This window comes from Streptomyces sp. NPDC014882, assembly GCF_043081325.1.
GTDB lineage: Bacteria > Actinomycetota > Actinomycetes > Streptomycetales > Streptomycetaceae > Streptomyces.
On sequence record NZ_JBIBWL010000001.1, the window covers coordinates 841,816 to 957,158 of the forward strand.

Consider the following 115,343-nt stretch of genomic DNA (forward strand, 5'->3'; position numbering starts at 1 on the left):
GCGGTCGCCGACGCCTTCGACGCGATGACCTCGAACCGCTCCTACGGCCGGGCCCGCCCCGTGCGGGCGGCGCTGGAGGAACTCCGGCGGTGCGCGGGGACCCACTTCGACCCCCGCATGGTCACCGCGCTGACCCGCGTGATCGTCCGCGACGGCTGGCACCCGGCCGTCACCGCCGACGAGCCCCGCCCGACGGGGCCGGCCCCGTCTCCCGCCCCGGCCCCGACCCCGGCCCCGACCCCGGCCCCGTCCACTTCCCGGGCCCCGTCGCAGGCCACGTCCCCGTCCCGGGTCCCGCCCGCGTCCCCGTCACCGGCCGCCGAGCGGCCGGAGGCCCGCAGGTGAGGGGTGCGGGGGGCCCGCGGGCGGCCGGGGCGGCGCCGCGGGTGGCCCGGCGTCCGGCGGCCGGGCCTGAGGCGGCGCTTCTCCCGCGTCCGGCGGCCGGGTCCGATGCGGCGCCTCTCCCGCCTCCGCCGGTCGGGTCCGCGGCGGTACTCCCCCCGCCTTCGCCGGCCGGGTCCGCGGCGGTACTCCCCCCGCCTCCGCCGGCGGGCCGCCCCGCGGCTCCTCCCGAAACCGCCCCGGTACGAAGCGGAGCCCGGGAATGAGCGGCCGTCCCCGGGCGGCGCGGGCCTGCGAGCCCCTGCGCGTGCTGCACGCCTGCGCCGGGCTCGTCGTCGGGGCGTCCCTCCTGACCGTCCTGCGGTCGGGTCTGGCGGAGCGGTCGGTCGCGCTCGCGTTCGGGGTGCTCGTGGCCGTCGGCGAGACGACCCGGTGGAGCGGGCCCGGGTCGCGCGGGGCCGCGCCCCTCGGCACCGCGGCCGCCCTGTCGTACGCGCTGCTCGGGGAGCACGCCGGGCACGCCACGCTGCACGGGGCCGCCCAGGTCGTCTCCGTCGTGGCGGTCGCCTCGCTGCTCGGCAGCGTGCCGCACCTCGCCCGGGGACGGGGGCCCGTCCTGGACCACCTCGTCCGGCGGGTGCTGGCCGTCGGCTTCGCCGCCGTCTGCTTCCAGCCCCTGTACAACCGCGGCGTGTTCGACCGCTGGAGCGGTCCCGCCTACGCGCTGCTGCTGCTCGCCCTGCTCGTCCTCACCACCCTGTGCGAAGCCGTCGTCGCCGCCGCGCTCGCGCACTCCCGCACCGGCTGGCCGTTCCCGCCCCTGCTGCGCGACGAGCTGCGGTCCGTGCCGGGGATCGGGTCGGCGGTGTGCGCGACCGGCGCGGTGATGGCGCTGGCGGTGGCCGTCGTCGGCCTGTGGGCACTGCCGGTGTTCTCGGTGCCGCTGCTGCTCACCCAGCTGTCCCTGCGCCGGTACGCCGCGGTCCGCGCCACCTACCGGCAGACCATCGCCTCCCTGGCCCGCGCCACCGAGATCGCCGGCTACACCCCGGCCGGGCACGCCCGCCGGGTCGCCAGGCTCAGCCAGGCGGTCGGCCGGGACCTGGGCCTGACGGAACCGGAGCTGACCGTGCTGGAGTACGCCGCCCTGATGCACGACATCGGCCAGCTCAGCCTCGTCGACCCGGTCCCGGCCGGGGCCACCGCCGCCCTGCCGCCGGCCGAGCAGCGGCGCATCGCCCTGCTGGGCGGGGCCGTCGTCCGCCGGACCGGGGTGAGCGCGCAGGTCGCGACGGTGGTGGAACGGCAGGCGGACCCCTACCCTGAGCAGCCGACGGCCGCACGGATCGTACGGGTGGTCAACGCCTACGAGGAGAAGGTGCGCGACGCCGGCCCCGGCGGGCCGCTCACCGCGCTGGAGGAACTGCGGCTGGGCGCCGGCGGGGAGTACGCCCCCGACGTGGTGGAAGCCCTGGCCAGGGTCCTGTCGCGGGACTGTCTGACCCTGCCCGCGGGTGGGTAACCGATGGGTAATGAGCGGCCTTCCAGCCACACGTGGTTGGATGCGAGGGAGAGAGTGTCCGGGGGCACTGGCCAGCCCACAGAACGGAACTGGCAGGCGGGAATCGTGAGGATCTTCGGCAAGGGACGGCACCGGCCCTCCGCCTCCTGGCGGCAGGCCACCGATCGCGCGTTCACGCTGATCGGGGACGGCCGGTACGAGGACGCGGGCGCGCTGCTGACGCGTGCCGCCGACCTCGAACCCTGGCTGTCGGAGTCCTGGTTCAACCTCGCCCTGCTGCACAAGTTCCGGCACGACTGGGAGCAGGCCCGCACCGCGGGGCTCCGTGCCGTCGCCCTGCTCGACCGGGGGGCCGGCGCTCCCGACTGGTGGAACGTCGGCATCGCCGCCACCGCCCTCCAGGACTGGCCGCTGGCCCGGCGTTCCTGGCAGGCCTACGGGCTGCACGTCCCGGGCGGTGCCACCGCCGCCGGCGAGCCGCTCGGCATGGACCTGGGCAGCGCCGCCGTACGGCTGTCGCCCGAGGGGGAGGCCGAAGTGGTGTGGGGGCGGCGGCTGGACCCCGCCCGGACCGAGGTGCTGTCGATCCCGCTGCCGTCCTCGGGGCGGCGCTGGGGCGAGGTCGTCCTGCACGACGGGGTGCCGCACGGCGAGCGCACCACCTCCGTCGGGCACTCCTACCCCGTCTTCGACGAGATCGAGCTGTGGGCGCCCTCGCCCGTCCCCACCTGGGTGGTCCTGCTGGAGGCGGCCACGGAGACGGACCGCGACGCGCTCGAGCAGCTCGCCGCCGACGCGGGCTTCGCCGCCGAGGACTGGTCGTCCTCCGTCCGGCTGCTGTGCCGGATGTGCTCCGAGTCGCGGATGCCGTCCGACGAGGGCGACGGCGAGCACCTCGACCCGCACGACCACAGTGAACCGGGACACCCCGGACCGCTCGGCCACCGCACCGACGGGCAGCTGTGGGTGCCCGAGCGGGAGTGCGGGGTGGCCGCGCCGGCCTCGCTGGTGAGGGGCCTGCTGGACGGCTGGGTCGCGGACAGCCCCGACTCCCGTGACTGGCGGGACCTCGAAGAGGTCTGCTGAGACCCGGAGCCGGATCCCTTTAGGCTGTACTCACAGGTTTCTCCAGGTTGCAGGAAGGCATACGTCGGTCATGGCGCAGCAGGACACCGATCAGCAGCACGCGGGAGTGCTCCCCGTGGACGACGAGGGCTTCGTCATCGACACCGAGGAGACGGAGGAGCGCGAGCGGACCTGGCGGGACGCCGGGACCTCGCGGCCCATCACCGTCGTCGGCAATCCGGTGCTGCACAAGGAGTGCGAGGACGTCACCGAGTTCGGCGAGGAACTCCAGCAGCTCGTCGCCGACATGTTCGCCTCGCAGCACACCGCCGAGGGCGTGGGCCTGGCCGCCAACCAGATCGGCGTCGGCCTCAAGGTGTTCGTCTACGACTGCCCCGACGACGAGGGCGTCCGGCACACCGGTGTGGTCTGCAACCCCGAGCTGGTCGAGCTGCCCGCGGACCGGCGCCGGCTGGACGACAGCAACGAGGGCTGCCTGTCGGTGCCCACCGCGTACGCGCCGCTGGCCCGGCCCGACTACGCCGAGGTGACCGGCCAGGACGAGAAGGGCAACCCGATCAAGGTGCGCGGCACGGGCTACTTCGCCCGGTGTCTGCAGCACGAGACGGACCACCTGTACGGGTACCTCTACATCGACCGCCTCTCCAAGCGCGAACGCAAGGACGCGCTGCGGCAGATGGCCGAGAACGAGCCGCGCTACCCCGTGGTCGCCAACGACTGAGCCACCCCGCTCTCCGCTCCCTCTCCGCCTGCCCTCCGCTCCTTCTCCGCCCGACCGCCCGCCCCTCTCCCCGCGCGACGCCCGGCCGTGACCCCCACCGGCCGGGCGTCGTTCGTGCGTCCGACGTGCGTCCGACCGGCTTCGCGGTCCCCTCATCCACGATCGGTCACGCAAGAGGGATTCTCGGCATGTCGGGGTGGCGAATGAAGCAAATCCGTTCCCAGAACAGTCAGTTGTAGTGCTGAATGGGGGTGCGGGATACACGACGGCGCACGCCCGGCACGGGGGGAGGGGTGTGCGTCAACCGGCGGCTGAGAGGGGTTGTTCGTGCCAGCTTTCCCATACAGCACCACATACCGCACCACATACCGGACCCTGGGGGCCGTGACCGCGGTCCCCCCGTCGCTCTCCCTTCCGGTCATCGAGGCGCTGTTTCCCCGGCAACTGCATCCGTATTGGCCCCGGTTGCAGGAGAACACGCGGTCGTGGCTGCTGGAAAGGCGGCTCATGTCCCCGGACAAGGTCGCGGAACACGCCGACGGCCTGTGCTACACCGACCTGATGGCGGGCTACTACCTCGGCGCACCCGACGAGGTCATGCAGGCCATCGCCGACTACAGCGCGTGGTTCTTCGTCTGGGACGACCGGCACGACCGTGACGTCGTGCACGGCCGGGCCGCCGCCTGGCGGGAGTTGCGGCTCCGCCTGCACGCGGCCCTCGACTCCCCCGGGGAACACCTGCGGCACGAGGATCCGCTGGTCGCCGGACTCGCGGACAGCGCGGGCCGGCTGTACTCCTTCCTTCCCGGCACCTGGAACGCGCGGTTCGCCCGGCACTTCCACGCGGTGATCGAGGCGTACGACCGCGAATTCCACAACCGGGTGGCGGGGCGGGTCCCGGAGGTGGAGGAGTACCTGGCCCTGCGCCGGCTCACCTTCGCGCACTGGATCTGGACGGACCTGCTGGAACCGAGTGCGGGACGCGAACTCCCGGACCCGGTGCGGAAACACCCGGCCTACCGGCGTGCGGCTCTGCTGAGTCAGGAATTCGCCGCCTGGTACAACGACCTCTGTTCGCTCCCGAAGGAAATAGCGGGAGACGAGGTGCACAATCTCGGGATCAGTCTCGTCACCCATGAGGGAATGACGTTCGAAGAAGCGGTCGAGGATGTCAGGCGGCGCGTCGAGGAATGCATATCCGAATTCCTCGTCGTGGAGAAGGACGTACTGGAGCTGGCCGACCGGCTGTCCGACGGAACGGTCCCGGGAAAAGAACTCGGCGTCGCCGTGCGCGCCTGCCTCGCGAACATGCGGAACTGGTTCAGTTCCGTCTACTGGTTCCACCACGAGTCCGGCCGCTACACGGTCGACGACTGGGACGACCGGTCCACGCCCCCGTACGTCGACAACGAAGCGGCAGGTGAGAAATGACCGTCGAGTCCGTGAAACCCGTGGCGTCCGGCGCACCGGAACTGCGCGAGCCGCCCCTGGCCGGCGGCGGGGTCCCGTTCCTCGGCCACGGCTGGAAACTCGCCCGCGACCCGCTGGCCTTCATGGCACAGTTGCGCGACCACGGCGACGTCGTCCGCATCAGACTCGGCCCGAAGACGGTGTACGCCGTCACGGCGCCGGCCCTCACCGGGGCGCTGGCCCTGAGCCCCGACTACATCATCGCCGGCCCCCTGTGGGAGTCCCTGGAGGGCCTGCTCGGCAAGGAGGGCGTGGCCACCGCCAACGGCCCGCTCCACCGCCGCCAGCGGCGCATCATCCAGCCGGCGTTCCGGCTCGACGCCATCCCCGCCTACGGGCCGATCATGGAGGAGGAGACGCGCGCGCTCGTCGAGCGCTGGAAGGGCGGCGGGACGATCGACTGCACCTCGGAGTCGTTCCGGATCGCGGTGCGGGTCGCGGCCCGCTGCCTGTTGCGCGGGCAGTTCATGGACGAACGCGCCGAGCGGCTGTGCGTCGCGCTCGCCAGCGTCTTCCAGGGCATGTACCACCGGATGGTGGTGCCCCTCGGACCGCTCTACCGGCTGCCGCTTCCGGCCAACCGCGAATTCAACCGCGCACTGGCCGATTTGCATCTCCTGGTCGACGAGATCATCGCCGAACGCCGGGCATCCGGTCAAAGGCCGGACGATTTGCTGACGGCATTGCTGGAGGCGAAGGACGACAATGGCGACCCGATCGGGGAACAGGAGATCCACGACCAGGTCGTCGCGATACTCACCCCCGGCAGCGAAACCATCGCTTCCACGATCATGTCCCTGCTGCTGGTGCTCGCGGACCACCCGGAACAGTCGGACAAAGTGTGTGCCGAGGTGCGAGAGATGACCGGGGGGCGGCCCGTCGCATTCGGCGACGTGCGCGGGCTCACGCACACCAACAACGTCGTCGTCGAGGCCATGCGTTTGCGTCCGGCCGTATGGATACTGACGCGTCGGGCGGTCGCCGACACCGAACTCGGCGGCTATCGCATTCCGGCCGGGGCCGACATCGTGTACAGCCCGTACGCGATCCAGCGCGACCCGCGGTCCTACGAGCGGCACCTGGAGTTCGACCCCGACCGCTGGCGCCCCGAGCGGTCGAAGGACATCCCGAAGTACGCGATGCGTCCGTTCGGCGTGGGCAACCGCAAGTGTCCGAGCGACCACTTCTCGATGGCGCTGCTCACGCTGGTCACGGCGGTCCTCGCGGACGGGTTCCGCTTCGAGCAGGTCGCCGGCTCGGTCGGCGCGACCCGGGTGGGGATCACGCTGCGTCCCCAACGGCTGCTGCTGAAGCCCGTCCCGCGCTGAGACCGCGCGCGCCGCCGGCGTGCGTTCGGGCGGCCTCGGGGCCGCGGAACGCGCGCCGGCAGGCGTGACGGGTCCGGCGCTCGTGGGACCGGCCCACGAGCGCCGGACGGACCGCCGGTCGCGCGGACGGCGGGCTCAGAAGTCCTCGTCCAGGTCCACGGTGCCCTCCACCGCGACCTGGTACGCCGACGGACGGCGCTCGAAGAAGTTGGTCAGCTCCTGAACACCCTGCAGCTCCATGAAGGAGAACGGGTTCTCCGAGCCGTACACCGGGGCGAAGCCGAGGCGGCTGAGCCGCTGGTCGGCGACGCACTCGAGGTACTGGCGCATCGAGTCGGTGTTCATGCCCGGCAGGCCGTCCCCGCACAGGTCGCGGGCGAACTGCAGCTCGGCCTCGACGGCCTCCCGCAGCATGTCGGTGACCTGCTCCTGGAGCCGGTCGTCGAACAGCTCCGGCTCCTCCTTGCGGACGGTGTCGACGACCTCGAACGCGAAGGACATGTGCATGGTCTCGTCACGGAAGACCCAGTTGGTGCCGGTGGCGAGGCCGTGCAGCAGGCCCCGGCTGCGGAACCAGTAGACGTAGGCGAAGGCACCGTAGAAGAACAGGCCCTCGATGCAGGCGGCGAAGCAGATCAGGTTGAGCAGGAAGCGGCGGCGGTCGGACGCCGACTCCAGCCGGTCCAGCTTCTCCACCGAGTCCATCCAGCGGAAGCAGAACTCGGCCTTCTCCCGGATGGAGGGGATGTTCTCGACCGCGTCGAAGGCGGCGGCGCGGTCCTGCGGATCGGGCAGGTAGGTGTCCAGCAGGGTCAGGTAGAACTGGACGTGCACGGCCTCCTCGAACAGCTGCCGGCTCAGGTAGAGCCGCGCCTCCGGGGAGTTGATGTGCTTGTACAGCGTCAGCACCAGGTTGTTCGACACGATCGAGTCGCCCGTCGCGAAGAACGCGACCAGCCGCCCGATCAGGTGCTGCTCGGCGGGCGTCAGCTTCGCCAGGTCGGTGACGTCCGAGTGGAGGTCGACCTCCTCGACGGTCCAGGTGTTCTTGATGGCGTCCCGGTAGCGCTCGTAGAAGTCGGGGTAGCGCATCGGGCGCAGGGTCAGCTCGAAGCCCGGGTCGAGCAGGTTCTTGTTCTCAGGCATTACTGGCAGGCCTCGCAGGACTCGGGGTTTTCGAGGGAGCAGGCGACGGCCTCTTCGAGGGCCGGCTGCCGCTCGGGGACCGGGACCTGCGCCCGTGCCGCGCGGGCGATGCGGGTCGCCGGGCGGGAGCGCAGGTAGTACGTCGTCTTCAGGCCCGACTTCCAGGCGTACGCGTACATCGAGGAGAGCTTGCCGATGGTCGGCGTCTCCAGGAACAGGTTCAGGGACTGCGCCTGGTCCAGGTACGGGGTGCGGGCGGCGGCCATGTCGATCAGGCCGCGCTGCGGGATCTCCCACGCCGTGCGGTACAGCGCCCGTACGTCCTCGGGGATCCAGGTGAAGGACTGCACCGAGCCGTTCGCCTCGCGCAGGGCCTCGCGGGTGCGGGCGTCCCACACGCCCAGCTCCTTGAGCTCGCGCACCAGGTAGGAGTTGACCTGGAGGAACTCGCCGGACAGCGTCTCGCGCTTGAACAGGTTGGAGACCTGCGGCTCGATGCACTCGTACACACCGGCGATGGACGCGATGGTGGCGGTCGGCGCGATGGCCAGGAGCAGCGAGTTGCGCATGCCGGTCGCCGCGACGCGCTCGCGCAGCGCCGCCCAGCGTTCCGGCCAGGCGAACTCGACGCCGTAGTGGTCGGGGTGCAGCACGCCCCGGGCGGTGCGGGTCTTCTCCCAGGCGGGCAGCGGGCCGTTGCGCTCGGCGAGGTCGGCGGAGGCCTCGTACGCGGCGAGCATGATCCGCTCGGCGATCCGGGTGGAGAGTTCCCTGGCCTCGGGCGAGTCGAAGGGCAGCCGGAGCTTGAAGAAGACGTCCTGGAGGCCCATCGCGCCCAGCCCGACCGGCCGCCAGCGGGCGTTGGAGCGGCCCGCCTGCTCGGTGGGGTAGAAGTTGATGTCGACGACCCGGTCGAGGAAGGTGACGGCGGTGCGGACGGTCTCGTCCAGCCGCTCCCAGTCGATGACCTCGGCGGCCCCGGGGCGCGTGTCGACGAACGCGCCGAGGTTCACCGAACCCAGGTTGCAGACCGCCGTCTCGCCGTCGTCGGTGACCTCCAGGATCTCCGTGCACAGGTTCGAGGAGTGGACGACGTGGCCCGGTTCGGCGGTCTGGTTGGCGGTGCGGTTGGCCGCGTCCTTGAAGGTCATCCAGCCGTTGCCGGTCTGCGCGAGGGTGCGCATCATGCGGCCGTACAGGTCGCGGGCGGCGATGGTCCTCCTCGCCAGGCCCGCCGCCTCGGCCGCGCGGTAGGCCGCGTCGAACTCGTCGCCCCACAGGTCGACCAGCTCGGGCACGTCGGCCGGGGAGAACAGCGACCACTGCCCGTCGGCGTCGACCCGCCGCATGAACTCGTCCGGCACCCAGTGCGCCAGGTTGAGGTTGTGCGTACGGCGCGCGTCCTCACCGGTGTTGTCGCGCAGCTCCAGGAACTCCTCGATGTCGGAGTGCCAGGTCTCCAGGTAGACCGCGGCCGCGCCCTTGCGCCGGCCGCCCTGGTTCACGGCGGCGACCGAGGCGTCCAGGGTCTTCAGGAACGGCACGATGCCGTTGGAGTGCCCGTTGGTGCCGCGGATCAGCGAGCCGCGCGAGCGGATGCGGCTGTACGACAGCCCGATGCCGCCGGCGTGCTTGGAGAGGCGGGCGACCTGGTGGTAGCGGTCGTAGATCGAGTCCAGCTCGTCCAGGGGGGAGTCGAGGAGGTAGCAGGACGACATCTGCGGGTGCCGGGTGCCGGAGTTGAACAGGGTGGGGGAGGAGGGGAGGTAGTCCAGGCGGCTCATCAGCCCGTGGAGCGCGGCGACCTCGTCGACGCTCCTCGCCGTGTCGTCCTCGGCCAGGCCGCTCGCCACCCGCAGCAGGAAGTGCTGGGGGGTCTCGACGACCTTGCGGGTCAGCGGGTGGCGCAGCAGGTAGCGGCTGTGCAGGGTGCGCAGGCCGAAGTAGCCGAAGCGGTCGTCGGCGTCCGGGTCGACCAGCGCGTCGAGCCGGGCGGCGTGCAGCCGCACGAACGCGGCGGTGCGGTCGGCGATCAGGCCCTCGCGGTGGCCGACGGCGACGGACGTGGTGAAGGAGGTGACGCCCTGGGAGGCGGCCTCGGCGCGGATGCCGATCGTCAGCAGCCGGGCGGCCAGCCGGGAGTAGGCGGGGTCCTCGGAGATCAGACCGGCGGCCGCCTCCGTGGCCAGCTCGCGCAGCTCCGCCTCGTCAGCCCGCGAGGACCGGCCCCGCAGGGCGGCGGCGGCGACCCGGCCGGGGTCGGCGTCCGGGAGGTCGGCGGTCAGCTCGGTCAGGGTCCGCAGCAGTGCGGCTCCGGGACCGTCGGTCTCCGGGGCCGCTGAAGCCGGTTCGGCTGGCGCGATGGTCACGTGGGGCTCTCCCTCGCTCGGCGGGGGCCTTGCGCGGGGCAGGGGGCAGCACACGAGCGCGGGGGCGCGTCGCGTCCACCGGCCCATTCCGCGAGGCCCGGACGTCAGGGCACCCGAACCGGACGGACCGGGTGCGCTGCCGGCAGGTGCTCGGACTGACCAGGCGTGCGCACGGGAACATGCGCGCACGTGAGTACACCGTTGCGGGACAGTTCCGGATTCGCACCGGATTCCCCTGCGGCGACAGCGAGCACGAGCATACATCTTGTGCCGGGCTGCCGAGTGACCCCCAGATGTTGTGTCGGACCGGCTTCGCAGCGTCAACTCCGGGAGGACGCGGGCCCGTCCCGGCGGCACGGGCGCGCACGACGGCGGGCCGCCGGGGACATGCCCCCGACGGCCCGCTGCGGGACGCGGACGACGGTCCTAGTGCCCCGCTGCCGTCCCCGCGGTCGCCGGCGGCAGTTCCACCTGGACGCCCGGGTCGCCGGCGTCCGCCGTGTAGTCCGACGGGGACGTCTCGTCGACGCCCTCCGGAGCCTTCAGCGCCTTCAGGACGAAGGTCAGCACCACCGTCACCACGACGTTCAGGACGAACGCCGTCAGGCCGATGTAGCCGATCTCCCCGATGCCGGGGATCTCCTTCGACGAGCCGCCGAAGTGCGCCTGGGTCGGGGAGGCGACGCCGTACGCCGCGACCGTGCCGTAGAGCATGCCGACGGCCCAGCCGGCCAGCAGGGCCCAGCGGTGGAACCAGCGGGTGAACAGGCCGCCCACCAGGGCGGGGAAGGTCTGCAGGATCCAGATGCCGCCCAGGAGCTGGAAGTTGATGGCGACGGTCTTGTCCATGGTGAGGACGAAGACCAGCGCGCCGACCTTCACCAGCAGCGAGACCAGCTTGGAGACGCGGGTCTCCTCCTTGGGCGTGGCGTCCGGCTTGATGAAGTCCTTGTAGATGTTGCGGGTGAACAGGTTCGCGGCCGCGATGGACATGATGGCGGCCGGCACCAGCGCGCCGATGCCGATCGCCGCGAAGGCCACGCCCGCGAACCACGCCGGGAACATGTCCTCGAAGAGCTGCGGGATCGCCAACTGGCCGTTGGTGACCTTCACCCCGGCCGCGATCGCCATGAAGCCCAGCAGGGCGAGCAGGCCGAGCATGAGGGAGTACAGCGGCAGGATCGTGGTGTTGCGGCGGATCACGTCACGGCTGCGCGAGGACAGCGTCGCGGTGATCGAGTGCGGGTACATGAACAGCGCCAGCGCGGAGCCCAGCGCCAGCGTGGCGTACGTCCACTGGCCCGCCTCGGCCGGGGCCAGCGCGCCGCGCGGCTTGCCGGTCGCCGGGTTGGTCTGCGCGAAGGCGTCGCCCGCCTTGGCGAAGACGTCGTCGAACCCGCCGAGCTTGATGGGGATGTAGATGATCGCCACCGCGATGACGATGTAGATCAGCGTGTCCTTCACGAACGCGATCAGCGCGGGCGCCCGCAGCCCCGACGAGTAGGTGTACGCCGCGAGCACGCCGAAGGCGATCAGCAGCGGCAGGTCCTTGACGAACCAGTTGGTGTTCTCGCCGCCGCCGACGCCCATCACGTCCAGCACGGCCTGGATGCCGACGAGCTGGAGCGCGATGTACGGCATGGTGGCCAGGATGCCGGTGACGGCCACGGCCAGGGAGAGCCCCTTGGAGCCGAACCGGCCGCGCACGAAGTCCGAGGTCGTCACGTACCCGTGCCGGTGCGACACCGACCACAGGCGCGGCAGGAACGTGAAGATCAGCGGGTAGACGAGGATCGTGTACGGCACCGCGAAGAAGCCCGCCGCGCCGGCCGCGTAGATCGCCGCCGGGACCGCCACGAACGTGTAGGCCGTGTACAGGTCGCCGCCCAGCAGGAACCAGGTGACCCAGGTGCCGAACGACCGGCCGCCCAGGCCCCATTCGTCGAGGCTGTGCTCGTCGGCGGCCCGGCGCCAGCGCGCGGCCAGGAAGCCCATGACCGTGACGGCCAGGAAGAAGAAGATGAAGACGGCGAGGGCGACGCCGTTCACGCCGTCCTTCACTTCGCCGCACCCCCGCCCCGGTTCCCGCGGCCGCGCTGGTCGAGCTGCCACAGCTTGTAGGCGGTGACCGTGAGTGCGGTGGAGAGCAGCACCCACAGCATCTGGTACCAGTAGAAGAAGGGGATGCCGATGAACGCGGGGTCGGTCTTCGCGTACGAACCGACCCACAGCATCGCCACGAAGGGCGCGAACAGGCACAGGCCGATGACGACGCGCAACGGCGTCACCACCGGTGCTGCGGTCACTTCTGGGGCTTCTGACACGGGGTGGCTCCGTCCCTAGCGGATCACGTGCAACGCGCACGAAATGTAGGTGACGGATAAAGGGGAGCGGAAGACCTCGTCCGGATATCGCTCCCGCCGCCCCGTGGAGCGGAGCGACGGGACCGCCCCGCGGCCCTAGGGCCGCTTGAGCCGCGCGACGAACTTGTACCGGTCCCCCCGGTACACCGACCGCACCCACTCCACCGGCCGGCCCTCCTTGTCCACGGAGTGGCGGGACAGCATCAGCATCGGCAGGCCGACGTCCGTGCCGAGCAGGCCCGCCTCGCGCGGGGTGGCCAGGGAGGTCTCGATGGTCTCCTCGGCCTCGGCCAGGTGGACGTCGTAGACCTCGGCGAGCGCGGTGTACAGGGACGTGTACTTCACCAGTGACCTGCGCAGGGCCGGGAAGCGCTTGGCCGACAGGTGGGTGGTCTCGATGGCCATCGGCTCGCCGTTGGCCATGCGCAGCCGCTCGATGCGCAGCACGCGGCCGCCCGCCGTGATGTCGAGCAGCCCGGCGAGGCGGTCGTCGGCCGTGATGTAGCCGATCTCCAGCAGCTGGGAGGTGGGTTCGAGGCCCTGGGCGCGCATGTCCTCGGTGTACGAGGTGAGCTGGAGGGCCTGGGAGACCTTCGGTTTGGCGACGAAGGTGCCCTTGCCCTGGATGCGCTCCAGCCGGCCCTCGACGACCAGTTCCTGCAAGGCCTGGCGCACGGTGGTGCGCGACGTGTCGAACTCGGCGGCCAGCGTGCGCTCGGGCGGCACCGGGGTGCCGGGCGACTGCGTCTCGGTCATGTCGAGGAGATGCTTCTTCAGGCGGTAGTACTTGGGCACGCGCGCGGTACGGACGGTCGCCCCACCCTCGTTCTCCGCACTGCTGACGTCGGTGCTCATGGCCTGCCTTCCCGGCTCCGGGTGCCGAACCGGCCGACGCTGACGTCGGCCGCGGCTCACATCGTGGCACGGGTTCGTGGGCGGGGTGTCCGGTGCGGTGACCTCGCGCGCTCCGTGATCCCCTCTGTATACCTCCGAGGCCCTCGTTGGTCTAGTCCAGCACGCCCTCGGGCGTGGCTGGTTCGTTCCGCCGCGGAGGGCCGATCGGCCGTCCCCGAATTGAAAAGTCCCTGCATATCGCGGTCCCGTAACGGACGACTCGGGCCCACTCGAACACCCTTGACAGCCCTATTGGTCTGAGCCAAGCTCCGGGTACTGGTCTACACCATTGGTCCAGGTCCTGGCCCCACGGACGGTACGCGTTGACGCTCGACCGCGGCGGGGAGGCAGGGGGGTTTGTGGCATCCCTGAGGAGGGTTGGCGTGAAGCGCAAGCTGATAGCCGCGATCGGTATCGCGGGCATGATGGTCTCCATCGCGGCGTGCGGGGACGACAAGGACAGCGGGGGCTCGGACAAGGGCGCCGACGCCAAGGAGCTGACGGTCTGGCTGACCGTCGACGCGCAGAACAACTGGCCCGACCTGGTGAAGGCCGCGGACGCGGCGGTGCAGAAGAAGCACCCCGGCGTCAAGATCACCCACGAGTACTACGGCTGGCCCGACAAGAACGCCAAGCTCGACGCGGTGCTCGCCACCGACCAGGCCCCCGACGTGGTCGAGATGGGCAACACCGAGATGCTCGGCTACATGGTCAAGGGTGCCTTCGCCCCCCTGGACGCCGCCGCGTTCGACAACTCCTCCGCCTGGCTGGACGGCCTCAAGGCCTCGGTGACGTACGAGGACAAAACCTACGGCGTGCCGTACTACGCGGGCGGCCGCGTCGGCAACTGGCGCAAGGACCTCTTCGCCGCCGCCGGCGTCAAGGCGGCCCCGAAGACCTACGCGGAGCTGACCGCCGCCCTGGACAAGATCCAGAAGAAGGAGGGCGACAAGTTCAGCGCCTGGTACCAGCCCACCCGCGACTGGTACGCGGCCATGTCCTTCGTCCACGACGCCGGCGGCTCCATCGCGAAGGAGGAGGGCGGCCGATGGAAGGGCAACCTCTCCTCGCCCGAGTCCGTCAAGGGCCTCACCGAGTTCAAGAACGTCGTCGAGAAGTACATGCACGGCGACAAGACCAAGGACGAGTCCGACCGTTACCTCGTCTACGGCCAGGGCAAGTCCGGCATGATCTTCGGCGCCGCCTGGGAGGGCGGGACCGCCGAGACCCCCGAGAACGACAAGAGCGGCAAGCTCAAGGGCAACCTCGAGAACTTCGTCATGCCCGGCCCGTCCGGCAAGAACCTCCCCGTCTTCCTGGGCGGTTCCGACCTCGCCGTCCCGGTCAAGTCGGACGCGCGGGAACTCGCCGCCGAGTGGATCAACGCGTTCACCGGTCCCGCCGGCCAGAAGGGCCTGATGGCCAAGGGCAACCTGCCCAACAACAAGACCGACCTCGCGACCCTGAAGAACGACCCCAAGACGGTCGTGCCGGCCACCGCGGCCGAGTCCAACTGGTTCGTCCCCATGGCGCCCGGCTGGGGCCAGGTCGAGAAGGCCCAGGTCCTGCAGACCATGCTGCAGAACATCGGCACCGGCAAGAAGACCGTCGAGGAGGCCGCCAAGGAGGCGGACGCCGCGATCGACAAGGTCATCAACACCAAGTGACGACGGGCGGGGCGTCCGCCGCGGCGGAGCCCCGCCGTCCGCACGACCCGCGGGGCGTTCGCCCCGCACGCCTTGCGGGCCCCGGCCGGCCCGGCCCCCCGCGGGGGCTCCGCCGCCGTCCGGCGCACGGTGCCCCGCCTCCCGCACGACCCGCGGGGCCCCGCCCCGCCTCCGGCCCGCGGGGGCCCGCCGCCGTGTGGCCGGGGCCCGCCCCCGGTACGACCCGCGGGAACTCCGCCGCCCGATCCGGGGCCCCGCCGTCCGGCCCGCGGGGCGTCGCCTGCCGTCCGACCCGCGGGCCCCGGCCGCCGCACACCCGCGGGGGTTCGCCGCCGTACACCCACGGGGCCCGGCCCCCGTACGACCTGAGGGACCGCTGAGGAGCGCGCGATGAGTGCCGCAGACACGACCACCCCCGCCAAGGTGCCGCCGCCGCGGCCCGCACCGCCGCCGCCGTCCGCGCCACGGCGGCCCCGCGCCGGGGGGACCTCCGCCGGCGCCGGCACCCCCTGGCTGCTGCTCGCCCCCTGCCTGCTGGTCCTCCTGCTGGTGATGGGCTATCCGCTCGTCCGCCTGGTCACCCTCTCCTTCCAGGAGTTCGGGCAGTCCCAGCTGTGGGGCTTCCAGCCGGCCGAGTCGGTCGGGTTCGACAACTTCACCGAGGTGCTGGGCGACGGCGAGTTCTGGGCGGTCGTCGTGCGCACGATCGTCTTCGCGGCCGGCTGCGTCGTCTTCACGATGGTCGTCGGCATGCTGATCGCACTCCTGCTCCAGCGGGTGTCCGGCTGGGTGAAGACGCTCGTCAACATCGCGCTGGTGGCCAGCTGGGGCATGCCGATCATCGTGGCCACCACGGTCTTCAAGTGGCTGTTCGACGCGGACTACGGCATCCTCAACGCGGTCCTGAGCAGGCTGCCCGGCGTCGACATGGTCGGCCACAACTGGTTCGCGAGCGGGCCGCAGGGCCTGGCCGTGATCATGCTGCTGGTGATCTGGGGAGCCGTCCCGTTCGTCGTGATCACCCTCAGCGCCGGCCTCACCCAGGTCCCCAGGGAACTGGAGGAGGCGGCCCGCCTCGACGGCGCCGGCGCCTGGGGCGTCTTCCGGTACGTCACCCTGCCCATCCTCAAGCCGATCATCGTGATGCTCACGACCCTGTCGGTCATCTGGGACATGGGCGTCTTCCCGCAGGTCTTCGTGATGCGCAACGGCCATCCCGAGGCCGAGTTCCAGCTGCTGACGACGTACTCCTACGACCGCGCCTTCGTCGTCAACGACTACGCCCAGGGCTCGGCGATCGCCCTGATCACCGTGCTCCTGCTGCTCGGTGTGGTCGCCGTGTACATGCGCCAGATGCTGAAGATCGGAGAGGTCGAATGAGCGCCGTCGCCACCGCGAGGAGCGGTTCCGCCGAAGGCTCCGGCGGCGGCCCGGGCCCCCGCAGGTCCAAGCTCGGCTGGAACCTCGTCGGCCTCCTGGTCTTCGTCGTCGCCGGCTTCCCCGTCTACTGGATGCTCAACACCGCCTTCAAGCCGGCGAAGGACGCCATCGACCCGGACCCGAGCCTGCTGCCCACCTCGCCGACCTTCTCCAACTTCCGCCGGGCGATGGACATCGCCGACTTCTGGGGCCCGGTCGCCCGCAGCCTCGTCGTCTCGCTCGCGGTCGTCGCGATCGGCGTCGTCGTCGGCATGCTGGCCGCCCTCGCCATCTCCCGGTTCGCCTTCCGCGGCCGCAAGATCGTGATCGTCGGCATCCTCGCGGTCCAGATGGTCCCCCTGGTCGCCATGATCATCCCGGTCTTCCTGCTCCTGAACGACCTGGGCCAGTACGACCGGCTGACCGGTCTGATCATCACCTACCTGACCTTCATCCTGCCCTTCACCGTGTGGACCCTGCGCGGCTTCATCGTCAACATCCCGAAGGAACTGGAGGAGGCCGCGATGGTCGACGGCTGCTCCCGCACCGGCGCCTTCGTCCGCGTCGTCTTCCCGCTGCTCGCCCCCGGCATGGTCGCCACCTCGGTCTACGGCTTCATCCAGGCGTGGAACGAGTACCTCTACGCCCTGATGCTGCTCAGCCAGAAGAACCAGACCGCCACCGTCTGGCTGAGCAACTTCTCCACCAAGCACGGCACCGAGTACGCCCCGATGATGGCCGGCGCCACCATGATGGCCGTGCCGATCGTCGTGCTGTTCCTCCTCGTCCAGCGCAAGATGGCCGCGGGTCTCACCGCGGGCGCCGTGAAGGGATGACGCCCCGATGACGACACTCGCCAGCGCCACCGACACCCTGACGCGTGACGCCCTGACGGTCCTCCAGCCCGGTTTCGCCGGCACCAGCGCCCCCGACTGGCTGCTGCGCCGGCTCGGCGAGGGCCTGGCCGCGGTCGGCCTGTTCGGCCGCAACATCGCCTCTCCCGAACAGCTCGCGGCGCTGACGTCGCAGTTGCGTGCCGAACGCGACGACGTGCTCGTCGCGATCGACGAGGAGGGCGGCGACGTCACCCGCCTCGAGGTGCGGACCGGCTCCAGCTTCCCCGGCAACCACGCGCTGGGCGCGGTGGACGACGCGGACCTGACCCGGCAGGTCGCCTTCGAGCTGGGCCGCCGCCTCGCGGCCTGCGGGGTCGACCTCAACTGGGCCCCCTCGGCCGACGTCAACTCCAACCCGGACAACCCGGTGATCGGCGTGCGGTCCTTCGGCGCCGACCCCGGCCTGGTCGCCCGGCACACCGCGGCCTACGTCACCGGCCTGCAGGCGGCCGGCGTCGCCGCCTGCACCAAGCACTTCCCCGGCCACGGGGACACGGCCGTCGACTCCCACCTCGCCCTGCCCCGCATCGACGTGGACCCGGCCGTGCTGGCCGAGCGCGAACTGGCCCCCTTCCGGGCCGCCATCGCGGCCGGCAGCCGGGCCGTGATGAGCGCGCACATCCTGGTCCCGGCCCTGGACCCGGACCACCCGGCGACCCTGTCCCGCCGCATCCTGACGGACCTGCTGCGCGGCGAACTCGGCTATGACGGCCTGATCGTCACCGACGGCATGGAGATGCGGGCGATCGCCGGCACCTACGGCATCGAGCGCGGCAGCGTCCTGGCCGTCGCGGCCGGCGCCGACGCCATCTGCGTGGGCGGCGGCCTCGCCGACGACGAGACGGTACGACGCCTGCGCGACGCCCTGGTCGCCGCGGTCCGCACGGGCGACCTCCCGGAGGAACGCCTCGCCGACGCGGCGCGGCGGGTCCGCGCCCTGGCCCGCTGGACCGCCTCCGCGGCGGCCTCCCCGTCCGCCGACCGGAGCGGCCCGCACACCGACATCGGTCTCGTCGCCGCCCGCCGCGCCCTGCGCCGCACCGCCGCCGGCCCCTTCACCCCGCTCACCGAGGCCCCGTACGTGGCCGCCCTGACCCCGGTCTCCAACATCGCCGTCGGTGACGAGACACCCTGGGGCGTGGCCGCGGAGCTGGCCCGGCTCCTGCCCGGCACCGGGACGGGCGGCTTCGCCGGCGAGGACGCGGGACACGCGGCACTGGCCGCGGCGGGGGAGCGGCGGATCGTGGCCGTGGTCCGCGACGAGCACCGCCACCCCTGGATGACGGCGGCCCTGGACGTCCTCCTCGCCGCCCGCCCCGACACGATCGTCGTCGAGATGGGCGTTCCCCGCTCCCCGGCCCGCGGCGCCCTCCACCTCGCCACCCACGGCGCGGCCCGGGTCTGCGGGCGGGCGGCGGCGGAGGTCATCGCGGGCGGGTGAGGGCTCCTGCGACAGGACAGGCGCCGGATCCCTTCGAAGGGATCCGGCGCCTGTGCCGTCCTGCCGGGCGCCGTCCGCCGCGCCCCTCAGATGCCCTGCCAGCGCGGTTTGTCGGCGTACGTGTGGCGGAAGTAGTCCGCGAGCTTCAGCTTGGACGCGGCGCCCTCGTCGACGACGACGGTCGCGTGCGGGTGCAGCTGGAGCGCCGAGGCGGGGCAGACGGCCGCCACCGGTCCCTCGACGGTCGCGGCGACGGCGTCCGCCTTGCCCTCCCCCGTGGCGAGCAGCACCAGGTGCCGTGCCTCCAGGATGGTCCCGATGCCCTGCGTGATGACGTGGTGCGGGACCTGCTCGACGTCCCCGTCGAAGAACCGCGCGTTGTCGATGCGGGTCTGCTCGGTGAGCGTCTTGATCCGCGTCCGGGAGGCCAGCGAGGAACAGGGCTCGTTGAACCCGATGTGCCCGTCGGTCCCGATCCCGAGCAGCTGGAGGTCGACCCCGCCGGCCGCGGCCAGCGCCCGGTCGTAGGCCTCGCACGCGGCCTGTACGTCCTCGGCGGCGCCGTCGGGCCCGAGGAAGGCGTCCATGCCGATGCCGAGCGGTTCCAGCACCTCCCGGCGCAGCACCGAGCGGTAGGACTCGGGGTGCTCGGCGGGCAGGCCGACGTATTCGTCGAGCTGGGCGACGCGCGCCCGCGAGACGTCGACGGCGCCGGACCGCACCCGGGCCGTCAGCGCCTGGTAGACGGGCAGGGGGGTGGAACCGGTGGCCACTCCGAGCAGGGCGTCGGGCTTGCGCCGCAGCAGCTGTGCGACGGCCTCGGCGACGAGTTCGCCGCCCGACCTGGCGTCCGCAACGATGACAACTTCCACGCTGGCCTGCCGTTCTGGAGAGGGGCTCGACGGGGGCCGGAGGGGCCCATGTGGTTTAGACCAATCTAACAGAATCGGGTATCCCCGCCCAGGCGGCGACGGAGCCGGAGGCGGCGAGGAGGCGGCGAGGAGGCGGCGGGAAGGGTGCCGGGGAGACCGCCGGGGGTGACCGGGAGGGTCGGCGGAGACGGTCGGGAGGCGACCGGCGGGACCGGCGGAGACGGTCGGGTCCGGCCGTGTCCCGGACGGTCCGGAAACCGCCCCGCCAACCGGGTCCGCAGAGGGCCCCGTACAGGCTAGGCTGCGTCATGGATGCCAGGGCTTCCGAATGTCCGCCCCGGCTGACGAAGGCGCAGGCTCCCGCACATGGACAGCCGAAGTGGTCTAGTCCACAATGGTGGGGCCGTACAGCAGACTTCCGCCTTCCCCGCACAGGAAGGCGGACCGAGGACCCGGAGCTCTCTGCCCTGACTGCCCCGGATCCTCACCCTCGGCCGACGGGACCGCACACCCCGCGGCCGGCATTGCTCCGGGCTGCGGTGCCGGGAGGGCTGAGGGTCCCTCTCAGGCGCCGCGGCCCGCGGGTGTCCCCGGGCGTGCGCCGCCGGCGTTTTTAGGCCCCGGACATACCCCCGGGTACGCTCACAGACGTGCCCTCCATGAACGAACTCGTACGCCAGCACACCGCACTCGGCGACTCCGACCTCGAGTGGCTGCACCTGCTGGTCTCGGAGTGGCAGCTGCTCTCCGACCTGTCCTTCGCCGACCTGGTCCTGTGGGTCCCCACGCGCGACGGCGCCCGTTACGTCTCCGTCGCCCAGATGCGCCCCAACACCGGGCCCACCTCCTACCAGGACGACATGGTCGGCCACCTCGTCCCGCGCGGCCGCCGCCCCCTGCTGGACGCCGCCCTCGACGAGGGCCGGATCGTGCGCGAGGGCGACCCGGAGTGGCGCGAGGAGGTCCCCGTCCGGGTCGAGTCGATCCCCGTGCGGCGCGAGGGCCGGGTGCTCGGCGTGATCGCCCGCAACACCAATCTCCTCACCGTGCGCACCCCGAGCCGCCTGGAGCTGACCTACCTCCAGAGCGCCTCGGACCTGGCGCAGATGATCGCGGCCGGCTCCTTCCCCTTCCCCGACCAGCAGATGGACATGGACGCGGCCCCGCGCGTCGGCGACGGCCTGATCCGCCTCGACGCCGACGGGGTCGTCCAGTACGCCTCCCCGAACGCCCTCTCCGCCTACCACCGGATGGGCCTCGCCTCCGACCTGGTCGGCCACAACCTGGGCCTGACCACCGCCGAACTCGCCCCCACCCGGGGGCCGGTGGACGAGGCGCTCGCCAAGGTCGCCAGCGGTTGGGCGCCGCGCGAGTTCGAGGTCGAGGCGCACGACGGCGTCATCCAGTTCCGGGCCATCCCGCTCAAGCCCAAGGGCGTCCGCATCGGCTCGCTCGTCCTGTGCCGGGACGTCACCGAACTGCGCCGCCGCGAGCGTGAGTTGATCACCAAGGACGCGACCATCCGGGAGATCCACCACCGGGTGAAGAACAACCTCCAGACCGTGGCCGCCCTGCTGCGGCTCCAGGCCCGCCGGATCGAGTCCGAGCGGGGCAGGGAGGCACTGGAGGAGGCCGTCCGGCGCGTCGGCTCGATCGCCATCGTCCACGAGACGCTGTCCCAGAACCTGGACGAGCGCGTGGAGTTCGACGAGATCGCCGACCGCGTCCTGGCGATGGTCGCGGAGATCTCGCCGGGCAAGGTGACCGGCCGGCGCACCGGACGCTTCGGCATCCTCGACGCGGAGGTCGCCACCCCGCTGTCCATGGTGCTCACCGAGATCCTCCAGAACGCGCTGGAGCACGGCTTCCGCGAGGGCGACACCGGCACGGTCGAGGTCTCGGCGGTCCGCGGCGGCACCACGAAGGAGGGCCGCCTGCTGGTCACGGTCCAGGACGACGGCGTCGGTCTGCCGGCGGGGTTCGACCCGCACACCTCGGGCAACCTCGGCCTCCAGATCGTACGGACGCTGGTGGAGGGGGAGTTGGGGGGATCCTTCGACATGGTCCCGGCTCCGGAGCGCGGTACGCAGGTGATCCTGGACATTCCGGTGCGGGCCCAGAAGTGACTCCCGGCCGGGCGCAGCACGAAGCCCCGGACCGTTCAGGGGTCCGGGGCTCGGATGCTCGTTGCCAGCGTGTGCTGCGCATCGGGGGTACTGCGCGCTGCGGCTCGGGGGCGGGAGATGCGTACACGCTGTACGCGCCGCCAAGCTCAGGCTTGGGGGGCGGGTGTCGTCAGGCGGAGGCCTGACGGGCCCGGTTGCGGGCGGCGCGGCGCTTCATCGCGCGGCGCTCGTCCTCGCTGAGGCCACCCCAGACGCCGGAGTCCTGGCCGGACTCGAGCGCCCACTGCAGACACTGATCCATAACGGGGCAGCGACGGCAGACGGCCTTGGCTTCCTCGATCTGCAGCAGCGCAGGACCGGTGTTGCCGATGGGGAAGAAGAGCTCGGGGTCTTCCTCGCGGCAAACGGCGTTGTGACGCCAGTCCATGGCTGCTACCTCTCCTTGGTATTACATGCACTTTGCTTGTGAATGTGAACGCTTTCACGAATCCCTCAACAAGTGAAGGGCCATCAGCCAGGTTCCCTGGCGCGGTCCTGTGGATTGAAGAGGGGTTCCGGTGATCAGTGGAGGCCGGTCCTGCGGGCCGTCCCGATCGCCACGTAGAGACTCGCAAACCTCAGCGGCGGATACAACCCCTTCCAGAAAGTTTTTTTTGATTCCTCGGTGTCGACTAGGTCACAGCCGTACTTCCATGGGGTGGACCCTGGTCTAAACGTTCGAGTGAAAGGACTTCAGCCCTTTCTGCTCACACAATCACACGCAGTGCACGGCGTACGCCTGTGAACGTCACGCTGGTACGCAGCCCCAGGTGGTCACCGTCCATCTGAAGGGGCAGCGGGACCTTCGAATGCAAGGTGAACTGGTCCAGATCGTGCAGGGAGACCGCGTGCTTGCCATGAGGTCCCCGCTCGGGGGACGAAGTGAGCAACTGGGTCCCATACCGGACAACCGAAGCCGTGGACAGACGGCTGAGACCGAGTACGTCGAGCCCGGTATCGAACGAGGCCTTAGGTGAGGCGTACACCGGACGATTGCCCAGATAGGTCCACGGAGCCGTGTTGCACACGATGGACAGCACCAAATCGGTCACCGGATCCGCGCCCGGCCGCTCCAGCGTGATCGAACCCTGCCGGCGCTGCGGCTCGCCGAGGAGCTGGCGCACGGCCTGGCGGATGTAGAGCGCGTGGGTGGACCTGCGGCCGCGCTCACGCTGCTGTTCGACCCGGCCGACGACCCCGGCGTCGAAACCGAGACCGGCGTTGAAGGTGAACCAGCGCGCCGGCACCGCTTCGTCCTCGGTGCCGGGCGTACCGGAGGTGAGCCCCAGTCCGACCGTGCGCTCCCTGCCCTCGCGCAGCGCGTCGAGCAGGGCGCCGGTCGCCTCGACGGGATCGTTGGGCAGGCCGAGGGCGCGGGCGAAGACATTGGTGGAGCCGCCGGGGACCACGGCGATGCCGGGCAGGTTCTCGGGGTCGGGTCCGGCGTGCAGCAGCCCGTTGACCACCTCGTTGATGGTGCCGTCGCCGCCGAGGGCGACGACCATGTCTATGTCGTCGCTCTGCGCGGCCTGTCGCCCCAGGTCCCGCGCGTGCCCGCGGTACTCGGTGGTGACCGCCTCCAGCTTCATCTCGCTGGCGAGCGCGTGGATGAGGACGTCACGCGTCCGTGCACTGGTAGTGGTTGCTGCCGGATTGACCACGAGAAGTGCACGCATGGAGGGCAGCGTACCTACTGGGTGGTACCGGGACACAAGGCCGAACGGGGATCGGCCCCCGCCCACGGAGTGAGCCGTGACACGAGGGGGCGCGGGGCCGGAGGGGACCGGGCCGGGCCGGAGGAGGGCGGCTACCCTTCTGGGGTGAGCAGCGAGCGGAACCCCGCCACCCCGGAGACCCCGAAGCCCCCGAGAACCACGGAGAACGCCGGGAAGACCGGGAACGCCGGGAACGCGGAGGAAACGGAACCCGCGGGCCCCCGTCCGCGCCGTCTGACGTACGCCGCCGCGCTCGTCGCCCTGGAAGGGCTGGCGCTGGTCGTCGGCGGGCTCTGGATCCTCGTCCTCGGCATCACCGGGGACCCCGACGACCGGCAGCAGGCCGTCACCGGCGGGGTGACGCTGCTGGCCCTCGCCCTGCTGCCCCTGCTCGCCGCCCGCGGGCTGCTGGGCTGCCGGAGCTGGAGCCGCGGGCCGGCCGTCATCACCCAGATCATGGCGCTGCCCGTCGCCTACAACCTGCTCCAGGCCGACAGCATGGCGATCCCGGCGGGCATCGCGCTGGCCGCGGCCGCCGTCGCCGCGCTGGTCCTGATCGTCAACGGCGAGACGACCCGGGCCCTCGGCATCCGGGGACCCGGCGACGCGGGCGGCGCGGAGAAGAAGTAGCGGCCTCGACGGGACCCCGCCGCGGCAGGGTCACTCCTCGACGAGCAGCTTCTCCCGCAGCTGGGCCAGCGTGCGCGCCAGCAGGCGGGAGACGTGCATCTGGGAGATGCCGACCTCCTGCGCGATCTGCGACTGCGTCATGTTGCCGAAGAAGCGCAGCAGCAGGATCCGCTTCTCGCGCGGCGGCAGATCCTCCAGGAGCGGCTTGAGCGACTCGCGGTACTCGACCCCCTCCAGCGCCTCGTCCTCGGCACCGAGGGTGTCGGCGACCGCCGGCGACTCGTCGTCGGTGTCGGGGACGTCGAGCGACAGGGTGGAGTAGGCGTTGGCCGACTCCAGGCCCTCCAGGACCTCCTCCTCCGAGATCGCCAGCCTCTCGGCCAGCTCGTGCACGGTCGGGGAGCGGCCGTGCAGCTGGGACAGCTCGGCCGTGGCCGTCGTCAGCGACAGCCGCAGCTCCTGGAGCCGGCGCGGCACCCGCACCGCCCAGCCCTTGTCACGGAAATGCCGCTTGATCTCACCGACGACCGTCGGCGTCGCGTACGTCGAGAACTCCACGCCGCGGTCCGGGTCGAAGCGGTCGACCGACTTGATCAGGCCGATGGTGGCGACCTGCGTGAGGTCGTCCAGCGGCTCCCCGCGGTTGCGGAAGCGGCGGGCGAGGTGCTCGACGAGCGGCAGGTGCATGCGGACCAGCTGGTTGCGCAGCTCCGCGTACTCCGGGCTGCCCTCCCTCAGTCCGCGCAGCTCGACGAACTTCGCGCGTGCCCCGCTGCGGTCCTGGGGCTCGCGCGCCTGGGGCACCGGCTGCTGGGGCGCGAGCCGGTGCGGTGCGGGCTGCTGAGGGTCGTGCCGGGTGCCCGGCACGCCGCCGTGTTCGTGGTCTCGCTCGTGCTCGCTCATCGTCCCGCCCGTCGCCCTGTGTCGAGCCTCTTTCTCGGCCCGGCCCGGGGTGCCCCCGATCCGCCTCTCCCGAGGCGGCTCCTGCTCGGCACTCCCGGGGAAGCCGGTCCCCGTGGAGGCCGGGTCGTCCTCCGGATGCGGCCGGGCCTGCTCGGGAATGCCGTCGATGCCGTCCGCCATGCGTCGGGAACCGTCCGCCGAGACCGCCGTCCCGGCGCTCTCGGCCGGCAGTTCCCATGTGCCGCGCTCTTCGTCCCGCACCGGCCCGTCCCCGTTCGTCACGCCGGCCCGGGTCCCGCGCCGCGCTGTTTGTAGAGGCTGATCGAAACGGTTCTGTCCTCGTCCACGGCGGAGGAGACCTTGCCCGCGAGGGCGGACAGCACGGTCCACGCGAACGTGTCGCGCGCGGGGGCGTGCCCGTCGGTGGTCGGCGCCGAGACGGTGACCTCCAGCGAGTCGTCGATCAGACGGAAGACACAACTGAGCACCGAACCGGGCACGGCCTGCTGGAGCAGGATCGCGCAGGCCTCGTCCACCGCGATGCGCAGGTCCTCGATCTCGTCCAGGGTGAAGTCCAAACGGGCCGCGAGGCCGGCCGTGGCCGTCCGCAGCACCGACAGGTAGGCACCCGCAGCCGGCAGCCGGACTTCCACGAAGTCCTGGGTCGCGGGCTCGCCTGCGATCTGGGACACCCTCACCTCCAAGGTGGTACAAGCTTTCCGGGGGCCGAGGGTCGCCCCCCGGGGTAACGCGTGTGTGGTGCAGCGGTGACGCTACCGCGCCCTCATCCGTCCTGTCCCGGGACCCCGACCCCTCACCGTCACTCACAGTAAAGCTGTGAATACGCTCCGTGTCTAGGGGTCTGTCGGCCCAAAAGGGAACAGGGCGCGCCGGGTTGACGTACCCAGGCGTCAGATGCCCGAACCGTACCCGGTCGACGGACGGACCGTCCCCGGCGCGGCACGGCTCAGACGAGGACGTGGTCGACGAAGCACCAGCGCCAGTTCTCACCGGGTTCGAAGGTCCGCATGATCGGATGACCCGAGTCCTTGTGGTGCTCCGTGGCGTGCCGACCCGGCGAGGAGTCGCAGCAGCCCACGTGGCCGCACGTCATGCAGAGCCGTAGTTGCACCGGGGCGGTGCCGTCGCGCAGGCACTCCGGACACGTCTCGCCGAGCGGGACGGGTTCGGGGTGCGGCAGCGCTTCGGCGTGCGTGCACTGTTTCATGATTGCCAGATTACGACGGTCGCGCGGACGGCCGCGCGGAAAAACGAGGGTGGGCGGGACATGGACGTGATGCCACTGCTGTTGCTGGTGGCGGGCAGTGCGGCGGTCGCCGGGGCGGCCCGGCGCACACCGGTGCCGGCGCCGCTGCTGCTCGTCGCCGTGGGACTGGCCGTGTCGTACGTCCCCGGGGTGCCGGACTACACCCTCGACCCCGACATCGTGCTGCCGCTCCTGCTGCCCCCGCTGCTGTACACCTCCGCCACCGACAGCTCCTACCTCGACCTCCGTGCCCAGTTGCGGCCCGTGGCGCTGCTGTCGGTGGGATACGTCCTCTTCGCGACCCTCGCCGTCGGGTGGGCCGCCCACCTGATGGTCCCCGGACTGCCGCTGACCGCGGCGCTGGTGCTGGGCGCGGTGGTGGCGCCGCCGGACGCGGTCGCGGCGACGGCGGTGGCGCGCCGGGTGGGCCTGCCGTCGAAAGTGACCACGATCCTCCAGGGCGAGTCCCTGCTGAACGACGCGACCGCGATCACCGCCTACAAGGTGGCCCTCGCGGTCGTCGTCGGCGAGGGCGCGTCCTGGTCCGGCGGGGTCAGGGAGTTCCTGGTCGCGGCGGTCGGCGGCACCGCCGTCGGCCTGATCCTGATGGCCCCGCTGCACTGGCTGCGCACCCACCTGAGGGAACCGCTCCTCCAGAACACCCTCTCCCTGCTCATCCCGTTCGTCGCGTACGCGGCCGCCGAGCAGTTCCACGCCTCCGGCGTCATCGCCGTCGTCGTCGTCGCCCTCTATCTCGGCCACCGCGCGTGGGAGGTGGACTTCGCCACCCGGCTCCAGGAGGAGGCGGTGTGGAAGATGGTCGCCTTCGTGCTGGAGTCGGCGGTCTTCGCCCTGATCGGCCTGCAGCTCCAGATCGTCCTCAGGGGCCTCGGCGACTACGAGGGCCTGGACGCCGGCCTGTACGCGGTCGCCCTCTTCCTCGTGGTCGTGGCGGTCCGCTTCCTGTGGGTGTACCCGGCGACCTTCCTGCCCCGGCTGCTGTCGGCACGCGTCCGCGCGCGCGAGGAGAACCCGACCTGGCGGGGACCGCTGGTCATCGGCTGGGCCGGCATGCGCGGCGTGGTGTCGCTGGCCATCGCCTTCTCCATCCCCGTCACCGTGGACCACGGCGGGGCGCCCTTCCCGCACCGCAACCTGATCCTCTTCCTGACCTTCACCACGGTCATCGGCACCCTGGTCGTGCAGGGGCTCACCCTGCCCCCGCTGATCCGCCTGCTGAAGTTCCCCGGCCCCGGCCCGCAGGCCGCCACGCTCGCCGAGGCCAACGCGCAGGCCCAGGCCTCCCGGGTCGCCGAGCGGCGGCTGGAGGAACTGCTGTCCGACGAACGCAACGCCCTGCCCCCGCCCCTCGCCGACCGCCTGCGCACCGTCCTCGAACGCCGCCGCAACGCCGTCTGGGAACGCCTCGGCCAGGTCAATCCGGTCACCGGCGAGACCGTCGACGACACCTACCGCCGGCTGTCCCGCGAGATGATCAGCGCCGAGCGGGAGGTCTTCGTGCGGCTGCGCGACGGCCGCCACATCGACGACGAGATGCTGCGGACGCTGCTGCGCAGGCTCGACCTGGAGGAGGCCGCCGCCTACCGGGAGGCGGGTTAGGAGCCTTCGTCAGGACCGGGCCGGCGGGCCGGTCGGGAGGGGAACGGTGCTCCCGTCACGACCGCCGCGAGCCGCGTCCCGCGGGGGAAGGCGCCCTCCTCGGCGAGGGCGACGAGTCCGTACAGCGACTTGGCGACATAGAGGCGCTCGACCGGCAGGCCGTGCCGCTCCTCGAAGTCCCGTGCGAAGTCCTCGAGGGCCGGCGTGGTGCGGGCGTACCCGCCGAAGTGGAAGCGCTCGTCCAGCCGCCAGTCGCCCACCGGGCCGCCGAAGGCCTCCCGCTGCAGGGCCCGTATCGCGTCGCCGAGGAAGCCGCCCTTGAGGACCGGTATGCCGAGGGCCCGCCGGCCGGGGCCCAGGCCGGCGGCGAGGCCTGCGAGGGTGCCGCCGGTGCCGCAGGCGAGGGCCACGACGTCGGCGTGGGCGCGCAGCTCCTCGCCGAGGGCCCGGCAGCCGCGGACGGCCGGCGCGTTGCTGCCGCCCTCGGGCACCACGTGGGCGTCCTCGGCGCCCGCCGCGCGCAGGACCGCCGCCAGCGTGGCGGGGTCGGCCTTGCGGCGGTAGGCCGCCCGGTCGACGAAGTGCAGCCGCATGCCGTCGGCCGCGCAGCGGGCCAGGGAGGGGTTCAGCGGGCGGCCGGCCAGCTCGTCGCCGCGCACCACCCCGACCGTGGGCAGGCCCAGCAGCCGGCCGGCGGCGGCCGTCGCCCGCAGATGGTTGGAGTACGCGCCCCCGAACGTGACGACCGGCCGCCCGGCCGCCGCCTCCAGGTTCGGCACGAGCTTGCGCCACTTGTTGCCGATCAGCTCCGGGTGGATCAGGTCGTCCCGCTTGAGGAGCAGCCGTACGCCGTGCCGGGCGAACCGGTCGTCGGCCACCTCCTCCAACGGTGAGGGTAGCCGGGGGCGCAGTGCGCCGGAGTCGAACGGAACGGGCCTGGTCACCCCGCCATTGTCGAACACCGCGCGGACGGAAACCCGCCGTGCCCACACCGCCGATGATCCATTCCCGCTCTTTCGGGTAATGGCACGAACACACTGGGTGATGGAAGGCTTGCCGGTGAGAACAGTGCGCCGGAGCAGTACGGCTCCTGCGTGTCACCGGGAGGGCAATTCTCTATGTCGGTAGGCGAAGAAGTCCGCGCCGAGCAGGGCAAGCCGCAGCAGAGCCTCGGCACCGCGGCCGCGCGGAACCTGGCCACCACCACCAAGTCCGTACCGCAGATGCAGGAGATCAGCTCCCGCTGGCTGCTGCGGAACCTGCCCTGGGTCGACGTGCAGGGCGGCACGTACCGGGTGAACCGGCGCCTGACGTACGCCGTCGGTGACGGCCGCGTCACCTTCGTCAAGACCGGAGACCGTGTCGAGGTCATCCCCGCGGAGCTGGGCGAGCTGCCCGCGCTGCGGTCCTACGAGGACGAGGACGTCCTCTCGGAGCTGGCCTCCCGCTGCCGGCAGCGGGAGTACGCGCCGGGCGAGGTCGTCGTCTCCTTCGGCAGCCGGACCGACAAGGTCTACCTCCTCGCGCACGGCAGGGTCGAGAAGGTCGGCACCGGCCCCTACGGCGACGACCAGGTCCTCGGGGTCCTCGCCGACGGCGCGTACTTCGGCGACCAGGCGCTGCTCGACCCGGACGCCATCTGGGAGTACACCGCCCGCGCGGACACCGCCTGCACCGTGCTGATCCTGTCGCGCCAGGACTTCGAGCAGGTCGCCGAGCGCGCCGACTCGCTGGCCGGGCACCTGCGCGGCCTGCGCTCGATCCCCGCGCAGCCGACCAACCGCTACGGCGAGAAGGCCGTCGACCTGGCCGCGGGGCACGCCGGTGAGCCGGACATCCCGCACACCTTCGTCGACTACGAGGCCCGGCCGCGCGAGTACGAGCTGAGCATCGCCCAGACCGTCCTGCGCATCCACTCCCGGGTGGCCGACCTGTACAACCAGCCGATGAACCAGACCGAGCAGCAGCTGCGGCTGACGGTCGAGGCGCTGAAAGAGCGCCAGGAGCACGAGCTGGTCAACAACCGTGAGTTCGGCCTGCTCCACAACTGCGAGTACGACCAGCGGATCCAGCCGCACGACGGCGTGCCGGGCCCGGACGACCTCGACGAACTGCTCAGCCGCCGGCGCGGCACCAAGATGCTCCTCGCCCACCCGCGCGCGATCGCCGCGATCGGCCGCGAGCTCAACAAGCGGGGGCTCGTCCCCGAGACGATCGACGTCGCCGGCAACCGGATCCCCACCTGGCGCGGGGTGCCGATCTACCCGTGCAACAAGATCCCGGTGACCGAGGCCCGCACCAGCTCGATCATCGCGATGCGTCTCGGCGAGCAGGACCAGGGCGTCATCGGCCTGCGCCAGTCCGGCATCCCGGACGAGATCGAGCCGAGCCTGTCCGTGCGGTTCATGGGCATCAACGAGCAGGCCGTCATCAAGTACCTGGTCACGGCCTACTACTCGGCGGCGGTACTGGTTCCGGACGCGCTGGGCGTGCTGGAGAACGTCGAGATCGGCCGCTGGCGGTGACCTCGCCCGTGCGGACGCCGTGTCCCCGCCCACCCGGGCGGGTACACCCAGGGGGTGCGTGCGGGGCCGCGCACCCGCCGCCGTGCGCGGACCCGGCGAGGGGGACCCGATGACCGAGTACGTGACGCGGACCAGACCGCACCCCGGCGGGGCACGGGGGAGGGGAAGGGCCGTTCCGAGCCGGACCGACAGCGGCCCCGACGCGCTCGACGGGCACGAGGCGGCCGCGATCCTGGAGGAGACCCGGGGTTTCGTCGACCCCGTGCTCCGTGCGGCGATCGACTCGCTGCCCGGCTCGATGCGGCGGATCTCGCTCTACCACTTCGGCTGGGAGCAGGCGGACGGCACACCGGCCGCGGGCAACGCGGGCAAGGCGATCCGGCCCGCGCTGGTGCTCGCCGCGGCCACCGCGCTCGGCGGCCCGGCGGCCGGGACGGCGGCTCTCCCGGCGGCCGCCGCCGTCGAACTGATCCACAACTTCACGTTGTTGCACGACGACGTGATGGACCGCGACACCACCCGTCGGCACCGGCCCACGGCCTGGACGGTGTTCGGTGACGCGGACGCCGTCCTCGCCGGGGACGCGCTCCACGCGCTCGCTCTCGGGATGCTCGCCGCGCACCCGCATCCGGCGTCCTCGGCCGCCGTCGCCCGGCTCGCGGACTGCGTGATCGAGCTCTGCGCCGGCCAGCACTCGGACACCGCCCTGGAGAAACGGGGCCCGGCCGAGGTCACCCTCGACGAGGTGCTCGCCATGGCCGAGGCCAAGACGGGGGCCCTGCTCGGCTGCGCCTGCGCCCTCGGCGCGCTGTACGCAGGGGCGGCCGGGGAGGACGTCGAGGCGCTGGACGCGTTCGGCCGTCAGGCCGGGCTCGCCTTCCAGCTCATCGACGACGTGATCGGCATATGGGGGGACCCGCGGCACACCGGCAAGCCGGCCGGCGCCGACCTGGCCGCCCGCAAGAAGTCCCTGCCGGTGATCGCCGCACTCGGCTCCGCCACCCCGGCCGCCGTGGAACTGGCGGAGCTGTACGCGGCCCCCCGCGAGCAGGGGGACGACGTGGAGCGCATGGCCCTGGCCGTCGAGCGGGCCGGCGGCCGGGAATGGGCCCAGGAGCAGGCGGCGGACCGCATGGCCCGGGCGGTGTCCGAGCTGGCCCGCGCCGTCCCGGACCCGGAAGCGGCGGGCGGTCTGCTGTCCCTGGCGGAGTTCGTGACGCGCCGCAGCCTGTGAGGGGAGGCCCCACCGAGGCGGTCCTCGCCTCTCGCGGTCCCCGGACCTCCGGGACCGTACGGCTCCTGACCCCGTACGGTTCCGGTGGTCCGGTCCGGCGGGCCCCGCGCCTCCCCACGGCGCGCGGGGCCCGCCTCTTCGCGTGCAGGGGCCCGCGCTCCGCACCCCCGCCATGCGGAACCTCCTCTCCCACTTGTCGCGGTGGCCGGTCCGGTCCGGGGAAACACTTGTCATCACTACAGATGAAGTACTACAACTGGAGTTGTTCTGTTCGACCACGGAAAGAGACCGGCTTGCGCAAGCTCACCTACTACATCGCCTGCTCCATCGACGGCTTCATCGGAGACCCGCAGGGCGACGCGTCGTCGATGTTCGCCTTCCTGGACGAGGAGTTCCTCGGCTACCTCGCCTCGGAGTATCCGGACACCATCCCCGTCCAGGGCCGTGAGCAGATGGGCCTCGAGGGCGCCGGGAACCCGAACTTCGACACCGTGGTCCAGGGCCGGGCCAGCTACCAGCTCGCCCTCGACGCGGGCATCACCAGCCCCTACGGCCACCTGCGCGAGTTCGTCGCCTCCCGCACCCTCGGTCCCTCGCCCGACCCGAACGTCGAGATCATCGACACGGACCTGGTCGCCCGGGTGCGCCGGCTCAAGGCCGAGGACGGCGAGCTGGGCATCTGGCTCTGCGGCGGCTCACGCGTCGCGGGCGAACTGCTCGACGAGATCGACGAACTCGTCATCAAGACCTACCCGCAGGTCTACGGCTCCGGCCTGCCGATGTTCGGCGCCGGCTTCTCCGTGACCGACTTCAGCCTGGAGTCGGTGCGCTCCTTCTCCAATGGCGTCCTCGTCCGCAGATACGCGCGGAAGCGCTGACCGGCCTACCCTGAGGACATGGACAGGGAAAAGCACGTCTGTCCCGACTGCGGGCAGACCGTGGACACGGTGGTCCGGCGCCACAAGACGCTGGGCGCATGGGTACCGCGCTGGGCGGCGGGCCCGTGCCACAACCCCGACTGCGCGTCGTTCCTCGAACCCGGCACCGCGCAGCACGGCCACTTCGAACCCGCCGACCGGCACGGCCACCCCAAGGCTCCGGAACGCGCCGACGAGCCCGGCACCCCCGCCGCCCCCGCCTCCTGACGCCAGTCCGGCCGCGCGGTCCCCGGCGCCCTAACCGCGCGGCAGCCCGCCCGTCTCCGCGTCGCGGCCGGTCAGGCAGTACAGGCCGCCCGCCGGATCGCGCAGCACCGTCCAACGGGGGTGGGCGGCGACGAACCACGCGCCCAGCCGCTCGTGCCGGGCCCGCACCGCCTCGATGTCCGGGCCGCACGCGAGGTCGAGGTGGGCGGAGACCGGCCGCTCCTCGCCGAGGCGCTGGAGCAGGATCCGCACGGGCAGTCCCGGCGGCGGCGCCACCACGTGGAACTCCGGCAGGGAGCCGGACCGGGACGCCCAGTCGGGCAGGAGCCGGCCCCAGAAGGCGACCTCGGCGTCGTACGCGGACGGCGGTATGTCGATGCTGACCTGGTCCAGGCGGCTGCCGGCCACCACGGGCGGGCGGACGGACCCGCCGTCCCAGGGGACCGCGCAGAACGGCTGGCCGGCGGGGGAGCGCAGCACGGCCCAGCCGTCGTGGGCGGCGACCGTGCGCGCGCCCGCGTCCAGCGCCGCCGCGACGAAGGCCGCCACGTCCTCGACGCAGAGGTCGAGGTGCGCCCCGCCCGCCCCGTGCGCGACCGCCTGCGCCTTCACGCAGGCGTCGGCCCCCTCGGGCAGGAGGGTGACGAACTCGCCCCCGTCCCCGCGGGGCTCGGACAGGACCGTGCCGGTGACGGCGGTCCAGAACGCGCAGGCCCGCTCGAAGCGCTCGGCGGGCCGGTCGAGGAAGGCGTACGTCCAGCGGACGCGGGTGGGGGAGCTCATGCGGCGATCGTAGGCCGGTGCGCGCCCGGAACCGCCCCGGTTCTCCCGGGCGTCCGCAGGGGCCGCGGTCACCGTCCCGGGCACGGCGAAGGGGCCCGGTCGTGTGCCGACCGGGCCCCTCGACGAAGTCCCTCGTCCTGCGGTGGTGCACCGACCGCCGGTGTCGGGAACGGCCCGGGTGTCAGGCCTTCTTGGTCTCCCAGAAGATCTTGTCGATCTCGGCGATGAGTTCCAGCGCCTTCTCGCCCGTCTTCGGGTCGGTCGACGCCTTCGCGGCCGACAGGGCCTTGAGGGTGTCGTTGACCAGCTGGTGCAGCTGGGGGTACTTCTCGAAGTGCGGGGGCTTGAAGTAGTCGCTCCACAGCACGGAGACGTGGTGCTTCGCGAGCTCGGCGCGCTGCTCCTTGATGACGGTGGCGCGCGTCTGGAAGTGCGGGTCGTCGTTGGCGGCCATCTTCTCCTGCACGGCCTTCACCGACTCCGCCTCGATGCGGGCCTGGGCCGGGTCGTACACGCCGCAGGGCAGGTCGCAGTGCGCGCTGACCGTGACCTTGGGGGCAAACAGGCGGGAAAGCATGGAGCGTTCCTTCCTCGTGATCGTCTTCTCAGGTGGGACATTACTCCCTGAGGGAGGGGTTTTCGCGAGTGCCCCCATGGGCTTAGGGCAAAAGTCCGGGTCAGACTGGGACTGGTGGAGGAACGGACCAGGGGAGGTGCCGGCGATGCCGGAGCCGTCGCAGGACGCCGAGCGCGGGAGGGCCACCGCGCCGTTCGGACTGGCCGAGGTGACCGGCCCGTCCATGGTTCCCACGCTGCACCACGGCGATCAGCTGGTGGTGCGGTACGGGGCCCGGGTGCGGCCGGGGGACGTGATCGTGCTGCGGCACCCCTTCCAGCAGGACCTGCTCGTCGTCAAGCGGGCCGTGGAGCGCCGCGACGGCGGCTGGTGGGTGCTCGGCGACAACGCGTTCGCCGGCGGCGACAGCACCGACTACGGCACCGTGCCCGACGAGCTGATCCTCGGGAAGGTGCGGTTCCGCTACCGGCCCCGGAAGGCGGGTCAGCGTTCGCCGCTGGCGGCGCTTCGCTGGGCGCTCTCCGCGGCCAGGCCCGTGCTCGCCGACCGGTCGGCCTCCAGGCGTTTGCGGGCGCGGTAGGCGGCCACGTTGGCGCGGGTCGCGCAGCGGTCGGAGCAGTAGCGCCGGGAGCGGTTCGTGGAGGTGTCCAGGTAGGCGTTGCGGCACGGGCTCGCCTCGCACAGGCCCAGCCGGTCGACGCCGTACTCCGTCAGGTGGAAGGCCAGGCCCATCGCGGCGATGGCCGCGAAGCCGGCGGTCGCGTTCGACGGGTGGTCGGCGAGGTGCATGTGCCACAGCGGGCGGTCGTCGCCGTCGCGGTGGTCGTGCCCGGAGATCTGCGGGCTGACCGGGAACTCCAGCAGGAGGGAGTTCAGCAGGTCGACGGCGAGGGTCTCGTCACCGCTGTCGGCCGCCTCGAAGACCGCGCGCAGCCGGGCCCGGACCGAGCGGAACCGGGTGACGTCCGCGTCGGTGGCGCGGCGGGCCGCCGACGTGTTGCCGCCGAACAGGCCGCGGACGGCCTCGACCGAGGTCAGCGAGTCCTTGCCCCGGGCCGGTTCCTCGCTGTTGACGAGGCGGACGGCGTAGTCCGAGTAATAGGCCAGTTCCACGTGAAGTCCTTACGGATGGGCTCTGTGCTCGTCGGTGCGGCCGGGTAACGGCTGATTGCGCCCCCAGGGTATTACGCCGACGGCGCGGAAGCGGGCTCCCCGCTCCACGGCGACCCGTTCTCGGCCACCGCCACCACCACCGTTTCGCCACTGTCACCGCCACCGCCACCGCCACCGCCACCGTCACCGGAACGACGCGAGGGGCGGTACCGGGATCTGCTCCCGTACCGCCCCTCGGCCGTGCGTCGCGGCCGCTCGGAGAACCGGTCAGAGGACCTTGGACAGGAACGCCTGGGTCCGCTCGTGCTGCGGGTTGGTCAGGACCTCGCGCGGGTCGCCGGACTCGACCACCACACCGCCGTCCATGAAGACCAGGCTGTCGCCGACCTCGCGGGCGAAGCCCATCTCGTGCGTGACGACGACCATCGTCATGCCGGACTCCGCCAGGTCGCGCATGACGTCGAGGACGTCACCGACCAGCTCCGGGTCCAGCGCCGAGGTCGGCTCGTCGAACAGCATCAGCTTCGGGTCCATGGCCAGGGCACGGGCGATGGCCACGCGCTGCTGCTGACCGCCGGAGAGCTGCGAGGGATAGTTGCCGGCCTTGTCGCCGAGGCCGACCCGCTCCAGGAGCTGCATGGCGCGCTCCCTGGCCTGGCCCTTGTTCTGGCGCTTGACCTGGACCGGGGCCTCCATGACGTTCTCGACGGCGGTCATGTGCGGGAAGAGGTTGAACCGCTGGAACACCATGCCGATGTCCCGGCGCTTCAGCGCGACCTCGCTGTCCTTGAGCTCGTACAGCTTGTCGCCCTTCTGGCGGTAGCCGACCAGCTCGCCGTCGACGTACAGGCGCCCGGCGTTGACCTTCTCCAGGTGGTTGATGCACCGCAGGAAGGTCGACTTGCCGGAGCCGGACGGGCCGATCAGGCAGAACACCTCACCGGAGTCCACCTGGAGGTCGATGCCCTTGAGGACCTCGACGGGGCCGAAGGACTTGTGGACTCCCTCGGCCTTCACCATGGGGTGGGAAGGCTGCGTCATGCCGGGACTCCCTTCGAGCGGCGCGTCGGCAGGACGGCGGCCCTGACGCGCTGGAGCGGCGTGGGCGGCAGGCTGCGGCTCGAACCGCGCGCGTAGTACCGCTCGACGTAGTACTGCCCCACGCTCAGGATCGAGGTCATGATCAGGTACCAGGCGGCGGCGAGGAAGTACATCTCCACCGTGGAGCCGGCGTTCTGACCGATGTCCTGGGCCTCCTTGAAGAGGTCGGCGAACTGCACCGCCGAGACGAGTGAGGTCGTCTTCAGCATGTTGATGACCTCGTTGCCCGTCGGCGGCACGATCACCCGCATCGCCTGCGGGATGACGATCCGGCGGAGCGTCTTGGTGTGGCTCATGCCGAGCGCCTGCGACGCCTCCGTCTGCCCCTCGTCGACCGAGAGCAGGCCGGCGCGGCAGATCTCGGCCATGTAGGCGGCCTCGTTCAGGCCCAGGCCGAGGAGCGCCGTCAGCAGCGGCGTCATGAACGACGACCAGTAGTCCTTGTAGATCGGACCCAGGTTGATGTACTCGAAGACCAGGCCCAGGTTGAACCAGACGAACAGCTGGACCAGGACCGGGGTGCCGCGGAAGAACCAGATGTAGAACCAGGCGACCGACGAGGTCACGGGGTTCTTCGACAGCCGCATCACGGCGAGCAGGATGCCGCCGGCGATGCCGATCACCATGGACAGCACGGTGAGCAGCAGGGTGTTCCAGACGCCGTGCAGGATGCGGTCGTCGAAGAAGTAGTCGGGGATCGCGCCCCAGTTGATGTTGCCCTGCGCGAAGGCGTAGACGACCGCGCCGAGCAGGGCCAGTGCGACGACCGCCGAAACGTATCGCCCCGGGTGCCGGACCGGGATGGCCTTGATGGCCTCCGGCCCGGCGGGGGGCGTCGCGTCGGGACCGTCCGTCTTGTTGACGTCAACAGTCACGGGTGGAGCCTTTCAGAGCCGAGTCGAACCGTGGCGGTTCAGGAACCGCCGTTGATCTTGGACTCGGTGACCGCGCCGTCCGCGACACCCCACTTCTCGACGATCTTCTTGTACTCGCCGTTGTCGATGATCGCCTGGACGGCCGCCTGGAGCGCGTCCCGCAGCTCGGTGTTGTCCTTGGCGACGGCGATGCCGTACGGGCCGGCCTCGACCTGGTCGCCGACGATCTCGAAGTACTTGCCGCCCCCGGCGTTCTTCACGGAGTAGGCGGCGATGGGGAAGTCCGCGGAGACGACGTCGGCACCCTTGGAACGCATCCGGGTCTCGGCCTCGGGGTTGGTGGCGAAGTCCTCGATCTTGAGGGCCGCCTTGCCGTCCTTCTTGCACTTCTCCGCCTGGTCCTTGGCGAGGTCGTGGGAGAAGGTGTTGCGCTGCACGGCCATCGTCTTCCCGCACAGGTCGTCCCAGGTCTTGATGCCCTGGTCGGCGCCCTTGTTGGTGTAGAGGGAGACGCCCGCGGTGAAGTAGTCGACGAAGTCGACGCCCGCGCCGACCTTCTTGCCGGTGTCGGAGTCGACGCCTTCCTGGCGGTCCTTGGTGTCGGTCATGGCCGACATGGCGATGTCGTAGCGCTTGGACGCCAGACCACCGATGAGGGTGTCGAACGTGGCGTTCTGGAACTCGAACTTCACGCCGAGCTGCTCGCCCATGGCGGCCGCGACGTCGGGGTCGATGCCGGCCACCTTGCCGGAGCTGTCCTTGAACTCGACCGGCGCGTACGCGATGTCGGAACCGACCTTGATGACGCCCTTGTCACGGATGGCCTGGGGCAGCTTGCCGGCCAGCGGGGCCGAGCCGGCCGAGGCGGCGTCGCTGCTCCCGGAGCCGTTGTCCTTGGTCTGGTCACCGCACGCGGTGAGCAGCAGGGCGCCCGTGACCGCGAGGGTTCCGACCGCGGCGAGCCGGGTGCGCGCGGCGGTGGTACGGCGGATGGAGCGTGCGGTCATGGTGAGTGCCTCCGGCGGATGGATGGAGATGCCGATGGGTCGACGAGAACACACACCTTCGGGTGTCGCGACCTCGTGTGATGACGGCATCCTGCCATTCGGACTACGCCATTCGAGGGGCCAGCTATGTCAAAATCGGATAACGGGCGACACCCGAATCCGATCAGTCCGGGACATCGCGACCGGACCAGGCCGGATCATCTGCGGGCATCCAGGCTCACGGCCGGAAGATCTTCGGTCCATCTCGCCATGTGGACGAACGTGCTCCGTCGGACGCCGATAAGCAACTCCTTGTCAAGGGTTTGGCCGAGACTTGTCCGCGCTTCACGCATGAGTCATGTCACTGGGATATGACGGTGCAGGTGAGGAGGCGGAGTCCTGCCGGCAGCGGCATGTGACCTTGCACCGAATGGACTCGTCGTCGGTGGTGTCCGTCCGGTAAGAAGGTTCTTTACACCCCTCATCCGGGGCTCAGGGCGCGTGTGCGGCGCGCCCGACGCGCAGTGCCCGTACGTATCACCGCTGGGTCCTGCGCGGTGCCCGCCCACTTCTCAACCAGAAGTGGCCACCCTCATCCATGAACACCTAAGGGGTAAGACACAGTGGCAGCGGAGATCGTCAATCCTCGCAGCGAGAGCGAGACGGACCATACGGGCCGGGAGGGCGGTGCGGAGCCTCTCGACTCGTTCGACCCGGTGTTCGCGCTGCACCGGGGCGGAAAGATGGCCGTGCAGGCCACCGTTCCGATCCGCGACAAGGACGACCTGTCCCTCGCCTACACGCCCGGCGTCGCGCGGGTGTGCACCGCGATCGCGGAGCAGCCGGAACTGGTGGACGACTACACGTGGAAGTCGTCCGTCGTCGCCGTCGTGACCGACGGCACGGCCGTGCTCGGCCTCGGGGACATCGGGCCGGAGGCCTCCCTCCCGGTGATGGAGGGCAAGGCCATCCTCTTCAAGCAGTTCGGCGGGGTCGACGCGGTGCCGATCGCGCTCGCCTGCACGGACGTGGACGAGATCGTCGAGACCGTGGTGCGCCTCGCGCCCTCGTTCGGCGGAGTGAACCTGGAGGACATCTCGGCGCCGCGGTGCTTCGAGATCGAGCGCCGGCTCCAGGAGCGGCTCGACATCCCGGTCTTCCACGACGACCAGCACGGCACGGCGGTCGTGACGCTGGCGGCGCTGCGCAACGCGGCCCGGCTGAGCGGACGCTCCATCGCGGACCTGCGGGCCGTCATCTCGGGCGCCGGTGCGGCCGGGGTCGCCATCGCCCGGATGCTGATCGAGGCCGGCATCGGGGACGTCGCGGTCACCGACCGCAAGGGCGTCGTCTCGGCGGACCGCGAGGACCTGACCGACGTCAAGCGCGAGCTGGCCGGGTTCACCAACAAGGCCGGCCTCACCGGCTCCCTCGGGGACGCGCTGTCCGGCGCGGACGTCTTCATCGGCGTCTCCGGCGGTACGGTCCCGGAGGACGCGGTCGCCTCGATGGCGAAGGGCGCCTTCGTGTTCGCGATGGCCAACCCCACGCCGGAGGTCCACCCCGAGATCGCCCACAAGTACGCGGCGGTCGTCGCGACCGGGCGGTCGGACTTCCCGAACCAGATCAACAACGTGCTGGCGTTCCCGGGGATCTTCGCCGGCGCGCTCCAGGTGCGGGCGTCCCGGATCACCGAGGGCATGAAGATCGCGGCGGCCGAGGCGCTGGCGGGTGTCGTCGGCGACGATCTCGCCGCGGACTACGTCATCCCCTCGCCGTTCGACGAGCGGGTCGCTCCGGCGGTCACCGCGGCGGTCGCCGCCGCCGCCCGTGCCGAAGGCGTCGCCCGCCGCTGACGTACGGCCGAGACGGCCCCGCCCGTTCCTCGGGCGGGGCCGTTCTTCACCCACCGGGGCGTCCGTTCGGGTGGGTCGAGGAGGGGCCCCGCCCCCGGCGGTGGGGGCGGTGGTGATGGCTGCCGCTGCGGCGACGGCGACGGTGGCTGTGGCTGTGGGGGTGGCTGTGGGGGTGGGTGGGGCGGCGGTCGCGGCCGTGCGGTGGCCGTGGGGCACGAGGGCCGGTCACGTCTCTCCCCGCCCCTGCGGAAACGGGCGCTCACGTCCCTGAGCCGGCCGCGCAAGAGGGCATGTCTCACAGTGCCCTCCGGTTTCGCCGGGCGCCGCGGGACCCTATCGTCGGGGGCATGTTCGCCGTCTACGCCGCCCGAATCGACCGCGACCAGCCGCTTTCCGGACTGGAGTTGGGGGAGCGACCGGCTCCCGACGCCCGCCCCGGCTGGAGCACCGTCACCGTCCGGGCCGCCTCCCTCAACCATCACGACCTCTGGTCCCTGCGGGGCGTCGGCCTCTCGGAGGACAAGCTGCCGATGATCCTCGGCTGCGACGCCGCCGGCGTCGACGAGGACGGCAACGAGGTCGTACTGCACTCCGTCATCGGCCAGACCGGCCACGGGGTCGGTCCCCGGGAGCCCCGGTCCATCCTCACCGAGCACTACCAGGGCACCTTCGCCGAGCAGGTCGCCGTGCCGACCTGGAACATCCTGCCCAAGCCGAAGGAACTGTCCTTCGAGGAGGCGGCCTGCCTGCCCACCGCCTGGCTGACGGCCTACCGCATGCTGTTCACCAACGCCGGGGTGCGACCCGGTGACTCGGTGCTCGTGCAGGGTGCCGGGGGCGGAGTGGCCACGGCCGCGATCGTGCTCGGCAAGGCGGCCGGCCTGCGGGTCTTCGCGACCAGCCGGGACGAGGCCAAGCGGAAGCGGGCCCTGGAACTGGGCGCCGTCGAGGCCGTCGAACCGGGGGCGCGGCTGCCTCAGCGCGTGGACGCCGTCATCGAGACCGTCGGCGCCGCCACCTGGTCCCACTCGGTCAAGTCGCTGCGGCCCGGCGGCACGCTCGTCATCTCCGGAGCGACCAGTGGAGACAGCCCCTCCCGCGCGGAGCTGACCCGGATCTTCTTCCTGGAGCTGAAGGTGGTCGGCTCCACGATGGGTACGAAGGACGAACTGGAGGACCTGCTCGCCTTCTGCGCCGCGACCGGGGTCCGGCCCGTCATCGACGAGGTGCTCCCGCTGGACCGGGCCCGGGAGGGCTTCGAACGGCTGGCGTCCGGCGACCAGTTCGGCAAGATCGTCCTCACCCGTTCCTGAACCGGCTCCTGAAGCCTCTTCGCGTCCCTGACGGCGGGCCCGGATGCCGGGCCCGCCTTTCGCGCGCCTCGCATGTCAACTCGAGTTGACGTGAGGACGTATGTCAACGTAAGTTGACGTCATGACCGAAGCAACGGACCTCGCCGAGCGCGCGGGCGACCGTGATCCACGGGTCGGACTGCGCGCCGTCGCCGCGCTGCGCCGGCTGCTGGAGCGGCTGGAGGCGGTGCAGGTGCGCAGTGCGCGCCATCAGGGATGGTCGTGGCAGGAGATCGCCGCGGAACTCGGCGTCAGCAGACAGGCCGTGCACAAGAAGTACGGGAGGCAGTGATGTTCGAGCGGTTCACGAAGGACGCCCGGGAGGTGGTGCGCGGCGCGGTCGCGCACTGCCGGAACACCGGCGAGGGGACCGTGGGCCCCGAGCATCTGCTGCACGCCCTGCTGGACCGCGGAGCGAGCCGCGGCTCCTTCGCGCTGGCCGCCCTCGGCCTCCCGGTGGAGGGCAGGGAACCGGTCCGTGAGGCACTGGACGAGGCGCGCCGGCGCGCGGGCCTCTCCCGGGCGGACGCCGACGCCCTCGCCGACCTCGGCATCGACGTGTCCGAGATCGTCTCCCGGGTCGAGGAGGTGCACGGGGTCGGTGCGATGGCCGGGGGCCGGCGCGACACGGGGCGGCGGGGCCCGGGAGGGCGGGTCGGCCGTCCGGGCGTCGGCCGGCCCGGCTTCGGGCGGGAGGCCAAGGGCGTCCTGGAGAAGTCCCTGCGCATCGCCCTGGCCCACCGCGACCGGCACATCGGTGACGAGCACCTCCTGCTCGCCCTGACCGCCGGCCCCGGCCCGTCCGCCGAGATCCTCGCCGACCACGGCGTCACCCACACCTCCCTGACCCGGGTCCTGTACGCGCAGGGAGAGGCCCGGGCGGGCTGACGCACCGGCTGTCCGTGCTCAGTCCTCGCCCGTCCGCAGCACCGCCCCGATGCGGGCCGCCGCCGTCGACAGGTGGCGGCGGGCCTCGCGGAGCTGGTCGTCGGTGACGCCGTGGTCGCGGGCCGCGTCGCGGATGTCGTCGCGGAAGCGGTCCAGGAGCCGGTCCAGGTCACGGGCCGGGTCGTCGCCGGGTGCCTCGTGGACCCAGGACGGCTCGAAGCCGGCCGGGAAGTCCGCGGGGGTCTCGGAGTAGACCGGGCCCTCGGCCGTGGCGCCCGCGCCTCCCGCCGGCTCCGCCGGTCCCGCGGCGGCCCGCGGCCCCCCGGCCTCCCCGGCTCGCTCCGGTCCCCCGGTGCCGCCCCGGCCGAAGCCGAAGTCCTTGCCGAACCCCTTCCCGAAGTCCTTTCCGAACTCGCCGAACTCCTCGGCCAGTTCGGTCAGCCCCTCCCGGACGCCCGTCGGCCAGTCGCCCCGCGCGAAGTGGTCCTGGACCTGGTCCTGTACCCGTCGCGCTATGCGCTGGACCTCCTCCTGGGCCTGGGCCACGGCCCGCTCCTGGGCCTCCTTGGCCTGGCGGCGGGCCCGCTGGGCCTCCTCGCGGGCCCGCCGGCTCTCGTCCTTGGCCCGGCGGGCCTGTTCCTTCCACTCCTGCTTGGCGCGCCGCATCTCCTCCTTGGCCGCCCGCCAGGACTCCCCGTCGCCGTACTCCCCGTACTCGCCGGGGCCCTGGCCGGCGCCGGATCCGCTGTCCGCCCCGGTGTCCTGCCGGGCCTGGGAGGCGGCCGCCCGCATCTCACGCCGCAGCTCGCCCGCCGCTCCGCGCACGTCGGCCCTGATCTCCGCGGCCAGTTCGGCGACCGACTCGCGGATCTCCAGTTCCAGGTCGGCGAGTTCACCGCTGCGGTCGGCCAGCTCGGCCCGGCCCGCGTCGGTGATGGCGTACACCTTGCGGCCGCCCTCGCTGGTGTGGGTGACCAGGCCCTCGGCCTCCAGCTTCGCCAGCCGGGGGTACACGGTGCCCGCCGACGGCGCGTACAGCCCCTGGAAGCGTTCCTCCAGGAGACGGATCACCTCGTAGCCGTGGCGCGGAGCCTCGTCCAGGAGCTTGAGCAGGTAGAGGCGGAGGCGGCCGTGGGCGAAGACGGGGGGCATGTCAGAGCACCTTCTTGTCGGTCGTGCTGTCGTCCGGGCCGGACGCCGGACCGGCCCCGGACAGGGGACGGTCTCCCGGAGCGGCGGAGTCGCCGTCGTCCGGAGCCGGTCCCGTCTCCCACGGTCCGTCCTCCGCCGGAGGCCGCCGCAGCAGGGCGATCGAGCCGGAGACCGTCGTGGCCTTGAGGCGGGCGCTGCCCGTGCCGAGACGGCCGGTGATCCGCTTGGCGCCCCACCGGCCGCTGACCCGGAGGTCCTCGAAGGCGTTCGAGACCGAACCGCTCGCGGTGTTCGCCTCCACCCGCGCGTCCGCCGGCTGGGGCAGCCGGATGGCGATCCCGCCCGAGACGCTGGTCAGGCTGATGTCGGTGGCCCGGCCCGCCGGGTCGAGGTCGACGATCATCGATCCGCTCACCGAGTCGGCCGTCACGGAGGAGCCCGCCTCGACGACGGTCAGGTCCCCGGAGACGGAGTGGAAGCGCAGGTCGCCGGTGAGGGCCTGCGCCTCCACGTTCCCCGAGACGGTGTCCGCGCGGACCGGCCCCGCCAGGCCGACCAGGGTCGTGTCGCCGGAGACGCCCCTCACCTCGGCACGCCCGTCGATGCCGGAGACCACCGCGCCGGCGCTCACCACGCCGACCTCCACACGGGTGCCGGCCGGGACGGCGAGCGAGACGACGGCACTGCGCCGCCAGCCCTTGCGGTCGAGCCACGTGAGGAAGCCCTTCCAGGTCAGGTCCTCGTACGCCACCGTCAGCGCCCCGTCCCGGTGGGTCACGACGAGAGGGGGCCCCTCGAGGTGGGAGACCTCCAGGCGGGCGGAACCCTCGTCGGTGCCCACCACGTTGACCGTTCCGCCGACGATGCGGACGTGCAGCTCACTCACCGGCTCGTCGAAGGAGAACTTCCTCGGCTCGGTGACGGACCACTCGGACATGGTGATGACCTCCTCGAGGACACGGCACGACGTGACACGCCATATCGCGTCCCACATGAAACACGATATATCGCGGCCCGGGGAAGTCAAGACACTCCTTCCGGTGACCGGCCTCCCGCAGCCTCCGAACCCACCGGGCACGCCGAGCGCGCCGAGTACATCGCGCACGCCGGCCGCATCGCGCACGCCGGCCGCATCGCGCACGCCGGCCGCACCGGGCACGCAAAAGGGGCGCCCCTCAGGGCGCCCCCGCACACGACCGCGTGCCGTCGGTGGACCTATTCGTCGTCCTCGTCGTCGAGCCGGGCCAGCCACGTCGCCAGCCGCTCCACCGGGACCTCGAAGTCCGGGTTCAGGTCGACGAACGTCCGCAGCTGCTCGGCGAGCCACTCGAAGGTGACCTCCTCCGCGCCGCGCCTCTTCTCCAGCTCTTCGATGCCACGGTCCGTGAAGTACATGAGCCAAGGATAAACGGGCACGAACGACGGGTCCGCACCCGCGGAACGGCCGGCCCGCACCCGTGAGACGGCGGGGCCGCACCCCGTGAAGAGGTGCGGCCCCGCCGCTGTCCACCGCCGTCCGCCGCTGTCCCGACGGCCGAGGACGCCTACGCCTCGAACACCTCACGCACCAGCTGTTCCTGCTCGGCCTGGTGGCGCTTGGCCGAGCCGACCGCCGGGGACGAGCCGTGCGGCCGCGAGATGCGGCGCAGGCGCTCGCCGTGCGGCACGTCCGCGCCGACGGCCAGGTCCAGGTGGTCGATCAGGTTCAGGGCGATGAACGGCCAGGCGCCCTGGTTGGCCGGCTCCTCCTGGGCCCACAGGTACTTCTCGGCGTTCGGGTACTTGGCGATCTCCGCCTGGAGCTCGGCACCCGGCAGCGGGTACAGGCGCTCGATGCGGATGATCGCGGTGTCCGTGATGCCGCGCTTGCGACGCTCGGCGTCCAGGTCGTAGTAGACCTTGCCGGCGCAGAAGACGACCTTCCTGACGGCGGCCGGGTCCACCGAGGCGTCGCCGATGACCGGGCGGAACTGGCCCGCCGTGAACTCCTCGGCCTTCGACGCGGCGGCCTTGAGGCGCAGCATCGACTTCGGGGTGAAGACGACCAGCGGCTTGTGGTGCGGGTTGTGCACCTGCCACCGCAGGAGGTGGAAGTAGTTCGACGGCAGGGTGGGCATGGCCACCGTCATGTTGTTCTGGGCGCACATCTGGAGGAAGCGCTCCGGGCGGGCGGACGAGTGGTCCGGGCCCTGGCCCTCGTAGCCGTGCGGGAGGAGCAGGGTGACGCCGGACGTCTGGCCCCACTTCTGCTCCGCCGACGAGATGAACTCGTCCACGACCGTCTGGGCGCCGTTGACGAAGTCGCCGAACTGGGCCTCCCACAGCACGAGCGCGTCGGGGCGGGCCAGCGAGTAGCCGTACTCGAAGCCCATCGCCGCGTACTCGGACAGCAGGGAGTTGTAGACGTTCAGGCGCGCCTGCTCGTCCGAGAGGTACATCAGCGGCGTGAACTCCTCGCCGGTCTCCCGGTCGATGATCACGGCGTGCCGCTGGCCGAACGTGCCGCGCTGGGAGTCCTGGCCGGCCAGGCGGACCGGGACGCCCTCCAGGAGGAGGGATCCGACGGCCAGCGTCTCGCCCATGCCCCAGTCGATGGTGCCGTCCTCGACCATCGCGGCCCGGCGCTGGAGCTGCGGCAGCAGACGCGGGTGCGCGGTGATGTGGTCGGGGATGTTGACCTGGGACTCGGCGATGCGCTTGACGACCTCCGCCGAGATCGCGGTGTCCACCGTGACCGGGAAGCCGTCCTGCGGCTCGTGGGCGTCACCGGGGGAGGGCTGCGCGGTGGCCTCGCGGACCTCCGTGAAGACCTTCTCCAGCTGGCCCTGGTAGTCCTGCAGCGCCTGCTCGGCCTCTTCCAGGGTGATGTCGCCGCGACCGATGAGGGACTCGGTGTACAGCTTGCGCACCGAGCGCTTCTTGTCGATCAGGTCGTACATCAGCGGCTGGGTGAAGGCCGGGTTGTCCGACTCGTTGTGACCGCGGCGGCGGTAGCAGATGAGGTCGATCACCACGTCCTTGTTGAAGGCCTGGCGGAACTCGAAGGCGAGCCGCGCGACGCGGACCACGGCCTCCGGGTCGTCGCCGTTCACGTGGAAGATCGGGGCCTCGATCATGCGGGCCACGTCCGTCGCGTACATGGAGGAACGCGAGGACTCGGGGGCCGCGGTGAAGCCGACCTGGTTGTTGATGACGATGTGGACCGTGCCGCCGGTGCGGTAGCCGCGCAGCTGCGACATGTTCAGGGTCTCGGCCACCACGCCCTGGCCGGCGAAGGCCGCGTCGCCGTGCAGGGCCACCGGCAGGACGGTGAAGTCCGTGCCGCCCTTGTTGACGATGTCCTGCTTGGCGCGCGCGACGCCCTCCAGGACCGGGTCCACCGCCTCCAGGTGCGAGGGGTTGGCGACCAGCGAGACCTTGATCTGCTCGCCGTCCAGGCCCGTGAAGGTGCCCTCGGCGCCCAGGTGGTACTTCACGTCGCCGGAGCCGTGCATCGACTTCGGGTCGAGGTTGCCCTCGAACTCGCGGAAGATCTGCGCGTACGACTTGCCGACGATGTTCGCCAGCACGTTCAGCCGGCCGCGGTGGGCCATGCCGATGACGACCTCGTCGAGGCGCGACTCGGCGGCCGAGTCGAGCACCGCGTCGAGCAGCGGGATGACGGACTCGCCGCCCTCCAGGGAGAAGCGCTTCTGGCCGACGTACTTCGTCTGCAGGAAGGTCTCGAAGGCCTCCGCCGCGTTCAGGCGGCGCAGGATGCGCAGCTGCTCCTCGCGCTCCGGCTTGGTGTGCGAGCGCTCGATGCGGTCCTGGATCCACCTGCGCTGCTTGGGGTCCTGGATGTGCATGAACTCGACGCCGGTGGTGCGGCAGTACGAGTCGCGCAGCACGCCGAGGATGTCGCGCAGCTTCATGAGGGACTTGCCCGCGAAGCCGCCGACGGCGAACTCGCGCTCCAGGTCCCACAGGGTGAGCCCGTGCTCGGTGATGTCGAGGTCGGGGTGCTTGCGCTGGCGGTACTCCAGCGGGTCGGTGTCGGCCATGACGTGGCCGCGGACCCGGTAGGAGTGGATCAGCTCGAAGACGCGGGCGGCCTTGGTGACGTCGTCGTCGTGGCTGGCGTCGATGTCCTTGAGCCAGCGGACCGGCTCGTAGGGGATGCGCAGCGCCTCGAAGATGTCGTCGTAGAAGCCCTGCTCGCCGAGGAGGAGGTTCGCGACGATCCGCAGGAACTCGCCGGACGCGGCGCCCTGGATGACCCGGTGGTCGTAGGTCGACGTGAGCGTCATGACCTTCGAGATGCCGAGCTTGTTCAGGGTGTCCTGGCTGGTGCCCTGGAACTCCGCCGGGTAGTCCATGGAGCCGACGCCCATGATGACCGACTGGCCGGGCATCAGGCGCGGGACGGAGTGGACGGTGCCGAGGCCGCCGGGGTTGGTCAGGGAGACCGTGACGCCGGTGAAGTCGTCCATCGTCAGCTTGCCGTCGCGGGCGCGGCGGACGATGTCCTCGTAGGCCTGCCAGAACTCGAAGAAGTTCAGCGTCTCGGCCTTCTTGATGCCGGCGACGACGAGCTGGCGGTCGCCGTTGGGCTTCACCAGGTCGATGGCGAGGCCGAAGTTGACGTGCGCGGGCTTGACGAGGGTGGGCTTCCCGTCCTTCTCCGCGTAGTGCCAGTTCATCGACGGCATGGCCTTGATGGCCTGCACCATCGCGAAGCCGATCAGGTGCGTGAAGGAGATCTTCCCGCCCCGGGCGCGCTTGAGGTGGTTGTTGATGACGATGCGGTTGTCGAACAGCAGCTTCACCGGGACCGCGCGCACGGACGTGGCCGTGGGCAGCTCCAGCGAGGCGTTCATGTTCTTGGCGACCGCGGCGGACGGACCGCGCAGCGTCACGAACTCGGGGCCGTCGGGGGAGGCGGCGGGCGCGGCCTCGGCGGCCGGCTTCGCGGCCGGGGCCTTCGCGGGCGCCGGAGCCGCGGCGGCGGGCTTCGGGGCGGCCGGCGCCGGTGCCTTCGCGGGCGCCGGGGCGGCGGGCGCGGCCTGGGCCGGTGCGGCGGGAGCCGCCGGTGCGGCGGGCGCCGCGGGCGTGGTGGGGGCCGCTGCGGCCCCCGCGGCCGCAGCGCCCGCCGGAGCCGACGGCGCGGCCGCGCCCGGCTTGTAGTCGGCGAAGAAGTCCCACCAGGCACGGTCTACCGAGTTCGGGTCCTGGAGGTACTGCTGATAGATCTCGTCGACGAGCCACTCGTTCGCTCCGAACGCGGCAGCGGGATTCTTGCCCGCTTGGTCTGCGTCGGTCGAGATGCTCGATGCGTTACTGGGGGACTGTGGCGACACGGCGGCAACCGCCCTCTTCCGCTTCACAAGGTGATGGACAGCGGGAATAAAGGCTACGCCTCCCAACCGGTGAAGGTCAGGCCGGGCCACCGCATCGTCGCGTAAGTCACATCGCGAGGGCTGTTTCGGGGCCGGAAATGGCGGGAAACAAACGCGGTTGCCCGCTGAAACAGGTGTGTCGACGCAGGTCGGTGCGGGTCGCGCACGCTCGGCGTGCGGACCTGGGCCGACCTGGACCGGAGGGGTACCCGATCGCACGCGTCCGACCGTGCGAACGCCGGTGGATCTTGTGACTCCGCCGCAGACTTTACGTCAACTTTGAACGGACGAGTCTCCCGGAAGAGTGATAAGAATCCGGCAACCCCGCTCGGATTCGGCCACTCCGATCCGGCCTCCGTGCAGATCGACCGCCCAGCGGGCGATCGCCAGTCCCAGTCCCGTGCCGCCGTCGCTGCCCGGACCGTGCGGACGGCTGACGGCACCCCGGTTGAACCGCTCGAACACGCGGTGCCACTCCGAACGCGGGATGCCGGGACCCTCGTCCAGGACCTCCAGCTCCAGCGACCCCGGCAGCGGCCCGCGCCGCGCCCGGACCGTCACCCGTCCGTGCGGCGGGCTGTGCTTGACCGCGTTGTCGATGAGGTTCGCGACGACCTGGTGGATGCGCTCCGGGTCCGCGTGCGCGGTCAGCTCCGGAGGGGTCACGTCCAGGTGCAGATGGACGTCCGTGCGCGTGTGGCTGCCGCCCGAGCCCATCGTGGCGCGCGCCGAGGCGACCATGTTGGCCTCCTTCAGCACCCCCGACAGGTACGGCCACACCTCGAAGCGCCGCTTGCGCAGCGGTACGACGCCGTTGTCGAGGCGGGACAGGTCCAGCAGGGTCTCCACCAGCCGCCCGAGCCGCTCGGTCTGTTTCAGCGCCGTGCGCATGGTCTCGGGGTCGGCCTCGGCGATCCCGTCGACCACGTTCTCCAGCACGGCGCGCAGACCCGCGATGGGGGTGCGCAGCTCGTGCGAGACGTTGGCCACCAGCTCCTTGCGCTGGCGGTCCTGCGCCTCCAGCTCGTCCGCCATGACGTTGATCGTCTGGGCCAGGTCGCCCAGCTCGTCACGGCGGTTCTCGCTCACCCGGCGGGTGTAGTCGCCGTGCGAGATGGACCGGGCCACGGTGTTCATCCCGTCCAGCGGCGAGGTGAGCGAGTGCGCCACGAACTGCGTGATCAGCAGGGTGGCGATCATCGAGAAGACCGTGATGAAGCGCAGCTCGGTCTCGGTGCGCATGGCGATCATCATCAGCCCGGTGGTGATCAGGACCGAGATGACGACCAGTGCCCCCAGCTTGGTCTTGATCGAGAACGGGCGCACACCGCCCCAGGGTTCCCCGGGGCTTCTCGGTCCGTCCGGCCCGCGGTTCATGGCGCCGGGGTCTCCAGCGCGTAGCCCACGCCGTGCACCGTGCGGATCCGCTCGGCCCCGATCTTGCGCCGCAGCGCCTTGATGTGGCTGTCGACGGTGCGGGTGCCGGAGGCGTCCGCCCAGTCCCACACCTCCGCCAGCAGCTGCTCGCGGGAGAGCACCGCGCGCGGGGTGTTCGCCAGGCACACCAGCAGGTCGAACTCGGTGGGCGTGAGGTGCACGTCCTCCGAGCGCACCCGGACCCGGCGCTGCGCGTGGTCGATCTCCAGCTCGCCGAGCCGCAGTATCCCGCTGCGCGGCGTCGAGGCCGCGATCGCGGCGCGCTCCACGCGGCGCAGCAGGACGTGCACGCGCGCGGCCAGCTCCCGCATGGAGAACGGCTTGGTCATGTAGTCGTCGGCGCCGACGCCCAGCCCGACCAGCATGTCGGTCTCGTCGTCGCGCGCGGTGAGCATCAGCACCGGCACCGGGCGGGCGGCCTGCACGCGGCGGCAGACCTCCAGACCGTCGAAGCCGGGCAGCATGATGTCGAGGATCAGCAGATCGGGCTGCCAGGCCTCCGCGGTGTCGACGGCCGCCGGGCCGTCACCCGCCGTTTGCACGAGGAATCCCTCGGCGCGCAGGCGGGCCGCGATGGCGTCGACGATCGTGGGGTCGTCCTCGACCACCAGAACCCGGCGCTGCGCACCGGGCGTCGCCGTCGCCGTGCCGTTGTGTGCGGTGTGTGTCTGCTCCATCGCCCGCCCCTGAAGTGTGCTTTCCGGAACCAGTGGGGTGATTCCTTTTCTGCGCATGACTGCGGTTGACGCTTTGATGACCTGCGTCAGGGCAGCAGCGTACGGGGAGTCACCGCGGCTTTGCTATCCAGGTCGGACGGCGAGGTGCACGACGTCCGGCACGCCTCGGGCAACCGGGATCTCTTCGGTACGCACCTGTTGGAACCCGGCATTCCCCAAGGTTCCCTCGAATTTGGGAGACGGCTGGGCGGACCATACCGCGAGTACCCCGCCCGGCCTCAACACCCTTGCGCAGCTTGCGAGTCCGGCCGGCGAGTACAGGCCGTCGTTGCCCTCCGTGACGGTCCAGTCGGGCCCGTTGTCGATGTCGAGGCACAGGGCGTCGAACGTGTCGGATGTCTCATTGACGTGGTCGAGGAGATCCGCTTCCACGACGGTGGTGCGCGGATCGGCGAGGGCGGCGCGGGAGAGGGCGCCGAGCGGGCCGTCGAGGTGCCAGTCGATCACGGCGCGTTCGCGCTCGACGACCGTGATCCGGCCCCACCGGGGGTCGGCGGCGGCGTGTGCGAGCGAGAATCCGACGCCCAGGCCGCCGATCAGCACGTCGGGTGCGGGGCGGCCGTCCAGCGCGGTGAGCGCGGCGTCCATCAGGAGGCGTTCCGAGCGCCCGTCGGAGGTGTCCATCAGGAAGCAGCCGTTGGCGATGATCTGGAGCAGTTCCCCGTGCCGGCGCAGGACGACCTCGCCGTAGGGGCCCTCACGACGGTCCAGGACTTCGGGGGAGTCGTAGGAGATGGGCATCGGACCATCTTGGCACCGGTCCTGACGGTCGGTCGGGGAATATCGGACGCAGGGGTGTTCGGACGGGGGAGATCGGGGTAGGCGCGGTTGACGTCCGCCGGTACCGCCGGTGTCCGAGGGGCTGCTGCGGCCCGACCGCCGCGTGGCGTCGGACACGGGCGGGGGCGTCCCGGGGAGCGAAGGATGCGGGGGAGCGGAAGGAGCGCCTCACGGTGGAACGCACGCCGACCGCTACGGCGGCATCGCCCGGCCCGACCGGTACGGCGGCGTCGCATGGTTCGCCCGCTGCGGCGGCCTCGCCGGGTTCGCCCGGCCCGTCCGGCCCGATCGACCTGGCCGACGCACCCAGTCCGTCCGGCCCCCTCAGTCCGTCCGGCCCGACCCGCCCGTCCGCCCTGACCGGCCTGCCTGGTCAGTCCGGCCCGGCCGGCTTGCCCGGCCCGTCCGGCCCGATCGGTCTGGTGGCCGGCGCATCCGGCGCATCCGGCCCGTCCGGCTCGTCCGGGTCCCTCCCCGACGGCCCCGGCCTCCTGGACGGCGTCCCCCGTCGGCGGGCGGCGGTCGGCCCCGGCCGGAGCGGTCCGTCCGCGTCCGGGCTCCCGGCCCCGGCGCGCGAGGGGTCGCGCCCGCGCCCGTGGCGCCTGCTGCCGACCCCCACCGGCACCCCCTTCACCTTCTTCTACGCCCTCGTCCTCGCCGTCACGTCGTACGTCACCGCGCACGCCGACCCCGCGCTCGTGCGGAGCCTGCACGAGAACTCCAGCACCGATGTCGCGCACCTGCTGCACGCCCCGGTGCCGGTGCTGGCGGCCAGCGCGCTGTGGGTGGCCGGGGGGATCGCGTCGCCGTTCGTGCCCGGCTTCCTGCTGGTCCTCACCGCGTTGGAGCGGCGCGTCGGAGGCGTCCGTACGGCCGGCGTCTTCCTGCTCGGGCACGTCCTGGCCACCCTGGCGACCGAGATCCCGGTGGGCCTCGCCGTCCTCGTGGGTCACCTTCCGGACAGCTCGCTGCACCGCCTCGACTACGGCGTCAGCTTCGGCGTCGCGGCGAGCGTCGGCGCGCTGGCCGGTCTGCTGGCTCCCTGGCCGCGCCGGCTGCTGCTCGTGGTGTCCGGGGGGACGCTCCTGAGGGACCTGCTCGCCCTCACGGACCCGCTGAGCAACTGGGGCCACCTGATCGCGCTGGCGACAGGCGTCGCGGTCTGGCCGTGGGTACGGCGCCGGGGGAGCGGTGCGCGTGAGTGGTGCGTCCGAGCGGCGGGGGACGGGTGCCCCGGTGCCCGTGGCACGCGCGCGTGGCGCGGCTAACCGGCAGCCTCGCCGGTCCCCGTGAACTTCGCGCTGGTCAGCGGCGCCGTCACCGTCCATCCCAGTGACTCGTAGAGGGCCCGGCCGGCCGGGGTCCCCGCCAGGACGCCCGTCTCCGCGCCCTCCGCGGCCGCCCGCTCCGCCAGCAGGCGCACGACGAGGCCGCCCAGGCCGCGGCGCCGGTGCGCGGGCGCGGTCTCGACCTGGTCGACCACCGCCGTGGCGCCGGTCGGGGCGACCTGGCCGCGGGCCGCGAAGGAGCCGTCGGGCGCGGTGACCAGGACGCGGGTGACGCCGCCGCGCGTCCAGCGGCTCAGGCCGTAGCCGTCGGGCACGCGCGTGTGCCCCGTCCGGGCCGGCAGCGGCGCGGTCATCAGCCAGCCGGGCTCGGGATCGGTCCACCAGCCCTCCCCGAGCCAGTCCCCGACCAGCGCCGGGTCCTGGAACACCTTCAGCCACACACCGGCCCCCCGCACGCCGTCCGCGACCCCGCGCACGGTCTCCTCCTCGACGCCGTCGCCCACCGCCGCGAGGACGTGCCGCGACACGTGCGCCGGCTGCCCCACGTCCACGGTGAACCCCCACGGCTCCCGCACGGGCGGGGCCGCGCCGCGCGACACGACCCAGCCGTCCACCCATGCCCGTACGACACCGTCCACGAAGTCTCCCGTAATGGTCTCTCGCGCCATTGAGTTATTACCGCAAGCCTGTGCGGTCGCCCGTCGGCGGCGGCGCGAGTGATCGCTGACAGCGAACGGCGGTCGGAGCGGGGAACATTCGGAGACTCACGTGCATTGAGTCGGCATAACTCAACTTGACTGCCTAAGGGGAGATCATGGCTGCTGAGTCCGCAGCGTTCACACCGCTCGCCCTGCCCGTGCTGCCGCTCGACGACGAGGTCGTGCTGCCCGGGATGGTGGTTCCGCTCGACCTCAACGACAACGACGTGCGCGCCGCGGTCGAGGCCGCGCAGGCCGCCGCCCGGTCCGAGCCCGGCAAGCCCAGGGTCCTCCTGGTGCCGCGCATCGACGGGTCGTACGCGGGCACCGGCGTGCTGGGCACGGTCGAGCAGGTCGGCCGGCTGGCCGACGGTGACCCGGGCGCCCTGATCCGAGGCCGCGGCCGCGTGAGGATCGGCGCCGGCACCACCGGACCCGGTGCGGCGCTGTGGGTCGAGGGGACGATGATCGACGAGAGCGCGCCCGATCCGCTGCCCGGCCACGTCGCCGAGCTGGTCAAGGAGTACAAGGCGCTCGCCACCGCCTGGCTGCGCAAGCGCGGCGCCTGGCAGGTCGTCGACCGGGTCCAGGCCATCGACGACGTCTCCGCCCTCGCCGACAACTCCGGCTACTCGCCGTTCCTGACCACCGAGCAGAAGGTGGAGCTGCTGGAGACCGCCGACCCGGTCGCCCGGCTCCGGCTCGCCACCCGCCGGCTGCGCGACCACCTCGCCGAGCAGGACGTCGCCGAGACCATCGCCAAGGACGTCCAGGAAGGCGTCGACAAGCAGCAGCGGGAGTTCCTGCTCCGCCGCCAGCTGGAGGCCGTCCGCAAGGAACTGCGCGAGCTGAACGGCGAGCAGGAGGGCGAGGAGTCCGACGACTACCGCGCCCGCGTGGAGGCCGCCGACCTGCCCGGGAAGGTGCGCGAGGCCGCCCTCAAGGAGGTCGACAAGCTGGAGCGGTCCAGCGACCAGTCCCCCGAGGGCTCCTGGATCCGCACCTGGCTGGACACCGTCCTGGAACTGCCGTGGCACGAGCGGACCGAGGACGTCTACGACATCCGGGGCGCCAGGGCGGTCCTGGACGCCGAGCACGCCGGTCTGGAGGACGTCAAGGAGCGGATCACCGAGTACCTCGCGGTGCGCAAGCGGCGCAGCGACCGGGGTCTCGGGGTCGTCGGCGGCCGGCGCGGCGGCGCCGTGCTCGCGCTCGTCGGCCCGCCCGGCGTCGGCAAGACCAGCCTCGGCGAGTCCGTGGCCCACGCCATGGGCCGCAAGTTCGTCCGCGTCGCCCTCGGCGGCGTGCGCGACGAGGCCGAGATCCGCGGCCACCGCCGCACGTACGTCGGCGCGCTGCCCGGCCGGATCGTGCGCGCGGTCAAGGAGGCCGGGTCCATGAACCCGGTGGTCCTGCTCGACGAGATCGACAAGGTGGGATCGGACTTCCGCGGCGACCCGGCGGCGGCCCTGCTGGAGGTGCTGGACCCGGCGCAGAACCACACCTTCCGGGACCACTACCTGGAGGTGGAGCTGGACCTCAGCGACGTCGTCTTCCTGGCCACCGCCAACGTCCTGGAGGCCATCCCGGAGGCGCTCCTCGACCGCATGGAGCTGGTCCGCCTCGACGGCTACACCGAGGACGAGAAGGTCGTCATCGCCCGTGACCACCTGCTCCCGCGCCAGCTGGAGCGGGCGGGGCTCGCCGCGGACGAGGTGACCCTCGAGGAGGGCGCGCTGCGCAAGCTGGCCGGCGAGTACACGCGCGAGGCCGGCGTGCGCACCCTGGAGCGGTCCGTCGCCCGGCTGCTGCGCAAGGTCGCGGCCCAGCACGAACTGGGCGAGCGGGAGCTGCCGCTCACCGTCCGCGAGGAGGACCTGCGCGAGCTGATCGGCCGGCCCCACCACGTGCCCGAGTCCGCCCAGGACCCGGCCGAGCGGCGCACCGCGGTGCCGGGTGTCGCCACCGGGCTCGCGGTCACCGGCGCCGGCGGCGACGTCCTCTTCGTCGAGGCGTCCCTGGCCGACCCGGAGACGGGCGCCGCGGGCCTGACCCTGACCGGTCAGCTCGGCGACGTGATGAAGGAGTCGGCGCAGATCGCGCTGAGCTTCCTGCGCTCGCACGGCGCCGAACTGGAACTGCCGGTCGCCGACCTGAAGGACCGGGGCGTGCACATCCACTTCCCGGCGGGCGCGGTCCCCAAGGACGGCCCGAGCGCGGGCGTCACGATGACGACGGCACTGGCGTCGCTGCTGAGCGGACGGCTCGTGCGCACCGACGTGGCGATGACCGGCGAGGTCTCCCTCACCGGCCGCGTCCTGCCCGTCGGCGGGGTGAAGCAGAAGCTGCTCGCCGCGCACCGGGCGGGTGTGACGACCGTCGTCATCCCCAAGCGCAACGAGCCCGACCTGGACGACGTCCCCGCGGAGGTGCTGGAAGGGCTCGACGTCCACGCCGTCACCGATGTCCGCCAGGTGCTGGAGCTGGCGCTGGCCCCGGCGGCGAACGGGGCCGTGCCGGAGGTTCCGGTCGCCGCGTGACGCCGGTTCCTGCCGCGGGCCCGGCCCGCGCGGGGACCGGACGAGGGAAGGCCCGGGTCTCGTGAGGGAGGCCCGGGCCTTCGCCGTGCGTGGTCCCGGCCGGTGGACGGGCAAGGGCGCAGGAGGTCGGAAGACGCCGGAGGCCCGCGCCTGCGAAATACTTGGGAGAGCCGCGGCAACGGCGGGAACGGGCGGGAACCCTCCCGCACGGGAGACCTGATCAGGAGTGCTGACGTGCACGAGGACGGAAACGGCGACGGACGAGGGAGCACTCCCGGGGTGCCGCCGGGCGGTGCACCCCGGGTGTCACCGGATGACGCCCCCGAGGTGCCGCCGGGCGGTGCACCCGAGGTGTCGCCGGGCGGTGCGGACCGGGAGTTCCTCTCCCTGGAGCGGGAACTGACGGTGCTGCTGCGCCGCGCCCGCGCCAACCAGGGCGAGACGGCCCGCGAGGTCCACCCCGACCTGGAGCCCGCCGCCTACGGCCTCCTCGTCCGGCTGGAGGAGCTGGGCCGGCAGCGCGCGACCGAGCTGGCCGCCTACATCGGCGTCGGCAAGGCCACCATGTCCCGCCAGCTGCGCGCCCTCGAACAGCTCGGGCTGGTCACCCGCGAGCCCGACCCGGCCGACGGACGGGCCTGGCTGGTCGCCCTGACCGAGGAGGGCCGGACCCGGGTCGGCCGCGTCCGCGAGGCCCGCCGCGCGCGGTACGTCAGCCAGCTCGCCCACTGGGACCGCGGCGCCGTCGCCGAACTGGCCCGACTGCTGCACGAGTTGAACCAGGGCATGGCCAAGTAGGACCGCGCCGGGGCTCGCGCGGCATGCGGGCGGGGACCCGCGCGGCACCCTGGCGGGGGCCCGTGCGGGCGGTTCAGAACTCCACGTAGACGGCCGTGGCGTCGTCATGGGTCTTGGCCCGCCCCAGGAACACCCGCTCCGCGTCCGCCCGTTCCAGCTCGCGCACCCGCTCCACCACCGCCCGCGGACCCCGCCCGGCGACGTGGGCGAACAGGTCCGTCCAGTCGCCCTCCCGGAACATCTCCACCCAGCGGGTGACCCCGTCGCTCAGGGCGGCCAGCGCCGCCACGCCCCCGCGCGGGACGGAACCGGTCACCGCGCGGGCGGCCACCGAGGGATCCGCCGCGGCCGTGAAGAAGCCGCCCTCCCGGTTGCGGGCGCGCGCGTCGCAGATCTCCGCGCTGGCCAGCAGGGCCCGCGGCACCCGGTCGAGGCGGTCGTCGCGGACCGCCGTGACCGTCCCGTCGGGAGAGGCCAGCAGGAGGACCGCGTCGGACAGCACCAGGTAGTCGACCCGCTCCGGCGACCAGCGCGCCACGGCCACGGTCGCCTGCGGGGTGCGCGGGTGAGAAAGGTCACAGGTTCCGGCGTGCGCCTCGGCGGTACGCGTGAGGGCGCGGCTCAGCGCCTCCGCCAGGGGAACATCCGGGAGGGAAACGGTCAGTTCGGTCAGGGCGCCCCCCAGCCGCGCGGTGAACCAGGGGACCGAATGCAGACAGCCCGAGCTCCCCGCGGGCGGCGTCACCCCGTCCAGGACGACCAGCGCACCGCCCTGTCCGGAGGCGGGAAGCCCGACACCGGCGAAGTCCTCGTTGGGCCGGCCTCGGTCACCGGGCTCCGACACAAGTTCCGTACGCATCCGGCCAGTCTGCACGAGCCCTTCACGCCCTCCCCGAAAGGCCCGCAACGCCTGCCGGGCCGGTGCGCCCGCGCAGGTCAGACGCCTGTTTTGGGCGGTAATGAAGCACTCCGGGAAGGCGTGGCGGCGAATACTGCCAAAGGCTGCCGCCCACGTCCAACCGGCCCGCCGGACACCGCCGTCGCACACGCCGGGGGAACTTGCCCGCCAACTCCCCTCCGATGTTCACTCCTTCGGGTGGCGGGGCAGGCGATGCGCGACCCCTGCCCACCGGCACTGGGAGGGTCGGGAACCGTACCGGACAGGACGCGCCAGTTGACGGCGTGTCATCCGGCCCATGGGTACACGAGTCAGGAATGCGAGCACCGGTGCAGAAGACGCGGCCTCGGCGCCCAGGCGGCAACACGGCCTCCGAGGGGGGCGCGGAGCGCACCCCCGTCGGCAAGGGCCGCCCCACCCACGTACGCAACCGGCTGATCGTCGCGGCGGCGGTCGTCGCCGCCGCCATCGCCGGCGCGGGCACACCCGGAGTCCTCGACGCCTCCGGGCGGTTGAAGGACTCCCAGGACCTGGTCACCCTGGCGGAGCAGACCCAGGACGCGCTCGCGCTCGCCCAGGCGCTCGCCGACGAGCGCGACGAGGTCACCGTCTACGTCGCGGCCGGCCGGACCAAGTCCAAGGCGCCCTCCCCGGAGGGCAGCGCCCGCGTGGACCGGCAGGTGCGCGAGCTGACCGCCGGCACCGACACGCCCGCCGCGCTCCGCAAGGACCTCGGCGGCATCGCGACCGTGCGCCAGGAGGCCCTCACCGGCCGGAGCACCGCGCTCCAGGCCCACCAGGCCTACTCCGAGGCGATCACCGCCCTGCACGGCCTGGCCGAGCTGCTCGCCGAGCGGATGCCGCCCCGCGCGGGCTCCGGCGCGTACGCCCTCGCCGAACTGGACACCGCCGTCCAGCAGGCCGCCGCGACCCGCGGACTGCTGCTCGCCGCACTGAACGTGCCCACGTCCACCGAGAGCGTCTACGACCCCGTCACCGGCGGGACCTCCACCGAGAAGGTCTCCTCCGACGCCGACACGGAGCGGCGCGACGCCCTGGCGGCCGCCGCCCAGCAGGCCCGCCTGCGCTCCGACGCGTCCCTCGGCGCCTTCCGGGAGAACGCGCCGGACCAGGCCGTCGAGTCCTACGACTCCACGGTCACCGGCACGGACGTCGAGGCGGCGGAGAAGTACCTCGCCTCCCTCACCGACCAGCCGGAACTGAGCGACGACGACCTCGAGACCAGCACCAAGAAGCTCGACGCGGCCCTCGCCGCGCGCGTCGAGCTGATGCGCGGCACCGAGTCCGCCCTCTACGACCGCCGCACCAAGGACCTCGCCCGGCTGCGCGACGACGACGTCACCGCGCTGGAGATCCGCATCGCCCTCCTCGGCGCGCTGATGCTGCTGGCCGTCGGCATCGCCACCGCCATGGCCCGCAGCCTCACCCGCCCGCTGGCCGTCCTGCGCATCGGCTCCGCCCGGCTGGCCGGCGCCGAGAACCCGGCGGCCGAGGAGCCGGTCCGGTTCACCGGCCGCAACGACGAGTTCGCCCAGGTCGTCCGTTCCGTCAACGCCCTCCACGAGCACGCCGTCGCCCTCCACGAGCGCGTCACCACCCTGGAGTCCGACCGCAAGCACCTCGTCGGACAGCGCCAGCGGATGGCCGACGCCCGCGAGGCGCTGCGCGCCGAACTCGCCGACTCCGCAGCCCAGCTGGACCGGCTGCGCGGCAGCATCGGCGGCACCTTCGTCAACCTCTCGCTGCGCACGCTCGGCCTCGTCGAACGCCAGCTCGCGGTCATCGAGGGCCTGGAGGAGCGCGAGCAGGACCCCGACCGGCTGGCCACCCTCTTCAAGCTCGACCACTTCGCCACCGTCATGCGCCGGCACAGCGAGAACCTCCTGGTCCTCGCCGGCACGGAACACGTCCAGCAGCACGCCGGCCCCATCCCGCTGGTCGACGTCGTCCGCGCCGCCGTCAGCGAGATCGAGCGCTACGAGCGCGTCCGCATCTCCGCGCTGCCGCCGCACGCGCACGTGGCGGGCTTCGCCGCCGACGACCTCAGCCACCTGCTGGCCGAGCTCATGGAGAACGCCACCTCGTCCTCCCCGCCGGACCTGCCCGTCGAGGTCTCCGGCTGGCTCCTGGAGAGCGGCGAGGTCATGCTCTCCGTCCAGGACGAGGGCATAGGCATGACCGAGGAGCGCCTGACCCGCCTCAACGCGCGCCTCGCCGAGTTCGCCCCGGACTCGCCGTACGAGCAGGAGGGCGAGGAGGGTCTCGGCCTCGGGCTGTACGTCGTGGCGCGGCTCGCCCACCGGCACGGGGTGCGCGTGCAGCTGCGCGAGCAGAAGACGGGCGGGATCGCGGCCGTCGTCGTCCTCCCGACGCCCCTGCTCGCCACCTCGCCGACCGCCGAGGTCGCCGCGCCGGCCCAGGGTTCCGGCACGCACGCCTTCGCCCTGCCCGGCGCGGACGCGGAGGCCAACTCCAACGTCCTGCCCGGCCGCCCGAAGCCCGGCGGCGACCCGCTGGTCGAGGCCGCCGAGCGGGCCGTACGGGCGGCGGAACCGCAGACGCCGGCCGAGACGACGATGGAACTCCTCATCCCGGCGGACACGGACGCGGACGCGGACACGGATGCCGGCGTCGAAGCCGACACCGTTGCGGACGCGGACGTACACGCCGGACGGGAGACGGCCCCGGCTGCCGCCGCACCGGCCGTCACCGAACCCACCGCCCCCGCACCGGAGGCCGGCCCCACCGCCGAACCGGAGGCGGCCCCCGGACCGGAGGCCGGTCCCACCGCCGACGCGGAGGCGGCCCCCGAACCGGAACCCGCACCCGCACCCACCCCCGCACCCGTCCCCACGCCCACCCCCGCCCCCGAGACCGCCGAAGGCGGCGACCGGGCGGAGCACACCCGGACCCCCGACGCCGTGGAAGACGTCGTCACCGACAAGGGTCTTCCGAAGCGCACTCCCAAACTGACCTCAACCACCCCGGCCCCCCGCCGGCAGAGCGGGTCCGTGGACGCCGACGCCCTCCGCCGCCGCCTCGGCGGCTTCCGCCGGGGGGCGGAGGCCGGATATCGCGACGTGGAGGCGGAGATCGCCGAGCAGACGGCCCGGAACAAGGTCCCGTCTCCCCACGAAGCACACGCACACGCCGCAGAAGACACGGGGGGCACAGTCGAGGAGGCAAGCAGTTGACCGCGTCCAGTACCTTCGGACTGAGCAGTGAAGCCCGCAACCTGCACTGGCTGCTGACGAACCTCGTGGAGGAGGTGCCCGGCATCCAGTCCGTCGCCGTCGTCTCCTCCGACGGCCTGCTCCTGCTCTCCTCGGACCCGGGCCGCCACGACGCGGCACGCGAGTCCCTGGGAGCCAAACCCGCCGGCCCGCGCGGTTCCGCCGCCGACCTGGCCACCATCGTGTCCGGCATCGGCAGCCTCACCATCGGCGCCGCCAAGCTCATCGGGTTCGGCGGGGTCAAGCACACGATGATCGCCATGGACGAGGGCAGCCTCTTCGTGATGTCGATCAGCGACGGCTCGCTGCTCGGCGTGCACGGCTCCGCCGACTGCGACATGAACGTGGTGGCCTACCACATGGCCCTGTTCGTGGGCCGGGCCGGACACGTCCTGACCCCCGAACTCCGCGGCGAACTGCGCAGATCCCTGGAGTCGGAGACCACGGGGAGCGGCCGATGAGCACGGCGCCGCAGAACCGCAGGCAGCAGCTCCCCGTCCGGGGCGGCGACCGCAGGCCGGCCCGCGTGCGCCCCTACTCGCTGACCGGCGGCCGCACCCGCTTCGGTCACGTCCTCCTCGTCGAGACGTTCGTGGCGACCACGGCCGAACTCGAGGCGCCCGAGGAGCGCAAGGAACTGACGAACGGCTCCCTCACCACCCGGGTCATGCCGGAGATGCGGGCCATCGTCGAACTGTGCCGCCGGATGCGTACGGTGGCCGAGATCGCCGCGCTGCTGAAGATGCCGCTCGGCGTGGTCCGGGTGCTCCTCAGCGACCTCGCGGACCAGGGAAAGATCCGTGTGTACGGCACCGGGACCGGTCACGGTACGGGCCGTCCCGACCGCGCTCTGCTGGAAAGGGTGCTGAGTGGACTCCGTCGTCTCTGACGCCGACACCCCCTTCGGTGTGTCCCCGCTCCTCGACGAACCGGACGAGGAACTGAAGTCCTGGCAGACGGACCGCACGCGGGCCCCCGTCGCCACGAAGATCGTGGTGGCCGGGGGCTTCGGCGCCGGCAAGACCACCCTCGTCGGCACCGTCTCGGAGATCACGCCCCTCACGACCGAGGCGCTGATGACCGAGGCCAGCGAGGAGACCGACGACCTCACCGGCACCCCGGACAAGGTCACCACCACCGTGGCCATGGACTACGGCCGCATCACGCTCGACGACGACCTGGTGCTCTACCTCTTCGGCACGCCGGGCCAGCAGCGGTTCTGGTTCATGTGGGACGACCTGGTGCGCGGCGCGATCGGCGCCGTCGTCCTCGCCGACACCCGCCGGCTCAAGGACTGCTTCCCCGCGCTCGACTACTTCGAGAGCTGCGGGCTGCCCTACGTCGTGGCCGTCAACCACTTCGACGACAGCGAGCTGTTCGAGCCGGAGGACGTGCGGGAGGCGCTGACCGTCCCGCAGCACATACCTGTCATGATCATGGATGCGCGTCGCCGGATCTCCGTGATCGAGACCCTCCTGGCCCTGGTGGGCCACGCGCTCGACGAAACCCCCGAGTAGGAGACAGCCCCGCATGCGGAAGATACTCGTCGTCGGAGCCGGCCAGTCCGGCCTCCAGCTCGCCCTCGGCCTCCAGTCGCACGGGTACGAGGTCACCCTGATGTCCAACCGGACCGCGGACGAGATCCGCGCCGGCCGGGTGATGTCGACGCAGTGCATGTTCCACACGGCCCTCCAGCACGAGCGCGACCTCCAGATCAACTTCTGGGAGCAGCAGGCCCCGAAGATCGAGGGGCTCGGCGTCTCGGTGGCGGCCCCCGGCTCGTACGACCCGGGACCGACCCAGCGCGCCATCGACTGGCTGGGCCGGCTCGACGGGTACGCGCAGTCCGTCGACCAGCGCGTGAAGATGGCCGGCTGGATGGAGACGTTCGCGCAGCGCGGCGGCCAGCTGGTGATCCACGGCGCGGCGGTCGGCGACCTCGACTACTTCTCCCGCGCCTACGACCTCGTGCTCGTCTCGGCGGGCAAGGGCGAGCTGGTGCAGATGTTCGGCCGCGACGCGTCCCGCTCCCCGTACGGCGAGCCGCAGCGCGCCCTCGCGGTCGCCTACGTGCACGGCATGAAACCCCGCCCGGAGCACCCGGACACGGAGGCGGTCCGCTGCAACCTGGTGCCCGGCGTCGGCGAGATGTTCATCATGCCGACCCTCACCACCTCCGGCCGCGCCGACATCCTGTTCTGGGAAGGCATACCCGGCGGCCCGCTGGACGTCTTCAAGGGGGTCAAGGACCCGTCGGAGCACCTCGCCCTGACCCTGGAACTCATGAAGAAGTTCCTCCCCTGGGAGTACGCGCGGGCCACCGAGGTCGAGCTGACCGACGCCGGCGGCACCCTCGCCGGCCGCTACGCCCCCACCGTCCGCAACCCGGTCGGCCGCCTCCCCGGCGGGGGCCTGGTGCTGGGCGTCGCCGACGTCGTCGTCGCCAACGACCCGATCACCGGCCAGGGTTCCAACTCCGCGTCCAAGTGCGCGGCCTCCTACCTCGCCTCGATCCTCGAGCAGGGCGAGAAGGAGTTCGACGAGGCGTGGATGCAGGCGACGTTCGACCGCTACTGGGACACCGCCCGGCACGTCACCAAGTGGACGAACACGATGCTCGCCCCGCCGCCGGAGCACGTCCTGGGCCTCATCGGCGCGGCCGGCGCGCTCCAGCCGGTCGCCGACCGCTTCGCCAACGGCTTCAACAACCCCGCGGACTTCGAGAACTTCTTCTACGAGCCGGAGAAGACGGCCGCCTACCTGGAGACGGTCGCCGGGGCCTGACGGCCCTCGACCGGGTGACCGCGGCGGCCGTCCGGGGCGGTGGCATACTCGCGCGATGCCGAAACTCACCGACCGGGTCTTAGGCCCGCGCCGCACCGCGATACGTTCCTTCCACGAGACCGAGCGCAACCTCGTGGGAGTGAACGGACCGGACGTGCCGCCCCACAACGAGACCGGCGTGATCGGCTGGGGCACCTCGTGGCGCATGCAGGGGCATCTGCTGATGGCGGAGCGCACCGGCCGCCCCGCCTACGCCGAACGGCTCGCCGAGCTGATCGACCAGGTCCTGCGGGCCCGCGACGACGTGCGCGGCGTGCGCGACTTCCGGGGCCGCAGCCTGCCGGTGTGGAGCAGCGCCCACAAGTTCACCGCCGCCTCGGCCGTCCTGTGCGACACGGACGGCCGGCCCGCCCTGGAGGTCACGGTCTGCCCGCCGCACGCCAGGACCGCGAAGGTCACCGTGGCGGCGGACGGCGACCGGCACTTCCGCATCACCGTGACCGGTCCCGACCGGGCGGACGTGGACGTGACGGGGCTCAGCCTCGACCCGCTGGACGAGCGCCGGGCCGACCGGGTCGTGTACGCCGCGTACGAGCAGCGCACCGCGGTCACCGCCCGGCTCGTCCCGCGCGACCGGCCGGCGCCCGGTCCCCGGCGCCCGCGCCCCGGCACCTTCGCCGTGCGGCCCGCCACGGTCTCGCTCGCCGCCCAGACCGGCATGATCACCTACCCGATGGCCGGGCTGGCCCGGCTCGCCCGCGACCGCCCGGACGCCGTGCCGGCGTCGGTGCGGCGCCGCCTCGACGGCTACCTCGACGCGGCGGACCGCGCGCTGCGCGCGCACGACGAGCAGTGGGGGACGACGGACGACGGACGCGGCTTCTACCGCTGGCTGCCCGACGAGCCGGTCTCCTTCGCGGGTGCCGAACTGCCCACCAACGAGTTCCTCGCGATGGGCCGTGCCGCGGTCCAGCTCGCCGTGGTCACCGGTGAGGACCGCTGGCGCGAACGCGCCGCCGCCATGGCCCGCGCCCTGCACGGCGACCTCGCCGTCACCGACGGCGTGGCGACCTGGCCGTACTGGCCGGGCTTCGGCCGGGTGCACCACGGGTGGCGGGCGACCGGTTCGCCGAAGACGGACGGTTCCGACGTCCGCCCCTCCTACCGCGCGGTCACCGTGCCCGAGGACGTCACGCACGCCCTCATCGACCTCGACTTCCTGTGCCTGTACCACGACGCCCCCGGTCTGCCCGAGGTCTTCACCCGGGCCGACATGCGCGCCGTGGCCCGCACCTTCACCCGCAACGCGGTCGATCGCCGTGGCCGCGCCCCGCGGCTGCGCCACGACGTCGGGGGCGGGGGCCGCCGCGGCACCGACCGCGAGCAGGCCTACGTCGCCGCCTGGCTTCCGCTGCGCCGCTGGTCCCGTGAGGTGCCGCGGCTCGTCCGCGCCGTCCGGCCGCCCGCTCCGCCGCTTCCCCTGATGGGCGTGGACACCTACTGCGCGGCCCTGCTGGCCTCCTGACGTCCGGAAGGGGCCTCGCCGTCGGGAGCCGGGAGGCCGCCGGTGACGTCATCGCCCTCGTCCGAACCGTCCGTCGCGGTCTCCGGGAGGACGGGCGGATCGTACCGGGGACCGGCCGGCTCCCGCGGGTCCGGGCGCACGGCTCCGAGGATCGGGTTGGCCGCGATCGGGGACACCTTCACCGCGGCCCCCGGCCGCGGAGCCTGCACGACCCTCCCGCCGCCCAGGTAGATCGCGACGTGCGTGGCCTCGGGGAAGTAGACGACCAGGTCGCCGGGGCGCAGTTCGTCCAGGGGGACGTGCTCGAGTTCGGCCCACTGCTCCTGGCTGGTGCGGGGGATGGGGGAGCCGGCGGCCCGCCAGGCCTCGGAGGTGAGGCCCGAGCAGTCGTAGGACGCCGGGCCCTCCGCGCCCCACTCGTACGGCTTGCCGAGCTGGCGCACGGCGTAGCGCACCGCGCGGCCGCCCTCCTCGGACGGGTTGCGGTCGTCGCTCAGCGCGCCGGACGCCATGATCTCGTCCTGGGCCTCGGCGACGCCGTCGCGTTCGAGGCGGGCGAGGGCCGCGAGCTGGCCGGCGGTGAGGGAGGAGAGGAGTTCCTCCACGTCGTCCAGCCGGCGGCGCACCGCGTCGCGTTCCTTCTTCCGGCGCTCGGTGAGGGTGAGCTGCGCGTCGAGGGCGGCGCGGGCCCGGCGGGCGAGGCCGTCGGCCTCGCGTTCGCCGTTCTCCAGCCGCCCCACCGTCTCCACCCGCTCGCGCGCCAGCCGGCCGATCACATGGCCCTGGTCGAGGGCGCGCTGCGGGTCGCGGGCGAGCAGCAGCCGTACGTAGGGGGAGAGGTCGGTGCTGGTCTGGTACTGCCGGCTGGCCAGCCGGCCGGCCGCGCCCCGGCTCTCCTGGAGGGACAGGCGGGTCCGGGCCAGCGCCGCACCGAGCCGGTCGGCCTCGGCCCGGCGCTCCTCGAGCTTCTCCTCGGTGGCGTTGTAGGTCTCGGTGGCCTGTTCGGCCTGCCGGTACAGCTTCTGAAGGTCCGTCAGCAGTTCGGCCACCGACCGCTCGCCGCCCGCAGGCGGTTCCGGTACGGCCGCGGCGACCCCGGGGGTCAGCAGCGCCTGCGCGGCCAGCGTCGTCGTGCACACCAGACGCAGCAGTCTTCCTGACACGTCATCACCTCCGCTGCGGGGGCGGCCCGTCCGCCCCGCACGGCGAGCATCGGGTGCGTGTGCGGATCCCGCGCGCCGGGTGTGGGCGGTTCGGCGCAACGGGGTCACCCGTCGGCGTCCTCCCGGTCACCGCACGGCGTGGCGCCGGGCTCCGGTCCTCACGGTGTGACGCCGGGCTCCGGCCCTCACGGTGTGACGTCGGGTTTCGGTCCCTCCGGCGCGGCGTCGGGCCCGGCGGCCGGCTTCGACCACGGCCACTTCGGCCGGGTGTCCTTGCGGCCGCCCTCCGGGTCGTAGGCGTACTTCCAGCCCCGTGTCAGGCCGAGCTTCCCGCCGGATCCGCGCGGCACGCGCCGGTAGACGAGGACGGCGGGCGGGCCGCCGGCGGCGTCCGGCACCGGGATGCGGTACGTCTTCGGCGGGTGGCCGGTCGGGCCCAGCAGCACGGGGAGGACGCGGCCGTCCATGGGGCCGCCCTCGAAGGGGGTGTCTTCGCTCTTCACGGCACCAGTGTCGATCAGGTCTCCGCCGCGAGCGCACCACGGAGCAGCTCGGCGGTCTGGGCGTCCCGCTCCGCGGTCACGGCGAGGACGGCGACGAACTGGTCGACCAGCCAGTCCCGCAGCTCGTCGGCGGGCGGCTGCTTGTCCTCGTCGAGCCAGATCAGCGAGGCCGCCTCGACCGCCGTGATCCACATCCGGACGGTCATCCGCAGCCGCGGGCCGGGTTCGGCCACGTCCAGGTGGCTGTAGATCCGCTCGGCCGCGGCCCGCCGCACGCCGTCCACGATGGCGGTCGTACGGGAGGTCTCGACGACGCTGCCGCCCTGGAGGAGGGCGCTGAAGCCGGCGTCGTGCCGGCCGACGAAGGTGAGGTAACGGTCCAGGGCGCGGCCGAGCCGGGGGATCGGCGGTCCCTCGTGGGGCTCGTCGAAGCAGTGCCGCAGCTCGTCTGCGGCGGTCCGCAGCGCGGCCTCGTACAACTGCTGCTTGCCGCCGGGGAAGTACCGGTACACCAGGGGCCGGGAGACCCCGGCGGCCTCGGCCACGTCGTCCAGCGAGACGTCCTCGGGGACGCGGTGCGCGAACAGCGACAGGGCGGCCTCCAGCAGCTGGCTGCGGCGCTCCTCGACGCTGAGGCGACGGTAGGCGGGGGCGGCGGGGCTCATGACGTGCAGCGTAATCGCCCGCCCCCGCGGGGCGCCCCGGCGCCTTTCGCCTCTCGTCCGGATCAGGCCGGGCTCGCGCGGTCCGGCCTGATCCCGGCGAAGGACCCTAGGCCAGCAGCCCGGAGGACTTCCACAGCCGCCGTCCCACCCCGCGCAGCACGCCGATGTCGTCGAGGAAGTCCGTCAGGCGCTTCGCGCCGGTCTGCATGACCTCGCGGCGGTGGCCGCTGGCCTTGACCTGGGCGAGCGCCTCCCGCTTGTCCAGGCCGACGTTGGTGTAGACGTCGGGGTTCACGAAGGCCACCGAGAACACCCGGGCGAACTCGCCGGAGGTCACCCGCGTGAACTCCTGCGACCACCTCGGCGCGGTCACCATCTGCCGGCGCAGCTCCTCACGGGCGTACCGCACGTGCCGGGCCTCCTCCACCACGTGGATGCGGGTGACCCCCCGGATCAGGGTCTGGACCCGCTCGTCGGGGAAGGTCAGCCGCTGCATCCAGTCGAGGATCTCCTCGCCGAGCAGGGTGGCCGTGAAGGAGCCGGGCGTGGTGGAGACGGTCTTGAACAGGCGGCCGAGGTGCTGGTGGGCGCGGCTCACCGGGTACCAGGGGGTGCCGCCCTGCGCGATCAGCCGGGCGAACATCTTCGAGTGCCGGCACTCGTCCTCGATCTCGGTGAGCGCGTACCGCACGTGCGCGCTCGTCGCCGCCTTGTCGTAGATGTGCCGGCACAGCAGCTGCATCAGGATGATCTCGAACCAGATGCCGAGCGAGGCGAGCGCGGCGGACTCGTGCTGGGACAGCAGGATCCGCTGCTCCTCGCCCATCCTCTTCCACAGCGGGGTGTCGTACAGCGACACCAGCTCCGGCGGCCAGAACCACTTGCCCTCCTCGAAGGGCGCGTCCCAGTCGAGTTCCCGGTCCGGGTCGAAGGAGTGCTTGGCGGAAGAGGCGAGCAGCCGCTCGGCCACCTGCTCCCGGTCCTTGAGCAGTCCGAGCGCGTCGCGCAGGCCGTCCAGCGCGTCGGCTTCCGTCAGGGTCGTCATGGCTGATCCACCTCGTCGTACGGGGCCGGTACGGGGTCGTGCGGGGGTTACCGGCGGTTCACTCGCCCAGTACTCTTATGAGACTGCCTGTCAGCAAGCCCGTCAATCCCCCGGGCGGAATTCGTCGGCCCCGCGTCCGCCCCGTGCACGCGTGGGGCACTTGCGCGCCTTCCCGGTGCGGGAAGGCCCCGTCTCACGGGGTGAGCACCGCCTCCATGACCGACCGTGCGATCGGCGCCGCCAGCCCGCCCCCGGTGATGTCCCGCCGTCGCGCCGCCGAGTCCTCCACCACCACCGCGACCGCCACCTTCGGCTCCACGTCCCGGTCGCCCTGCGCCCAGGAGACGAACCAGGCGTACGGCGTCCCGGCGTTGCCGATGCCGTGCTGGGCGGTGCCGGTCTTGCCGCCGACGGTCGCGCCCGCGATCGCGGCGTTCTTCCCGGTCCCCTCGCGCACCACGTCCGCCATCAGCTCCCGCAGCCGCCGCGCGGTCGACGGCCGCAGCACCTGCCGTGCCGGACGCGGACCGCCCGCGGCGACGGTCGCCCCGCCGCCGCGCGTCGTCCGCTCCACCAGGTACGGCGTCCGCACCCGCCCCCCGTCGGCGACGGCCGCCGAGACCACCGCCATCTGCAGCGGCGTGGCCCGCGTGTTGTACTGCCCGATCGAGGACAGGGCCAGCTGGGCCCGGTCCAGCGAGGTGTCGAAGGTGCTCCGCGCGACGGCGAACGGGATCCGCACGTCCGCCGCGTTGAACCCGAAGGCCTCCGCCGTGCCCACCATGTCGGCGAGCCCCACATCCACACCGAGTTTCGCGAACACCGTGTTGCACGACCACATGAACGCCTCCCGCAGTGACGCGTCCTCGCAGCCCTCGCCCCCGTTCGCCAGCAGCGTCCTCGTGCCGGGCAGCCGGTACGGCGCCGGGGAGTCGGTCGGCGCGTCCGGATCCCTGATCACGCCCGCGTCCAGCGCCGCCGCCGCGGTGACCACCTTGAACGTCGACCCCGGCGGGTACGTCTGCCGCACCGCCCGGTTCAGCATCGGCCGGTCCGGGTCGGAGTTCAGCCGCGCCCACGCCCGCTCGACCCCGGGCCCGTTCCCGGACAGCACGGCGGGGTCGTACGACGGCGCCGACACCAGCGCCAGGATCCGTCCCGTCGACGGCTCCACCGCCGCCACCGCGCCCTTGCGGCCGGCCAGCCCCTCGTACGCCGCCCGCTGGGCCCGCGGGTTCAGGGTCGTCACGACGTTCCCGCCGTCGGACAGCGACCGGGTGACGTCGTTCCACAGCGGCAACGGCGCGAGCCGGGGGTCCGTACCGGAGAGGACGCCGTCGTGCGCGTGCTCCAGGAACGTCGTCCCGTACACCTGTGAGGCGAAGCCGGTCACCGGCGCGTACAGCGGGCCGTCGAGGTAGGTGCGTTCGTAGCGCAGCTGCTCCCTGGTGTCCCGGGAGCCGGTGACCGGCACGTCCTCCACCAGGATGTCCCCGCGGGGCTGGCCGTAACGGGCGATGGAGGCACGCCGGTTGGCCGGGTTGCCGTCATAGGTGTCGGACCGGACGACCTGGACGCGGGCGGCGTTGACGAGCAGGGCCACCAGGAGGAGGGCGCAGAAGAACGCGGCATGGCGGATGTGACGGGTCATCACGAGGTCGCCCCGGATCACGGGCGTCGGCGTCCGTGCGCGGTCGCGCCGCCGGGGTTCCCTCACGGCGCGGCCTTCCCGTCGTACCGGCGGCGTGCCGAATCGCTGAGGCGGATCAGCAGTGCCACGATCGCCCAGTTGGTGACGACCGACGAGCCGCCCTGGGCGAGGAACGGCATCGCCATCCCGGTCAGGGGGATCAGGCCGGTCACCCCGCCCGCGATCACGAACACCTGGAGCGCCCAGATCGAGGCGAGCCCGACCGCCAGCAGCCGGCCGAAGGGGTCGCGCAGGGCCAGCCCGGCCCGGTACCCGCGCTCCACCAGCAGCCCGTACAGCAGGAACAGCGCGCAGATCCCCGCCAGGCCCAGTTCCTCACCGGCCGTCGCCAGGACGAAGTCCGACTTGACGGCGAAACCGATCAGGACGGAGTGGCCGAGCCCGAGACCGGTGCCGAAGGCGCCGCCGGCGGCGAAGGAGAACAGCGACTGCGCCAGCTGGTTGGGGCCCTCGCCCGCCTCGATCGACGCGAACGGGTGCAGCCAGTCCTCGACCCGGCCGTGGACGTGCGGCTCCAGCAGGCCGACGGCGGCCGCGCCCAGCGAGGCCAGCACCAGCCCCACCGCGGTCCACCCGACCCGGCCGGTGGCCACGTACAGCATCATCACGAAGAGGCCGAAGAAGAGCAGCGAGGTGCCGAGGTCGCGTTCCAGGACGAGGACGCCGACGCTCAGCAGCCAGATCGTGACGACCGGCCCGAGGACCCGGCCGGCCGGCAGGTGCAGGAAGCAGACCCGGCGGCCCGCGTGGGCGAGCGCCGTGCGGTTGGCCGCGAGGTACGCCGCGAAGAACACCGCGAGCAGGACCTTCGCGAACTCGCCCGGCTGGATGGAGAATCCGGCGACCCTGATCCAGATCCGGGCGCCGTTGACCGCGGGGAAGAAGATCGGCAGCGTCAGCAGGGCCAGCGCGGCGACCACGCACACGTACGCGTACCGCTGGAGCACCCGGTGGTCGCGCAGGGCGGCGACGACGAAGACGAACAGGGCCACGCCCAGCGTCGACCAGACGAGTTGGGTGGGCGCCGCCCGGTCGCCGGGCGTCTCCAGGTCCAGCCGGTAGATCAGCACCAGCCCGATCCCGTTGAGCAGCACCCCGATGGGCAGCAGCAGCGGATCGGCGTACGGCGCCCGCAGCCGGACCGTCAGGTGCGCCAGCAGCGCGAGCACACCGAGCCCGGCGCCGTAGCCGGCGGCGCCGGGCGGGACGGCGCCGTTCCTGGCGAGGCCGACGGCGCAGTAGCCGAACACCGACAGCAGGACGGCCAGGACGATGAGGGAGAGTTCGACGCCGCGGCGCCTGGGCGGGCGCGCCACCGGGACCGGCGCGTCCGCCGGCGGGGCGATGACTTCGGCTCCGGCGTGCATCATGTCCGGAACTTACCCAAATGGGGCTCCTCGTGAGCCTTGACGGACGGACGGACGGGCGGGCGGACGGGCGGACAGGTGGGCGGACGGGCGGACAGGTGGGCGGTCGGACGGACGGGCGGGGGCGGTGGGCGGCGCGGCGTCAGGGGAGGGCGTGGCGCCGGTGGTGGTGCGGCGTCAGCAGGGGCGTGGCGTCGGCCCGAGGTCGCGGATGTAGCGCGCCGCACCGTAGGCCCAGGCGCCGTCCCTGAGGAGGTACCACCGGGAGTCGCCGTCCACCTTCTGGCCGGTGGTGCGGCAGTAGACGGTGACGACGTCGTCGCGGAAGGCGACGCGGACCACCTTGCCGCCGCGGTTCGGCGCGTCGCGCAGCAGCAGCCTGTTCGCGGTCACGACGCCCTTGTACAGGCGCGGGGCCTGACGCTGGGGGTTGCCCTGACTGCCCTCGCTCGCGGTGGCGGGGGTGACGGCGGCCGAGGCGGCGAGGGCGCCGGCGGCACCGGCTATGGCGAACCGGACGAGGGCGGAGCGCAGGGGCATGGGGCACCTCCGGGAAGGGGGCGGAACCGACTTACCGCCACATTAGGAGGAGCCGCCGACGGCCGCCCGTCACACTGCGCCATCGGAGAGGCCGTGGCCCTCCGAAGGCGTGCTCCCGCCGGGGGAGACCGTCTCCGGGGGCGGTGCGTGAGGCAGCGTCAGCGTGGCCACCGCGCCGCCGTCCGGCGCGTTGGAGAAGGTCAGCCGGGCGCCCAGCACCTCCGCCTGGCCGGCCGCGATCGTCAGCCCGAGACCGTGCCCCTTCGCGCCCCCCTCGGTGCGGAACCGCTGCGGCCCGTGCGCCGTCAGGTACGCGGGATAGCCGTCCCCGTGGTCCCGTACGGTCACCACCGGCCCGTCCACCGTCAGCACCACCGGGGCCCGCCCGTGCAGATGCGCGTTGGCGACGAGATTCCCGAGGATCCGCTCCAGACGGCGCCGGTCGGTCTCGACCCGGGCGTCCCGCACGACCCTGACCTCGGTGCCGGTGCCGGTGCCGGTGCCGGTGCCGGTGGCCGTGCCCGTGTCGGTGAGGGGGCGGGGGTGGGTTCCGGCGGTCGGGGGGCTGCCCGGGGAGGCGCTCGGCGGGACGCCACCGGAGGAGGCCGCCGCCGCCCGTACCACCCGGCGGGCCACCGCCCCCAGGTCCTCGGCGTCCGGCTCCAGCCGCTCACGGCCGGTGTCCAGGCGGGAGATCTCCAGCAGGTCCTCGGTGAGCGTGCGCAGGGCCGCCACCCGGTCGCGCACCAGTTCCGTGGGCCGGCCCGGCGGCAGCAGCTCGGCCGCCGCGTGCAGCCCGGTCAGCGGGGTGCGCAGCTCGTGCGCCACGTCGGCGGTGAAGCGCTGCTCGCTCAGCAGCTTGCCCTGGAGCGAGGACGCCATCGAGTCCAGCGCGACGGCGACGGTGGCCACCTCGTCCTGCGGGCGGGTCGGATCCTTGGCCCGGGGATCGTCCACGCGCGCGTCCAGATCACCGGCGCTGATCCGCCGGGCGACCCGCGCGGTGGCGTGCAGCCGCCGCGTCACCCGGGTCACCGCGAACGCGCCGACCAGCAGCGTCGCCCCGATCGCCAGCGCCGACGACCACAGGATCGCGTGGTCCAGCGCCTCGATGGTGCGGGCGCTCTGCGCGTAGTCGACGGCGACCGCGAGGGCCCTGCCCCGCCCTCCGGACGGGGGGACCCCCCTCTCGCCCCGCCCGCCGTCGACGGGCCCGGCGGCCCACATCGTCGGCCGCCCCCGGTGCTCGGCCACCATCGTGCCGCGTTCTCCCGCCACCGCCAGGTCCCGCAGCGCCGCGGGCAGCCCCGGCGGGTCGACGCCCGCGCCGGGGCCGGGCCTGTCCCCCGCCTCGAACGCCGTCGTGGCCTCCTCCAGCCGGGACAGCGCGAGGTCGCGGGCCTCGCCGACGGTCCGGTGGGTCACCGAGACGTGCACGAGCACGCCGAGCAGCGCGGCGAGCGCACAGCACATCACCGTGATGAACACGGCGGCCTTCACGGCGAGCGTGCCGGACCACCGGGGGAGCGCGAGCCTCATCGGCCGCTCACGGGGACCGAGGGGGAGGCCCCTGGCGCGGACGTCGGCGCGGACGTCGGCCGGGGCGGCCGGGTCCGTCCGTCGCGCGGCCCGTCGTCCCGCCCCCCGGTCCGCACCATCTCGTCGTGCGTGAGCAGCATCGCCCGCTGGTCCTGGTCCCACGTCCACTGGAGGCGGTACTCGTACCCGGCGACCTCGGAGGGCGAGCGGATGATCACCGACCGCCCGGCCAGCTCCACCGCGCCGACGGCGTCCTCCCAGCCCATGATCCGCACCAGTCGGTGCCTGTCGACCGTGTACACGCGGACGGCCGTCAGGTCGCCGGGCAACTGGCGGAATCCCAGCGCCAGTTCGTCCCGTCCGTCACCGGTCAGGTCCCGGTAGTACGGCCGCAGCACCGGGCAGGGGGTCCGTCCGGCACCGCTTTCGGCGCAGTCGGCGATCCGGTCGGCCGTCTCGCGGTACGGGGCCTCGGAGCCGTCGTAGTCGCCCGGATGCGCGGCGATCTCGCGGCGTACGACCTCCACCGGATCCACCCGGTGGAGGTCGTCGGCGGGAACGGCGACCCCCTTCACGACCTCGGTGTTCACCTCGTCGATGTCGAACGCCGGGCTCGACGCCGCCGGCAGGTCCGGCCAGAGCTTCTCCGGGCTGACCGCCGTCGGCGTCGCCCCCGCGCCCCGCAGCCCGCCGGCGTCGCCGCAGCCCGCGGCCGCCGGCGCGAACAGGGCGACGGCCGCCAGCGCGAGGGCGGTGCGGGTGGGGCGCGGGTGCGGCACGGGGCTCCTGTGATCAGGGGTGACGGGCGGCCCCGTACACCCTATTCGTGGGGAAGTCCTTTTTGCGTACCGGTCGGGTGTCGGTGGCGGGTGGCGGCCGACGGGTCGCTCGGGTCACTCGAGCCGCCCAGGACGCTCGACGGACAGACGGACAGACGGACAGACGGACAGACGGACAGACGGACAGACGGACAGACGGACAGACGGACAGACGGGCGGCGGGCCGGATGGTCGACCCGGTGCACCGGACGGCCGACCCGGCGCGCCTGACGCTCGTGCGCCGGGTGCGCGGACGGCCGGGGTTCCGCCGCGGGGTGTGGCCGCGGGGTGTGGCCGCGGGGCGCCCGGGAGGCCGTCGCGGGGCGAAGAGGAGAAACGATTACTCGCCTCGCCCAGCTCCTCCAGCAGCCGGGCCGTCGGCGGGCCCGCCCGCAGGTACGCGACGAACGGCTCGTCGTGCAGGGCCCGGGGAGAGCGCCGCGACCGTATCAGCCCGATCGCCTCGTCGGCCGAGTGGCCCCGGCCCACCGGCGCGTGGGCGACGACCGGGCCCGAGCGGGGGTATCCGCACCGGCCGCGGAACTCGTGCCCGCCCATCCACGGGCCGGGCGCGACCTCGCTCCACGGGCTGTCCGGATCCGGTGCGTCGGGTCGCTTCCCGCGGGTCCGCGACGGCGCCTCCCCACCGCGTTCCCGGGGCATGCTCACCTACCTCCCCGGGGTAATCGCCTTCTTGCCCCCGCGGCACCCCTCCTGTTCCCATGGTCATGAGGTGATGCCGCATGAACGGACTGCGCGTCGTACCGACCTGGCGTCACGGCCGGGAGCGGCTGTACGTCTGTCTCGAGGACGGCAGGAGCATCGCCTGGTACGACCGGGAGTCCGGCCGGGTCGACATCGTCGGCGACGATCGCCGGGAGGACGTCCTGGAGGTGCTCGGACCCTTCCTGGCCGGCTCCGTCACGGTGGGCCCGCCCCCCGTCCCCACCCCCGCCGAACTGGCCCGCCTCGCCCTCCACCCCGACGACGACCTCGCCCCCAACCGCCCCGGCGAGGCCCTGCTGATCGACCTGGACCGCGACCCCGGCCCCGTCCGCCTGCTGCGGCCCGACCCGCGCCGCCGCGCCCTGGAGGCCGAGCAGACGGTGGGCGAACTGCTGGACCGACTGGACGGCGCCGGCTGGCACACCCTGCACTCCGTCCCGCTGCCCGGCGGCGACCGCCTCCACCATCTGGCGATCGGCCCCGCCGGACTGTTCGCCGTGCACACCGTGTACGCCCGCAGGCAGCGGGTCCGCGTCGCCGACCCGGCGGTCGCCGTCGGCCGCCGCGACCCCCTGCCCCTGCTGCGCCGGGTCCGCGCCGACGCCGACCGCGCCTCCCGCGCCCTGACCGCCGAGGTCCGCCCGGTGCTGGCCCTGGTCGGCCCGGCCGACGTGCGCCTGGTCACCACCCCGCGCGAGGTGCGGGTGCTGCGGGACACGGAACTGGCGGGGCTGGCACGGCTGAGCGGCGTCCTGAAACCGGCGGACGTGGAGGCGCTGCACGCGACGGCGCGCGACAGGGGGACCTGGGCCGCCGGCCGCTGAGCGGGAGCCGCCGTCCTTCCCCTCCGCGAGGGGCGCCGTACGATGAGAATCACATGGATAATGACCGTATGGTCGTTTTGTATCTTGTGTGACTTTCGCGTGACTTTCCTCGGTGAAGTCAGGAGGGTGCTGCACGTGCGATCCCTATGGAACGGCGCCATCTCGTTCGGCCTCATCAGCATCCCGGTGAAACTGGTGAACGCCACCGAGAGCCACTCGATCCCGTTCCGCCAGATCCACCTCGAGGACGGCGCCCGCGTCCGCCACCGCAAGGTCTGCGAGCTGGAGGACCGCGAGGTGAGCCAGGCGGAGATCGGCAAGGGGTACGAGGCGGCCGACGGCACGATCATCCCGATCACCGAGGACGACCTGTCCCGTCTGCCGCTCCCCACGGCGAAGACGATCAAGATCGTGGCCTTCGTGCCGGCCGACCGGATCGACCCGCTCCAGATGGACGCCGCGTACTACCTCCAGGCGGGCGGCGCCCTCGCGGCCCAGCCGTACACGCTGCTGCGGGAGGCGCTGAAGCGCAGCAACAAGGTCGCCGTCACCAAGTACGCGCTGCGTGGCCGCGAACGCCTCGGCATGCTCCGTGTGGTCGGCGACGCGATCGCCATGCACGCCCTGCTGTGGCCCGACGAGGTCCTCGCCCCCGACGGCATGGCCCCCGCCGCCGACGTCACGGTCCGCGTCAGGGAACTCGACCTCGCGGACGCCCTGATGGAAGCCCTCGGCGAGGTCGACCTGGAGGACCTCCACGACGAGTACCGTGCGGCCGTCGAGGAGGTCGTCGCCGCGAAGGTGGCGGGCGAGACGCCTCCCGAGGCTCCCGGCGCCGCCCCCGAGGGCGGGTTCCTGGACCTGGTGACGGCCCTGGAGAACAGCGTCCGCGCCGCGAGGGAGGCGCGCGGCGGGACGGCGGGGCGGGAGGAGGCCGGGTCCGGAGGCCTCGCCGGACACGGGACGGCCCGTACGGCCCCGAAACAGGCCGGCGGCAAGAAGTCCACGTCGACGGCGAAGAAGACGGCGGCGTCCGCGAAGAAGGCGACGAAGTCCGCCCAGCCGGCGAGGAGTGCGGCGGCGACGGGCGGGAGCGCGGCGAAGAAGACGGCCGCGACGGCGAACAGCGCGACGAAGAAGGCGGCGACGAGGAAGGCGACGGCCCGCAAACGGTCGGGATGAGGGCTCGGCCCGAGCCGAACGCATCTCAGGTGACCTCTTTCGTGCCGTCCTCAGGCGACTTCCTGCGCCGTGGGCGGCCGGTCCGACGCCGAAGTCCTTGCCCCGCCGGTCACGAGGACTTCGGCCGGCTCGGCTCAGTCACCGCCGCTCATCCGTTGCTCCTTCCCGCTCGACGTCCCCGCCACGTCTGAAAGCCCCACCGGGCCGACACCCCCACCGCCAGGGAGACGACGACCGCGCCCGCGTCGATGACGTGCGGCAGTCCGGGAAAAAAGGCGAAGAAGGCGAGCGACACGACGAGTCCGCAGAAGAAGGCGACGATCCCGCTTCGTCTCCGCCCCGCTTCGGTGGAGGTCCCTGACTCTCGCTGATTCCGCTGCTCGACCATGCCGGGACTCACTTCGTGATGTGGTGACACTGACCAGCGCGCTTGATCCCGTTGACGAACAGCCGGGCACACGCTTTGCCATAGCGGGGCAGCGTCTGGCGAGAGTTGTTGCGCATCGGGTCGATTTTGCATTCGCTGTGCGTTCGACCGCGTGAGGCTCGGTAGATCCGGTTGCCTGTGTCGGCATACGTGAAGTCGATGCGCCAATTGCAGAATCCACTGCTGAGCGCGCCGACGAAGGCACAGTCCACACCGGCATTCTGGTAAGTGATCTTCCTACCGCTCCCACGGATGATGTGTGTGAACATGCAGCCAGTAGGGATCTTCATCGTCATGCCGCCCACGCTGTACTGGAACGTCTGAACCGGCGTGGAGCCGGCCGCTCCGGCTTGCGCGTTCGGAGAGCCGGACAAGAGGACGACGGCGACTGTGGTGAGAGCCGTTGCGAGGCGCGCCGCATACCTGATGGACAAAGCGAACTCCTTCTGTTGTTCCGCGGATGACATCGGAGCAACAGCCCTGCGTCCCGTCAGGTTTGCCGGATCCGTCAGCCTTCACTGCGATGAGTGATCGCAGTGCGTGGACGCTGACCAGCAGAAACGTTCACGGGTGCGGCAGGCCTCGTGCAGGAGGCGGCGCCGGTGGAACTCTCACCGCGCACTTGCTCCGCGGGCATCTTGACCCGAGTGTGTTTGTTACCGGTAACATTCCTCCCCGTCGGAGCCGCACCGCACCCAGTCACCGCCCCGGGAGTCCGAGTGACCGATCAGCCCACGGTGCGTCACTCGCCACGAGCCACCCAAACGCCCACCCCCGTCTTCACGCCCGTGGCCGCGGCCGCCTCCTGCGTCGGCTTCGTCCTGATCGGCGTCCTCCAGGCGCTCTACGGCCCCGCTGTCCCGGCCCTCCGCGAGGGCTTCGGCCTGTCGCCCTCCGCCGCCGGGCTGGCACTGAGCGCCCACTTCGGCGGCGGCGTGACGGGCGTCCTCCTCTTCGACCGGTTCCACGGCCGGATCGGCAACAGGCGGATCCTCGCCGCCTCCCACCTCCTCATGGCCGTCGGTGCCGGGGGTTTCGCGCTCGCACCGAACTGGCCGACTGCCCTGGCCGCCGCCCTCCTGGCGGGACTCGGCTTCGGCGGCATCGACTACGGCCTGAACCAGCTCTTCGCCGTGGGCTTCGGACACCGCTCCGCCGCGATGCTGAACATCCTCAACGCCCACTTCGGCATCGGCGCGATCCTCGGCCCGGCCCTCATCGGCGCGGCCGGCGCCGAGCACTACCCCACGGTCTTCCTGGCCTTCGCCCTCGCCAACCTGCCCCTCCTCCTGTGCCTGAAGGGCGTACGCGACAAGGCGCCGCAGCCCGACGGCGCCGCCATCACCGCCACCCCGGCCGGCCCGACGCCCCGCACCCGCAGCCTGGTCTCCGTCCTGGCCGTCTTCGTCGCCCTCTACGTCCTGCACGTCGGTATCGAGGCGGGCGTCGGCGGCTGGGAGCCCACCCACCTGGAGGCCGTCGGCCACGGCGCGGGCGTCGCCGCGACCGCCACCTCCGTCTACTGGCTGATGATGACGATCGGCCGCTTCCTGGTCGCGCCCCTCGCCCTGCGCTTTCCGGCCCCGGCGGTCATCACGGTTTCCTGCTCCGGGATGACGGCCTGTCTGTTGCTGGCCGCCGTACCGGACCTGGCGCCGTACGCCTACGCCGGCGTGGGCCTCTTCATCGCGCCGATCTTCCCCACCGGACTGCTCTGGCTGCACCGGGCCGCCCCCGGCGCCGGCGGGGCGGGCGCGCTGGTCATCGCCGCCTCGATGGTCGGCGGAGTGGCCGCCGGACCGTCCCTCGGCAAGGTCATCGAGTGGTCCGGCACCAGGGCCGTACCCCTCCTCCTGGCCGCGGTCTCCGCGGTTTGCCTGGCGGCCACCCTCTGGCTGGTCCGGGTGACCCGCGCGGCCGGCACCGATACCGGTACTGGTGCCGATATCGGTGCTGGTACCGGCCCCGTCCCCGGCCGCTGACGGTTCCGGGCGTCCGCGTGGCACCCGCAGCCGTCCGTAGCCCTCAGCTCCAGCCGTGCGCAGCCCCCAGCCGCCCGTAACCCTCCGCCGTCCGCGGCCACTCCGCCCGACCCTCAGCCCCCAGTTCCACCCCAGCCCCACCTCTCGAAGGGACCGCGCATGTCCGCCCTGACCACCACCCCCGACGGCTTCCTCCTCCACGGCGCCCCCCTGAGGATCATCTCCGGCGCCCTCCACTACTTCCGGGTCCACCCGGACCACTGGCCCGACCGCCTCCGCAAGGCCCGCCTGATGGGGCTGAACACGGTGGAGACGTACGTCCCCTGGAACCTCCACCAGCCCGAGCCCGGCACCCTCGTCCTCGACGGCCTCCTCGACCTCCCCCGCTTCCTGCGCCTCGCCGCCACCGAGGGCCTGCACGTCCTGCTCCGCCCCGGCCCGTACATCTGCGCCGAGTGGGACGGCGGCGGCCTGCCCCACTGGCTCACCGCCGACCCCGGTATCCGCCCGCGCAGCAGCGACCCCCGCTTCACGGACGCCGTCGACCGCTATCTCGACCTCCTCCTCCCCCCGCTCCTCCCGCACATGGCGGCGTCCGGCGGCCCGGTCATCGCCGTACAGGTGGAGAACGAGTACGGCGCCTACGGCGACGACACGGCCTACCTCAAACACCTGGAAGCCGCCCTGCGCACCCGCGGCGTGGAGGAACTCCTCTTCACCTGCGACCAGGCCGACCCCGAACACCTCGCCAAGGGCAGCCTCCCCGGCGTCCTCGCGACCGGCACCTTCGGCAGCCGGATCGACCGCTCCCTGGCGCGCCTGCGCGAGCACCAGCCCCAGGGCCCGCTGATGTGCTCGGAGTTCTGGATCGGCTGGTTCGACCACTGGGGCGGCCCGCACCACGGGCGGGACGCGGCCGACGCCGCCGCCGACCTGGACCGCCTGCTCTCCGCGGGCGCCTCGGTCAACATCTACATGTTCCACGGCGGCACCAACTTCGGCTTCACCAACGGCGCCAACCACCACCACACCTACGCCCCCACCGTCACCTCCTACGACTACGACGCCCCCCTCACCGAGCACGGTGACCCCGGTCCGAAGTACCACGCCTTCCGCGAGGTCATCGCCCGCCACGCGCCCGTCCCGGACGAGCCGGTCCCCGCTCCGGCGCGGAAACTGCCGCCGGTCACCGTGGAGTTGACCCACCGCAGGCCCCTCCTCGCGTCGGTCCCCGCGAAGGCCGTCCCCGCGCCCGTGGACCCCCTCTCCGCCGACGCCCTGGGCCGGCGCGCCGGTTACGTGCTGTACCGCACCACGCTCCCCACCGAGGGACCCGGCCTCCTCCACTTCACCGGCGGAGTGGGCGACCGCGCCCAGCTCTTCGTGGACGGCGCCCCCGTCGGCGTACTCGAACGCGAGCGCCAGGAGGAGACCCTGCCGGTCCGGGTGCCGCGAGCCGGAGCCGAACTCCACGTCCTGGTCGAGAACATGGGGCGGGTCAACTACGGCCCCCGCATCGGCACCCCCAAGGGCCTGCTGGGACCGGTCACCTTCGACGGCACCCCCCTGCACGGCTGGGACTGCCACCCCCTGCCCCTGGACGCCCCGCCGCCGCTGCCCTTCGCACCGGACCCCGCCCCCCGGTCGGCGGAACCGGCCTTCCACCACGGCACCTTCGAGGTCGGGACCCCCGCGGACACGTTCCTCTCCCTGCCCGGCTGGACCAAGGGCCAGGCCTGGATCAACGGCTTCCACCTGGGCCGTTACTGGAACCGTGGCCCTCAGCGCACGCTGTACGTCCCGGCCCCCGTCCTGCGCCCCGGCACCAACGACCTGGTCCTCCTGGAACTCCACGGGACCACCGCCACCCGCGCCCACCTCACGGACACCCCGGACCTCGGCCCGGCGCCGCACTGATCATCCCCGGCGCGGCACCGCCCCCGGCGTCGCCGGCCCGCTCCCGCCACCCGCCACCTGACCACGGCCTTCGACACCGACCGGCCTATCCTGTGGACCGGCGGGAGCGGGTCCCGGCGGCCGCGCCACCGGAACCGGAACCGGACTCGAAACCGGAACCGGAACCGGGCCTGAAACCGGATCAGGCCCGGACCCGGGCCGAGCCGGACCCGGCGAAGGACCACCGGACCCGGTGAAGGCCACCGCACCCGGAGAAGGACGGAAGAGGGCACCCGATGACCCCGAGCGCCGCCGACGGCCCGGTCGCCAAGGCAGGCCGCAGCCGCCGCAACTTCGCGGGCGCGCGCCCCGTGATGGCCGACGTGGCGCAACTGGCCGGCGTCTCCAAGCAGACGGTCTCGCGGGTGCTGAACGACCACCCGGCCGTGCGCGCGGAAACCCGTGAGGCGGTCCTCGCGGCGATGCGTACGCTCGGTTACCGCCCGAGCCGCAGTGCCCGCTCGCTGGCCAGCGGCCGGACCCGGATGCTCGGGGTGATCTCGTTCGACGCGGCCCGCTACGGTCCCGCCTCCACCCTGACCGCGATCAACACGGCCGCGCAGGAGGCCGGTTACCTGGTCAGCTCGATCGCCCTGGACACCGCCGACCGCGACACGGTCGTACGGGCGGCGGACCGCCTGTCGGCGGAGGGCGCGGACGGCGTGATCGCGATCGCCCCGCAGCTGCGCGTGGCGAAGGCGCTGGCGGAGGCCCGCCTGGACACCCCGCTGGTGGTCCTGGACAACGACCTCGGCGACGGCACCCCGGTGGTCACCTCGGACGCCCGCACCGGCGCCCGCAAGGCCACCGAACACCTCCTGTCCCTCGGCCACCCCACGGTCTGGCACGTGGCCGGCCCGAGCGGCTGGGCGGCGGCGGACCGCAGGGCGGAAAGCTGGCGGGCCACCCTGGAGACCGCCGGAGCCCCGGTTCCCGCCCCCCTCCTCGGAGACTGGAGCGCCGACTCCGGCCACGACCTCGGCCGCGAACTGGCGAGAGATCCCGGGGTCACCGCGGTCTTCGTGTCCAACGACCAGATGGCCCTCGGCGTCCTGCGCGCCCTGCACGAGGCGGGCCGCCGCGTCCCCGACGACGTCAGCGTGGTCGGCTACGACGACATCCCGGAAGCGGCCCACTTCCTGCCCCCGCTGACCACCGTCCGCACGGACTTCACCGACATCGGCACCCGCGCCCTCCACGTCCTCCTCGACCGCATCGACACCCCGGCGGCACCCCCGCCGGCCCTGACGGTCACCCCCGTGGACCTGATCGTCCGCGCCAGTACGTCGGCACCCGCACGGCAGAACTGAGCCGACCCGCCCACCGGACAGGGAGCCGGACGCCGCTGCCGCCCACCGCCCGAGCGGCGCGCCCAGTGGCTCCGGAGGACCATGGGAAGGAGAGACTGCGTCCCACCCGCGACCGAGGAGGTGGCGATCATGGTGGGTCCCTTCGACCCCGCCGATTCCCGCGAGCCACGGGCGACGATGAAGAGGGAATGGGCCCACAAACGGCTGGAGAAGAAGCGCAAGCTCCGGGCCGACCTCGTGGCCTACATCGTGATCAACGCGTTCCTGATCGTGGTGTGGGCACTGACCGGGGCCGGATACTTCTGGCCGGGATGGGTCCTCGGCGGATGGGGCGTGTTCCTCCTGCTCGACGCCTGGCAGGCCTACTTCCGGAGGCCCATCACCGAGGAGGACGTCGATCGGGAGCTGCGCGGCATGCGCTGAGAAGCGGACGAGCCGGGAAACAGCGCTTCGCGGGAGGGGAGGCCGGGCTTCCGGGGGCCGGACCGAACCGCTGCCCGACGCCTCAGGCCCTGCGGCCGGGGAGTTCGATCTCCGCCCAGATGCTCTTGCCGCCGGCGTGCTGGCGCGTGCCCCAGCGCTGGGCGAACTGGGCGACGAGCAGCAGACCGCGCCCGCCCTCGTCGAAGGTGCGGGCCCGGCGGAGGTGCGGGGCGGTGCCGCTGCCGTCGGACACCTCGCAGATGAGCGCGGCCTCGCGGATCAGCCTGAGCCGGATGGGCGGTCGGCCGTAGCGGATCGCGTTCGTGACGAGTTCGCTCACCACCAGCTCGGCGGTGAACGCCACGTCCTCCAGCCGCCACGCGGCCAGCCGGTCCAGCACTTTCGCGCGGGCGCCGGCCACCGCGGCGGGATCCGACGGCAGGTCCCAGACGGCCACGTGGGCCGCGTCGAGGGCTCGGGTGCGGGCCAGGAGCAGGGCTGCGTCGTCCTGCGGCCGCTCGGGCAGCAGGGTCCGGATCACGTGGTCGCAGGTGGCCTCCAGCGACGGGGCGGGCCGCTCCAGGCACGCGCGCAGCAGCGCGAGGCCGCTGCCCAGATCGTGCTCCTCGCCCTGGACCAGGCCGTCGGTGTACAGCACGAGCAGGCTGCCCGGGGGGAGTTCCCACTCGACCGTCTCGAAGGGCAGACCGCCCACCCCCAGCGGAGGGCCGGGACGCAGGTCGGCGAAGTCCACCACACCGGCGGGCGTGACGAAGGCGGGCGGCGGGTGGCCCGCCGCGGTGGCCGTGCAGCGGCGTGAGACCGGGTCGTAGACCACGTAGAGGCACGTGGCGATGAGAGGGGCCGAGGCGTCGACGCCCGCGTCGGCAACGCCGACCGCATCGGCTTCTGTGTCGGGCTCGGCGTCGGCGTCGGGCTCTCGCGCCGTGGCGGTCTCCTCCTCGGCCGCGACATGGGTGACCAGATCGTCGAGCTGGGTGAGGAGTTCGTCGGCGGGGAGGTCGACATCGGCCAGGGTCCGTACCGCGGTCCGCAGCCGCCCCATCGTGGCCGACGCCCGCAGCCCGTGGCCCACCACGTCCCCCACGACGAGCGCGACCCTCGCGCCCGACAGGGGGATCACGTCGAACCAGTCGCCGCCCAGTCCCGCCCGGGTACGAGCCGGAAGGTAGCGGTACGCCACGTCGACCGCCCCCTGGGCGGCGAGCCGGCTGGGGAGGAGGCTGCGCTGCAGGGCCAGCGCGGTGTTGCGCTCCAGGGTGTAGCGGCGGGCGTTGTCCACGGCCACGGCGGCCCGCGTCCCGATCTCCTCGGCCAGGAGCAGGTCGTCCTCCGTGAAGGGCTCCTCGCGGCGGTGCCGCACGAGGACCGCCACACCGAGGGCGATACCGCGGGCGCGCAGCGGAACGACCATGAGCGAATGGATGCCGAACGACTCCACGACCCCCGCCCGGCCGGGGTCGGCCTGCCGCCAGGTCCGGACGACGTCGTCGATGGTGCGGTGCAGCGAGGGCCTGCCGGTGGCCAGGCAGCGGACCGGCGGTGAGGATTCCGGGTAGTCGTCCGCGTCGCCCGGCCGGAGCAACGCCTCGGGCACGCCGGGCAGGACGGACTGCTGCGCCTCCCGGCGGAGGGTGACGGCACCCGTGGCGGAGGGCGCCGGCTCGACCCCGCGGAGCAGGGAGTCCAGGAGGTCGACGGTGACGAAGTCGGCGAGCCGGCCCACCACCGCGTCGGCCATCTCCTGGGCCGTGCGCCGTACGTCCAGGGTGCTGCCCACCCGCGCGCTGATGTCGTTCAGCAGGGCGATCCGCTCCCGTGCGAGCTGCTGTTCGGTGACGTCGAGTGCGGACAGTTCCAGGTGGCTCACCCGGCCCGCCGGGCCCCTGATCGGGGACACGGTGATGGCCCAGACCCGTTCGCGGTCCCCGGCCCGGGCCCTGCCCCGCACGTGGAACTGCTCGGTCTCTCCCGTCACCGACACGCGACGCATGCCGTCCTCGACCGCATGACAGATGTGGGGCGGCAGGATGTCGGTGACACGGCGACCGCTCATCTCCTCCTCGCTCATGCCGAGCTCGCGTTCGGCGCCGGCACTCGCCCGCACGGCCCGCAGCGCGCGGTCGTACACCATCACCGGCAGGTGGCATTGCGCGAACGCCTCCTGCGCCGTCACCGGGTCGGTGCGCGGATGCTCCGGCGGCGTCGCCACGAGGACCTGCCGGGCCCGGCCCTCACCGTCGAACCACGGGTACGCCCGCAGCCGGAACTCCAGGTACCGGCCGTCCCGGTGCCGCAGCCGCGTCGTCGTGTCCCGGCCGTCGAGAGCCGCGCGAAGCCCTTCCCCGGCGCCCGTGCCCGCACCGGCGCCCGTGTCCGCACCCGCATCCGCATCGGCGTCGGTGTCTGCGCCTGTCCCCGTGTCGGCGCCCGCGTTCGCACCAGTGCCTGTCCCCGTGTCGGCGTCTGCGTCGGCACCGGTGCCCGTGTCCGTGTAGGCGTCCGCACCGGTGTCCGTGTCCACGCCGAGCAGACGGAGCACCGGGCGCCCGACGGCGGTCCGGTGCGTGTAGCCCAGCAGGCGCTCGGCGCCCGCGCTCCACCCCGTCACGATCCCCCGGGCGTCGACGACGACCGTGGCCGAGGCCGCCGGATCCGGGAGGGCTCCGGAAGCACTGCCGAGCGGGGTGGCATCGCGCATGTCGACCACCGCCCGTTCCGCCTCACGGGCACCGGCCCCGGTGAACGCCGCCGAGACCGCGGGCTGCCCGCCGATCCGGCCGCGCCGGTCCCTCCGGCACCGCCTCGCCGGCCCCTTATATCACTACATACCACTACTACCGTTCTTCGCCCGTGATCGCGCGTCGTGGCACGCGTTCCCCACGAGATGAGCCGCACCACCGCGCACGGCGTCCTGCCCGATCCCGTCGATCCGGCCGATCCGGCCGATCCCGTCGATCCGGCCGAAGCGCGGCCTGATCGACTCGCCCACCGGGCCGGAAGCCGGCCCGACCTGGACCGGGAAGAGCACGGACGGCACCCGCGAGCACCCCGGCAGGACCCTCCGGCACAGCCGTCCCGCGCACCTCGTACCTCGCACTCTCCGGGCCCGCCCCGGCAACCGCTACCGCGCCCAGGGCCACGAGCGCCGTGTCACCGGACGGGAGCCCAGGGCCACGGGCTCGGTGCCACCGGACTGGGCACCGGCGGTCCCGACCGCCCGGCCTGGCTCGCCACGACGGCTGAGCGCCGCTCCGGGGCCGGTCCGATCCCGCTTCGCCCGCTGTCGGCGACCGGTGCGACGGCCGGCCGGCCGGAGACGCGGGTGCGGGTCCCGGCCCGCGCCGGGTGCCGGGCATCGGGCGCCGGATGCCGTGCGCCGGGGTGCCGTGCGCCGGGTCTTCGGACCGGCCGGTCCGCGGTCTCGCGGAGGCCTCGGCCGGGAGGCCGGCGGAGCTGTCGGTACCGCTGGGGTGCTGTGCGGTCCCGGCGGCTGTCGCGAGTGGCTGGCGCGGTGGCAGGGGGTGATCGATCGCCCGCGGGCACGGACGGTTCGGAGTCCGCCCGTGACTAAGCGGGGGGAGCAGTGCTAGAAAGGCCGGATGGGAGACCGTTTTGCCCGGGTTCGGCGCATATCGCGGCTGTGGTCGCTGGTGCGGAAGAACGCGCGAAGCGTCGCGGGGCAGATGTTCCTCATGCAGGTGACCCTGGTGGTGCTGCTCGTGGCGTTCGCCGTCCTCGCCCTCGTCCTGCAGTCGCAGCGGTACACCGGCGCCGAGGCCAGACGGAGATCCATAGCCGTCGCGCAGACCTTCGCGCATTCCCCGGGCGTGCTGTCCGCGCTGCGGGCCCCCGACCCCTCGGAAGTCCTGCAGCCGCTGACCGAGGCCGGCCGCAAGTCCGCGGGCGTCGACTTCGTCGTGGTGATGGACACGCAGGGGATCCGCTACACCCATCCCCTGCCGGACCGGATCGGGAAGCGGTTCGTGGGAAGGATCGAGCCGTCACTGGCGGGAAAGGTCTACACCGAGAGCGTGAACGGCCCCCTCGGCCAGGAGGTCCAGGCGACCGTGCCCATCCGGAACACCCGGGGCCAGGTGGTCGCCCTGGTCTCCGCCGGGCTGAAGGTCAAGAACGTGACCGGTCTGGTGGAACGGCAGATACCGATCATCCTGACCGCCGGGGCGGTCGCGCTCGGAGCGGCCACCGCCGCCACGGTGCTGGTGAGCAGACGGCTGCGACGACAGACCCACAGCCTGGCCCCGAACGAGATGACCCGCATGTACGAGCACCACGACGCGGTGCTGCACTCCGTGCGCGAAGGGGTTCTCATCGTCAATGACGAGGGGCGGTTGCTGCTGGCGAACGACGAGGCCAGGCGGCTCCTGGAACTGCCCCCGGAAGCGGAGGGGCAGCACGTCTCCCAGCTGCCGGCCCTCGAACCCGACATCATGTCGCTGCTCAGCTCCGGCCGCGAGGCCAACGACGAGGTCCACCTGGCCGGACCACGGCTGCTGGTGGTCAACCAGAGGCTCACGGAGTACGGCGGAGGCCCCCGGGGCACCGTGGTGACGCTGCGCGACTCCACGGAGCTGCAGGCCGTGTCGGGCAGGGCCGAAATCACAGGTGAACGGCTGAAGCTGCTCTACGACGCCGGACTGGGCGTCGGCACCACCCTGGACGTCGTACGGACGGCCGACGAACTCGCCCGGATCACCGTCCCCCGTTTCGCCGACTTCGTCACCGTGGACCTTGCCGACGCCGTACTGCACGGCGAGGAACCGGCGACCACCGCCAAGGGGATGAGACGTGTCGCCGTATGCGGCATCCGCGACGACCAGCCGCTCTACGAGAAGGGCCGGCTGATCGACTTCCTGCCCTCCACACCCCAGGCCCGCGGCTACGGCACCGGCCGCTCCGAACTGGTGACCGACCTGTCCACCGCCACGGGCTGGCAGCTGCAGGACCCGGAACGCACCGAACAGATAGTGGACTACGGCATCCATTCGCTCATAGCGGCTCCGATCCAGGCCCGCGGTGTCGTGCTGGGCACGGTCAACTTCTGGCGCTCCGAGGAGCACGCCCCCTTCGACCAGGAGGAACTCTCGCTGGCCGAGGAACTGGTGGCCCGTGCCGCGGTCAGCATCGACAACGCCCGCCGGTACACGCGTGAGCACGCCCTGGCGGTCACCCTCCAGCGCAGCCTGCTGCCACGCTGCCTGCCCGAGCAGAGCGCCCTCGACGTCGGCTACCGGTACCTCCCGGCCCAGTCGGGTGTGAGCGGAGACTGGTTCGACGTGATCCCCCTGCCGGGCAGCCGCGTGGCACTGGTCGTCGGCGACGTGGTCGGCCACGGCCTGCACGCCGCCGCGACCATGGGGCGGCTGCGGACCGCGGTGCACAACTTCGCCACGCTCGATCTGCCGCCCGATGAACTGCTGAGCCATCTGGACGACGTGGTCGGACGCATCGACCAGGACGAGACGTGCCCGGACAACCCCGCCGCCGTCGTGGGCGCCACCTGCCTGTACGCGATCTACGACCCCACGACGCGCCACTGCACCATGGCGCGCGCGGGACACCTGGCTCCCGCGCTGGTCCGCCCCGACGGAGACGTCACCTTTCTCGACCTGCCGCCGGGACCGCCCCTGGGGCTCGGCGGCATGCCCTTCCAGGCCGCCGAGCTGGACGTCGACGAAGGCTCCCAGCTCGTCCTCTACACCGACGGACTCATCGAGGACCGGACCCGCGACCTCGACGAGGGAATGGAACTCCTGCGCAAGGCCCTGGCGGATCGACCCGAGCGCACACCGGAGGAGAGCTGCCGGGCCGTGCTGGAATCGCTGCTGCCCGAACGCCCCACGGACGACGTGGCCCTGCTCGTCGCCCGCACCCGTGTGCTGCCGCCGGACCGGGTCGCCGAGTGGGACGTGCCGCCCGATCCGGCCGCCGTCGCCGGGGTACGCGCCGCGGCGACCGACAAGCTCGACGAGTGGGGGCTGTCCGAACTGGGCTTCAGCACGGAACTGGTACTGAGCGAACTCGTCACCAACGCCGTCCGCTACGGCTGCGGGCCGATCCGCATGAGACTGATCCACGACCGCACGCTGATCTGCGAGGTGGCTGACGGCAGCAGCACCTCGCCCCACCTGAGGTACGCCGCGACGACCGACGAAGGCGGCCGGGGCCTCTTCCTGGTGTCCCAGCTGACCGAGCGCTGGGGAACCCGGTACACCCCCCAGGGCAAGGTGATCTGGGCCGAGCAGACACTACCGAAACCCTGAGAGCCAATGAAGCCCCCCGCCCCCGCGGTCCGAGGCACTTCCCACCCCTCGTACGCCGCCCCGACGCCCACCAGGAGCGGACTCGCCAGCGGCGCACACGGGACGAGGCTCGGCGCCCGGCGCTCCCGCCGGAACAGCCGGCCTCGCCGCCGGCAGCTCGGCCTCACGACCTGAGGCACGCCGCGCTCTCCTCCTGACTCGACGCCGACGTCGACCCGACCGAGGTTGCGGAGCGCGCCGGCAACAGCGCCGAAGTGCCGCCGAGCCGGTACGCGAAGTGCCTCGACGGCCGTCAGGGCTGTGCCGATCGCCGGTTCACCGAGTCGTCGGACGACGCCCTCCCTGAACGAAGCGACGGCAGTGTCCGAGCCCCGCCCACTCACATGAGCAGGTGGGGCTTCCTCGAACGCCGAGGCGGAGAAGGAGTGGCCGAAGGTCGCCTGTGACAGCTCGCAGCGCGTCTCCGAACCAGACATGCCGCCTGGCCCGGAGCCCCTGAATACGGCACTGTGTCCTCGACTGATCGAGGCAGGCTGGGGGGATTGGCGTTGTGGGAGCAGTTGCCGGCTCTGCTGGGCGTCGTAGTGGGAGCCGCGAGTTCCTACGTGGTGACGAACATCACGGAGCGAAGCCGGTGGCGACGAGGAAGAGCCGAGCGGTGGGATGAGAAGAGGCTGGACGCGTACGCGTCCTACGCCAACACCTTGAAGCAGCAGCTGAGCGTTGCGCAGCGCATGGGGGCGGCAAGAGGGTTTCCGCACACAGCGGACCCACTGGATCCCGAACAGGGCATGACGCAGCTCGCCGAGAACGAAGTACGGCGTGCGGCCGAGTGGGAATCCGTGCTGCTGATCGGGGACGCGGAAACGATCGGGGCGGCTCGTAAGTGGCATGAAGCGGTTTGGAACGTCGAGCTGTACGCGCGCGGTCTGAAGGATGATCCATCCGGATGGACAAGGGCCGTGCAGCAGGTGAGCCGAGCGCGTGACGCCTTCTACGTCCTCGCGCGACGTGATCTTGATATCTCAGGGCCGCCTCCCCCTTCCGGCAACTGGCCGCGGGTCTGGCAGCAGGAGGACGAGCCCGGTGACGGGACCGAACCCGACACACCTCCGACACGCACACCTGCGGCATGACGCCCCCTGGACCGCGGTCCGGCGGGCCTCGGCGTTTCCGGTCCTGACCCGAGGATTCCGCCCTGCGGCCAATCCACGCACAGTCCACAGCCCCCGACATGCAGCCGCCCCGAGCAGCACACGCCCGCACAAACGCGAAGACCCCGGCTCCAGCGTTTCCGCTGGTGACGGGGTCTTTGGGCACCTACTGAGGTTGAACTCGTGGTGTCGCAGGGGCTGACGGCTCGTCGCTTGTGCGGTATCACCGGGGCATGCGGTATCCACAAGGGGGCGGGCTGACCGTCGAACGACAGCATTTCCGCGAGGAGTTACGACTCAAGGCGGCCGAGAGGTTCGCTCGGGGCGAGGCGAGCTCGGTGATCGCCAAGGACCTGCGGGTCAGCGTCCGCTCGGTGCAGCGGTGGCGGCGGATGTGGGACGAGGGCGGCCCGCGTGCTCTGCGGTCGCAGGGGCCGGCGTCTGTGCCGAGGCTGAGCCAGAAGCAATTCGCCCAACTGGAGGCGGAGCTGGCCAAGGGACCGGCCGCACATGGCTGGGAGGACCAGCGGTGGACGCTGGCTCGGATCAAGACAGTGAGCTTTTTCAGCGTGGCCACCGATCGGGTGAAGGCGTCGGGGTCCTCAACGGCACGAGGCTCCCGTGCCGTTGAGGGAGGTGTTCGACGTCTCAACTCGCTGGCACAAGAGCCTCGTTGGTTCCCTATCCTGCCGCACTCGACCTGCCTCACGCCCTGGTCGAGTGGGTCACCATGCTCATCGTCACCCGCGAGGGTGACCGCCGCTGCAAGCTCCCGCCGCACCAACGTGCCCTGGTCGGCCTGGTGTACCTGCGGCGGCACGACACCCTCGCCCAACTCGCGGCCGGTTTCCGCATCTCCGTCGGCACCGCGCACGCCTACACGGCAGCCGTCATCGCCCTGCTCGCCGACCACGCGCCCGGGCTCCTGCGGAGCCTGCGCGAAGCCGACCCCGACTACGTGCTGCTCGACGGCACCCTCGCGGAGTGCGACCGGGTCGGCAACAGCCGGACCGACTTCTCCCAAAAACACCGTCGACACGGCGTCAACGTGCAGGTGGTGACCGATCCAGCGGGCCAGCTGCTGTGGATCTCGCCCGCCCTGCCCGGCCGCGCGCACGACCTGACCGCGGCCCGCACCCACCGGATCCTCCGGATCTGCGAACGACAGGGCATCCCCATCCTCGCCGACCGCGCCTACATCGGAGCCGGCCCATGGGTGACAACACCGCGCAGACGCCCACCCTGCCGCGACCTCACACCGACCCAGCAAACCGTCAACCGCGCGCTCTCGGCGGCACGCGCCCCGGTTGAGCGCGGCGTCGCACGACTGAAGTCCTGGCGGATCTTCCGCAAAGCCCGGTGCAGTCCGAACCGACTGTCGTCAATTACAGCCGCCGTCCTCGCCCTGGAGAGGCACCGCTGAAAAGGCTCAGTGGACCGATTCCGGAGAGAGCCACGACGACCGCGGCCTCAAGAACAGGCCCACGGAGGACGTCCGGCGGGTGCCGATCCCGCCCCAGCTCGTGAGGATCTTCCGGGAGCACGTCGAGACCTTCGGCACCGCGGACGACGGGCGGCTGTTCTTCAGCGAGAATGGGGGAGCGGTGTCCTCCTCGACCTACTACCGGGCCTGGCAGGAAGCCCGGGCGCTCGCGCTCCCGCCGGCCGTCGTCGCCTCGCCGCTCGCCCGGCGGCCGTACGACCTCCGGCACTCCGCGCTCTCCACGTGGCTCAATGCGGGCGTGGACGCCACCGAGGTCGCCGAGCGCGCTGGCAACAGCGTGGAGGTGCTGCTGACCCGGTACGCGAAGTGCCTCGACGGCCGCCAGGAGGTGGCCAACAGGCGCATCGAGGATCTGCTGCACGAGTAGGAGTGAGCACTGCCTGACAACCCGTGCGCCATGGCCCCTGGACCTGTCCGGGGGCCTTCTGCGTTCTCCTCACCACATAGGACACGGTCTAAGACCGTGTCCTATGTGGTGAGGCGTCGTTGACCTCGGTATGGGGCGGGGTACGTGGAGTTGGATTGTTCCGGACGGGTTGTGGGAGATCGCGAAGCCGCTGATCCCGCCGTCGCGGGTGCGGCCGCAGGGCGGCGGAACGCAGGACATGCCTGATGAGACGCTGTTCGCGGCCATCATCTACGTGCTGGTGTCCGGCTGTACCTGGCGCCAACTGCCGCCTTGCTTCGGCATATCGAAGTCGACGGCTCACCGCAGGTTCCTGATCTGGTCGAGAGCCGGCGTCTGGGGGCGCCTGCACGAGGCTGTGCTGCACCGGCTCGACGACGCCGGCCTCATCGACGTCACCCGTGTCGTCCTGGACACCGCCCACGTCAGGGCTAAAAAGGGGGCGAACTCACAGGTCCGAGCCCCGTGGACCGGGGTAAGCCGGGTTCCAAGATGCATGTCCTGTCGGACGCGAACGGACTGCCCCTGGTCGTCGGCCTCTCCGCCGCGAACGTCCACGACAGCGAGGGTCTGAAGCCCATGGTCGAGGGCCACCAAACGAGACACGACCCCCACCGCGGCCGTCACTTCAAGCCTCAGCGGCTGCACGCGGACAAGGCGTACGACATCCCCCACCTGCGGAAATGGCTGCGAGGTAAGCGCATCGGCGTGCGCATCGCACGCAAAGGCGTCGAGTCCAGCGAACGACTGGGCCGCCGCCGCTGGGGCATCGAACGCACGATGTCCTGGCTGACCGGCTACCGCCGCTTGAGCCCTCGCTACGAGCGCGACCCCCGCAACTACCTGGCCTTTCTCGGCCTCGCCGCCACCCTCTGCTGCTACAAACGGCTCGTCCGCCTCACCACATAGGACACGGTCTAAGCCACTTGCTCAGGGTGAACAACTTGGCGTCCCGGAGACGGATGCCTACCAGGGCCGTGCCGTCTCCTGGGACCGACCCGTCGAAGCCGATGGCTATCTGCTCAGGCCGGTTGTCGGGATGAAGTCCCAGCACGACCTGGTGGAGTTCTTCGAGACCACGAAGTAGGGGCGCAGCCCCGGGGCCCACAAGGCCCCGGGGAAGGAGGCGCTACCGGCGACGCCGGATCGACCACATGTTGCCGAACTCGCGCATGATGTCCGCCCGGTTGGCGGCGGGAGCGTCCTCGATCGCCAGTCGGAACGTGTACGCCTTGACCGTCATCGTGATGCCGAACATGACGATGACGGTCAAGGCGAACGGCATGGTGGGGTTGGCCGCGATCAGCTGAAGCGCCGTGTTGGTGTTCATTCCTTCTCCGTGTCTTGGCGCCTTCGTGAGAGGCGTCCCCGGACACGGGGGCGCCGACCTCAACGAAGACAGGGTTGTCCTGTCAAACACGGCGCCCGCCGGCCGTGCCCCCTTCTACTACGCCCTGAGTGCTCTCCCAGAACGCGGGGTTATTCGTTGAGATCGGGTTACTTAACCGAACTCGGGTCCTATGTACCGCCGCGGGCCCTCCCATGTTGTCTTACCCATGGGAGGCGCTCGACACGGAGAGATACTTCCTCGCGTGCCGCCTCTGGCCCCCGCACTGACATGTGGGGCCATTTCCTTACTCGCTGACCATTGCACCGAACTGCGGTGCCGCTCTGGCAGCGATCTGCAAAGAGCATAAGCACACCCTCCGTGACCGAGCAAGTACGCAGGTCAGATAGGAGATCCAAGATCCTTAAAGCTCAACGACTCAACTGAAACGATTACTTAGAACGGGGCAGTCCACCCTGCCGGCCAGTTCGTCGCGTATCGGGGACGGGGGTACATGTCCGAGCCGTTGTACGCGAACCACTGACGGCCCAGCCACTCGCACTCGGGAATGGATCCTTCCCAGTCGTCGGTGCAGCGGTCTGCCCATTCGCGGCCCACGAGAACGGGCCGGGTCAGGATCCCGTCCTCGGTGTCCTGGACGCGCAGGACCATGCCGACATCGTTGATCCCCGGGTTGCCCGCGGACCGTGCGACACGTCGTGAGTACCCGAGGAATGAAGGTCCAGGACTGTTTCCTGGAGTACGGCAGGCACGCGGCCAGTCAGCTCCAGCCCCTCCAGAGTCACACGCGGTCCGTGGGCAGCGTCGGCAGCCACGCAGAAGAGCCGGCCGGTGCCCTCGAAGTGCGCGTAGACAGCCGGCACCGCTGGATGGAAGCCGAGCTAGAGGCCGTAAATCTCCGGGTAGAAGGGTTCGGCGGAGAAACGGCTCAGCTCGACGGCTTCTGGAAGAGCGGCCCGGACCTCGTCGGCGGACATGCCGAAGCGCAGCGGACCAACGCTCTCCAGCGGGGTCAGCACCCACATCGGTCGAACCGGCTCTGTCGTGGTCTCCCCGGCTCCCGAACCCATCTGCTGCTTCCCCTCGTTCATCAGCCCGAGCCCCGGCCCTGACCTGCGCTGACGCCGCACATCCCAGGCCGCGAATAGGCCGCGACCCCTGTCATACGGCCGCCCACCCCGGCATACGTCTGCACATACAACAAGACCCCGCGCTCAGCGTTTCCGCTGATCACGGGGTCTTTTGGCACTTCCTGCGAAGTGCCCCCGGCAGGATTCGAACCTGCGCACACGGCTCCGGAGGCCGCGTACGGGTACGCCGAATCAGCAGGTCAGGGGCTCGGACTATTGGTAGACAGAAGATCCCGTCCACGAATAGTCCGCGACTGACTGTTCTGCTACTTCAAAAGATCGAGCGCGGGGAAGCTGTCTACGATCTTCATCGTCTCCAGACTGACCGTGACGATTCGCTTGAGCAGGTCGATGATGTAGCGCGGGTCGTCAGACCAGTCGTTGGGGTCGTTGGTGATCTGCGATGCCTTGTCTACCTTGACCTGGTAGCGATCGATGATCCACTCGATCGCGGATCGAGCACCGAGCTGGTAGCGATACGCCTCCTCAGGGATGTTGGTCAGCTTCACCCGGGTGTTGTAGACGATCGTCGACCGGTCAGCCTGCCCCTTCACCTTCGGAATCTTCATCTTCACAACCCGGTACAGCTCGGCCGTGGGCGTCGCTGACGCGTCACCGGTCACCGTCTCGACGATGCCCTTGTACGGCTGCGCCTGCTCGTAGCCCAGATGCAGGTCGGCGAGCTTGTGGCCAGCCTGAGCGAAGCCGTGGAAGTCCCGGACTTTGGGGATACGGGGAAGGGACTTCTTCAGATCAGCGGCGAACTGCTCACGGTACGCCGGGGAGTGCAGCAGGCCGTAGACGTAGTAGAAGACGTCGTCCTTGGTAATGGATTCGTCGGAATAGGCGGCGCCGAAGGCTCGAACAGTGTCGCCGGTGATGTTGTCGACACGTTCGCGGTCCGCACTGTCCGTCGCGGCGGCAAAGAGGTCATCGCCTGCGCTGAGTTCACTGTAGGCGTAGCGGGGATAGAACTGGCCGTTCGTCTGTCCGCCAAAGAAGGAGAGGTCCGGAATGCCGTCAACCATCATGCAGGCGAACGGCATCGCAGCCCCGGTCCCGGTCGTAAAAATGCCCAGGTTTGCACAGTCGGCATCCGGAAAGGCCTGCGGAAGCTGGTACGTCCTCTCGTTCAACTGCGGATCGAAGTAGACCCACTGCTTCATGAACGGGCGATAAGTAGAAGTTGCGACGGCCGCGTCGGAGAACTCGTACTTCACTCCCTTGCAGATGCGAGACTTGTCGGCACTATTCCAGCTAATCTTCTTGTGGTCCAGGTCGATGAAGTCCTGCACATGAGTCTGTGTGGGAGCCGAGATCCCCTTGGATTCACAATCCTTCTTGAAATCCTTGAGCTGCTCGTTGTAGAAGTCGATCATTGACTCGACATTCTCCATCAACGCCCTGTCGGAAAAGTTGTAGTTCCAGGCGTCGCGTCCCGTCTTCAGGGCGCTGGAATACAGGGAGAAGACGCTTCCCCCCGGGGATTTTGCATCCTTGCTTGCGAGCGGGTGGAATGCCGAGAATCGCTTGTCCCGCAGATTAATCCAGTCGCCTTCTGGGCTCGGGATGATTTCCTGCCACTCCACGGAGTTGAGTCCCTGACTGCTCAGAATGGCCAACTTCCGTTCGCGGGTAAGGCTGTCCCCGATATCGCGATAGAAGAGTCGACAAGAAGGGTCTGACGCGTTCACGTTGCCGCTCTTTACCAGCATGAGGATGGCCACAGTGTTCTGGCTCCCCGACCCGAAGATCTTCCCGCCTTCCTTCTTCCACTCCGAACTCCGCTGATTTCCGCGAAGGTTGTAGCAGTAGATGAAATCGAACTCCGCTACCAGGTCTCTACGCAGGCCATCGGCTGTGTTGCCATCGATGTAGCCACCATTGGAGACAAAGCAGACGATTCCCTCACCCTTGATTCGGTCCGAGGCCCATCGAATAGCGCGAACGTAGGAATCGTATAGCGAGTTTTTGTTCTTGGCTGTGGAGAGCGCGGCGTAAGTCTCCTTGATGCGCTCATCAAGGACCTCATACTTCACGTTCTGATTGTTGTCGTTTTGACTTTCCTGCCCTGCCGAATAGGGAGGGTTCCCGATGACGACGGTGATGCCCTGCTTCTGTTGTTTTCTCGCACGCTCACTGTTGCCCTCTAGGACGTCCATCCCGTCGAGCTTCGCCGTGCCCTCGGCAAGCTGGAAGGTGTCGGTAAGGACTATGCCTTCGAAGGGCTGGTAGTCGCCGCCGGCGAGGTCGTGGAAAGCTGCCTCGATATTGACTGCCGCGATGTAGTACGCGAGCAGCACGATCTCGTTGGCGTGCAGTTCGCTCGTGTACTTGCGCTGTAGGTCGTCGGGTTTGATGAGCCCAGACTGAAGGAGGCGCACGGGAAAGGTGCCGGTCCCGACGAAGGGGTCGATGATCTGCACACCCTCGTCGGACAGGGACTTGCCGAGGTGCTTGACCAGCGCCTGTTCGGTGGAACGGATGATAAAGTCGACGACCTCGATCGGGGTGTAGACGATGCCGAGGGCGTTAGCAGTCTTGGGCAGGGCAGTCTTGAAGAACTTGTCGTACAGCTCGACGATGACGCGCTGGCGTCCCTCGTGGTTGTCGATGTCCTGAGCGCGGACCTTGACCGACCGGTAGAAGCTCTCCAGGGTTTTGGCCTCGGCGTCGAGCCCCTGGTCATCGAGAATGTCGAGCATCCCCTGCATAGCCCTGGAGACCGGGTTGTGCTCAGCGAAGGCGTAGTCCTTGAACAAGGCGTCGAAGACGGGCTTGGTGACAATGTGCTGGGCAAGCATGTCGACGGCCGCGTCATCGGTCACGCCTGGGTTTAGGGTCCCCCGCAGCTCTGCGACGAACTCCTCAAATGCAGCGCGCTTGTCGGGGAGGGCGAGCGCGGCCTTGATGCGGGTGACGTGGCGCTCGGCGATCTGGGCGATGTCGTTGGCCCAGTCTTCCCAGTAGTGACGCTCGCCGACCTTTTCCACGATGCGGGCGTAGATGGCGTCCCGCCAGTCGCTTATGGAGAACAGGGCGTCCTGAACGTGCTGGGCGCTCTGGGCTTCCTTCTCCTTGGCGGTCTTCGCGCTGTCCGCGGTGCTGGAGCCGTCCTTGTCGCCGACCGTCTCATCGTCCGCGCCGACGTGCCCGATGCCGATAATCTCCGGCTTCTTCTTGTTCAGCTCGATCTGGTTGACGGTCGCGTTGAAGCGGTCGTCGTGGGCGCGCAGCGCCTGGAGGACCTGCCAGACGGTCTTGAAGCGCTGGTTGTCCGCGAGGGCCTTCTCCGGGGAAACGCCAGCGGGGACAGCGACGGGCAAGATGATGTAGCCGTAGTTCTTGCCCGGCGCGACACGCATGACACGTCCAACAGACTGGACGACATCCACGACGGAGTTGCGCGGGTTGAGGAACAGCACCGCGTCGAGGCTGGGAACATCCACGCCTTCGGACAGGCAACGGGCGTTGGACAGGATGCGGGCGTTGTTCTGGCCAGGGTCCTGCTTGAGCCAGTCGAGGAGCTGGTTGCGTCGCAGGGTGTTGAACGTGCCGTCGACGTGTTCAACCTCGCAGTGCAAGACGTCGTCATCAGCGTCGTCATACGCATCGACGACCTCGTTGAACCGCTCCATGATGGCCTTGGAGTCGGCGATGGAGCGGGAGAACGCGACGGCCCGCTTCATCGGTGCTTCGTCCTTGCCGAAGCCGGAACCATCAGCAAAGGTGCCGGTGCGCTTGGCCAAGGCGTTCCAGCAGCCGATGATCTTCGCCGCATCGTCGAGCCGCAGTTCGGAGTCGCCGCCGGCAAAACCTTCCTGGAGGGTCTTGGCGACCACGCCCTCGTCGATGGTGAGGATGAGGACCTTGTAGTCCGTGAGCAGTCCCTGCTCAACGGCCTTACCGAAGCCGAGGCGGTGGAACTCGGGACCGTACTGCGCCTCGTTGTCCATCGAGGCGACGGCCGCGGAGGCGCCCTTGGCTTCCTGCTTGGTGTCGTCGCTGTACACGCGCGGGGTGGCGGTCATGTACAGGCGACGGTCGGCACCGATGAAGCTGTCGTCGTGGACGCGAACGAAGGCGGACTCGTCGTGGCCCGACAGGGTGACACCGGTGGTGCGGTGGGCCTCATCACACAGGATGAGGTCGAACCGCGGCATGCCCTGCTTCTGGGCGGCGGAGATCGTGGCGATCGACTGATAGGTCGAGAACACGAGCGTCAGGCCGGGGGCGGCCTCGACGCTGGCCATCTGCGCCATCAGCTTGCCGGGGCTGGTGGTCGCCGGCAGGGCGAGGTCGTGGGTGGACATGTCCTTGTCGTCGCCCTGGGCCTTCTGCTTGCCGACCTGGGCGTCGGAGCAGACGGCGAAGGCACGCAATGGCACCTCGGCCTCGTACGACCACTCACGCAACGACTGCGAGAGCAGAGCGATGGAAGGCACCAGGAACAGGACGGTGGTGTGCTCACCCTGCCCGGCCTCAGCCCGCTCCTGCTGAAGCCGTTCGGCGATCTTCAGGCTGGTGAAGGTTTTGCCGGTGCCGCAGGCCATGATGAGCTTGCCGCGGTCGTGCTCGGCGAAGCCGGCGAAGACGTCGTCGATCGCCGCCTTCTGGTGGGGGCGCGGGCTCTTCTTGTCCCGCAGCGTCATCTGGACTTCGTGGTCGATGCCCTCCGCGGGCAGGTGCCACTCGACAGCGCTGTTCGCGATGTCGGACAGTCCTATCCGGGTGACGAGGACCTGCTGGTCGTCCAGCGCCTCTTCCGCGTGGACACTCCACTTGTCCGTCGTGGAGATGATCATCCGACGGGTGAAGGCGCCCTTGCCGGAAGCTGTGAAGAAGGAGTCAATGTCCTCCTTGCGGACCGTGTGCTGCGGCTCGTAGAACTTGCACTGGATGGCGCAGAAGCCACCGGTCTCACGATCCTGCGCCACCAGGTCGATGCCGGTGTCGCGCTTGTCCTGTTCCGCCCCCGGCCAGTCGGCCCACATCCACACTCGGGTGAACTGCTCGGTCCACTGCGGATCGGTGCTGAGGTACTGGACCATGAGCTCCTCGAAGCGGGTGCCGCGGTCCCTGTTTCCTGTGGCTCCGTTACGGATCGCCCTGAGTACGTCGTGCACCGTCGTCGTATCCGTAGCCAACTCGCTCCGCACCCCATCACCGTCCACGGCGCACCTGTCGGACGCCGGATCGTTTCCACTTAAAAGCTTCGCAACTCTACTGCCCAAGTCCATGATCCAAGATCTGATTAGGAACTTGTGATCGACCCAGAAACTATGCGGAGCCATACGAGGTAGGTGAGGCCTCAGAGAGTGCCGTCTGTGACCTGTCTTCTTGCCCTGGGTTGCCGGAGATCTTCGGGAGCTGGGACTTTGCTGCTCAGGGGCGGTGGGTTCGTGCGCCTGCTGGTCGTCATTGGTCGTTCTTGATCATTGTCGAGCGGCCTCAGACGGCCCAGAGACGGGCCACCCTGCCGCACTCGACTGACGGCCGGCACCTGCAGTGCGCCCCGTCGCAGCCTCAGCTGACGCCAGTCAGCCACGACGGCGGGTGCGCCGATCGACCACGCACGCGTGTGCCTCGTTGCACCCCCACCGGCCTCAGCCACGCTGCCATGCTGTCAACCAGAGCAAGCCGCGACGGCCGGCCTGTGACAACAGTGCTTCAGTCCTCAGCTTGGGGAAGCTGCGGTATTTTGGGGCCGGTTAGTGCGAGCGCGGCCGAAACCAGGCACGGGGGAGCGGGTAGCCGAGGGCGGTGCGTACGTGGAGATCGTCAAGGTGCCGATCTTCGAGAAGCGGGGGCAGGGCTGATGGGCGTAAAAAAGGACCTCGAGAACACACCCCTGGGCTTGGTGGTCACGGGCCTGGTCGAGTTGGTCAAGACTGCCGGGGAGTTCTCCTTTGAGAAAGAGGCAGACGGAGGTATGCGCGCAGCGTTCACCCTCAATGCGATGCCTACCCATCCGGTCAAGGTGGTGATCAGGGGTGGGGGTCCTGCTGGCTTCAACCTGAATCTCACTTCCTCCAAGTCCATCCCCGGTCAGGTGCAGGGGAAGGCCCGAAGGAAGCCGCCTCGTTGAGGCGTGACTGGCCGCTCTCTCGTAGGGCCGACCCATGGTTCCGGCTCATGCATGTGCGCGGCACGGGCGCCGGCCGGGCTGGAGCGGGGCGGAGACAGGAGCGCAGGTCCGGCCGGGGGCCGGGCCGCGCGCGGGGAGCGGAGCGAGCCGCCTTGAACCCGTAAAGAAGGTTGTTACTCAGTGCCGGTCGGGATGCGCCACAGCGGGGCTGTGAACTGTTCCGGTCGGCTGTTGATGAGCAGGCTGCGCAAGTCATCGCGCTGGAAGCCGTTGAGGTTCAGGACCTCTGTGAGGTGGCGGAACGTCGTGTGGGTGACTCCGCGGCTTCGGGCCTCTGCCTCGAACTGGGCGAGCTGGGGGAGCACCGACTCGGCGTCGAGCTTCGTCGGGCGCCGTTCCTTGAGCCAGAGGGCCTTGTTGCGCTCGTAGTCGATTTCGGAGAAGCCGCAGATCTCCCTGCTCAGTGCCTCTGCCTCGTCCAAGGTGGTCGTCGACATGAGGGCGCGGGACAGCTCGTTGCGGCTGACGGCCTCGTCCAGGTCGACCTCGTGGAGCGTGGGGCTCTCGTCGGTGAGGGGGATGGGTAGGCCGGCGTCTCGGACTTCGCAGGTGCCGCGTACGCCTCGGGCTGCCGCTGCGAGCATGCCGGTCGCCTCTGAGGGGTGCCACTCCAGGACATGGCTGATCGGCTCCGTGTCCGCCGCGGTGAAGATGTGGACGAGGGGGCCGAGTATGTCTCGCAGGTCCTCGTGCGTCAGCTCGCCGTCCAGGCCTGGGCCTGCGACCAGCAGGCGAACGGGGGCGTCGACCTGGCAGCACGCCGCCAGCGTCAGGGAGTCGGCGAGCGGACTCTTCAGCGTCGGTTCGTCGCCTCGGGCCAGCACGTCGCCGCCGACGTCGAGGAGATCGATCGACGTCGGCCTGAGGCGGTTGACCAGGTCTTCGAGTTGGTGCGTGATGCCTTCGGCGCCGTGCCGCGGGTCGATCAGGGCGATGGTGTGCGGGAGTTCCGCCGCGAGTCGGGGGAGGGTGGAACCTGCCGGTGCGATGGGGCGGGCCTCCGCCGGCACCTTCCGGACGGCCGGGGTGAGCGGGTCGAGGCCGGTGAAGTCGTCGGCTCCCCGTGGGCCCGGTACCGGGTCGATCAGCAAGCGGTCCCACGCGTACGTGAGGATCACCGCCTGGTCGCCGTCCCCGTAGAGGGCGGTGTGAAGCATTGCGGCGGCGACAGCGTCGCCCCCTCCTCCTGCTGCGACGATCAACCGCGTCATGGGCCCAAGACTACGGGGTGGGCCCATGACCGGTCGCCCTATAGTGGCCAGAGGCTATAGCCACTTGGACGAGGAGGGGGCATGCCCCAGATCGAGGAAGCTCAGCCGAAGTATCTCCAGATCGCGCACTTCATCCGCGACCAGATCCTTCGGGGCGACCTGCGGCCCGGGGACGAGGTTCCCTCGGAACGGCAGCTGGCGGCTGACTGGAAGGTGTCCCGGCCGACGGCGGCACGGTCGTTGGAGGCACTGAGCCACCAGGGGCTCGTCGAGAAGCGGCAGGGATCCGGCACGTACGTGCGGAGCCTCGAAGTGAACCGGCGGGCACGTGAGTTGTACGGGCGGGCCCGGCAGACCGGCAAGATCTACACGCCCGGCGAGTACGCGGTGATCACGTCGGCCGGATGGCTGGACGCGCCGGACCACGTCGCTGAGGCGTTGGGCCTGGTGAAGGACCGTCGCGCCGTGCACCGCCGACGGGTCACCAACAACCAGGACGGGCCCATCACGCTGTCCACTTCGTGGTTCGCGCCGGACGTCGGGCGGAAGGCGCCCAAGCTGTTGGAGCCGGAACGGATCCAGCAGGGCACCCTGATGTACGTCGAGAACATGACGGGACGGCAGGGGAGTTACGCGGAAGACCGCATGTGCGCACGGCAGGCGACCGACGAGGAGGCGGCAGACCTCCAGCTTGACCAGGGGTCGGCCGTGCTGATCGTGCATCACGTCGTCTTCGACCTCCAGGACCGGCCGTTGGAGTTCGCCGAAGCCACCTACCCGCCGCAGCGCTGGGCGTTCGAACAGGGATACCCGCTCACCTGACAGAGCGTCACTTCGGGGAACTGCTTGCGCGCCCCAAGTGGCTAATGCCACTATCCAGTAAGTGGCTAAGGCCACTTGACGGGAAGGGGGCACGGAGTGACGAGTCAGCAGCGGCGTCAGGGAGCGCACTTACCTTGTCGGGGTTGCCGGGGCCGGGGCTGGAAGCGTGTCAGCTCGCGTACGTCCCTGGCGCTCGCCGCCACTGCCGACCGCGCCCGCGCCACATCTAAGCGGCGCTGCCTCGACTGCGACGGCAGCGGCAAGGAGTGAGGGCGGATGGCGTACACGATCGACCGCTACCCCTGCGAGGAGTCGCCGCGTCTCGGCGCGATGACCCTGCAGCCGGCCCCGGAGTCCGTACCCAGGGCTCGGCGATGGTTCCGCAAGTTCATCGCCCCGTACAACCCGGCCTGTTCGGTCGACGACTGCGTGTTGATGATCTCGGAACTGGTCACCAACGCCATCCGGTACGGCCGGGCGCATGAACCGTGGCTCGTGCGGGTGGAGTGGTTCCGTGAGGAGACCTCACTTCGGGTCGACGTCCACAACCCCGGCTTTCCTGCGAGCGTGAGGCTTCGACGTCCGGATGCCAACGACGCGCACGGGCGCGGGCTGCTGCTCGTCGACTCGATCGCCGCGTCGTGGCACTCCGGGCCCAGTCGCTTCGGTGGGACGGTGGTCTCCTTCGTGGTCGCCGATGCCTGGCCGTCGTGAGGAGGGGAACACCTTCCGTCGGTACTGCGCCGGCGGATTCGTCGCTAGTCTGGTTGACCAGTTGACTTGGCCAATCTCGACAGGCGGCGGCGTTCATGGCGTATGAAGTGGAGGCACCGAAGTATGTCCGCCTCGCTCAGACCATCCAGCAGCGCATCGAGGACGGCACGTATCCGCCCGGCACCCGCGTGCCCAGTGAGAACCAGCTGGTGCAGTCCTTCGGGATGTCCCGCCCGACCGTCGTCCGGGCGCTGGAGCTGCTGAAGCGTGACGGCTGGCTCGAATCCCGGCAGGGGTACGGCACGATCGTGCGCGGTCGGCCGGCGGGGGTCGAGCAGAAGGACCGCCGGGGGAGCGAGGCGCTCGCGCGTGACGAGTCCCGGACCGCGGGGCGGCTCGTCGAGGTCGGCCGGGTCCCCGTTCCGGCGCGCGTCGCCTCCGCGCTCGGGCTGCCGAAGCGGGCGAAGGTCCTCATGCGCCGGTTCCTGGTCGAGGAGGACGGTGAACCCGTCGAGCTGGTCTCGTCCTACTTCCCCGCCGGCCTGGTCGACGGCACCGAGCTGGAGAGCGCCGACCCCTTGAGCGGCGGTACCCGTGCTCACCTCGAGGCGCGGAAGAAGGTCCGCTTCGACCACGTGACGGAACGGGTCGCGGCTCGACTGCCCGAGCACGGGGAAGCGGAGCTTCTGGAGCTTCCGGAGGGTGTGCCCGTCCTCAGCGTCCTGGTCGTCGCGTGCGACGCCTCCGGGCAGGCGCTGCAAGTCTCTGACGTCCTGCTGCCTGCCGATCGGCAGGAACTCGAAGACACGTACCGACTCGGCTGAACCCGAGGGCGCTGCCGTGGCCGGCCTCAAGTGCGACGGCTGGCGAGCCGGTAGATCAGGTACGTGAAGCCGAGGATGACGTCGACCGCTGCCCACAGGCCGATGACGAGTCCCACGCCGATGGTGGTTCCGACGTCGTTCGCGTCCTCGCACAGCTTCAGGTCGTCGCCTGTCAGGCTCCGGCACTCATCGGGTGTCCCGCTGCCGCTCGCGGCGCCCGTGATCACCCAGATTAAGAACAAGATCTGGACGGCCAGGAAGAACCAGAGGAAGACGCGGCGGCGCTTCTTCGGCTTGGGGGTCGTCGCGCCCTGCTGGTAGCTGTTCGGCGGGAGCCCTTGCGGCGGCGCCGGCCAGGCATCCGGCGGTGGGGTGGGTCCTTGCGAGTCGCGTGAACCCCATGACTGCGGTTCTTGAGCGCGGTCTCGTTTGCCCATGTCGCGCCCTCCTTGCTGCTGACCTCATGGTGCGCTTGCCGCGCCGGTCGCGCTCGGCGGCGACCATCGAAGCCACTTGACAAGTCAACTTGGCATCCCTAGCTTCGAATTTGCTAAGTCAACTTGTCAGGTGGCGAGTTGATCGACTCAGAAGGAGCAACCTCTGTGCGTGTGATCCGTGTTGACGCCTCGACCGCCACGATCCTGCTCACCGAAGCGCCGGCGCCGAAGGTGCGCGACCGGCAGACCGGTGAGATCGCCAAGGACGCCGTGAGCGGTGAGGCGCTGATGACCATCGGCGTCGTCTACATCGACGAGGGTGAGTCGTCGCTGATCCAGGTCACCGTCCCCGAGAGCGGTGTGACGGACGGCCTGACCGTCGGCGCCCCGGTCTCCCTCCCCGGCCTTGTCGCCCGGCCCTGGCAGAGCGTGTTCAACGGGCGTGAGCGGCACGGCATCGCCTACCGGGCCACGGCCGTCATGCCCGGCGCGTTCCAGATGGCGCAGGCGGGCTGATCGACGTGACCGACCTGGTGACGTTGGCCGAGCTGGGCGGACCGCTCGCTGCGATAGGCGGCGCGGCCTACGCCCGGCACGCCCACCCGGCGGCGTACTGGTCCACGGTCGGGCTGCCGCTCTCGGTGGCCCGGCTGCTGGCCTCGTACTCCTCGACCATGGACGCGTGCGGGCTGACCGTCGAGCCGTCCCGCTGGTGGGCGCTGGCCGTCCGGGCCACCACCCGGCGGGAGATCCGGCCGGTTCCCCCGCGCCGCGGAGTGATCCGGCCCAACTCGACGGGCCTCCGCGTACGGCTGCGGCTCGCCCCCGGGCAGGAACCGGCGGACGTCGCCGCCTCGGCCGAACGACTGCGGCACGCCTGGGGTGTTCACGCCGTCTACGTGCGGGACGTCAAGCCCGGTGTCGTCGAACTCCGGCTCGTCGGCTACGACGTCTTACGCAAGGTGCGGATGCCGCGCCGTGTCGACGGCGGGCTTCTACGGGTGCCGGTGGCCCTGCGGGAGGACGCGACCGCCTTCGTCCGCGACTACCGCGCCGTACCGCACGAACTCGTCCTCGGCGCCACGCTGTCCGGCAAGTCCATGTACCTGCGCCACCTCGTCGTCGGCCTCGCGGCGCAACCCGTCGCCCTGGTCGGCATCGACTGCAAGCGCGGTGTCGAGCTGGCGCCCTTCGCTCCGCGGCTCTCCGCGCTGGCGACCGACCCGGACGAAGCGGCCGAGCTGCTGCCGGTCCTGGTCAAGGAAATGGAGGACCGGTACGACCTGATCAAGGCCCGCCAGGGCATCGCACCCGGCACCCCGGACGAGGAGATCACCTCGGACGTCTGGGGCCTGCCCGACAGTGAACGCCCCGTTCCCATCGTGCTGTTCGTCGACGAGGTGGCGGAACTCTTCCTCGTCGCCACCCGCAAGGACGAGGAACGACGGGACGAGATGGTCACCCAGCTCATCCGCCTCGCCCAGCTCGGCCGCGCGGCCGGCATCTACCTCGAAGTGTGCGGACAGCGCTTCGGCGCCGAACTGGGCAAGGGCGCGACCATGCTCCGGGCCCAGCTCACCGGACGGGTCTGTCACCGCGTGAACGACGAAGCCTCCGCCAAGATGGCGCTCGGCGACATCGCGCCCGAAGCGGTCGACGCGGCCTGCTCCATCGCCCCAGAACTGCCCGGTCTCGCCGTCGTCGGCGACACCTCCGGCGGCTGGTCCCGCATCCGCACCCCGTACCTGTCCCTCGCCGACGCTGCGGCCACCTGCCGGGAATCGGCGCACCTCGCCCCGGACGTACCGGCGCTCACGCCCTTCCGGTCGTACGCCCCGCCCGTGCCCGCAGAGGCGTCCGGGACGGCGACCGTCCCCCGCCCGGTGACCGAGTAGCCGTACGCAACCCCTCGGCCGGCGCGGCCGTACCGCGCCAAGTCCCTACCCCACCATGCCCGGAACCGGAAGGAGTGGCGCCGTGCGTTCCCTGCCCGTCCGCCTCGACGCCGTACTCGTCCAAGCCCTGATCGCCGCCGCGCTGTCCTTCGCCCACCTGCACGACCTGGCCGCAGCCGCCGGACAGGACGGCTGGAAGGCGTGGGCCTACCCGGTCTCCGTCGACCTGCTGTTGGTGGCGGCCTGGCGGCGACTGCGCTCCGGCGGGTCGAAGGCGGCCGGGTGGTGCTGGTTCCTCGTCGCACTGACCGCGTCGCTCGGCGCCAACGTCGCCACGGCCGGGCTGCTCGACCTGGACGCCGTACCGGCCTGGCTGCGGATCCTCGTCGCTGGATGGCCCGCGGTCGCCTTCCTCGGCGGCACGCTCCTCGCCCACGGCCCGACCGCAGAGCCCGAAGCGGTCCCGGCCCCGACCCCTGCCCCGGCGCCTGAGCGGCCCGCTGTCGAAGCGGCACCCGAACCGCCCCCGTCGCCCGTCACCCCCGTCCCGCCGGCCCTCGTCACCCACGCCCGCAAGGTCGCCGACGACCACCGCGCCCGGACCGGAACCCCCATCGACACCCCGACCCTTCGCGCTCGACTCGGCGTCCCTCTACCGATCGCCGAAGCCATCGCCGCCCAACTCACCTGAACCGGGAGCACTTCCGCCCATGCGTCCGTCCACGCTCCGCGCCCTCAACCGCGCCGCCGAGCTGACCCGCCAGAACCGCCTCACCGAAGCGATGCTCATCGCCGAACCCGTGATCATCACCGCCGACGAGTACGAGGGCGAGGAGATCCGGCGGTGGCTGCTCGACCACGTCGCCGACTTCACCGGCGAGAACCACCCCGACTCGAAGGAGCTGCCCTGATGCCCGCCAACCCGCGTTTCCGCCGGGTCGTCCGCATCGGCCCCGTCCAGGTCGGCACGTACTACGACGGCCGGGGCCGTGAGAAGCACGCCGCCGTGTGCACGGCCCCGCGCTGCGGCTTCTCCGCCGACTACGACAGCCGCACCGCCGCCGAGCTGGCTGCCCGCACCCACCGCTGTCGCGTCCGCTGATCCGCCGAGGAGATTCCGTGACCGTCTCGCTCCCGCTCGTCTTCGTCCTCGGTGTCATCGCCTGGGCCGCGATCAAGTTCCTCGGCGTCCGCCTCTGGGCCGCCGTCGTGATCGCCCTGTTCGGCTTCTGGCTCTCCCACACCTTCCTCGCCCCCGCCATCGAGACCGGCACCCGTACCGGGGTCGACGTCGTCGACGGCACCGACAAATGACCAGGAGGTCCGCCGTGCTGTTCCGCCCCCAGCTCCCCGACACCCCGCATCCGCCCACGACCCTCACTCGGCAGCATCCGGTGCAGGCGCCGGTGCCATCCGCCGGCCGCCCGCTCACCCCCTATGTGGGCGCGGTCGCCGCGGTGGTCGTCGTCGGCGTCGTCCTGACCGCGCTCCTGGCCGCCCTCGCCGTCACGGCCGTGTCCGTGGCCGTCGCCGCCGTGGTCCTGCGCTTCCTTGTCACCGGCGCCCCCAGGCGCTGACCGGCCACCGGGGCGGCAACAAGCCGCCAAGCATCCCGCCGCCCCGGGGCCGTCCCTTCCCGACCGCCGAAACAGTCGAAAGGAACTCCCATCATCACCCGGCAGACTCCGCCCCCGCTGGCGGAACTCTCCACGCTGGCCTCCCTCGGCACCCTGCCCGAACTGGCCCGCCAACTCTCCGGCCTGGGCGGCTGCACCCACCCCGTCCGCCTCGACGGCCACCGCACCGAATACGACATCGACACCCGTACGGGCGAGATCGGCACCGTCCTGCACCACCTCGCCTCGACCGCCCTCCCGGCTGGCCACCTCCTGGTCCGCTGCAACAACCGGCGGGCCACCCGGTGCGCGGCCTGCGCACAGGTCTACCGCCGCGACACCTACCACCTGATCACCGCCGGACTCCGCGGCGGCAAGGGCACCCCCGACCAGGTCGCCACCCACCCGCGCGTCTTCGCCACCTTCACCGCCCCCGGCTTCGGCCCGGTCCACAACCGCCGCACCGACGGCCGCCCCTGCCGCTGCGGCGTCCGCCACGACCAGGACGACGCCGCACTCGGCACCCCGCTCGACCCGGACCGTTATGACTACGAAGCGGCCGTTCTGTGGAACGCGCACGCCGGGGCCTTGTGGCGGCGCTTCTCGATCTACCTCCGCCGGGAGGTCGCCAAGCGCGCCGGCCTCACCCAGCGCACCTTTCGCCACCACGCCCGGATCTCCTTCGCCAAGGTCGCCGAGTACCAGAAGCGCGGGGCCGTCCACTTCCACGCCGTCATCCGCCTCGACGGCCCGGACGGCGGTGACACTCCACCGCCCGCCTGGGCGACGGCCGAGCTGCTCACCGACGCCATCCGCGCGGCCACGACCGCCGCCCGGGTCGACGGCCCGGTCGTCGACGGCCGTGCCCACACCTTCGCCTTCGGCCGCCAACTCGACGTCCGCACGATCCGCTCCGCCGACTTCGACGGCGGCCAGGAGCTGACCGAGCGGGCCGTCGCCGCCTACATCGCCAAGTACGCCACTAAGGGCGCCGAGACCGCGACGGGAGCTCTCGACCGGCCGTTGAAGTTCGTCGCCGAGCTGGCTCAGCTCGACATCAGCGACCACGCCCGCCGCCTCATCCGTACCGCCTGGACCCTCGGCGCCCGCAAGGACCTCGAACACCTCCGCCTGCGCGCCTGGGCCCACATGCTCGGCTTCCGCGGCCACTTCTCCACCAAATCCCGCCGCTACTCCACCACCCTCGGCGCACTCCGCACCGCCCGCGCCGACTGGCGACGAGCCCAGACGGCTCCGCCCGTCCCGCAGGACGGCGACAGCACGCTCGTCCTCGCCCACTGGGTGTTCGCCGGCACCGGCCTCAGCGCTGCGGAGAGCTGGCTCGCCGCGTCTCTCGAACCTGCCATCGGAACGGAAGGAGAACCGACATGGACCACCGTCACGACGAGCTGATGACTGTCCGCCAGGTGCTCGACGAACTGGGCGGTGTCTCCCGACGGACCTTCTACCGCTGGCGGGAGCTGGGGCTGGGGCCTGAGGCCTTCAAGCTCCCCAATGGAGAGCTCCGGATTTGGCGGAGCGACTTCGCCACGTGGCTGCGACAGCTGGAGGCGGCGGCGTGAAGTCTCTCGACGTGAAGGTCTGGGGCGTCCGAAAGAGGGACACCAAAACCCCCTCGTACGGCGTCCGCTGGTCCGTGGCCGGCAACGTCTTCTCCGAATCCTTCCGCACCAAGGCGCTCGCCGACCACTACCGCACGAAGCTCATGCGAGCGATGCGCGACGGCGAGGAGTTCGACACCGAGTCGGGGCTCCCGGCCTCGATGGAAGAGAAGAAGTCGGCCGTGTCGTGGTACGTCTTCGCCCTCAGGTACCTCGCCATGAAGTGGCCCCACGCCGCTCCCAACACACGGGACGGCATCAACGAATCACTCACCAGCGTGACGGTCGAACTCCTCGACGACCGCGCCGGACGCCCGTCCGATGAGGCGATCCGCAAGGCACTTCGCAACTGGGCCTTTGTCCTGCCGGGGCCCGACGATCGTGAAGTCCCCGACGACGTGCGGAATGTTCTCCACTGGGTGTCTAAGGCCTCTCGACCGCTTGCCGACCTCGCTGAGCCTGCTACGGCCCGCGCCGTCCTCGACTCACTGAAGCTCAAACTCGACGGCACGGCAGCGGCGGCGGAAACTGTGCGGCGTAAGCGCCGGACGCTCGTCAACGCCGCGAACTATGCGGTCGACCTGGGGGAGCTGCGGGAGAACCCCGTCACGGCGGTCCGCTGGCAGAAACCGAAGGTGTCCAATCAGGTGGACCCGCGCGTCGTCGCCAACCCGGAGCAGGCTCGCAACCTCCTGGCGGCCGTCTCCTATGTGGGCGGATACCGGCGTGCCCGCGGCCGTCGCCTCGTGGGCTTGTTCGCCGCCATGTACTTCGGTGGTCTCCGGCCTGCGGAGGCGGTCGGCCTCGTCGAGACGGACCTGACTCTTCCCGAACGGGGTTGGGGCTCGGCCCTGCTCCACCGCACCCGCCCGTCGGTCGGCAAGCAGTGGACCGACACGGGGGAGACCCATGACGACCGCGGGCTGAAGAACCGACCGACCGAGGACGTCAGGCGGGTGCCGATCCCGCCGCACCTCGTCGCTGTGCTCCGCGAGCATCTGGCCACCTTCGGTACGGCGGATGACGGGCGGCTGTTCTTCAGTGAGAAGGGCTCGGTCGTCCCGTCCTCGACGTACTACCGCGTCTGGCAGGAGGCCCGCCTCCTCGCACTGCCACCGGCCGTTGCCTCCTCACCGCTCGCGAGTCGGCCCTACGACCTCCGGCACTCGGCGCTGTCGACGTGGCTCAACGCCGGTGTCGACCCGACCGAGGTGGCCGAGCGCGCTGGCAACAGTGTCGAGGTCCTGCTGACCCGCTACGCAAAGTGCCTCGACGGACGGCAGGACGTCGCCAACCGGCGCATCGAGGACTTGCTCCGCGAGTACGAGTGAGACAACTTGCACCGCCACCGAGGCCCCAGGCATGGATGCTTGGGGCCTCCCTCGTTTCGTGTGCTACCTGCGACGGTGCTCAATTGAATAAGCTGCCTCTTGTGAAGAGAAGGCTTCACTCTCCTCAAAGAACGACTCGGTCGGCCGCAGACGCCGCTTCTGGGGGCCGGCTGCATTCACCCGTTCCTCGATCAACTTCCCTTCGGCTACTAGCCGCTTAGCGAAAGCTTGCCATCTATCACCGTGCTCGCGTGTCCACTTCATCCGGACGTCCTCGTCCGGCGGATTGTAGTGCCGGTCCACGATGATCGCTGCCCGGGAATTGACGATCTTGTCCCGGAAGAACGCTTCGATGTCACTCTCGTCGACGGATTCCTCAGGCAAGCCGAGCAGTTCCCTTATCTGGCGCGGGGTAGTCGCCAGCCCGCCCTGGGTGAACAGCTCGCCCACATAATTGTGAGAGTCGTCCAGCAGCGGATTGCCGGACGTCCGAGACAGGTCCAGCTGATCGATCTGGCTGCCGGTCAGTCGCACTGTGACTCCCGGTCCTACCACCAGATGCTTCACCTGTGCCTGGTCGAGCGTCACCGTTCCGGAGCCATTCAACTCAAGCCTGTCAACCATGATCCGGCTAACGGCTCTCGTGTTCTCCGCAGTCCCGTGTACTCTCGCCCATAGCTCACCGAGACTGGCCATGGCGGGACGGCACTCCTCAGTCGACTGGGCTGCACTCACTCTGGCCTGAAGCGCGGCGACGAGCGCCTCCAATCGCTCGTCCCGGGCCACCTCTGACCACATCGAAGCGATCAGCTGAGCGCATAGCGCTGAGATCGCCACTTCGGACAGTAGAGCCAGAGCTTGCTGGAACGGCACTCGAACGATCTGTCGGGCGAGGAAGTGTTCGGCGATAGCGAGGTGAGTGAAGCTGAACGAGAGCTCATGCTCCGACCATTCGGCGCTCATGCCACACAAGGCGACCAGCCGGCGCTGTTCCTTCTCGTCGAGTTCCCTGCCCAACGCGACTTCCGCCGCGACCACCAGGTCAGACTCGGCGACCTCTGCGGCCACGCTGCGCGCGGTCATCTCTGCAACCTCGCAGAAGATCTCGGAGAGGTCTTCCTTGCTGAAGAGCTCGGCGTCTTGAGAGTCCACTAGCTTGCCCAACTCGCGTTGGAGATAGGTATCGACCACAAACTGCAGGAAGTCACCGGACGTATCGGTCTGCTTCCACGCGATATAGGCGAGGCAGAAGAACGGTGTGGTTAGCAGCTGCCGGATCTCTGGCGCTTCCTCGGTGACCGTTTCGCTCGATAGATGGTCGGCGAGCTTGAGTAGCTCCGCACGCCGCCACGGCTGCAGCTTCATCGTCGTCAACCGGTGGTTCGACGCCTTAGCAGGGTGCTCCGTCAAGCTCTTCCAGAGCCGCGCCTCAGAGTAGCTCGCTCTCGCGGAGAGGATGACAGCTCCCCGGTTGCGGAGTTGATCAAGGATCGGCTGTAGGCCCGATAGTGGGTCGTCGTAGGACCGGAAGCCCAGCATCTCGTCGAACCCGTCGATCACCAGTATCGCCAGGCCAGCCCGGCAGAGAGCCAATACCGGCTCTCGGTCCAGGATGCGCGTGCCGGCGACCCTCTCGGTGATCAGTTTGTCCAGGCTGGTCGCGCTAGTCCTGCTGGAGGAGATATAGATCGCCACCGGGTCGAGGTCGCCGCCTGCGGTCAGCGACTCCCGGGCGAACTGGAGCAGACTGTGGGTCTTGCCGGCTCCGGCTTCGCCAGTCAGCGTGATGAGGTTTGTGCTGCCGCGATACGCATGGATGCCGTCGGTAACTTCCTCGCAAGCTTCGGTGATGGTGAGGTCGGTGCGAGGGCCCTGGTAGTCGTCGTCGAACTGCACCATCGTCGGCACATGAGGAATGCGCTGCTGCAGGTTCGGGAACAACTCCCGGCTGATCCGCTTTTCCGCAGTGACCTGTTCCTCGAGCTCCTCCAGCAGTCGCCGTTTGAGCAACGGCCAGTTACACACGTCCGCCAAGAAGGCCTTGTACGGCTTCGGCCCTGACTCCGTCAGCCACATCCTGGCGTGATCCGCGCCGATGATGAAGCGATCGACCCGCGGAACTGGCCCGTCTGAGCTGCGCCGATCCCAGCGCACGGCGATCGGTTGGGGCGGCGACGCTAGGACGTAGACCGAGTCACGTTCGGCAAAGCCCTTGAGGTCCCGGGCAATGTCCTGCGCGAAGTCGTCGAGCAAGCGATCGCCGCGCTGGAAGTTCAGCTTCTTCAGCGCATCCACTACGTCGGGATCTGTCACATCACGGGCTTCGCCGCGACGTGGCCAGTACCTCGCTGCCGTCCCCGAGAAGGAGTGCAGCGCCGCGAGCTCGGCGTCGGCCATCCGAAAGTAGGGACTCAGCTCAGAAACGTGGCCGTGCTCGTAGATCCGCACGATGCGCTCAGCATTAAGGGCCACCGCCCCATACAGGACCGCACGGTCGATGTTGTCTGGAATCGGACCGCCGTGGCACACCTGGTTGCGCACCCGCCTGATCGACGTTTGCGGCTCTTTGACGATGACCGTCTCGATGCTGTCAGCGACCTCCGCCGCCTCCGTCCGGCACTCGGTGCAGCCCAGCTTCTCGCTCTGTTTTCGGCAATACTCGGCCCATGTCTCAAGTGAGCCAGGCGTACTAAACCTGTCTGGTCTCTCGTCCGCAGCTGCGCACAGCAGTCCCAGCACCCGGAGCTGATACTCCACGTGGACCAGTGCACTGAATGACTCCTGCTGCGGGTCCGGTGCTGCGACGAGGTCTGGGATAGTCACACGCACTCCAACATGTGCAGAGGGACGAGGAACCTAACGATCAGATGGCTGACGCCCCATCAAATCACCATGTTCGCCTGCGCGCGGCATCGGTCGAGACGGCAGTTGACTTCGGTGCCCTCAGCTAGCCTCGCAGCCAGAGCTGCGCCTGCGGCACCCGTCGAATTGGCATGGGCATCCGGTAGTAGACGTCCCACTCGCCGCTGGTGCCACGCGGCACTTCGAGCGTGACTGAACTTCGACGGAAGGCCTAAATCGGCACAAAAATCTTTTTTCAACCTGCATTGGGTAATTTTGGCGTGATAGGTAGATGAAGCCCTAGTGGATGGGC

Annotated in this window: 98 protein-coding genes, 1 tRNA gene, 3 pseudogenes and 1 riboswitch (1 of these 103 running past the window's edge); of the genes and pseudogenes, 56 read left to right on the forward strand and 46 right to left on the reverse strand. The window is 71.2% G+C overall.

Annotation, left to right across the window (positions count from 1 at the left end; translation table 11 throughout):
* The 6 genes from ACF09K_RS03760 to ACF09K_RS03785 form a co-directional block, all read left to right on the forward strand.
* Window positions 1-345 carry the 3' end of an HD-GYP domain-containing protein gene (locus ACF09K_RS03760; protein WP_392240827.1) on the forward strand. It extends 1,065 nt beyond the left edge of the window, so the window shows 345 of its 1,410 coding nt (coding positions 1,066-1,410); its start codon lies off the left edge, out of view; it ends in the stop codon at window positions 343-345.
* Between the two features lie 259 nt (window positions 346-604).
* Window positions 605-1,864 carry an HD-GYP domain-containing protein gene (locus ACF09K_RS03765; RefSeq protein WP_392240828.1) on the forward strand — a complete coding sequence of 420 codons (1,260 nt, stop codon included), beginning with the start codon at window positions 605-607 and terminating at the stop codon, window positions 1,862-1,864.
* A gap of 105 nt (window positions 1,865-1,969) precedes the next feature.
* On the forward strand, window positions 1,970-2,950 hold the full coding sequence (locus tag ACF09K_RS03770) for a tetratricopeptide repeat protein (protein WP_392240829.1): 981 nt from the start codon (window positions 1,970-1,972) through the stop codon (window positions 2,948-2,950).
* A gap of 70 nt (window positions 2,951-3,020) precedes the next feature.
* The gene (gene def, locus ACF09K_RS03775) at window positions 3,021-3,671 is read left to right on the forward strand and encodes a peptide deformylase (RefSeq protein WP_392240830.1); all 651 of its coding nucleotides are present in this window, start codon (window positions 3,021-3,023) and stop codon (window positions 3,669-3,671) included.
* A gap of 375 nt (window positions 3,672-4,046) precedes the next feature.
* Window positions 4,047-5,102 carry an epi-isozizaene synthase gene (cyc1, locus tag ACF09K_RS03780; protein WP_392241034.1) on the forward strand — a complete coding sequence of 352 codons (1,056 nt, stop codon included), beginning with the start codon at window positions 4,047-4,049 and terminating at the stop codon, window positions 5,100-5,102.
* Window positions 5,099-6,469, forward strand: a complete 1,371-nt coding sequence (locus ACF09K_RS03785) for a cytochrome P450 (RefSeq protein WP_392240831.1) — start codon at window positions 5,099-5,101, stop codon at window positions 6,467-6,469. The genes cyc1 and ACF09K_RS03785 overlap by 4 nt, the downstream gene beginning before the upstream one ends.
* A gap of 135 nt (window positions 6,470-6,604) precedes the next feature.
* Here ACF09K_RS03785 and ACF09K_RS03790 read toward each other — a convergent pair whose 3' ends face one another.
* From ACF09K_RS03790 to ACF09K_RS03810, 5 genes are all read right to left on the reverse strand, one after another.
* A complete protein-coding gene (locus tag ACF09K_RS03790) occupies window positions 6,605-7,615 on the reverse strand; it encodes a ribonucleotide-diphosphate reductase subunit beta (RefSeq protein WP_392240832.1) in 1,011 nt (336 codons plus the stop codon).
* Window positions 7,615-9,984: a ribonucleoside-diphosphate reductase subunit alpha gene (locus ACF09K_RS03795; protein WP_392240833.1), complete on the reverse strand. Its 2,370-nt coding sequence runs from the start codon at window positions 9,982-9,984 to the stop codon at window positions 7,615-7,617. The genes ACF09K_RS03790 and ACF09K_RS03795 overlap by 1 nt, the downstream gene beginning before the upstream one ends.
* Window positions 9,985-10,107: 123 nt before the next feature.
* Window positions 10,108-10,257: riboswitch (cobalamin riboswitch) on the reverse strand.
* A 153-nt stretch (window positions 10,258-10,410) separates the two neighbouring features.
* Window positions 10,411-12,045, reverse strand: coding sequence for a monocarboxylate uptake permease MctP (gene mctP, locus ACF09K_RS03800; RefSeq protein ID WP_392240834.1), 1,635 nt, complete (start codon window positions 12,043-12,045; stop codon window positions 10,411-10,413).
* Complete coding sequence (locus ACF09K_RS03805; RefSeq protein WP_392240835.1) at window positions 12,042-12,308, reverse strand: DUF3311 domain-containing protein; 267 nt, start codon at window positions 12,306-12,308, stop codon at window positions 12,042-12,044. Before ACF09K_RS03805 ends, mctP begins: the two co-directional genes overlap by 4 nt.
* Window positions 12,309-12,443: 135 nt before the next feature.
* Window positions 12,444-13,202 carry a GntR family transcriptional regulator gene (locus ACF09K_RS03810; RefSeq protein ID WP_392240836.1) on the reverse strand — a complete coding sequence of 253 codons (759 nt, stop codon included), beginning with the start codon at window positions 13,200-13,202 and terminating at the stop codon, window positions 12,444-12,446.
* Between the two features lie 422 nt (window positions 13,203-13,624).
* Between ACF09K_RS03810 and ACF09K_RS03815 the strand changes: the two genes are divergently transcribed.
* From ACF09K_RS03815 to ACF09K_RS03830, 4 genes are all read left to right on the forward strand, one after another.
* Window positions 13,625-14,908: an extracellular solute-binding protein gene (locus tag ACF09K_RS03815; protein ID WP_392240837.1), complete on the forward strand. Its 1,284-nt coding sequence runs from the start codon at window positions 13,625-13,627 to the stop codon at window positions 14,906-14,908.
* Window positions 14,909-15,298: 390 nt separating this feature from the next.
* Window positions 15,299-16,288 (forward strand): carbohydrate ABC transporter permease, encoded by a 990-nt coding sequence (locus ACF09K_RS03820; RefSeq protein WP_392240838.1) that lies wholly within the window; start codon window positions 15,299-15,301, stop codon window positions 16,286-16,288.
* Window positions 16,285-17,163 carry a carbohydrate ABC transporter permease gene (locus ACF09K_RS03825; RefSeq protein WP_392240839.1) on the forward strand — a complete coding sequence of 293 codons (879 nt, stop codon included), beginning with the start codon at window positions 16,285-16,287 and terminating at the stop codon, window positions 17,161-17,163. The genes ACF09K_RS03820 and ACF09K_RS03825 overlap by 4 nt, the downstream gene beginning before the upstream one ends.
* A gap of 7 nt (window positions 17,164-17,170) precedes the next feature.
* Complete coding sequence (locus ACF09K_RS03830) at window positions 17,171-18,664, forward strand: glycoside hydrolase family 3 protein (RefSeq protein WP_392240840.1); 1,494 nt, start codon at window positions 17,171-17,173, stop codon at window positions 18,662-18,664.
* An 86-nt stretch (window positions 18,665-18,750) separates the two neighbouring features.
* On the opposite strand, the gene nagB is transcribed toward ACF09K_RS03830, so the two are convergent.
* A complete protein-coding gene (gene nagB / locus ACF09K_RS03835) occupies window positions 18,751-19,536 on the reverse strand; it encodes a glucosamine-6-phosphate deaminase (RefSeq protein ID WP_392240841.1) in 786 nt (261 codons plus the stop codon).
* A 659-nt stretch (window positions 19,537-20,195) separates the two neighbouring features.
* Between nagB and ACF09K_RS03840 the strand changes: the two genes are divergently transcribed.
* Window positions 20,196-21,662: a sensor histidine kinase gene (locus ACF09K_RS03840; protein ID WP_392241035.1), complete on the forward strand. Its 1,467-nt coding sequence runs from the start codon at window positions 20,196-20,198 to the stop codon at window positions 21,660-21,662.
* A gap of 169 nt (window positions 21,663-21,831) precedes the next feature.
* Here ACF09K_RS03840 and ACF09K_RS03845 read toward each other — a convergent pair whose 3' ends face one another.
* Window positions 21,832-22,089, reverse strand: a complete 258-nt coding sequence (locus tag ACF09K_RS03845; protein ID WP_006142322.1) for a WhiB family transcriptional regulator — start codon at window positions 22,087-22,089, stop codon at window positions 21,832-21,834.
* Window positions 22,090-22,408: 319 nt separating this feature from the next.
* Window positions 22,409-23,377, reverse strand: a complete 969-nt coding sequence (locus ACF09K_RS03850) for a diacylglycerol/lipid kinase family protein (RefSeq protein ID WP_392240842.1) — start codon at window positions 23,375-23,377, stop codon at window positions 22,409-22,411.
* Window positions 23,378-23,521: 144 nt separating this feature from the next.
* Between ACF09K_RS03850 and ACF09K_RS03855 the strand changes: the two genes are divergently transcribed.
* Window positions 23,522-24,046 (forward strand): hypothetical protein, encoded by a 525-nt coding sequence (locus tag ACF09K_RS03855; RefSeq protein ID WP_392240843.1) that lies wholly within the window; start codon window positions 23,522-23,524, stop codon window positions 24,044-24,046.
* A gap of 30 nt (window positions 24,047-24,076) precedes the next feature.
* Here ACF09K_RS03855 and ACF09K_RS03860 read toward each other — a convergent pair whose 3' ends face one another.
* The 3 genes from ACF09K_RS03860 to ACF09K_RS03870 all read right to left on the reverse strand — a co-directional run bounded on the left by ACF09K_RS03860 (window position 24,077) and on the right by ACF09K_RS03870 (window position 26,177).
* Window positions 24,077-25,210: a SigB/SigF/SigG family RNA polymerase sigma factor gene (locus tag ACF09K_RS03860; protein ID WP_392241036.1), complete on the reverse strand. Its 1,134-nt coding sequence runs from the start codon at window positions 25,208-25,210 to the stop codon at window positions 24,077-24,079.
* Window positions 25,211-25,227: 17 nt separating this feature from the next.
* Window positions 25,228-25,641 carry an anti-sigma regulatory factor gene (locus ACF09K_RS03865; RefSeq protein WP_363091016.1) on the reverse strand — a complete coding sequence of 138 codons (414 nt, stop codon included), beginning with the start codon at window positions 25,639-25,641 and terminating at the stop codon, window positions 25,228-25,230.
* 275 nt (window positions 25,642-25,916) lie between these two features.
* The gene (locus tag ACF09K_RS03870; RefSeq protein ID WP_392240844.1) at window positions 25,917-26,177 is read right to left on the reverse strand and encodes a UBP-type zinc finger domain-containing protein; all 261 of its coding nucleotides are present in this window, start codon (window positions 26,175-26,177) and stop codon (window positions 25,917-25,919) included.
* Window positions 26,178-26,237: 60 nt separating this feature from the next.
* Between ACF09K_RS03870 and ACF09K_RS03875 the strand changes: the two genes are divergently transcribed.
* Window positions 26,238-27,836 (forward strand): Na+/H+ antiporter, encoded by a 1,599-nt coding sequence (locus ACF09K_RS03875; RefSeq protein ID WP_392240845.1) that lies wholly within the window; start codon window positions 26,238-26,240, stop codon window positions 27,834-27,836.
* On the opposite strand, the gene ACF09K_RS03880 is transcribed toward ACF09K_RS03875, so the two are convergent.
* A complete protein-coding gene (locus ACF09K_RS03880) occupies window positions 27,833-28,780 on the reverse strand; it encodes a 1-aminocyclopropane-1-carboxylate deaminase/D-cysteine desulfhydrase (RefSeq protein WP_392240846.1) in 948 nt (315 codons plus the stop codon). The genes ACF09K_RS03875 and ACF09K_RS03880 overlap by 4 nt on opposite strands.
* A 174-nt stretch (window positions 28,781-28,954) precedes the next feature.
* On the opposite strand from ACF09K_RS03880, the gene ACF09K_RS03885 reads away from it, so the two are divergent.
* From ACF09K_RS03885 to ACF09K_RS03900, 4 genes are all read left to right on the forward strand, one after another.
* A complete protein-coding gene (locus tag ACF09K_RS03885) occupies window positions 28,955-30,361 on the forward strand; it encodes a family 2B encapsulin nanocompartment shell protein (RefSeq protein ID WP_392240847.1) in 1,407 nt (468 codons plus the stop codon).
* A gap of 109 nt (window positions 30,362-30,470) precedes the next feature.
* The gene (locus ACF09K_RS03890) at window positions 30,471-31,595 is read left to right on the forward strand and encodes a family 2 encapsulin nanocompartment cargo protein polyprenyl transferase (RefSeq protein WP_392240848.1); all 1,125 of its coding nucleotides are present in this window, start codon (window positions 30,471-30,473) and stop codon (window positions 31,593-31,595) included.
* 293 nt (window positions 31,596-31,888) lie between these two features.
* Complete coding sequence (locus ACF09K_RS03895; protein ID WP_392240849.1) at window positions 31,889-32,473, forward strand: dihydrofolate reductase family protein; 585 nt, start codon at window positions 31,889-31,891, stop codon at window positions 32,471-32,473.
* Between the two features lie 18 nt (window positions 32,474-32,491).
* A complete protein-coding gene (locus ACF09K_RS03900; RefSeq protein WP_392240850.1) occupies window positions 32,492-32,740 on the forward strand; it encodes a hypothetical protein in 249 nt (82 codons plus the stop codon).
* Window positions 32,741-32,770: 30 nt separating this feature from the next.
* Here ACF09K_RS03900 and ACF09K_RS03905 read toward each other — a convergent pair whose 3' ends face one another.
* Both ACF09K_RS03905 and sodN read right to left on the reverse strand, forming a co-directional pair.
* Window positions 32,771-33,523: a VOC family protein gene (locus tag ACF09K_RS03905; protein ID WP_392240851.1), complete on the reverse strand. Its 753-nt coding sequence runs from the start codon at window positions 33,521-33,523 to the stop codon at window positions 32,771-32,773.
* Between the two features lie 181 nt (window positions 33,524-33,704).
* Window positions 33,705-34,100, reverse strand: coding sequence for a superoxide dismutase, Ni (gene sodN, locus ACF09K_RS03910; RefSeq protein WP_382795104.1), 396 nt, complete (start codon window positions 34,098-34,100; stop codon window positions 33,705-33,707).
* Between the two features lie 145 nt (window positions 34,101-34,245).
* Between sodN and sodX the strand changes: the two genes are divergently transcribed.
* On the forward strand, window positions 34,246-34,680 hold the full coding sequence (sodX, locus tag ACF09K_RS03915; RefSeq protein WP_392240852.1) for a nickel-type superoxide dismutase maturation protease: 435 nt from the start codon (window positions 34,246-34,248) through the stop codon (window positions 34,678-34,680).
* Here the strand turns inward: sodX and ACF09K_RS03920 are convergent.
* The 4 genes from ACF09K_RS03920 to ACF09K_RS03935 form a co-directional block, all read right to left on the reverse strand.
* Entirely contained in the window at window positions 34,584-35,213 is a 630-nt protein-coding gene (locus tag ACF09K_RS03920) for a CGNR zinc finger domain-containing protein (RefSeq protein WP_392240853.1), read from the reverse strand. The genes sodX and ACF09K_RS03920 overlap by 97 nt on opposite strands.
* A 267-nt stretch (window positions 35,214-35,480) precedes the next feature.
* Window positions 35,481-36,254 (reverse strand): amino acid ABC transporter ATP-binding protein, encoded by a 774-nt coding sequence (locus tag ACF09K_RS03925; protein WP_392240854.1) that lies wholly within the window; start codon window positions 36,252-36,254, stop codon window positions 35,481-35,483.
* On the reverse strand, window positions 36,251-37,189 hold the full coding sequence (locus tag ACF09K_RS03930) for an amino acid ABC transporter permease (RefSeq protein WP_392240855.1): 939 nt from the start codon (window positions 37,187-37,189) through the stop codon (window positions 36,251-36,253). The genes ACF09K_RS03925 and ACF09K_RS03930 overlap by 4 nt, the downstream gene beginning before the upstream one ends.
* Window positions 37,190-37,227: 38 nt before the next feature.
* Entirely contained in the window at window positions 37,228-38,196 is a 969-nt protein-coding gene (locus ACF09K_RS03935; protein ID WP_392240856.1) for an ABC transporter substrate-binding protein, read from the reverse strand.
* 602 nt (window positions 38,197-38,798) lie between these two features.
* Here ACF09K_RS03935 and ACF09K_RS03940 point away from each other — a divergent pair.
* The 4 genes from ACF09K_RS03940 (at window position 38,799) to ACF09K_RS03955 (ending at window position 42,271) form a co-directional block, all read left to right on the forward strand.
* Window positions 38,799-40,031 carry an NADP-dependent malic enzyme gene (locus ACF09K_RS03940; protein ID WP_392240857.1) on the forward strand — a complete coding sequence of 411 codons (1,233 nt, stop codon included), beginning with the start codon at window positions 38,799-38,801 and terminating at the stop codon, window positions 40,029-40,031.
* 347 nt (window positions 40,032-40,378) lie between these two features.
* Window positions 40,379-41,344 (forward strand): zinc-binding dehydrogenase, encoded by a 966-nt coding sequence (locus tag ACF09K_RS03945; protein ID WP_392240858.1) that lies wholly within the window; start codon window positions 40,379-40,381, stop codon window positions 41,342-41,344.
* Window positions 41,345-41,465: 121 nt separating this feature from the next.
* The gene (locus tag ACF09K_RS03950; protein ID WP_382793163.1) at window positions 41,466-41,675 is read left to right on the forward strand and encodes a helix-turn-helix domain-containing protein; all 210 of its coding nucleotides are present in this window, start codon (window positions 41,466-41,468) and stop codon (window positions 41,673-41,675) included.
* Window positions 41,675-42,271: a Clp protease N-terminal domain-containing protein gene (locus tag ACF09K_RS03955; protein ID WP_392240859.1), complete on the forward strand. Its 597-nt coding sequence runs from the start codon at window positions 41,675-41,677 to the stop codon at window positions 42,269-42,271. Before ACF09K_RS03950 ends, ACF09K_RS03955 begins: the two co-directional genes overlap by 1 nt.
* Before the next feature lie 18 nt (window positions 42,272-42,289).
* On the opposite strand, the gene ACF09K_RS03960 is transcribed toward ACF09K_RS03955, so the two are convergent.
* From ACF09K_RS03960 to ACF09K_RS03990, 7 genes are all read right to left on the reverse strand, one after another.
* Entirely contained in the window at window positions 42,290-43,423 is a 1,134-nt protein-coding gene (locus tag ACF09K_RS03960) for a helix-turn-helix transcriptional regulator (protein ID WP_392240860.1), read from the reverse strand.
* 1 nt (window position 43,424) lies between these two features.
* Window positions 43,425-44,360 (reverse strand): DUF4097 domain-containing protein, encoded by a 936-nt coding sequence (locus ACF09K_RS03965; RefSeq protein ID WP_392240861.1) that lies wholly within the window; start codon window positions 44,358-44,360, stop codon window positions 43,425-43,427.
* Between the two features lie 278 nt (window positions 44,361-44,638).
* Window positions 44,639-44,818: a DUF6104 family protein gene (locus tag ACF09K_RS03970; RefSeq protein ID WP_073491365.1), complete on the reverse strand. Its 180-nt coding sequence runs from the start codon at window positions 44,816-44,818 to the stop codon at window positions 44,639-44,641.
* 149 nt (window positions 44,819-44,967) lie between these two features.
* Window positions 44,968-48,762 (reverse strand): multifunctional oxoglutarate decarboxylase/oxoglutarate dehydrogenase thiamine pyrophosphate-binding subunit/dihydrolipoyllysine-residue succinyltransferase subunit, encoded by a 3,795-nt coding sequence (locus ACF09K_RS03975; RefSeq protein ID WP_392240862.1) that lies wholly within the window; start codon window positions 48,760-48,762, stop codon window positions 44,968-44,970.
* 312 nt (window positions 48,763-49,074) lie between these two features.
* Entirely contained in the window at window positions 49,075-50,178 is a 1,104-nt protein-coding gene (locus tag ACF09K_RS03980) for a sensor histidine kinase (protein WP_392240863.1), read from the reverse strand.
* Window positions 50,175-50,915, reverse strand: a complete 741-nt coding sequence (locus tag ACF09K_RS03985; protein ID WP_392240864.1) for a response regulator transcription factor — start codon at window positions 50,913-50,915, stop codon at window positions 50,175-50,177. The genes ACF09K_RS03980 and ACF09K_RS03985 overlap by 4 nt, the downstream gene beginning before the upstream one ends.
* Before the next feature lie 123 nt (window positions 50,916-51,038).
* Window positions 51,039-51,716, reverse strand: a complete 678-nt coding sequence (locus ACF09K_RS03990; protein WP_392240865.1) for a spermidine synthase — start codon at window positions 51,714-51,716, stop codon at window positions 51,039-51,041.
* Between the two features lie 452 nt (window positions 51,717-52,168).
* Here ACF09K_RS03990 and ACF09K_RS03995 point away from each other — a divergent pair, with 452 nt between their 5' ends.
* On the forward strand, window positions 52,169-53,023 hold the full coding sequence (locus ACF09K_RS03995; RefSeq protein ID WP_392241037.1) for a rhomboid-like protein: 855 nt from the start codon (window positions 52,169-52,171) through the stop codon (window positions 53,021-53,023).
* Here the strand turns inward: ACF09K_RS03995 and ACF09K_RS04000 are convergent.
* Window positions 53,020-53,682, reverse strand: coding sequence for a GNAT family N-acetyltransferase (locus tag ACF09K_RS04000; RefSeq protein WP_392240866.1), 663 nt, complete (start codon window positions 53,680-53,682; stop codon window positions 53,020-53,022). The genes ACF09K_RS03995 and ACF09K_RS04000 overlap by 4 nt on opposite strands.
* 176 nt (window positions 53,683-53,858) lie before the next feature.
* Here ACF09K_RS04000 and lon point away from each other — a divergent pair, with 176 nt between their 5' ends.
* Window positions 53,859-56,282, forward strand: coding sequence for an endopeptidase La (gene lon / locus ACF09K_RS04005; protein WP_392240867.1), 2,424 nt, complete (start codon window positions 53,859-53,861; stop codon window positions 56,280-56,282).
* Between the two features lie 234 nt (window positions 56,283-56,516).
* Window positions 56,517-57,080, forward strand: coding sequence for a MarR family winged helix-turn-helix transcriptional regulator (locus ACF09K_RS04010; RefSeq protein ID WP_392240868.1), 564 nt, complete (start codon window positions 56,517-56,519; stop codon window positions 57,078-57,080).
* A gap of 73 nt (window positions 57,081-57,153) precedes the next feature.
* Here the strand turns inward: ACF09K_RS04010 and ACF09K_RS04015 are convergent, their stop codons facing one another.
* Window positions 57,154-57,939, reverse strand: a complete 786-nt coding sequence (locus ACF09K_RS04015) for a protein phosphatase 2C domain-containing protein (protein WP_392240869.1) — start codon at window positions 57,937-57,939, stop codon at window positions 57,154-57,156.
* A 368-nt stretch (window positions 57,940-58,307) separates the two neighbouring features.
* On the opposite strand from ACF09K_RS04015, the gene ACF09K_RS04020 reads away from it, so the two are divergent.
* Genes ACF09K_RS04020 through ACF09K_RS04045 form a run of 6 tightly spaced genes read left to right on the forward strand, consistent with a single transcriptional unit; the run spans window position 58,308 to window position 65,541 of the window.
* Window positions 58,308-61,193, forward strand: a complete 2,886-nt coding sequence (locus ACF09K_RS04020; protein ID WP_392240870.1) for a nitrate- and nitrite sensing domain-containing protein — start codon at window positions 58,308-58,310, stop codon at window positions 61,191-61,193.
* A complete protein-coding gene (locus ACF09K_RS04025; protein WP_392240871.1) occupies window positions 61,190-61,693 on the forward strand; it encodes a roadblock/LC7 domain-containing protein in 504 nt (167 codons plus the stop codon). Before ACF09K_RS04020 ends, ACF09K_RS04025 begins: the two co-directional genes overlap by 4 nt.
* Entirely contained in the window at window positions 61,690-62,121 is a 432-nt protein-coding gene (locus tag ACF09K_RS04030; protein ID WP_366057136.1) for a DUF742 domain-containing protein, read from the forward strand. The genes ACF09K_RS04025 and ACF09K_RS04030 overlap by 4 nt, the downstream gene beginning before the upstream one ends.
* Window positions 62,102-62,749, forward strand: coding sequence for an ATP/GTP-binding protein (locus ACF09K_RS04035; RefSeq protein ID WP_392240872.1), 648 nt, complete (start codon window positions 62,102-62,104; stop codon window positions 62,747-62,749). Before ACF09K_RS04030 ends, ACF09K_RS04035 begins: the two co-directional genes overlap by 20 nt.
* 13 nt (window positions 62,750-62,762) lie before the next feature.
* Window positions 62,763-64,016: a styrene monooxygenase/indole monooxygenase family protein gene (locus tag ACF09K_RS04040; RefSeq protein WP_392240873.1), complete on the forward strand. Its 1,254-nt coding sequence runs from the start codon at window positions 62,763-62,765 to the stop codon at window positions 64,014-64,016.
* A 55-nt stretch (window positions 64,017-64,071) separates the two neighbouring features.
* Entirely contained in the window at window positions 64,072-65,541 is a 1,470-nt protein-coding gene (locus tag ACF09K_RS04045; protein ID WP_392240874.1) for a hypothetical protein, read from the forward strand.
* On the opposite strand, the gene ACF09K_RS04050 is transcribed toward ACF09K_RS04045, so the two are convergent.
* The 10 genes and pseudogenes from ACF09K_RS04050 to ACF09K_RS04095 form a co-directional block, all read right to left on the reverse strand.
* On the reverse strand, window positions 65,514-66,704 hold the full coding sequence (locus ACF09K_RS04050) for an NlpC/P60 family protein (RefSeq protein WP_392240875.1): 1,191 nt from the start codon (window positions 66,702-66,704) through the stop codon (window positions 65,514-65,516). The two genes, ACF09K_RS04045 and ACF09K_RS04050, sit on opposite strands and share 28 nt — an antisense overlap.
* A 185-nt stretch (window positions 66,705-66,889) precedes the next feature.
* On the reverse strand, window positions 66,890-67,207 hold the full coding sequence (locus ACF09K_RS04055; RefSeq protein ID WP_392240876.1) for a hypothetical protein: 318 nt from the start codon (window positions 67,205-67,207) through the stop codon (window positions 66,890-66,892).
* A gap of 14 nt (window positions 67,208-67,221) precedes the next feature.
* Window positions 67,222-67,872 carry a TetR/AcrR family transcriptional regulator gene (locus tag ACF09K_RS04060; protein ID WP_392240877.1) on the reverse strand — a complete coding sequence of 217 codons (651 nt, stop codon included), beginning with the start codon at window positions 67,870-67,872 and terminating at the stop codon, window positions 67,222-67,224.
* A 106-nt stretch (window positions 67,873-67,978) separates the two neighbouring features.
* Complete coding sequence (locus tag ACF09K_RS04065; protein WP_392240878.1) at window positions 67,979-68,917, reverse strand: diiron oxygenase; 939 nt, start codon at window positions 68,915-68,917, stop codon at window positions 67,979-67,981.
* A 193-nt stretch (window positions 68,918-69,110) separates the two neighbouring features.
* Complete coding sequence (locus tag ACF09K_RS04070; RefSeq protein WP_392240879.1) at window positions 69,111-70,568, reverse strand: peptidoglycan D,D-transpeptidase FtsI family protein; 1,458 nt, start codon at window positions 70,566-70,568, stop codon at window positions 69,111-69,113.
* A gap of 62 nt (window positions 70,569-70,630) precedes the next feature.
* Window positions 70,631-71,998, reverse strand: coding sequence for an FtsW/RodA/SpoVE family cell cycle protein (locus ACF09K_RS04075; protein ID WP_392240880.1), 1,368 nt, complete (start codon window positions 71,996-71,998; stop codon window positions 70,631-70,633).
* A gap of 174 nt (window positions 71,999-72,172) precedes the next feature.
* The gene (locus ACF09K_RS04080) at window positions 72,173-72,535 is read right to left on the reverse strand and encodes an SH3 domain-containing protein (protein WP_392240881.1); all 363 of its coding nucleotides are present in this window, start codon (window positions 72,533-72,535) and stop codon (window positions 72,173-72,175) included.
* Between the two features lie 69 nt (window positions 72,536-72,604).
* The gene (locus ACF09K_RS04085; protein WP_392240882.1) at window positions 72,605-74,074 is read right to left on the reverse strand and encodes an ATP-binding protein; all 1,470 of its coding nucleotides are present in this window, start codon (window positions 74,072-74,074) and stop codon (window positions 72,605-72,607) included.
* Window positions 74,071-74,853 (reverse strand): hypothetical protein, encoded by a 783-nt coding sequence (locus tag ACF09K_RS04090; protein WP_392240883.1) that lies wholly within the window; start codon window positions 74,851-74,853, stop codon window positions 74,071-74,073. The genes ACF09K_RS04085 and ACF09K_RS04090 overlap by 4 nt, the downstream gene beginning before the upstream one ends.
* 387 nt (window positions 74,854-75,240) lie before the next feature.
* Window positions 75,241-75,555 (reverse strand): annotated as a pseudogene (locus ACF09K_RS04095) (hypothetical protein); the annotation flags it as partial.
* 80 nt (window positions 75,556-75,635) lie between these two features.
* Between ACF09K_RS04095 and ACF09K_RS04100 the strand changes: the two are divergent.
* Window positions 75,636-76,442 (forward strand): nuclease-related domain-containing protein, encoded by an 807-nt coding sequence (locus tag ACF09K_RS04100; RefSeq protein WP_392240884.1) that lies wholly within the window; start codon window positions 75,636-75,638, stop codon window positions 76,440-76,442.
* Window positions 76,443-76,568: 126 nt separating this feature from the next.
* Window positions 76,569-77,624, forward strand: a complete 1,056-nt coding sequence (locus ACF09K_RS04105; RefSeq protein ID WP_392240885.1) for a Ku protein — start codon at window positions 76,569-76,571, stop codon at window positions 77,622-77,624.
* Between the two features lie 396 nt (window positions 77,625-78,020).
* Here ACF09K_RS04105 and ACF09K_RS04110 read toward each other — a convergent pair whose 3' ends face one another.
* Entirely contained in the window at window positions 78,021-78,485 is a 465-nt protein-coding gene (locus ACF09K_RS04110) for a hypothetical protein (RefSeq protein WP_392240886.1), read from the reverse strand.
* Window positions 78,486-78,770: 285 nt separating this feature from the next.
* On the opposite strand from ACF09K_RS04110, the gene ACF09K_RS04115 reads away from it, so the two are divergent.
* The 4 genes from ACF09K_RS04115 (at window position 78,771) to ACF09K_RS04130 (ending at window position 83,722) form a co-directional block, all read left to right on the forward strand.
* The gene (locus ACF09K_RS04115; protein ID WP_392240887.1) at window positions 78,771-80,033 is read left to right on the forward strand and encodes an MFS transporter; all 1,263 of its coding nucleotides are present in this window, start codon (window positions 78,771-78,773) and stop codon (window positions 80,031-80,033) included.
* A 159-nt stretch (window positions 80,034-80,192) separates the two neighbouring features.
* Window positions 80,193-81,950: a glycoside hydrolase family 35 protein gene (locus ACF09K_RS04120; RefSeq protein ID WP_392240888.1), complete on the forward strand. Its 1,758-nt coding sequence runs from the start codon at window positions 80,193-80,195 to the stop codon at window positions 81,948-81,950.
* A gap of 275 nt (window positions 81,951-82,225) precedes the next feature.
* Window positions 82,226-83,299 (forward strand): LacI family DNA-binding transcriptional regulator, encoded by a 1,074-nt coding sequence (locus ACF09K_RS04125; RefSeq protein WP_392240889.1) that lies wholly within the window; start codon window positions 82,226-82,228, stop codon window positions 83,297-83,299.
* Between the two features lie 129 nt (window positions 83,300-83,428).
* Window positions 83,429-83,722: a 2TM domain-containing protein gene (locus ACF09K_RS04130; protein WP_392240890.1), complete on the forward strand. Its 294-nt coding sequence runs from the start codon at window positions 83,429-83,431 to the stop codon at window positions 83,720-83,722.
* An 82-nt stretch (window positions 83,723-83,804) separates the two neighbouring features.
* Here the strand turns inward: ACF09K_RS04130 and ACF09K_RS04135 are convergent, their stop codons facing one another.
* Complete coding sequence (locus tag ACF09K_RS04135) at window positions 83,805-86,444, reverse strand: SpoIIE family protein phosphatase (RefSeq protein WP_392240891.1); 2,640 nt, start codon at window positions 86,442-86,444, stop codon at window positions 83,805-83,807.
* A 985-nt stretch (window positions 86,445-87,429) separates the two neighbouring features.
* Here ACF09K_RS04135 and ACF09K_RS04140 point away from each other — a divergent pair.
* The 6 genes and pseudogenes from ACF09K_RS04140 to ACF09K_RS04165 all read left to right on the forward strand — a co-directional run bounded on the left by ACF09K_RS04140 (window position 87,430) and on the right by ACF09K_RS04165 (window position 94,000).
* A complete protein-coding gene (locus ACF09K_RS04140) occupies window positions 87,430-90,027 on the forward strand; it encodes a SpoIIE family protein phosphatase (RefSeq protein WP_392241038.1) in 2,598 nt (865 codons plus the stop codon).
* 704 nt (window positions 90,028-90,731) lie between these two features.
* A complete protein-coding gene (locus ACF09K_RS04145) occupies window positions 90,732-91,163 on the forward strand; it encodes a hypothetical protein (RefSeq protein ID WP_392240892.1) in 432 nt (143 codons plus the stop codon).
* 251 nt (window positions 91,164-91,414) lie between these two features.
* A pseudogene (locus tag ACF09K_RS04150) lies at window positions 91,415-91,564 on the forward strand (transposase); the annotation flags it as partial.
* Window positions 91,565-91,854: 290 nt separating this feature from the next.
* Window positions 91,855-92,604: a transposase family protein gene (locus ACF09K_RS04155; RefSeq protein WP_392240893.1), complete on the forward strand. Its 750-nt coding sequence runs from the start codon at window positions 91,855-91,857 to the stop codon at window positions 92,602-92,604.
* 7 nt (window positions 92,605-92,611) lie between these two features.
* Window positions 92,612-93,052 (forward strand): annotated as a pseudogene (locus tag ACF09K_RS04160) (site-specific integrase); the annotation flags it as partial.
* Between the two features lie 130 nt (window positions 93,053-93,182).
* Window positions 93,183-94,000 (forward strand): IS5 family transposase gene (locus ACF09K_RS04165; RefSeq protein ID WP_392240894.1). Its coding sequence is split into 2 segments (ribosomal slippage): window positions 93,183-93,525 and window positions 93,525-94,000, totalling 819 coding nucleotides; the frame shifts between segments, so codons are not numbered across the junction.
* A gap of 220 nt (window positions 94,001-94,220) precedes the next feature.
* Here ACF09K_RS04165 and ACF09K_RS04170 read toward each other — a convergent pair.
* The 5 genes from ACF09K_RS04170 to ACF09K_RS04190 all read right to left on the reverse strand — a co-directional run bounded on the left by ACF09K_RS04170 (window position 94,221) and on the right by ACF09K_RS04190 (window position 102,928).
* Window positions 94,221-94,421, reverse strand: a complete 201-nt coding sequence (locus ACF09K_RS04170; RefSeq protein ID WP_392240895.1) for a hypothetical protein — start codon at window positions 94,419-94,421, stop codon at window positions 94,221-94,223.
* A gap of 899 nt (window positions 94,422-95,320) precedes the next feature.
* A complete protein-coding gene (locus ACF09K_RS04175; RefSeq protein WP_392240896.1) occupies window positions 95,321-95,530 on the reverse strand; it encodes a hypothetical protein in 210 nt (69 codons plus the stop codon).
* Between the two features lie 169 nt (window positions 95,531-95,699).
* A tRNA-OTHER gene (locus tag ACF09K_RS04180) sits at window positions 95,700-95,777 on the reverse strand.
* Between the two features lie 58 nt (window positions 95,778-95,835).
* On the reverse strand, window positions 95,836-100,620 hold the full coding sequence (locus tag ACF09K_RS04185; protein ID WP_392240897.1) for a DEAD/DEAH box helicase: 4,785 nt from the start codon (window positions 100,618-100,620) through the stop codon (window positions 95,836-95,838).
* 1,210 nt (window positions 100,621-101,830) lie between these two features.
* Window positions 101,831-102,928 (reverse strand): DUF1152 domain-containing protein, encoded by a 1,098-nt coding sequence (locus ACF09K_RS04190; RefSeq protein ID WP_392240898.1) that lies wholly within the window; start codon window positions 102,926-102,928, stop codon window positions 101,831-101,833.
* 81 nt (window positions 102,929-103,009) lie between these two features.
* On the opposite strand from ACF09K_RS04190, the gene ACF09K_RS04195 reads away from it, so the two are divergent.
* The 3 genes from ACF09K_RS04195 to ACF09K_RS04205 all read left to right on the forward strand — a co-directional run bounded on the left by ACF09K_RS04195 (window position 103,010) and on the right by ACF09K_RS04205 (window position 105,288).
* The gene (locus ACF09K_RS04195; protein ID WP_392240899.1) at window positions 103,010-103,750 is read left to right on the forward strand and encodes a GntR family transcriptional regulator; all 741 of its coding nucleotides are present in this window, start codon (window positions 103,010-103,012) and stop codon (window positions 103,748-103,750) included.
* 276 nt (window positions 103,751-104,026) lie between these two features.
* Window positions 104,027-104,464 (forward strand): ATP-binding protein, encoded by a 438-nt coding sequence (locus tag ACF09K_RS04200; RefSeq protein ID WP_392240900.1) that lies wholly within the window; start codon window positions 104,027-104,029, stop codon window positions 104,462-104,464.
* Between the two features lie 95 nt (window positions 104,465-104,559).
* Window positions 104,560-105,288, forward strand: a complete 729-nt coding sequence (locus ACF09K_RS04205) for a GntR family transcriptional regulator (protein WP_392240901.1) — start codon at window positions 104,560-104,562, stop codon at window positions 105,286-105,288.
* 26 nt (window positions 105,289-105,314) lie between these two features.
* Here ACF09K_RS04205 and ACF09K_RS04210 read toward each other — a convergent pair whose 3' ends face one another.
* Window positions 105,315-105,725, reverse strand: a complete 411-nt coding sequence (locus tag ACF09K_RS04210; protein WP_392240903.1) for a hypothetical protein — start codon at window positions 105,723-105,725, stop codon at window positions 105,315-105,317.
* 165 nt (window positions 105,726-105,890) lie between these two features.
* Here ACF09K_RS04210 and ACF09K_RS04215 point away from each other — a divergent pair, with 165 nt between their 5' ends.
* The 10 genes from ACF09K_RS04215 to ACF09K_RS04260 all read left to right on the forward strand — a co-directional run bounded on the left by ACF09K_RS04215 (window position 105,891) and on the right by ACF09K_RS04260 (window position 112,189).
* A complete protein-coding gene (locus ACF09K_RS04215; protein ID WP_205069846.1) occupies window positions 105,891-106,241 on the forward strand; it encodes a hypothetical protein in 351 nt (116 codons plus the stop codon).
* Between the two features lie 5 nt (window positions 106,242-106,246).
* Window positions 106,247-107,620 (forward strand): FtsK/SpoIIIE domain-containing protein, encoded by a 1,374-nt coding sequence (locus tag ACF09K_RS04220; protein WP_392240904.1) that lies wholly within the window; start codon window positions 106,247-106,249, stop codon window positions 107,618-107,620.
* Between the two features lie 82 nt (window positions 107,621-107,702).
* Complete coding sequence (locus ACF09K_RS04225; RefSeq protein WP_392240905.1) at window positions 107,703-108,311, forward strand: DUF2637 domain-containing protein; 609 nt, start codon at window positions 107,703-107,705, stop codon at window positions 108,309-108,311.
* Window positions 108,312-108,330: 19 nt separating this feature from the next.
* On the forward strand, window positions 108,331-108,531 hold the full coding sequence (locus ACF09K_RS04230; protein ID WP_069926933.1) for a hypothetical protein: 201 nt from the start codon (window positions 108,331-108,333) through the stop codon (window positions 108,529-108,531).
* Window positions 108,531-108,722: a mobile element transfer protein gene (locus ACF09K_RS04235; protein WP_360246300.1), complete on the forward strand. Its 192-nt coding sequence runs from the start codon at window positions 108,531-108,533 to the stop codon at window positions 108,720-108,722. Before ACF09K_RS04230 ends, ACF09K_RS04235 begins: the two co-directional genes overlap by 1 nt.
* A 17-nt stretch (window positions 108,723-108,739) precedes the next feature.
* Window positions 108,740-108,934, forward strand: a complete 195-nt coding sequence (locus tag ACF09K_RS04240; protein ID WP_392240906.1) for a hypothetical protein — start codon at window positions 108,740-108,742, stop codon at window positions 108,932-108,934.
* Window positions 108,935-108,951: 17 nt separating this feature from the next.
* On the forward strand, window positions 108,952-109,197 hold the full coding sequence (locus ACF09K_RS04245) for a SpdD protein (RefSeq protein ID WP_392241039.1): 246 nt from the start codon (window positions 108,952-108,954) through the stop codon (window positions 109,195-109,197).
* A gap of 117 nt (window positions 109,198-109,314) precedes the next feature.
* Window positions 109,315-110,649: a replication initiator gene (locus tag ACF09K_RS04250; RefSeq protein ID WP_392241040.1), complete on the forward strand. Its 1,335-nt coding sequence runs from the start codon at window positions 109,315-109,317 to the stop codon at window positions 110,647-110,649.
* Complete coding sequence (locus ACF09K_RS04255) at window positions 110,625-110,819, forward strand: AlpA family transcriptional regulator (RefSeq protein WP_069926930.1); 195 nt, start codon at window positions 110,625-110,627, stop codon at window positions 110,817-110,819. The genes ACF09K_RS04250 and ACF09K_RS04255 overlap by 25 nt, the downstream gene beginning before the upstream one ends.
* Window positions 110,816-112,189, forward strand: a complete 1,374-nt coding sequence (locus ACF09K_RS04260; protein WP_392240907.1) for a tyrosine-type recombinase/integrase — start codon at window positions 110,816-110,818, stop codon at window positions 112,187-112,189. The genes ACF09K_RS04255 and ACF09K_RS04260 overlap by 4 nt, the downstream gene beginning before the upstream one ends.
* 63 nt (window positions 112,190-112,252) lie before the next feature.
* Here ACF09K_RS04260 and ACF09K_RS04265 read toward each other — a convergent pair whose 3' ends face one another.
* Window positions 112,253-114,946, reverse strand: a complete 2,694-nt coding sequence (locus ACF09K_RS04265) for an NACHT domain-containing protein (protein WP_392240908.1) — start codon at window positions 114,944-114,946, stop codon at window positions 112,253-112,255.
* Window positions 114,947-115,343 lie beyond the last annotated feature (397 nt).

Excerpts from the sequence above, each read along its gene's own strand:
- ACF09K_RS04100 (WP_392240884.1), top strand. The coding sequence starts at position 75,636 with ATGAACGGACTGCGCGTCGTACCGACCTGGCGTCACGGCCGGGAGCGG.
- lon (WP_392240867.1), top strand. The coding sequence starts at position 53,859 with ATGGCTGCTGAGTCCGCAGCGTTCACACCGCTCGCCCTGCCCGTGCTG.
- ACF09K_RS04230 (WP_069926933.1), top strand. The coding sequence starts at position 108,331 with ATGCGTCCGTCCACGCTCCGCGCCCTCAACCGCGCCGCCGAGCTGACC.
- ACF09K_RS03785 (WP_392240831.1), top strand. The coding sequence starts at position 5,099 with ATGACCGTCGAGTCCGTGAAACCCGTGGCGTCCGGCGCACCGGAACTG.
- ACF09K_RS04130 (WP_392240890.1), top strand. The coding sequence starts at position 83,429 with ATGGTGGGTCCCTTCGACCCCGCCGATTCCCGCGAGCCACGGGCGACG.
- ACF09K_RS04170 (WP_392240895.1), bottom strand. The coding sequence starts at position 94,421 with ATGAACACCAACACGGCGCTTCAGCTGATCGCGGCCAACCCCACCATG.
- ACF09K_RS04015 (WP_392240869.1), bottom strand. The coding sequence starts at position 57,939 with ATGCGTACGGAACTTGTGTCGGAGCCCGGTGACCGAGGCCGGCCCAAC.
- ACF09K_RS03935 (WP_392240856.1), bottom strand. The coding sequence starts at position 38,196 with ATGACCGCACGCTCCATCCGCCGTACCACCGCCGCGCGCACCCGGCTC.
- ACF09K_RS04045 (WP_392240874.1), top strand. The coding sequence starts at position 64,072 with ATGCCGAAACTCACCGACCGGGTCTTAGGCCCGCGCCGCACCGCGATA.
- ACF09K_RS04195 (WP_392240899.1), top strand. The coding sequence starts at position 103,010 with ATGCCCCAGATCGAGGAAGCTCAGCCGAAGTATCTCCAGATCGCGCAC.
- ACF09K_RS04080 (WP_392240881.1), bottom strand. The coding sequence starts at position 72,535 with ATGCCCCTGCGCTCCGCCCTCGTCCGGTTCGCCATAGCCGGTGCCGCC.
- ACF09K_RS03905 (WP_392240851.1), bottom strand. The coding sequence starts at position 33,523 with ATGAGCTCCCCCACCCGCGTCCGCTGGACGTACGCCTTCCTCGACCGG.
- ACF09K_RS04085 (WP_392240882.1), bottom strand. The coding sequence starts at position 74,074 with ATGAGGCTCGCGCTCCCCCGGTGGTCCGGCACGCTCGCCGTGAAGGCC.
- ACF09K_RS03890 (WP_392240848.1), top strand. The coding sequence starts at position 30,471 with ATGACCGAGTACGTGACGCGGACCAGACCGCACCCCGGCGGGGCACGG.
- sodX (WP_392240852.1), top strand. The coding sequence starts at position 34,246 with ATGCCGGAGCCGTCGCAGGACGCCGAGCGCGGGAGGGCCACCGCGCCG.
- ACF09K_RS04060 (WP_392240877.1), bottom strand. The coding sequence starts at position 67,872 with ATGAGCCCCGCCGCCCCCGCCTACCGTCGCCTCAGCGTCGAGGAGCGC.
- ACF09K_RS04135 (WP_392240891.1), bottom strand. The coding sequence starts at position 86,444 with ATGCGCGATGCCACCCCGCTCGGCAGTGCTTCCGGAGCCCTCCCGGAT.
- ACF09K_RS04205 (WP_392240901.1), top strand. The coding sequence starts at position 104,560 with ATGGCGTATGAAGTGGAGGCACCGAAGTATGTCCGCCTCGCTCAGACC.
- ACF09K_RS04030 (WP_366057136.1), top strand. The coding sequence starts at position 61,690 with ATGAGCACGGCGCCGCAGAACCGCAGGCAGCAGCTCCCCGTCCGGGGC.
- ACF09K_RS03960 (WP_392240860.1), bottom strand. The coding sequence starts at position 43,423 with ATGCCCCCCGTCTTCGCCCACGGCCGCCTCCGCCTCTACCTGCTCAAG.
- ACF09K_RS04065 (WP_392240878.1), bottom strand. The coding sequence starts at position 68,917 with ATGACGACCCTGACGGAAGCCGACGCGCTGGACGGCCTGCGCGACGCG.
- ACF09K_RS04210 (WP_392240903.1), bottom strand. The coding sequence starts at position 105,725 with ATGGGCAAACGAGACCGCGCTCAAGAACCGCAGTCATGGGGTTCACGC.
- ACF09K_RS03820 (WP_392240838.1), top strand. The coding sequence starts at position 15,299 with ATGAGTGCCGCAGACACGACCACCCCCGCCAAGGTGCCGCCGCCGCGG.
- ACF09K_RS04190 (WP_392240898.1), bottom strand. The coding sequence starts at position 102,928 with ATGACGCGGTTGATCGTCGCAGCAGGAGGAGGGGGCGACGCTGTCGCC.
- ACF09K_RS03945 (WP_392240858.1), top strand. The coding sequence starts at position 40,379 with ATGTTCGCCGTCTACGCCGCCCGAATCGACCGCGACCAGCCGCTTTCC.
- ACF09K_RS03965 (WP_392240861.1), bottom strand. The coding sequence starts at position 44,360 with ATGTCCGAGTGGTCCGTCACCGAGCCGAGGAAGTTCTCCTTCGACGAG.
- sodN (WP_382795104.1), bottom strand. The coding sequence starts at position 34,100 with ATGCTTTCCCGCCTGTTTGCCCCCAAGGTCACGGTCAGCGCGCACTGC.
- ACF09K_RS03850 (WP_392240842.1), bottom strand. The coding sequence starts at position 23,377 with ATGCGTGCACTTCTCGTGGTCAATCCGGCAGCAACCACTACCAGTGCA.
- ACF09K_RS04255 (WP_069926930.1), top strand. The coding sequence starts at position 110,625 with ATGGACCACCGTCACGACGAGCTGATGACTGTCCGCCAGGTGCTCGAC.
- ACF09K_RS03950 (WP_382793163.1), top strand. The coding sequence starts at position 41,466 with ATGACCGAAGCAACGGACCTCGCCGAGCGCGCGGGCGACCGTGATCCA.
- ACF09K_RS04185 (WP_392240897.1), bottom strand. The coding sequence starts at position 100,620 with ATGGTCCAGTACCTCAGCACCGATCCGCAGTGGACCGAGCAGTTCACC.
- ACF09K_RS03925 (WP_392240854.1), bottom strand. The coding sequence starts at position 36,254 with ATGACGCAGCCTTCCCACCCCATGGTGAAGGCCGAGGGAGTCCACAAG.
- ACF09K_RS03980 (WP_392240863.1), bottom strand. The coding sequence starts at position 50,178 with ATGAACCGCGGGCCGGACGGACCGAGAAGCCCCGGGGAACCCTGGGGC.
- ACF09K_RS03885 (WP_392240847.1), top strand. The coding sequence starts at position 28,955 with ATGTCGGTAGGCGAAGAAGTCCGCGCCGAGCAGGGCAAGCCGCAGCAG.
- ACF09K_RS03875 (WP_392240845.1), top strand. The coding sequence starts at position 26,238 with ATGGACGTGATGCCACTGCTGTTGCTGGTGGCGGGCAGTGCGGCGGTC.
- ACF09K_RS03765 (WP_392240828.1), top strand. The coding sequence starts at position 605 with ATGAGCGGCCGTCCCCGGGCGGCGCGGGCCTGCGAGCCCCTGCGCGTG.
- ACF09K_RS03790 (WP_392240832.1), bottom strand. The coding sequence starts at position 7,615 with ATGCCTGAGAACAAGAACCTGCTCGACCCGGGCTTCGAGCTGACCCTG.
- ACF09K_RS04235 (WP_360246300.1), top strand. The coding sequence starts at position 108,531 with ATGCCCGCCAACCCGCGTTTCCGCCGGGTCGTCCGCATCGGCCCCGTC.
- ACF09K_RS03870 (WP_392240844.1), bottom strand. The coding sequence starts at position 26,177 with ATGAAACAGTGCACGCACGCCGAAGCGCTGCCGCACCCCGAACCCGTC.
- ACF09K_RS03840 (WP_392241035.1), top strand. The coding sequence starts at position 20,196 with ATGAACGAACTCGTACGCCAGCACACCGCACTCGGCGACTCCGACCTC.
- ACF09K_RS04200 (WP_392240900.1), top strand. The coding sequence starts at position 104,027 with ATGGCGTACACGATCGACCGCTACCCCTGCGAGGAGTCGCCGCGTCTC.
- ACF09K_RS03900 (WP_392240850.1), top strand. The coding sequence starts at position 32,492 with ATGGACAGGGAAAAGCACGTCTGTCCCGACTGCGGGCAGACCGTGGAC.
- ACF09K_RS04175 (WP_392240896.1), bottom strand. The coding sequence starts at position 95,530 with ATGAACGAGGGGAAGCAGCAGATGGGTTCGGGAGCCGGGGAGACCACG.
- ACF09K_RS04070 (WP_392240879.1), bottom strand. The coding sequence starts at position 70,568 with ATGACCCGTCACATCCGCCATGCCGCGTTCTTCTGCGCCCTCCTCCTG.
- ACF09K_RS03990 (WP_392240865.1), bottom strand. The coding sequence starts at position 51,716 with ATGCCCATCTCCTACGACTCCCCCGAAGTCCTGGACCGTCGTGAGGGC.
- ACF09K_RS03825 (WP_392240839.1), top strand. The coding sequence starts at position 16,285 with ATGAGCGCCGTCGCCACCGCGAGGAGCGGTTCCGCCGAAGGCTCCGGC.
- ACF09K_RS04120 (WP_392240888.1), top strand. The coding sequence starts at position 80,193 with ATGTCCGCCCTGACCACCACCCCCGACGGCTTCCTCCTCCACGGCGCC.
- ACF09K_RS04075 (WP_392240880.1), bottom strand. The coding sequence starts at position 71,998 with ATGATGCACGCCGGAGCCGAAGTCATCGCCCCGCCGGCGGACGCGCCG.
- ACF09K_RS03845 (WP_006142322.1), bottom strand. The coding sequence starts at position 22,089 with ATGGACTGGCGTCACAACGCCGTTTGCCGCGAGGAAGACCCCGAGCTC.
- ACF09K_RS03810 (WP_392240836.1), bottom strand. The coding sequence starts at position 13,202 with ATGAGCACCGACGTCAGCAGTGCGGAGAACGAGGGTGGGGCGACCGTC.
- def (WP_392240830.1), top strand. The coding sequence starts at position 3,021 with ATGGCGCAGCAGGACACCGATCAGCAGCACGCGGGAGTGCTCCCCGTG.
- ACF09K_RS04140 (WP_392241038.1), top strand. The coding sequence starts at position 87,430 with ATGTTCCTCATGCAGGTGACCCTGGTGGTGCTGCTCGTGGCGTTCGCC.
- ACF09K_RS03970 (WP_073491365.1), bottom strand. The coding sequence starts at position 44,818 with ATGTACTTCACGGACCGTGGCATCGAAGAGCTGGAGAAGAGGCGCGGC.
- ACF09K_RS03955 (WP_392240859.1), top strand. The coding sequence starts at position 41,675 with ATGTTCGAGCGGTTCACGAAGGACGCCCGGGAGGTGGTGCGCGGCGCG.
- ACF09K_RS03830 (WP_392240840.1), top strand. The coding sequence starts at position 17,171 with ATGACGACACTCGCCAGCGCCACCGACACCCTGACGCGTGACGCCCTG.
- ACF09K_RS04125 (WP_392240889.1), top strand. The coding sequence starts at position 82,226 with ATGACCCCGAGCGCCGCCGACGGCCCGGTCGCCAAGGCAGGCCGCAGC.
- ACF09K_RS03985 (WP_392240864.1), bottom strand. The coding sequence starts at position 50,915 with ATGGAGCAGACACACACCGCACACAACGGCACGGCGACGGCGACGCCC.
- ACF09K_RS04040 (WP_392240873.1), top strand. The coding sequence starts at position 62,763 with ATGCGGAAGATACTCGTCGTCGGAGCCGGCCAGTCCGGCCTCCAGCTC.